This window comes from Streptomyces sp. NBC_01450, from assembly GCF_036227505.1.
In the GTDB taxonomy this organism is placed as follows: Bacteria; Actinomycetota; Actinomycetes; order Streptomycetales; family Streptomycetaceae; genus Streptomyces.
In genome coordinates, this window is sequence record NZ_CP109480.1 from 7420501 (window position 1) to 7535843 (window position 115343).

Here is a 115343-nt window from a genome sequence, read left to right on the forward strand (position 1 = left end):
GGCGGACGAGGACATCGCCCGTATCCAGGCCCAACTGGAACGCCTCCCGGAGGCGTGACGGCTCCGCCGTAGGCGAACGAAGGCCCCCGGGACCCCACTGGTCCCGGGGGCCTTCGACGTCCGTGGTCTGCGGGTGGGTAGGGGGCTGGTCGCGTAGTTCCCCGCCCACCCGGATTCGTTTGGCTGCGGGCCGGTGGGGGCTTGGCGCGCAGTTCCCCGCGCCCCTAAAAGCCGGGGCGCAGCGCTGTGCCCAGGGGCGCGGGGAACTGCGCGACCGGCCCCCACTCGCCCGCGGCCGAAGAACCCACCCCGGGGGCTGGGGGCGGAGCCCCGGGGACGGGACGGGTAGGGGCGGCGGGGGCGAGAGACCCGGGGACGGTTCGGCTCCGTAGACTGGAAGCGTGAGTGAGCTCCCCCCGCACGACAGCAACGAGCCGGACGAGCCGGAACCCCGCGACCCGCACGGTCTCTTCGACGAGATCGTCGCGGCCGAGACCGACCGCGACCCCGACCTCGCGGTGATCGAGGCCGGCAGCCGTACCCTCCGCGCCCAGGGCGCCGACGCGGGCCGGCAGGCCGACGTGCCCGCGCGCCCGGCCGACCCCGAGGTCGACAAGGCGCTGCGCGAGGTGGAGGCCGAGCTCGCCACCCGCTGGGGCGAGACCAAGCTGGAGCCTTCCGTCAGCCGGATCGCCGCGCTGATGGACGTCCTGGGCGAGCCCCAGCGCGCGTACCCCTCGATCCACATCACGGGCACGAACGGCAAGACCTCCACCGCCCGCATGATCGAGGCCCTCCTCGGCGCCTTCGAGCTGCGCACCGGCCGGTACACCAGCCCCCACGTCCAGTCGGTCACCGAGCGGATCAGCCTCGACGGCGCCCCGATCTCCGCCGAGCGGTTCATCGAGACGTACAACGACATCAAGCCGTATGTCGAGATGGTCGACGGTCAGCAGGAGTACCGGCTGTCGTTCTTCGAGGTGCTCACCGGCATGGCGTACGCCGCCTTCGCGGACGCCCCCGTCGACGTGGCCGTCGTCGAGGTCGGCATGGGCGGCAGCTGGGACGCCACCAACGTGATCGACGGGGACATCGCGGTCGTCACCCCCATCGACCTCGACCACACCGACCGGCTCGGCGAGACGCCCGGCGAGATCGCCACCGAGAAGGCCGGCATCATCAAGCAGGACGCGACCGTGATCCTGGCTCAGCAGCCGGTGGACGCGGCTCAGGTGCTGCTGAAGAAGGCCGTGGAAGTCGACGCGACCGTGGCCCGGGAGGGCCTGGAGTTCGGGGTCATCGCACGACAGGTCGCCGTCGGGGGGCAGCTCATCACCCTGCGCGGGCTCGGCGGGGAGTACGAGGAGATCTTCCTGCCGCTGCACGGCGCCTACCAGGCGCACAACGCCGCCGTGGCGCTCGCCGCGGTCGAGGCGTTCTTCGGCGTCGGCACGGCGCACGCCCAGCGGCTCGACATCGACACCGTGCGCAAGGCGTTCGCCTCCGTCACCTCGCCGGGCCGCCTCGAGGTCGTACGGCGCTCGCCGACCGTCGTGCTGGACGCCGCGCACAACCCGGCGGGCGCCCGTGCCACCGCCGAAGCCGTGGGCGAGGCCTTCGACTTCAGCCGGCTGATCGGAGTCGTCGGCGCGAGCGGCGACAAGAACGTACGGGGGTTGCTCGAGGCCTTCGAGCCGATCTTCGCCGAGGTCGTGATCACCCAGAACTCCAGCCATCGCGCGATGGGCGCCGACGAACTCGCCGGGATCGCCGTCGAGATCTTCGGCGACGACCGGGTGCAGGTGGAGCCGCGGCTCGACGACGCGATCGATGCGGCGATCACGCTGGCCGAGGAGGAGGGCGAGTACGCGGGTGGTGGCGTCCTCGTGACCGGCTCCGTCATCACTGTCGGCGAGGCCCGACTGCTCCTGAGGAGGGGCTGACCGCTGTGCGTACGCTCTGTGCTTCCACTCTGATCGGCGAGTTCTTCGTCATCGGCTTCGCCGGGCTCGTCGCGATGAAGGATCCCGATCTGTCCATGGCCACGGTGTGGACGGTCAGCGGGATCTTCATGGCGGTGAGTGTGCTGCTCTGCGGGATGATCACCCGGCCCGGGGGTGTCCAGCTCGGCTGGGCCCTGCAGATCGCGCTGATCGCCAGTGGGTTCGTGGTGGGATCGATGTTCTTCCTCGGGGCGATCTTCGCCGCGCTGTGGTGGGCCTCGGTGCACTACGGACGGAAGATCGACGAGGCCAAGGCGAGGTTCGCCGCGCAGGCGGAGGCCGGGGGGAACGCGGCGTAGGCGCTTCGCGCCCCGGGCCGGCCCGCGGCCAATTGACTCCGGGCGGACGGGAGATGCGGGGCGCGGCCCTGTCCCAGGGGCGCGGGGAACCGCGCGCCCAGCCCCCACCGACCCGCGACGAAAGTCCACCTGCCTGCCCCCACGCACCCCCGCCCACCTGACTCTGCGTGACACCCACCCGGACACGCCCTGTAGCCTCGGTCACCCGCACACTTGTGACCCGAAGGAGCCACCACCGTGAGCCAGCGCACCCTCGTCCTCCTCAAGCCCGACGCCGTCCGTCGCGGCCTGACCGGCGAGATCATCAGCCGTATCGAGCGCAAGGCCGGCTGGCAGATCACCGCGCTGGAGCTGCGCACGCTGGACCAGGACACGCTGGAGCAGCACTACGGCGAGCACAAGGGCAAGCCGTTCTACGAGCCGCTGGTGGAGTTCATGGCGTCCGGCCCGGTCGTGGCGCTGGTCGTCGAGGGCGAGCGGGTCATCGAGGGCGTGCGCGCGCTCGCCGGTCCCACCGACCCCATCGCCGCCGCCCCCGGCTCCATCCGCGGCGACTACGGCGTGATCGTCCGCGAGAACCTGATCCACGCCTCCGACTCCGAGGAGTCCGCCGAGCGCGAGCTGAAGATCTTCTTCCCCGGCCGCGTCTGACGCCTCCTCGTAGTCGGGTCCGAGTCGCTTGCAGGTCGCGTCCGAGTTGCTTCCAAGTTGCTTCCGAGTCGCTTCCAAGTCGCGCCCGAGCCGCGGGTACATCACGATTACAAGATGTTCTTGTAACGGCTTGTAAAGGCTTGAATAGGACTTGCGCCCCCGGCTCGATGCCTGATCAGGGACGGCCGTGGAAATTCCGGCCGTCCCGCGGCATATGCGTGCCGATCGGGGGAACGCGTGCCCCCGTTGGCCCGTCTCCAGAAGCGAGGCGGCGCCACGCATGCTGACAATGGCGAAGACCCTCGCGCAGTGTTCGTGCAGGCGCGTCTACGATGGAGACCTTCACGTCACTGCACCCACCTCGCCGTTCCTAAAAAGCCGTCAAAGCTACGCTTGGGAAGGCCAGACGAATCCTGATGGGGAACTCAATGTCGTTCATCGGCCGTGACATGGCTGTCGACCTCGGGACCGCCAACACGCTGGTGTACGTCAGGGGTCGCGGGATCGTACTCAACGAACCGTCCGTCGTCGCGATCAACACCAACACCGGTGGCATCCTCGCGGTCGGCGCGGAGGCGAAGAAGATGATCGGCCGGACCCCCGGCAACATCGTTGCCGTGCGCCCGCTGAAGGACGGTGTCATCGCCGACTTCGAGATCACCGAGCGCATGCTCCGCTACTTCATCCTGAAGATCCACAAGCGACGCTATCTCGCCCGCCCCCGTGTCGTCGTGTGTGTGCCCTCGGGCATCACGGGCGTCGAGCGCCGTGCCGTCATCGAGGCGTCGTCCCAGGCCGGCGCCCGCCAGGTGCACATCATCGAGGAGCCCATGGCCGCGGCCATCGGCTCCGGCCTGCCGGTCCACGAGGCCACCGGCAACATGGTGGTGGACATCGGCGGCGGCACCACGGAGGTCGCGGTCATCTCGCTCGGCGGCATCGTCACCGCCCAGTCCATCCGCGTCGCGGGCGACGAGTTGGACAACGCGATCATCCAGCACATCAAGAAGGAGTACAGCCTCCTCCTCGGTGAGCGCACCGCCGAACAGATCAAGATCACGATTGGTTCGGCGTACGACCTCGACAATGACGAGCACACCGAGATCCGCGGCCGGGACCTGGTCTCCGGGCTGCCCAAGACCGTTGTCATCTCCGCGGCCGAAGTCCGCAAGGCGATCGAGGAACCGGTCAACGCGATCGTCGACGCCGTGAAGACGACGCTCGACAAGTGCCCGCCGGAGCTGTCGGGTGACGTGATGGACCGCGGAATCGTGCTGACCGGTGGCGGGGCGCTGCTGCGCGGGCTCGACGAGCGACTGCGCCGCGAGACCGGTATGCCGATCCACATCGCCGAGGACCCGCTGGACAGCGTGGCGCTCGGCTCCGGCAAGTGCGTCGAGGAATTCGAGGCGCTCCAGCAGGTTCTGGACGCCCAGCCGCGCAGATGAGGTAACTCTTCGATTCCGCCGTACGGGATGATCGCTTCTCGTACGGCGGATCGTTGATATTGAGGCATAAGCTCCCCCATAACACCCTTGGGCGTCAGCACTCGCTCGGGGTGCGTTCCTGTTGACCTGTTCGGATCCGACTCCGATCCATTCCGGCTCCGACTCCGACTCCGACCCATTCCGACGAGGAAGGCACGGCCGCCGCACGTGAGGGACACACGAGAGAGCCGGCTGCTCCTGGTGCTGCTGATCGCCATCGCGTTCGCTCTGATCACGGTGGACATCCGTGGTGGACAGGACTCACCGGTCCAGGGTGCCCGCCAGGCCGCCGCGACGGTCTTCGGCCCGATCGAGAACGGGGTGTCCTCCGCGGTCGACCCCGTGGGCAACGCGATCGCCGCGGTCCGCGACTCGGACAGCCGACACGATCGCATCGCCCAACTCGAGCACGACAACACGGCGCTGAAGGCCAAGCTCGGCAGTGACGACCGCAATCGCAGCCGTCTGAGCCAGCTCGACAAGATGCTGAAGATGGCCGGCGCCGGGCAGTACGGCATCAAGGGCGCCGAGGTCATCGCCATAGGAGCCGCCCAGGGCTTCTCCTGGACCGTGACCATCGACGTCGGCAGCAACGACGGCGTCCAGCGCGACATGACGGTCCTGAACGGCGACGGGCTCGTCGGCCGCGTCACCACCGTCGGTCCGGACACCGCCACGGTGCTGCTCGCCAACGACCCCGATTTCACGGTCGGTACGCGGATGGAGTCCAGCGACGAGCTCGGCTTCGCCTCCGGTCAGGGCGACCGCCCGCTGCGGGTGGAGATGCTGAACGGCAAGGCGAAGATCAAGAAGGGCGACCGGCTGGTCACCTTCGGCTCGCAGGCCGACAAGCCCTTCGTGCCCGGCGTTCCGGTCGGTGTGGTCTCCCGTGTCGACCCGTCAGGCGGCGACCTGACCCGCACGATCTACGTCACGCCGTACGTCTCGTTCTCGAAGCTCGACATCGTCGGTGTCGTCGTCGAGGCCCCCCGCAAGGACCCACGTGACACGGTGCTGCCGGCCAAGCCCAAACCGACGCCCACGCCGACCGTGACCGTGACGGTCACCCCCTCGGCGTCCGAGCCCGTCACCGGCCAGACGCCGTAGGAGCTGAATCCCCATGCGTTTCAATCGGCTGCTGCTCTCCGCCACCCTGGTGGTGGTCGCCCTGGTGATCCAGGTGAGCGTCCTCGCCCGTCTCCACCTTCCGGGCGCCGTCCCCGATCTCGTCCTCCTCACGGTGCTGGCCCTCGCCATGGTCTACGGCCATGTCGGCGGCGCCCTCATCGGCTTCGCCGCCGGCCTGCTCGCCGACCTCGCCCCGCCCGCCGACCACGCCGCCGGGCGTTACGCCCTCGTGTTGTGCGTCATCGGCTATCTCGCGGGGCTGGCGAGACCGGAGAACGGTCAGATCAAGTCGGCGACCGGCCCGATGGCCGTGGTCGTCGCCGCCGCGGTCGGCTCCACCCTGCTGTACGCCGGTGTCGGCGCCCTCGTCGGTGACACCGCCGCCCGCCATGTCGGCCTCGGCAGCCTGCTGTTCACGGCCGCCCTGTACGACCTGCTCCTCGCGCCGTTCGTGGTTCCGGGGCTGATGGCCTTGGCACGGCGCTCGGAGGGCAGTTCGCTCGCCGACTCCAACAGCCCCAAGGCCTCGAACGTCTCCTCGGGCTGGCTGGCCTCGGGCACCGGCCTGCGCATCGGCAGCCAGCGCGGCCAACGGGTCAAGGCCGCGCGGGCGCGCGTCGCCCGCGCGGGGCGCATCAAGGGGGTCAAGCGCCTGTGAGGACACGTCAGTTGACCGACCCCGGGGTCAAGCCTCCCAGGTTCGCCGTGTACTCGTATGACGTGTATGACTCGTACGCATGTGGTGCCCCGTACGCAGACGGCTCGCGCGCCCATGTCCCGTGCCCACTCTGAGAGGGGGAGGCAGCACCAGTGACCAACATTCCCGAGACCGGCAGGACCCCACGGGTCCAGATCCGACTCGTCGTCATCCAGATCCTCGTCCTCTCCCTCCTCGGCACCCTCGGCGGCCGTCTCTGGTACCTCCAGATCCGCAACGGCCAGGAGTACGCCAAGGAAGCCTCCGGCAACCACGTCCAGCAGGTCGTCCAGCCCGCGGTGCGCGGCTCGATCCTCGACGCGCGCGGCGTGCCGATCGCCGACAACGAGACCCGGCTCGTGGTCTCCGCCTCGCGCACCGACCTGATGAAGATGCAGGACGATGGCAGGGCGGTGCTGACCAAGCTGGCCGACGTGCTCGACATGAAGCCCGAGGACGTCATCCAGAAGGTCCGGCTGTGCGACGCGAAGACGCCGCAGCCCTGCTGGAACGGCTCTCCCTACCAGCCCATCCCCATCACCGACGAGGCCACCGCCAAGCAGGCCCTGCAGATCCGTGAGCGCTCCGAGGACTTCCCGGGCATCAGTGCCGAGCCCGAGGCCGTACGCCGTTACGCCGCCCCCGGCAAGGCCAACACCGCTCAGGTCCTCGGCTATCTCTCGCCCGTCACGGACGCCGAGATCACCCAGGCCAAGGACAGCACCTCGCCGTATCTCCGCTCCGACCAGGTCGGCCGCTCCGGCCTCGAGCGCCAGTACGACAAGGAGCTGCGCGGCAAGGCCGGCGTCACCCGCTACGAGGTCGACAACCTCGGCCGGGTGATCGGCAAGGCCAAGAGCGACGCGGCGCAGTCCGGTTCCAACCTCGTCACCAGCATCGACTCCCGCGTCCAGCGGGTCGCCGAGTACGAGCTGGACACGGCGATGAAGGAAGCCCGCAAGCAGTACGACAAGATCACCAGTGAGAACTACAAGGCCGACTCGGGCGCCGTCGTCGTGATGGAGGCCAAGACCGGCCGGATCGTCGCCATGGCGTCCGCCCCGACGTACGACCCGAACGCCTGGGTCGGCGGCATCTCCGCCAAGGACTACAAGGCCCTCACCGGAAAGAACTCCGACTACCCGCTGCTCAACAGGGCCATACAGGGTCAGTCCGCGCCCGGTTCGACCTTCAAGGTGGTCTCCACGGCCGCCGCCGTCGAGGCCGGCTACGAGTGGGACGGCGGCTACCCCTGCACCAGCTCGTACTCGGTGGGCGGCCAGGTCTTCAAGAACTTCGAGGGCGAGAACTTCGGCCCCATCTCGCTCGGCCGGGCCCTCGAGGTCTCCTGCGACACCGTCTTCTACGGCCTCGCGGACAACGAGTGGAAGAAGGACGGCGGCATCAACCCCAAGAAGGGGGAGCCGAAGGACTACTTCTTCAAGGCCGCCCACCAGTTCGGCCTCGGCAAGGAGACCGGCGTCGACCTGCCCAACGAGGTCACCGGCCGCGTCCCGGACCGCCAGTGGAAGCAGAGCTACTGGAAGGCCAACAAGGACGTCTGGTGCAAGACCGGCAAGAAGGACGGCGACTACGTCCAGAAGATCGCGTACGAGAACTGCCTCGAGGGCAACAAGATGCGCGAGGGTGACGAGATCAACTACTCCATCGGTCAGGGCGACACCCTCGTCACGCCGATCCAGGAGGCCATGATCTACGGGGCGCTCGCCAACGGCGGCACCGTCCACACGCCGACCATCGGCAAGGCGATCGTCAGCGCCGACGGCAAGACCGTCCAGGAGATCAAGCCCAAGGTCAAGGGCAAGCTGCCGATCAGCAAGGACACGCTCAAGGGCATGAACTCGGCCCTCGAAGGCGTCGTCACCCGCGGTACCGCCGCCTGGAAGTTCGGCGGCTGGCCGCAGGACAAGATCACGCTGCACGCCAAGACCGGTACCGCCGAGGTCTACGGCAAGCAGACCACGTCCTGGTTCGCCACGTACACCAAGGACTACACGGTCGTCATGACCATCGCCCAGGCCGGTACGGGTTCCGGCGCCTCCGGTGAGGCCGTGCGCAACATCTACAACGCGCTGTACGGCGTCCAGGCCGACGGTTCCATCGACAACTCGAAGGCCCTCCTCCCCACCCCCCAGAAGGGCCTGCCGAAGATCCAGACGGACGGTTCGATCGACACCCCGGAGATCTCCAAGGACCCCGTCAAGGACCTGCAGGCCAGCGAGTCGCCCTCACCCGGGGCCACCGACCAGCAGCTGCCCGCGGGCACCACGCCGTCCCCGACGGCCAGTAACCGCAACACCCGAAGGCGTACGGACCGGCCGAAGAAGCGGCGGGGGACGAGGATCCTGACATGACCGGAGCGAACAACTTCTCCGTCTCCGGCTACGGCCCCGCCCGGGGCGGGATGTCGCGGCTCCTGGCCCGCGACTCACTGGCCCGCCGCCTCGACTGGCCGATACTGCTCTCGGCCCTGGCGCTCTCCCTGATCGGCTCGGCCCTCGTCTACTCGGCGACCCGCAACCGCACCGAGATCAACCAGGGCGACCCGTACTACTTCCTCATCCGCCACCTCATGAACACCGGCATCGGCTTCGGCCTGATGGTCGGCACGATCTGGCTCGGCCACCGCACCCTGCGCACGGCGGTCCCGATCCTGTACGGCCTCTCGGTCTTCATGATCCTGCTGGTGCTCACCCCGCTGGGCGCGACGATCAACGGCCAGCGCAACTGGCTCGTCGCGGGCGGTCTGTCGCTCCAGCCCGCCGAGTTCACCAAGATCACGATCATCCTGGGCATGGCGATGCTGCTGGCCACCCGGGTGGACGCGGGCGACAAGCAGTACCCCGACCACCGCACGGTGCTGCAGGCCCTGGGCCTCGCTGCCGTCCCGATGATGGTCGTACTGCTCATGCCCGACCTGGGCACGATCATGGTCGCGGTCATCATCGTGCTCGGTGTGCTGCTCGCCTCCGGCGCCTCCAACCGCTGGGTGTTCGGTCTGCTCGGCGCCGGTGCGCTGGGCGCGGTGGCCATCTGGCAGCTCAAGATCCTCGACGAGTACCAGATCAACCGCTTCGCCGCCTTCGCCAACCCCGACCTCGACCCCGCGGGCGTGGGCTACAACACCAACCAGGCCCGTATCGCCATCGGCTCCGGCGGCCTCTTCGGCACGGGCCTCGGCCACGGTTCCCAGACCACCGGCCAGTTCGTCCCCGAACAACAGACAGACTTCGTCTTCACGGTCGCGGGCGAGGAACTGGGCTTCGTGGGCGCGGGCCTGATCCTGCTCCTGCTGGGCGTAGTGCTGTGGCGGGCCTGCCGCATCGCCCGCGAGACCACCGAGCTGTACGGCACGATCGTCGCCGCCGGCATCATCGCCTGGTTCGCCTTCCAGGCCTTCGAGAACATCGGCATGACCCTCGGCATCATGCCGGTCGCGGGCCTACCCCTCCCCTTCGTCTCCTACGGCGGTTCGTCGATGTTCGCGGTGTGGGTGGCGGTGGGGTTGTTGCAGTCGATCAGAGTCCAGCGCCCCATGTCGGCGTAGGCCTCCGGCGGTTGGGCGGGAGGGGGGTGCGTTGGTGGGTGAGGGTTCCTTGTCCGCGGGTGGGCCGGGGCTGCGCCCCGGATCCCCGCCGGTCGGGAGGTTCTTCGGCTGCGGGTGGGTGGGGGCTGGTCGCGCAGTTCCCCGCGCCCCTGGGGGATCGGGGCTGCGCCCCGGATCCCCGCCGGCTGGGAGGTTCTTTGGCCGCGGGCCGGTGGGGGCTGGTCGCGCAGTTCCCCGCGCCCCTGGGGCGGGGGCTTCGCCCCGCATCTCCCCGCGCCTCCTCAGTAGCGCTGGCGTGCATCTTCAGCCTGTCCGGCGTTTGAGGACGAGGCCGTTCAGGGCGATGCGGGGGTCCAGGGGGCGCAGCGCCCCTGGTGGGGTTGAAGGGGCGGAGCCCCTGGGGATGGGACGGGTAGGGGCGGCGGGGGCGAGATCCGGTCGTTCCCGGGGGTCCCGGCAGAGGCTGCCCCTGCCATCCCGGCCCGACAGCCACTAGATTCAGTTCATGGCGGACACCAAGCGCGAAATCGAGCGAAAGTACGAGGGTCCTCCGGCCGGCGGCGACACGCCACTCCCGGACCTGACCGACGTCCAGGGAGTCTCGCGCGTCATCGACAAGGGCGTCGCCGAACTGGACGCCACCTACTACGACACGGCCGACCAGCGGCTCGCCACCGCCTCCCTCACCCTCCGCCGCCGCACCGGCGGCGACGACGCGGGCTGGCACCTCAAACTCCCCGTCTCCGAGGGCGTCCGCGACGAAATCCGCGCCCCCCTCTCCGACTCCGTCCCCGACGACCTGACCGCCCTCGTCCGCTCCCGCGTCCGGGAGGCCGAACTGGTCCCTGTCGTACATCTCCTGTCGGCCCGTGACGTCCGCCACCTGGTCGACGCCTCCGGCACCCTCCTCGCCGAGGTCAGCGTCGACCGGGTCCGCGCGGAGCGCCTCAGCGGCGGGGCGGGCAGCGCCGAATGGACCGAGATCGAGGTGGAACTCGCCGACGACGGCGACCCGGCCTTCCTCGACAAGGTCGAGAAGAAGCTCCGGAAGGCGGGCCTCAGGCGCTCCGCCTCGGCGTCCAAACTGGCCAAGGCGCTCGAGGACACGGCTCCCCGGAGGTCCACGAAGCCGGAGAAGCCGGAGAAGTCGGAGAAATCAGGGAGATCGGGGAAGGAGGCAAAGGGCGAGAAGGCGACGAAGGCAACAAAGGAGGCGACGGACGCGAAGTCCGGACCCCCCGAGTCGGCCCCGCGTACCGCCGGCGACCACGTCCTCGCCTACGTCCGCGCCCAGCGCGACGCGATCGTCGAGCTGGACCCCGCCGTCCGCCGCGACGTGCCCGACTCCGTGCACCGTATGCGCGTCGCCACCCGCCGCCTCCGCAGCACCTTCCGCTCGTACGGCAAGGTCCTCGACCGCACCGTCACCGGCCCGGTCGGCGACGAGCTGAAGTGGCTCGCCGCCGAGCTGGGCGTCGACCGCGACCAGGAGGTTCTCACCGAGCACCTGACGGCGGCGCTCGACGGCCTCCCGTCCGACCTGATCATGGGCCCCGTCCAGGCCCGCCTGGACACCTGGTCGGGGGCCCGCCGCTCCGGCTCCCGGCAACGCCTGATCGCCGTGCTGGACGGCAGGCGCTACCTGGACCTGCTGACGACACTGGACACCCTGGTGGCCGGGCCGCCCCTGCTGGAGGCGGCCTCGAAGGAGCCCGAGAAGGTGATCGCCAAGGCGGTACGGAAGGACTTCAAGAAGGTCGCCGACCTGGTCGGGCAGGCCCTGGAGCTGTCGCCCGGCTCCGAGCGCGACCTCGCGATGCACGACGCCCGCAAGAAGGCCAAGCGCACGCGCTACGCGGCCGAGACGGCCACTCCCGCGCTCGGTGAACCCGCCGCCGAGCTGGTCAAGTCGATGAAGTCCCTGCAGACCCTGCTGGGCGACCACCAGGACAGCGTGATGGTCCGCGAGACCCTGCGGGAGCTGGCGGCCGAGGCGCAGGGGGCGGACGAGAACGCGTTCACGTACGGGGTGCTGTACGGCCGTGAGGAGCAGCGGGCGGCGGCGGTGGAGGCGGCGCTGCCGGGGGAGTGGGAGGCGATCGAGGGCAAGGGTGCCGTCTGAGGCGTACGGGGGCCGGCTCCGGCCGCGTTAGTCTGGATGGTCACCCCTGTCAGTACCTCCCAGCTCACGAAGGTTCGCGAGATGCCTGCCGAAACCGCTGTATCGGTGTTTCCACAGCTCGAAGCTCTGCTCCCGCATGTGCAGAAGCCGATCCAGTACGTCGGCGGAGAGCTCAACTCCACGGTCAAGCCCTGGGACGCCTGTGACGTCCGCTGGGCGCTGATGTACCCGGACGCCTACGAGGTCGGGCTGCCCAACCAGGGCGTCATGATCCTCTACGAGGTGCTGAACGAGCGCGAGGGCGTCCTCGCCGAGCGCACGTACAGCGTCTGGCCGGACCTGGAGGAGCTGATGCGTGAGCACCGGGTCCCCCAGTTCACGGTGGACAGCCACCGCCCGGTGAAGGCCTTCGACGTCTTCGGCCTGTCCTTCTCCACGGAGCTGGGCTACACGAACATGCTGACGGCCCTGGACCTGGCCGGGATCCCGCTGGAGTCCAGGGACCGTACGCTCGACGACCCGATCGTCCTGGCCGGCGGCCACGCGGCGTTCAACCCCGAGCCGATCGCCGACTTCATCGACGCGGCGATCATCGGTGACGGCGAGCAGGCCGTGCTCGACATGACGGAGATCATCCGGGCCTGGAAGGCGGAGGGCCGCCCGGGCGGCCGCGAGGAGGTCCTCTTCCGCCTGGCGAAGACGGGCAACGTCTACATCCCGGCGTTCTACGACGTCGAGTACCTCTCCGACGGCCGTATCGCCCGTGTCGTGCCCAACAAGTCGGGCGTCCCGTGGCGCGTGTCCAAGCACACGGTCATGGACCTCGACGAGTGGCCGTACCCCAAGCAGCCGCTGGTCCCGCTGGCCGAGACGGTCCACGAGCGGATGTCGGTGGAGATCTTCCGCGGCTGTACGCGCGGCTGCCGCTTCTGCCAGGCGGGCATGATCACCCGCCCGGTGCGCGAGCGCTCGATCACGGGCATCGGCGAGATGGTGGAGAAGGGCCTGAAGGCGACGGGCTTCGAGGAGGTCGGCCTGCTGTCCCTCTCCTCCGCCGACCACTCGGAGATCGGCGACATCGCCAAGGGCCTGGCCGACCGTTACGAGGAAGACAAGATCGGCCTCTCCCTCCCCTCCACTCGCGTGGACGCCTTCAACGTCGACCTGGCGAACGAGCTGACGAGGAACGGCCGTCGCTCCGGTCTGACCTTCGCGCCGGAGGGCGGCTCCGAGCGCATGCGCAAGGTCATCAACAAGATGGTCTCGGAGGAGGACCTCATCCGGACCGTCTCCACGGCGTACGGCAACGGCTGGCGTCAGGTGAAGCTGTACTTCATGTGCGGTCTGCCGACGGAGACGGACGACGACGTCCTGCAGATCGCCGACATGGCGATGAGCGTGATCGCCGAGGGCCGCAAGGTCTCCGGCCAGAACGACATCCGCTGCACCGTGTCGATCGGCGGCTTCGTCCCCAAGCCCCACACCCCCTTCCAGTGGGCGCCCCAGCTCTCCGCCGAGGAGACGGACGCCCGCCTGGAGAAGCTCCGCGACAAGATCCGCGGCGACAAGAAGTACGGCCGTTCCATCGGCTTCCGGTACCACGACGGCAAGCCCGGCATCGTCGAGGGCCTGCTCTCCCGCGGTGACCGCCGCATCGGCGCCGTCATTCGCGCGGTCTACGAGGACGGCGGCCGCTTCGACGGCTGGCGCGAGCACTTCTCGTACGACCGCTGGATGGCCTGCGCCGAGAAGACCCTCCCCGCCTTCGGCGTGGACGTCGACTGGTACACCACCCGCGAGCGCACCTACGAGGAGGTCCTCCCCTGGGACCACCTCGACTCCGGCCTCGACAAGGACTGGCTCTGGGAGGACTGGCAGGACGCCCTCGACGAGACGGAGGTCGAGGACTGCCGCTGGACCCCGTGCTTCGACTGCGGCGTCTGCCCGCAGATGGACACGAGCATCCAGATCGGCCCGACGGGCAAGAAGCTGCTGCCGCTGACCGTCAAGAACGCCGCGCCGGCCCCCGCTGGGAGCGGTCACGCGCACTGAGGTGCGCGGGGCACTCGATCGGGTGATTGAGGCGCTGGCGGGGGCGAGCGAGGACGAGGTGGCGGCTGCGCTGTCCGCGGCCGGGGTTTCGGTCCCTCGCCCGTCGGCGCCGTCGCCACCCTCTCGGACGCCGCTGCCGGGCCCTGAGGCTTCGCTGCACATCGTTTCCGAGGTGGAGTGGGTCTGAGGTCCGTATCGCCTTGTGCGCGACTGTGTGGCCGCGAGCCCCCTTTCCTGACGGGGAAGGGGGCTCGCTGGCTTTCGTCGGCGCGGGAGTCCATGGGCTTGGCGCTGTGGGGTGCCTTACGCCCCACGCCATGCACTGAGTTACAACTTTCTCTACTGGTTGGAGCGGGCGGCCGGCGGCACCCGCGCTCATGTCTCCGCCACGTTCGGCACCGCGGGCCGCCCGCTCCCGCCCGGAGGCAGGCACACAGGGCATGAGGTCAGAACACGTGGTGGCTGGGGCGGTCGGCCAGGCGGTGTGACTCATGGACCTGCACGCCTTCCGCTACGCCTACGCGGGCTGAGTGTTGTCAGTGGTCGTGGCGATCGCAGTGGTCATGACGCCCGTCGTGGCCGTCGTGCCCGTCGCCGTCGTGCCCGTGGTGCTCGTGGTGCTCGATCGTGGTGGTGTCGGTGGCGGTGTGAGTGGTGGTGTCACCGCCTCCAGTGACGGTGGCGGTGTTGGTGACCCGTGCACGGGCGTTGCAGGAGACATCGACCTTCAGGGTGACGGGCGGGTAGCTGTGCCCGGCAGGCAAGACGTCGCTGCGGGTACAGGTGAGGGTGGCCAGAATGCAGTGCCATCCCCTGCCGGTGATCCTGTCGGCCCGAAGACCTGTGGGGAGGATGTCGTGGACGGTGACCGTGGTGCCATTGGTCGGGCCGGCTGCGGTGACGTTACCCACAGTGATGGTGTAAACGCCGTCCTCGCCCCGGGTGAAGGTGTCCGCGTGACTCTTGGCGATGGTGAGGGAGGGGTGGCCGACTGGGATGACCGTAAATGTGAGGCCGGTGCTGTCGGTGCCGCTGGGGTCAGTGGTGGCGGTGCCACTGGGTTCGGTGAGGCCGGTGGTGGTGAAGGTGTCGTTCACCGGCACCGTCCCGTAGTTGACCTGGGCGACGTAGTCGCGCTGAACCGTGGCGGTCCAGGCTGTGGCCAGGACGATCGCCGGAACGGCCAGCCCGACTGTCACGACCGCCCCCGTCTTGCGGGCCCGCACCCTCAGCCACAGTCGAAACATGCCGCCCAGACCTCCCGTGCCGCGGCTTGCTTCAGTCCGCCCTCTCCCACGCCTGAACACCGCCATCTCCGCTTCCAAACCGTCGACAACAAGCTGTGGATACTCATCGTGAAATGAAGATCACTTTACGCTACCGCGAGTGGGCTCGCGGATACGACACGACGGTGATCGCGGCGAGCACACGAGACTCGACAAACACAGCGGGTGGGCGAGTGGTTCACCGAGGTCAGAGCGCCGGCGAGGATGGCGCCGGCGCAAAAGGAGCGGTGACGCGCTCGATGACGACCGTCATGCGTCGCCCACGGAGCAGATCAGCCGGCTGCGGGGGCGGGGCTCGGTCGGAGTGGTCACCGGCGGCGCCGGAGGGACTTGGGGAGCAGAAGGTACAGAGCGGTGAGGACGAGGGCTGAAAGCCCGGCGACCACGGGGGTGGGGAAGTGCCCTTGCTGGGCGGCCGACGCGGCGACCGCTCCGGCGCTACCAAGAGTCGTCGGGAAGGTGATGGTGGCGCGCGTGGTGTGCTCGACCAGGCCGCTTTTGAGCGTGAGCTTCACGGTCCACGGGCCGTCCGGCAGCCGTGCGTCCAGCGGGACGACCGCCTCCGCAAGGTCGCCCGGAGCCAGTGTGGTGCCCGTCTTGGCCGAGAACGGTCCAGCGCGCAGTCCGCCCGGCCCGTCGAAGAGGGAGAGTGCCCCGCTGATGTCCAGGGCACGGCCCCCCGTGTTGTGGATCCGGGCGCGAACCTCCCCCCGCCCGTCGCGGGCTCGGGTTGGATAGAGCCGCTCGATCTTGAAGTCCGAGGGTGGCTCACCACCGGGACCGACGCCGATGTACATGCGGACGCCCACCCGGCCCAGCATCGCCACATTGTGCGAGCGGTCCGTGGGGGTGCCCGTCTGCGCCCAGATGACGCCGTATCGCTCCCCGGCGGCGGCGTCCCTGGGCACCCGGATGGTGGTGCGTACTCGCGCCGTTTCGGAGGCCGCCAGGTCAAGGTCCGCCGTATCGAGTGACGTCCAGCCGGTCAGCTCGTTGGAGGTGCGCTTCGGCGCGAAGGTGAACTCACCCTTCGCGATGGTGGCCGCCGCGGCGTAGACGTTGACGTGCATCGGTGTGGACGACTCGTTGGTGACCTCCACCCGCCGCTCGATGGTCGAGCCGGGCGCGACGTGGTCGACGATGTAGGCATGCGCCCTGGGATCGGCACGGCGGCTTTCCGGAGCGTCGAGCAGCTTGATACTGATGATCCTGCCGGCAGCCGGGTCCTGGGGGGAGGACACCCCGGGCGCCCCGTGCCCCGCCGCCGGCATCACCCCGGCCGCCTGTACGAAGGCCAGCACCAGCAGCAGAACCCAGTACCGGCGCGCACCCTTCATTCCGTCAGGCAACGGACTGGGTCAGCGTTCCGGTGTAGGCCCCGCCGACGGCGCCGACGGGCACGCTAACGGCGACTGTCGGGTTCCAGGTCGCGGTGTTGTCTCCGACACCGGAGCTCCCGGTGACTACTGTCTGCGCGGAGTTGCTCAGCGTCACGGGCGTTCCGGTGGCGGTAATGGTACCGGTCGTCGTGATCGACCCGGGATCGTAGGCAGCGCTGGTGGCGGGAATCGTCGACGCACCGTTCGTGAAGTCCGTCTCCGCCGCGGTTACCGTCCAGGAGGCCGAGAGGAGGGCGCGATCGTCGGTGACAGTCACGGGGCCGATCGGCGCGCTGATCTGGGTGCCGGGCGCTCCCGAGCCGAGGCTGGCGCTGACCGGTACCGACAGCGTCAATGCGCCGGACGTGACGGTGTACGTGACTGTGGTGCTGGGGTCGGCCGCCGCGACGGCGAGACCCGGCTGGACCAGGACGAGAGCAGCGGCTGCGGCCGCGACAGATAGGCTTCGTGCGCGCACGGTAACTCCCGAAGTAGCCGCCCGCCAGCGGACATCCTGGCTGACAGCGGACATGCTGGCTGACGTGACGCAGACAATCGGGCGCGGCCTGTTCACACAAGCCGACGCGCGCCGCACTCCACCACACGAATGACCATGTTTCAGCCGGAGCGAGGTGACCTGCGGCGCTAAACGCCGAGCTAAGCGACTGACGGGCTGTGACGTGCCGATGGCAGCGAGGCGGCCGCAGCCCCGCACGTGGGCACGCCTCTGCCTCGCAGCGCTCGTAGCCCCACGGCACAGGCATGGAGTCATAGGCAGGCCGCTGTCTGTGTCCGGCCCGCCCGAGAGATTTCCGCGGACGGGCCACCGGCCGACGATGGCGGTACAGCAGCGAAGTACAGCAACGCAGCAACCAGCAGCGATCCGCACCGGCCCTCATGGGCGTGGCGGCAGCCTGGATGACCTTCAACGACCGAGCTACGGATCGGAAGGCCTCTGACATCCACGGCTGACATCAACGACGTCGGACGGCCACGTACGCCAGCGTCTCTGTCCGGCCGTCGCACCAGTCGTTGGGGCTCTCGGCGTGGCGGTCGGCCGCACGACGACGGCGCATGTGCGGAACGCGGTGGGTCAGGCCGGGGTGTCGGCGTCCTGCATGGAGGCCGCGCACGCCTCGGGGCCCTGCTCCACCGCCGCCGGGTCCATCCACATGACCTGCCAGCCGTGGCCGTCGAGGTCGAAGAAGCTGCGTGAGTACATGAAGCCGTAGTCCTCGGCGTCATCTGCCTTGGAGCCGCCCGCCGCGAGCGCGGCGGCGCTGACCGTATCGACCTCATCGCGGGACGACACGCTGAAGCAGTACAACGCCAGCGTGTGCGTGGTGGGATCGGCCATCGGCAGTTTCGCGAACTCCGCGAACTTCTCGCGGCTGAGCAGCATGACGAAGGCGTGCTCGCCGACCAGCATGCAGGCGGCGGTCTCGTCGGTGAACTTCGGATTGAAGCTGAACCCGAGCTTGGCGAAGAACGCCTTGCTGCGCTCGAGGTCCGTTACGGGGATGTTCACGAACAGCATGCGGCCGGGGTGCGCGGGATGGGTCATGGTGGGTCTCCAGTCGGTGGCTCGATGGCGTACGTCCTGGTAGACCGGCGCAGCCGGCGGAACTCATCGGTGGTCACGCGCACTGAGGTGTGAGGGGCACTCGATCGGGTGATCGAGGCCCTGGCGGGGGCCCTCGAACACCCCTGCCGGGGCCCAGAGGCTCCTTGGACGTCCACTCGGTGGCGGAGTGGGTCTGAGGCCGGTACGGGCCTCCGTGCGGCTACCGGCGGCCTTCCCGTCGGCCCCGCGCTGTTGCGGAGGGCAGTGGCCCGGCGTTGGAATCAAGTGTGAGGCACTTTGGCGGCGCCGAGTCTTCCAGCCGCCCCGCTCCGGGGACGGGGTCCGGCCGGAAAGGGCTCAAGAACGACGCCCTGGGCATGTTCTCCTCGGTGGCCATGGGCCTGGCCTCCACCGGCCCGGCGTACAGCCTGGCCGCCACGCTGGGCATCATCGTCGCCGGGGTCGGACTGCAGGCCCCGATCGTCACCATGCTGGCGTTCATCCCGATGCTGATGGTCGCGTACGCCTTCCGGGAGCTCAACGCGAGCAACGCCGACTGCGGGACCACCTTCACCTGGGCCACCCGGACCTTCGGACCGCGCACCGGCTGGATGGGCGGCTGGGGCCTCATCGTCGCCAACATCATCGTCATGGCGAGCCTCGCCGAGATCGCCGCCACCTACGGCTTCCGGTTGGTGGGCCTGAACGGACTGGCGGAGAACCGGCTGTGGACCACCGTGGCGGGTATCGCCTGGATCGCCGTGCTGACCGTGGTCTGCTATGTCGGCATCGAGTTCTCCGCGGCCGTCCAGCGCTGGCTGCTGTTCCTGGAAGTGGTGATGCTGATCCTGTTCGCCGTCGCGGCGCTGGTCAGGGTCTACACCAGCCCTCCCCCGACGGCGATCCACGTCTCCGCCTCCTGGTTCAACCCCTTCGAGGTGCCCTCGGCAACAGCCCTGACCTCCGGCCTCCTCGCGGGGGTCTTCATCTACTGGGGCTGGGACACCGCGTTCTCGGTCAACGAGGAAACCGTCGACAGCAAGCGTGTCCCCGGGCGCGCCGCGGTCCTGTCCACCGTGCTGCTCCTGATCATGTACGGGCTGGTGTCCACTTCGACGCAGGCGTTCGCGGGAGTCGGCACCTCGGGTATCGGGCTCGGCAACACGCGGAACGCGGGCGACGTGTTCTCGGTAGTGGGCGGGGCCGTGTTCGGGAGCGACGAGGCGGGGCAGATCCTGTCGAGACTGCTGATCCTGATGGTGCTGACCTCCGCGTTGGCCTCCGCCGAGACCACCATCCTGCCCCTGGCCAGGGTCGTCTTCTCCATGGCGGTCCACAAGGCCGTCCCCTCCCGGTTCGCCCGGGTCCACCGCAGGTTCCTCACTCCGACGTGGGGAACCGTCGGCATGGGCGCGGCGTCGATCGTCTTGCTGGTCCTGCTGACGGCGTTCAGCCGGAACGTCCTGGCGGACTCGATCGACTCGGTCGGTCTCGCGATCGCGTTCCAGTACGGACTGACCGGCTTCGCCTGTGTCTGGTACCACCGCAAGGTCCTCACCCGCAGTGCCAAAGACCTGGTCTTCAAGGGCGTGCTGCCAGGGCTCGGCGGGCTGATCATGCTCGTGTTGTTCCTCTACGCCGCCTTCGTCGTCTACGCGAAACCCAGATATGGCACGACCAGCGTCGACCTGCCGCTGATCGGCAGGACGGGTGGGGTCACCGTCCTGGGTCTGGGCGCCCTGCTGCTCGGTCTCCTGCTGATGCCGGTGGTCACCCGTGGCCACGCCGTGGCCCTCAAACTCCAGCGGAGTCTGCTTCCGCGCCACCTGCCGCGGCACGCCGCCGTCGACTCGGCGAGCCGCTACCTGCCCGCCGACAGCGGGTCCGGGGTGGGCGGCGACTGGTACGACGTCATCCCCCTGTCGGGCACCCGGGTCGGCCTGGTCGTCGGGGACGTGCTCGGCCACGGCCTGCGTGCCGCGGCCACCATGGGGCGCCTGCGCACGGGTGTGCGTGTCCTGGCCCGGCTGGACCTGAGCCCGGACGAGCTCCTGTCCCGCCTGGACGACCTGGTCGAGCAGACCGCGTACGACGGCGGCGTCGGCCACGGCCCGGGCCACCTGAGGCGGCACGCCGACGCGGCCCTGGGCGTGACCTGCCTGTACGCGGTGTACGACCCCGTCTCGGGGAAGTGCAGTCTGGCGCGGGCCGGGGAGTCGGTGCTGCTGGTCGTCGAACCGCACACGGGTGTCGTCGACCACCCGGAGCTGCCCCCCGGACCGCCGCTGGGAATCGGCGGCGTGCCCTACCAGAGCACGGATCTGGAGCTCCCGCCGGGCAGTCTCGTCGCCCTCTTCACGGGCGGCCTGCTCCAGGCGGCCGACGGCCGTGACGCCGGGCTCGCGCAGCTGTCCCAGGTCCTCGCCGACGGCCGAGCGTCCCTGGAGGAGTTGTGCGACCGGGCGGTGACCAGCCTGCTGCCCGGGGCGGTGGACGAGGACGCGACGCTGCTCATCGCCCGCACACGGCTGCTTGACCGGAACCAGTTCACCCAGTGGGAGCTGCCCCCGGACCCGGCGGCGGTGGCCACCATCCGCACCGCCGTCAGCAAGCAGCTCCGCGACTGGGGGCTGGACGACCTGGCGTTCGCGAGCGAGCTCATCGTCAGCGAACTGGTCACCAACGCCATCCGCTACGTCGGCGGCCCGATCCAGGTACGCCTGATCCGCGACCGGACCCTGATCTGCGAGGTCTCCGACACCGGCCACACCACGCCCAATCTGCGGCACGCCGCGAGCGACGACGAGGGAGGCCGGGGTCTGTTCATCATCGCCCAGATGACCCACCACTGGGGCACGCGCTACACACCCACCGGCAAGACGATCTGGACCGAGCAGGACCTGCCACCGGCGGACGCGTGATCGGTGGTGTGGAGGCGCACCCGACTCTTCGCCCAGCGCCTCGACTTCGCCCGGCTCCTCGACGCCTGCGCTGTCCGGCCCGCGCCTGGGCCCGGGCCTCGGCCCAGGCCCAGCGCGGTGCAGGAGCCTCGTTCCACCTACTGAGGTCGGACCACTGAGGTCGGACTACTTGCTGACGGCGAAGCGCATCAGGGCGTGCTCGTCACCCTGCTTGATCTTCCCCGTCACATTGATGACCTCGAGCTTCCAGCTGCCGCCGACCCGAACGGCCTTGGCCACGGCACACCCGTTGTCCTGGGTGAGCATGCTCGGCCAGATGTCGGCGACCTGCTGAGTGCTGCCGCCGGTCGCGTCGTACACCTTGAAGCTGATGTTGCGTGCCTTCTGGAAGGAACTGCCCTTCTTGTAGGCGGCGGCGATGAACACGATCGACGTGATGTTGGGCGGTATCCGGGCGAACTCGACCGTCACGGTCTCGTCGTCGCCCTCCCCGCGTCCGGTCTGGTTGTCACCGCTGTGGACCAGGGAACCGTTGCCCATGGGGTCGAGGGAGTCGAGCCCTGCCAGACGCACCGGGTCCGCGCCCTGCATCGCGATGGCGATCAGGTCCAGGTCGGTGCCGGTCTTGCGGCGGAGTGCGCCCATCACTCCACCGCTGCTGCCCGCGGTGGGATCCCAGGACACTCCGATGGACAGATGGGTGACTCCGTCCAGATCCGCCGGGCCGTCTTCTTTAGTGAGCGTAATCATGCGTGGATCATCCTCTTGGAGACGGGACTGCGACACGCAAAGTGTGCCCGGAGTTCCTGGCGCTTCCCTGGCGGGGGTTGGGAGCTGCTCCTGGCCCGGCGGAACAGCACGACCGCCGGAAGTTCCACCGGGAGTGCAACCGGCCTCCGGGCGTGCATCCAGATGCCGCGCTGACGCGTCTACAACGGTATGGATCTGGAAAAGTCGCCTGCTGAGCGACCCGCAGTACCGGCCGAGGGGTGCCTCACGGTCGCGATCCGCCTGCCCGTGCGGATCGTCGTCCTTGTGCTCGTCGTGCCGGTACGCATGCTGTGGGACGCCCTGGTGGTCGGCGGAAGGTTTCTGCTGGACACCGTGCTGCGCCCGCTGGGGCGGGTGCTCCGGCGGGTGGCGTGGGCGGTGTTCGTCTGGCCGCGGCTGACGCTGTGGCGCCATGCCGTGGTGCCGGCCGGAAAGGCGCTGGCGTGGCTCGGGTACGTGCTGCTCGTCGTGCCCGCCGTGTGGATGTACGAGACGGTGCTCACGCCCGTCGGACACGCGATCGCCTGGGCGGCGCGGGGCGTCGGCGCCGGGCTCATGTGGGTCCTCCGCGGTGCCGGCGCCGGGTTCGCGTGGGTGTTTCGTGGCATCGGGGCCGTACTCGCCTGGGTGTACGCCCGGGTGCTGGCCCCCGTCGGACGGGCCGTCGCCTGGCTGCTCAGGGGCCTCGGGATCGGGTTCGGGGCGGTCGGGCTCGGGGTGTACCGGGCCGTGGCCTGGCTGGTCCGCCAGCTGATCGTCGTACCGGCGCTGTGGCTGTACGAGTGGATCCTCGCCCCTGTCGGACGGGCGATCGCGTGGGCGGCGCGCGGACTCGGGTGGCTCGTACGGATGATCTTCACCGGGATCGGCGCCGCGCTCTACTGGACCCTGCGCGTTCTGCTCGTGCTGCCCGCCCTCGCCCTGTGGCGCTGGGTGCTCGTACCGGTCGGACGCGTCCTCGCCGTCGTCGCGCGGGAGGTCGGGGACGCGCTCGGGCACGCCTGGCGGGTGGCCGGACACCTCTCGCTCGCCGTCGGCCGGTTCCTCGGACGACTCTTCCGGTGGATCTTCGTCGAACCCGTGCGGTGGGTGTACCGCAGTGTGCTGACGCCGGTCGGACACGTCGTCCGGGACACCGTCCTGCGGCCCGCCGCCGAGGCCGCGCGCAGTGTGGGCCGCGTGACCCGGCAGGCCCTGGCCACCGCCCGCGAGTCGGCCCGGCAGACCCGCGCCGATATCCGCCGCATGCTCTTCGGCACGCCCCGGGAGACCGGGCGGGTGCCCCTGGCGAAGGTTCCCCGGGAACCGGGAGCCGCCGAGACACGTACTCTAGGTAGCAGTACGACGGCTCTCACGAAGGACTGAACGACACTGGGCAAGCGACAGCCCGAAGGCCCGCCGCCCGCACCCGCGGTGCAGCGCATCCGACTGCGCTACACCAAGCGCGGCCGCCTCCGGTTCACCAGCCACCGTGACTTCCAGCGCGCTTTCGAGCGTGCGCTGCGCCGTGCCGAGGTGCCGATGGCGTACTCGGCGGGGTTCACGCCGCATCCGAAGGTGTCGTACGCCAATGCCGCACCCACCGGCACGGGCAGCGAGGCGGAGTACCTGGAGATCGCGCTCACCCAGACGCGTGACCCTCAGAAGCTGCGCGAGCTCCTCGACGAGTCGCTGCCCGACGGGCTCGACGTCATCGACGCGGTCGAGGCCCGCACCTCGGGTCTCGCCGACCGGCTCACCGCATCCGTGTGGGAGCTGCGCCTCGACGGCGTGGCCCCCGAGGACGCGGAGCGCGCGGTCGACGCCTTCAAGTCGGCCGACACGGTGGAAGTCCAGCGCAGGACCAAGAACGGGATGCGCACCTTCGACGCCCGCAGTGCTGTGGCGGACCTCGAGGCGCACAGTCCGCAGGCCGATAGGCCGACCGACCAGCCCTGTGCGATACTGCGGCTGGTTGTTCGGCACGTGACGCCTGCCGTACGACCCGACGACGTCCTGTCCGGTCTTCGCGCCGTGGCCGACCTGGCGCCGCCGGTCCCCGCAGCGGTGACCAGGCTGGCGCAGGGGCTGTTCGATGAAGAGACCGGCACGGTGACCGACCCGCTCGCGCCCGACCGCGAGGCAGTCATGGCCGCCCCAGCCGATCGCACAGGGGCCGCCGAAGCTGCCGCCGCGAAGGCGTCGGCGTAAGGAAGGTCCCGCGTAAGGACGGATGTCGTAGCGCCGCCCTCGGATCCGGGAGCCACCTGGGTCGGGCAGCGTACCGACCAGAAGACTTTCGCCAGGCCGTACGCACACATGGCGTACGGAACCGGCGAGACAGGACACAGAGAGCTCCCGTGCGGCGCCCGCGCCCCGGACGGCGGCACCGCGCATCGCGCGAGCCGCGGACGTCACCGGCACTGCCGGACCAGGCGCGGCGCCCGGGAGCCTGACGGGAGATCCACCCGCATGCTCGAGCCGACCGAACCCACTGAGGGTTCCGACAACAACAACACTCCGAGCGACACCCTGCCGCCGCGGCGCCGCCGCCGTGCGGCGTCGCGCCCGGCCGGCCCGCCCACGGGCGCGGCCGAGTCCCAGGCCGTGGCCGAGACCACGGCTCCGGCCATACCGCCGGTGGCATCGGCGGAGGCCATTGCCACTGCCGAGGCGCCCGAGGTCATCGAGGCCGAAGAGACCGAAGCGACCGCGGAGACCGAAGGGACGGTGGAGGAGGCGGTGGCGCAGGCCGCTGCCGCCGAGCCGGTCGAACCCGCCGAGGACGCCGCTCCGCGCCGTACGCGTCGCCGCGCCACCCGCCGGGTGTCCGCGCCCGCCGGTGCGCCGGTGACGGGCGAAGCGGCCCAGGCCACGGAGACCGTGGTGTCCGCGCCCGCCGAGTCCGCGACCGAGGCCCAGGTCGAAGAGGCCCCCGCGGCCGAAGCGGCCCCTGCCACCGAGACGGCCCCCGTCGTCGAGGAAGCGGCCCCCGCCGCCCGTCCGCGCCGTCGTGCGACCCGTCGCGCCTCCGCGCCGACCGGTGCGCCCAAGGCGGCCGAGGCCGCTCAGGCCGCCGAGCCCGCTCAGGCCCCCGCGGCCACCGAGACCCCTGAGGTCGTCACGGAGCCCGTCGAGGCGCAGGTCGAAGAGGCCCCCGCCGCCGAGGACGCCGCACCTCGTCGCACCACCCGTCGTCGCGCCACCCGGCGCGTCTCCGCGCCCGCCGGTGCGCCCGAGGGCGACGCCGCCGACGAGCGTGTGGAGGCGCCCGTGACCAGCGAGACCAGCCCCAGCGAGAGCAAGCCCGCCGAGCCCGCCGCCGAGGCCGAGACCGCCGAGGACGGCGCCCCGCGCCGTACCCGCCGCCGTGCCACGCGCAAGGCCGCCGTCGGTTTCTCCGCTCCCGCGCCGAAGGAGGCCGAGTCCGCACGGCGTCCCGCGCGTCCCGCCGTCGCCGTGTTCCAGGCGCCCGTGTTCACCGAGCCGATGTTCCAGACGCCGGAGCGGGCCGCCGCCGCTGCCGCCGCCGAGGCGGCGGAAGTGGCCGCCGAGACCACCGAGGCCCCCGAGGCCGAAGAGGTCGTCGAGGCACCCGTGGCCGTCGAGGAGGAGACCGGCGGACGCCGTCGCCGTCGTCGCCGGGCCGTCGAGGAGGCGCCCGTGGCCGCGGAGCCCGTCGACGAGGTGGAGGAACCCGAGGAGTCGGCCGAGTCCGCCGAGGACGTCGAGGACGGCATCGAGGGTGAGGAGTCCGAGGAGGAGTCCGCGGGCTCGCGCCGCCGTCGCCGTCGTGGTGGCCGTCGCCGTCGCCGTGGCGAGTCCGCCGAGGCGGACGGTGAGGCCGGTGACGACGAGTACGCCGCCGAGCAGGCCGCGCAGGACGCCGAGGACACCGCCGAGCAGGCCGAGGAGGACGCCGAGGAGGCGGACGAGCGCGACGAGCCGGGCGGTTCCGGCTCCAGCAGCAGCCGTCGCCGTCGTCGCCGTCGCCGTCGTGCCGGTGACTCCGGCCCCGAGGCCGAGCCCGGCGAGAACGACCCCGAGCGCACTGTCGTCAAGGTCCGCGAGCCGCGCGGCAAGAAGGACGAGCACCCGTCCGACGAGGTGCAGTCCATCAAGGGCTCGACCCGCCTCGAGGCCAAGAAGCAGCGCCGTCGTGAAGGGCGTGAGCAGGGCCGTCGTCGCGTTCCGATCATCACCGAGGCCGAGTTCCTGGCCCGTCGTGAGGCCGTCGAGCGCGTGATGGTCGTCCGCCAGAGCGGCGAGCGCACCCAGATCGGCGTCCTCGAGGACAACGTGCTCGTCGAGCACTACGTCAACAAGGAGCAGTCGACCTCGTACGTCGGCAACGTCTACCTGGGCAAGGTCCAGAACGTGCTGCCGTCGATGGAGGCCGCCTTCATCGACATCGGCAAGGGCCGCAACGCCGTGCTCTACGCCGGTGAGGTCAACTTCGAGGCGCTCGGCATGGCCAACGGGCCGCGCCGCATCGAGAGCGCGCTGAAGTCCGGCCAGTCGGTCCTCGTGCAGGTCACCAAGGACCCGATCGGCCACAAGGGCGCCCGCCTCACCAGCCAGGTCTCCCTGCCCGGCCGCTACCTGGTCTACGTGCCCGAGGGCTCGATGACCGGCATCAGCCGCAAGCTGCCCGACACCGAGCGCGCGCGCCTGAAGACCATCCTCAAGAAGATCGTCCCCGAGGACGCGGGCGTCATCGTGCGCACCGCCGCCGAGGGCGCGAGCGAGGACGAGCTGAGCCGCGACGTCGAGCGACTGCAGGCGCAGTGGGAGGACATCCAGAAGAAGGCGAAGAGCGGCAACGCTCCGACCCTGCTGTACGGCGAGCCGGACATGACCGTCCGGGTCGTCCGCGACATCTTCAACGAGGACTTCACCAAGGTCATCGTCAGCGGCGACGAGGCGTGGGAGACCATCCACGGGTACGTGTCCCACGTCGCGCCCGACCTGTCCGACCGCCTCTCGAAGTGGACCTCCGAGGTCGACGTCTTCGCGACGTACCGCATCGACGAGCAGCTGATGAAGGCCCTGGACCGCAAGGTCTGGCTGCCCAGCGGCGGTTCGCTGGTGATCGACAAGACCGAGGCCATGGTCGTGGTCGACGTCAACACCGGCAAGTTCACCGGTCAGGGCGGCAACCTCGAAGAGACCGTGACCAGGAACAACCTGGAGGCGGCCGAGGAGATCGTGCGCCAGCTGCGGCTGCGCGACCTGGGCGGCATCGTCGTCATCGACTTCATCGACATGGTCCTGGAGTCCAACCGGGACCTGGTGCTGCGGCGCCTCCTGGAGTGCCTGGGACGCGACCGTACGAAGCACCAGGTGGCCGAGGTGACCTCGCTGGGTCTCGTCCAGATGACGCGCAAGCGTGTCGGACAGGGTCTGCTGGAGTCCTTCTCGGAGACCTGCGTCCACTGCAACGGCCGTGGCGTGATCGTGCACATGGAGCAGCCGACCTCCGTCGGAGGCGGCGGCAAGCGCAAGAAGCGCGGCCGTGGTGGTGCCGAGCAGGTCCCCGAGCACGAGCACGAGCACGAGCTCGAGATCGCGGAGGAGCCGGAGACGGTCGAGAGCGAGGCCGAGGTGGCCGCCGAGGTCGCCGCGCCCGTCGCGCTGGTCGAGGCCGAGTTCCAGCCGGACGAGGAGCTGTACAGCAGCGCCGCCGAGGCGGAGGCCGCGGCTTCCCGTGGCGGCCGTTCGCGGCGCCGGGCGACCCGGCGCGTGTCGGCTCCCGCGGGCGCGCCGAGGGCCGAGGAGCGTGCTCCCCGCAGCCGCCGTGAGGAGCGGGCCGAGCGGACCGAGCGGGCTCTGACCTCCCGCGAGGCCGCCGAGTCCGAGCCGGTCGCGGTCGAGGACCCGGTCGTCGAGGCGCCGGTCGTCGAGGCTCCCGAGGTCACGTCGGCGCCCGAGGCCGTCCCGGCCCCCGTGGCCGCCGTGACCGAGGACGAGGCCGCTCCCAAGGGCCGTACGCGCCGTCGTGCGACGCGCAAGGTGTCGGCTCCGGCCGGTTCCCCGAAGGCGGCGGAAGAGACCGTGGTGACGGTGACGGTCACGGAGCCGGTCGCGGCGCCCGTGTCCGAGGCCGCCGCCGAGGTCGTCGAAGCAGAGCCCGAGCCGGTCGTCGAGGCGCCCGCCGAGAGCGCCGCGCCGGCCCGCCCGCGTCGCCGCGCCGTCCGCAAGACCACCGCGCCCACCGCGTCCGAGGAGGCGGCCGTCGTGGTCGTCCCGTCGGCCGCGGCTGAGCCGGTCGAGGCCCCTGAGGCGCCCGAGACGGCGCCCGAGGCCGAGGCGGAGGCCGACACCGAGGCCGCGGCTCCGGCCAAGAAGACGGCCGCCCGCAAGACGGCCAAGAAGGCGACGGCGAAGAAGGCCGCCACCAAGAAGACGGCGGCCAAGAAGACGGTCGCCAAGAAGGCCACGGCCAAGAAGGCGACCGCCGCGAAGAAGACGACCGCGAAGAAGACCGCGGCGGCCGAGCAGCAGGACCGTCCCACGGTGTCGGCGACCACCGAGGACTGACGCGCAACGGGCGGAGGGGACCGACGGAATTCGGTCCCCTCCGCCCCCGCGAGGCCCGGTTTGACCCCTCAAGCCGGGCCCCGTAACCTAGACCGTCGGCGTGTCCCCTGACGCGCCGCACCCCCGTAAACCTCTTCCTCCCGGAATTCCGCGTGTCATGCGTGTTCGCGTGCCGTGCGCTTCGGGAGAGGCCGCTCGCGCAGCGCGTGGCTGGACTGCGGGGTTCCGTTCCGAGCGAGAGAGAGATCCGCGTGTACGCCATCGTGCGCAGCGGTGGTCGGCAGCACAAGGTTGCTGTCGGCGACATCGTTGAGGTTGACAAGATTTCCACTGCCAAGGTTGGCGACACGGTCGAGCTCTCGACCCTGCTCGTTGTCGACGGCGACGCCGTGACCAGCGACCCGTGGGTCCTTGCCGGCATCAAGGTCCAGGCCGAGATCGTGGACCACCACAAGGGCGTCAAGATCGACATCCTTCGCTACAAGAACAAGACCGGTTACCGCCGTCGTCAGGGCCACCGCCAGCAGTACACGGCGATCAAGGTCACTGAGATCCCCGCGGCTGCGAAGTAAGGGACTGAGGAGAGATGGCACACAAGAAGGGCGCATCGTCCACTCGGAACGGTCGCGACTCCAATGCTCAGCGGCTCGGCGTGAAGCGCTTCGGCGGTCAGGTCGTCAACGCCGGTGAGATCCTGGTCCGCCAGCGCGGTACCCACTTCCACCCGGGCAACGGCGTCGGCCGTGGCAAGGACGACACGCTGTTCGCCCTTGACGCCGGTGCGGTGGAGTTCGGTACCCACCGTGGCCGCAAGGTCGTGAACATCGTTCCGGTCGCCTGACCGGTTCTTTCGCGAGGCGGACCTCACTTCCCGTACGGGAAGCGGGTCCGCCTTTCGCGTGTTCTATAGAGAAGCGGCTCTGTGGCATACAGGGCTGTGCAGGACTTTCGTACGTAACTGGAGGCACATCCCATGACCACCTTCGTGGACCGCGTCGAGCTGCACGTCGCCGCGGGTAGCGGAGGCCACGGCTGTGCCTCCGTACACCGGGAGAAGTTCAAGCCGCTCGGCGGCCCGGACGGTGGCAACGGCGGCCGGGGCGGTGACGTGATGCTGGTCGTCGACCAGTCCGTCACCACGCTGCTCGACTACCACCACAAGCCGCACCGCAGCGCCACCAACGGCAAGCCCGGCGAGGGCGGCAACCGCTCCGGCAAGGACGGGCAGGACCTGATCCTGCCGGTGCCGGACGGCACGGTCGTGCTCGACGGGGCGGGCAACGTCCTCGCGGACCTCGTCGGCCACGGCACGTCGTACGTCGCCGCGCAGGGCGGTCGCGGTGGCCTCGGCAACGCGGCGCTGGCCTCGGCCCGCCGCAAGGCGCCCGGCTTCGCGCTGCTCGGCGTCCCCGGCGACTTCCAGGACATCGTCCTGGAGCTGAAGACCGTCGCGGACGTGGCCCTCGTCGGCTACCCGAGCGCCGGCAAGTCGTCCCTCATCTCCGTCCTGTCGGCCGCCAAGCCGAAGATCGCGGACTACCCCTTCACGACCCTCGTCCCCAACCTGGGTGTGGTGACGGCGGGCGAGACGGTCTACACGATCGCGGACGTGCCCGGCCTCATCCCCGGCGCCAGCCAGGGCAAGGGTCTCGGTCTCGAGTTCCTCCGCCACGTCGAGCGCTGCAGCGTGCTGGTCCATGTGCTGGACACGGCGACCCTGGAGTCCGAGCGTGACCCGGTCACCGACCTCGACATCATCGAGGAAGAGCTGAAGCAGTACGGCGGCCTCGGCAACCGTCCGCGCATCGTCGTCCTCAACAAGATCGACGTGCCCGACGGCAAGGACCTCGCCGAGATGGTCCGCCCCGACCTGGAGGGCCGCGGCTACCGCGTCTTCGAGGTGTCGGCGGTCGCGCACATGGGCCTGAAGGAGCTGTCCTTCGCCCTCGCCGAGCTGGTCGGCACGGCGCGTGCCGCGAGGCCCAAGGAGGAGGCGACCCGGATCGTCATCCGCCCCAAGGCGGTCGACGACGCCGGCTTCACCGTGGTCCAGGAGGAGGACGGCCTCTACCGCGTGCGCGGCGAGAAGCCCGAACGCTGGGTCCGCCAGACCGACTTCAACAACGACGAGGCCGTCGGCTACCTCGCCGACCGACTCAACCGCCTCGGCGTCGAGGCGGAGCTGATGAAGGCGGGTGCCCGCTCGGGCGACGGCGTCGCCATCGGTCCCGAGGAGAACGCGGTCGTCTTCGACTGGGAGCCCACCGTCATGGCCGGTGCGGAGATGCTCGGCCGCCGTGGCGAGGACCACCGCCTCGATGTCCCGCGGCCCGCCGCGCAGCGCCGCCGCGACAAGCAGGCGGAGCGGGACGACGCGGACAAGGAGTACGACGACTTCGAGCCGTTCTAGGCCGACGCTCGGCCGCGAGTTGCTCGCACAGTTCCCCGCGCCCCTTCTTGGGGGCGCGGGGAACTGCGCGTTTTAGGGGCGCGGGGAACCGCGCGATCTTTTGAGGGGCCGGGGGGCGCCGCCCCCCGGCAGGGAGGGGCGCCCTTCGTTTGTTTGTCATGCCCTTGATGAACTCCGTTCAGCGAGCGGGCCACTGCGCCATGTGAGCCTCCCGATGTCCAAGGGGCCACCGACGCAGGGGAGTTCACCCATGACCGGAACCGTCTCGCGCGATCGACGCCGCTTTCTCACCGCCGGCGCGGCGGCCCTGGGCGCCGCCGCGACCAGCCAGTTGTGGCTGTCGGGCACCGCTCGCGCCGCCGAACCCCAGCTCCCCGACGGGGTGTTCACGCTCGGCGTCGCCTCCGGCGACCCGCTGCCGGACGCCGTCGTGCTGTGGACCAGGCTCGCCCCCGACCCGCTGAACGGCGGCGGCATGCCCGACCGCGCGGTACCGGTGCAGTGGGAGATCGCCGAGGACTCCCGCTTCAGGAAGCCGGTGCGCAGGGGCCTCGCGCAGGCGCTGCCCGAGTACGGGCACAGCGTCCACGTCGACGTCCGCGGACTGCGCCCGGGCCGCGCGTACTGGTACCGCTTCCGCGTCGACGGCCAGCTCTCGCCGACCGGCCGCACCCGCACCGCCCCGCACCCCCGCAGCTCGGGCGGCCCGCTGCGCGTCGCGCTCGCCTCCTGCCAGAACTGGCAGAACGGCTACTTCACCCCGTACGCCGACATGCTCGCCCAGGACCCCGACTTCGTGCTCTTCGTCGGTGACTACATCTACGAGTCCGCGCCGGCGGCGACGGCCGTCCGCCGGCACGAGGGCGGCGGGGAGCCGTACACCCTGGTCCAGTACCGCAACCGTTACGCGCAGTACCGCACCGACCCGCACCTCATGGCGATGCACGCCGCCGCGCCCTGGGTGGTCACCTTCGACGACCACGAGGTCGACAACGACTTCGCCGGGGAGATCCCGCAGGACCCGGCCAAGCAGTCGCACGACGCGTTCGTGGCCCGGCTGACCGCCGCCTACCAGGCGTACTACGAGCACATGCCGGTCCGGGCGACCGCGGTGCCGAACGGTCCGCACATCCGGATGTACCGGCGGCTCGACTTCGGCCGGCTGGCCCGGCTGAACGTCCTGGACACCCGGCAGTTCCGCAGCGACCAGGCGACCACCCAGGCGGGCGCCGAGGACCCCTCGACGACCATGCTCGGCGTCGAGCAGAAGGCCTGGCTGCTGCGCGGGCTGCGCCACTCACCGACCCGCTGGAACCTGATCGCCTCGCAGATCATGATGGCCGAGACCGATCTGCAGATCGGCCCCGGCAAGCTCTGGTTCTACGACGCCTGGGACGGCTACCAGGCCGAACGCAACGCGCTCATGGGGGAGTTGGCCGCCGTACGCAACCCCGTCGTGCTGACCGGCGACCGCCACCTCACCATGGTCAGCGACCTCAAGAAGGACTTCGCCGACCCGGAGTCCGACGTCGTCGGCGCCGAGTTCGTCGGGACCTCCATCTCCAGCGGCGGCGACCAGGACCAGGTGGCCTTCCACGATGAGTGGGACCCGCGGATGCCGGACAACCCGCACTGGAAGTTCATCGACGCCCACCGCGGCTACCACCTCTTCGACATCCGGCGCGACGGCATCGACGCCACCGTGCGCGCCCCGGAGACCGTGCTGCGGCCGGACGCCGCGTCCGGCACGCTCGCCCGGCTGCGGGTCGAGGCGGGGAAGCCGGGCGTACGCCTGCTCTGAGCAGAGCTGTTCTGGGACTCCTGGGACTCATGTGGGTCCCAGGACATTCTCAGGTAAGGCTCAGGTAAGAGATTTAACGTCCTTTGACCATGGAGAGCGACTGTACGCATCACGACTCGGCGGCCCCTGAGGCGGAGGCCGGCGGCACCGCGCCGAAGGGCGCCCCCGCGCCGCTGCCCCCCGGCACCCGGCTGCTGCACATCGGCCCGCACAAGACCGGGACCACGTCGATCCAGGGCGCCCTGTTCGCCGCGAAGGACGCGATGGCCGGCCACGGCGTCGACTTCCCGGCCCACAGCAGGCACCCGATGGAAGCCGCCCTCGCGGTCTGCGCCCGCCCGGGGATGATGGGGGACACCAAGCCCACCGAGGGCCACTGGAAGCGGCTCGTCGACGCGGTGCACGCCACCGGCAGGCGCACCTCGGTGGTCAGCAGCGAGTTCTTCGCCGACGCGCCCGACGACGAGTCCATCGCCCGGATCGTCGACGGCCTCGGCCGGGATCAGGTTCATGTCCTGGTCACCCTGCGGCCGCTGGCGAAGATCATGCCCTCGCAGTGGCAGCAGTACGTGCAGAACGGTCTGCGCATGGGCTACGAGGACTGGCTCGAGCACATGCTGCGCAAGGCTCCGTACGAGAAGCCCAATCCGAGTTTCTGGCGCCGCCACCGCCACGACCGGCTCGTCGAGCGCTGGGTGCGGGTCGCCGGCGCCGAGAACGTCACCGTCGTGGTGGTCGACGACCGCGACCGCGATGGTCTGATGCGCACCTTCGAATCCCTCCTCGGTCTGCCCGACGGTCTCCTTCAGCCGGTGCCGGACACGGCCAATCGCTCGCTCACGCTCGCCGAGACCGAAATGCTGCGGAAACTCAATATGGAGTTCCGCGGCAATGGGCTGCCCGACGAGGTCTATTCCAAGATGGTGCGCAACGGCGCCGTCATGCATATGAAGAACACCTGCCGCCCCGCTCCGGGCGACGCGCGGATCACCACGCCCCGCTGGGCGCTGGAGGCGGCCGCCGGTATCGGCGCGGAGATGGCCGAGCGGATAGCCGTCATGGGCGTACGCGTACTCGGTGACCCGGCGTCGCTGTCCGCTGTACCCAGCGTCGGGAGTGCCGGGGAGGCGGAGCCGCCGCGGATCGACCCGGAGGTGGCGGCCCACGCGCTGTACGGGGCGCTCGCCGTGGCGGCCGCGACGCCCACGCATCCCGTCTCTGTGCGCTCGGTCCACCAGACCTCGTCGAAGGAACTCGTCCGGGTCCTCGGTCACCGGGTCATCAAGCGTCTGAAGCGGGCGTGAAGAGCGTACGTAAAACGTGTGCAGTTACTCACAGCAAATCCGGACAATACGGTTCGGGGTCTCGGAAGTCACCTGCATGCAAGGTGAATAGCCGGTTGCGCGCACATATGCAGCAGAGGGCGCTCACCTTGCATGGCAGTAACAGAAAGTGGGAGCATCCCAAAGTTCCCTGTCGCCCCAAGGTAGGTCACCTGTGTCTGAGCACTTTGCCAAACCCCGTACCACCGCAGTGATCCTGGCCGGCGGCACCGGTCAGCGCGTGGGTCTGTCGATTCCGAAGCAGCTGCTGAAGATCGCAGGCAAGGCGGTCATCGAGCACACGCTGACCACCTTCGAACAGGCCGAATCGATCGACGACATCATCGTGCTGATGGCTCCCGGCTATGTGCCGGACGTCGAGAAGATCGTCGCGAAGGCGGGGCTGAAGAAGGTCACCAAGGTGATCGAGGGCGGCTCGACGCGGAACGAGACCACCGAGCGCGCGATCGCCGCCCTCGGCGAGGGTCTGGCCGAGGGCGAGGACGCCAACGTCCTCTTCCACGACGCCGTGCGCCCGCTGCTGTCCGAGCGCGTCATAGACGACTGCGTCACGGCCCTGGGGCGTTACCAGGCCGTCGACGTCGCCATCCCCTCCGCGGACACGATCATCGTGACCCGCACCCACGGCGAGGACGGCGAGTTCATCACCGAGATCCCGGACCGCTCCCGGCTGCGCCGCGGCCAGACGCCCCAGGCGTTCAAGCTGTCCACGATCCGCCGCGCCTACGAGGTCGCGGCCGGCGACCCCAACTTCCAGGCCACCGACGACTGCTCGGTCGTCCTCAAGTACCTGCCGGACGTGCCGATCCACGTCGTCGCGGGCGACGAGTACAACATGAAGGTCACCCAGCCCGTCGATGTCTTCATCGCCGACAAGCTCTTCCAGCTGGCCTCCACCGCCGCCCCCGAGCAGGCCGACGAGGCCGCCTACCGAGAGCTGCTCACCGGCAAGACGGTGGTGGTCTTCGGCGGTTCGTACGGCATCGGCAAGGACATAGCCGAACTCGCCGAGGGCTACGGCGCGAAGACCTACGCGCTCGGCCGCTCGACCACCGGCACCCACGTCGAGAACCCGGAGGAGGTCGACGACGCGCTGTCCTCGGCGTACGCCGAGACCGGGCGCATCGACTACGTCATCAACACCGCCGGGGTGCTGCGCATAGGCAAGCTCGCGGAGACGGACAACGCGACGATCGAGGAAGCGCTGAAGGTCAACTACCTGGCCCCGGTGCAGATCGCCCGCTCCGCCTACAAGTACCTCGCCGAGACCAACGGCCAGCTGCTGCTCTACACCTCCAGCAGCTACACCCGCGGCCGCGCCGAGTACAGCCTCTACTCCTCCACCAAGGCCGCCATGGTGAACCTCACCCAGGCGCTGTCCGACGAGTGGGCCGGCGACGGCATCCGCGTGAACTGCATCAATCCCGAGCGCACCGCGACGCCGATGCGCACCAAGGCCTTCGGCCAGGAGCCCGCGGGCTCGCTGCTCTCCTCCGAGGCGGTCGCGCGTACCTCGCTCGACGTCCTCCTCTCCGAGATGACCGGTCACGTCATCGACGTACGCCAGCAGGACCCGACCGCCGGCGCCGGGCGGGCCTCCGGATTCGAAGCGGCGCTGGCCAGCGTGCTGGATCGTCAGGACGGCGTGGCATAATTAACGCCAATTAGTTTTCTTGGAATTCAGGCCTCTGAGTCTGCGCGTTTGCCGCGTATTCACAGAGGCCTGAGTCCGTAAAATTCCCGCATTGTCCGCGATCGCCCGCAAGGCCCTTTTCGTCGATCAAGCAGTAACAAAACCGGCACATACCCCTCAAGAGCAGGTTTCTCCGTGATATCCACCGCTATACGCGTTGCCCGGGTGGGCAGTGCGGCCGAGTTGGCCGCGGCGGCCCTCATGATGCTGGGCTTCCCCTGCCTGATGCTGGCCGCGCTCCTCCCGAGCGTCGGTGCCTTCGCCGCCGCGGCCGCCGTGACGTACCTGGCGGACCACTATCTGCACCGGCGCGGCAGCTATCTGGTCAACCGCCTCAGCAAGGTGCGCGCCGGTCTGTCCATCAGGTTCCTGATCCGACAGCTGCTGCTGGTCCTGCTGCTGGCGCGTCTCGACCTGACCGACAGCATGGTCTTCTACGCGGCGATCGCGTGCTTCCTCGCGTTCTACGGCTTCCAGGCCCCGCACAGCGCGCTGATCACCCTGATCCGGTCGCGCCGCAAGATGCCCGTCGCCACCCGCAACGTCGACCTGGCCTCGCGCATCCGTATCCCGGACGCGCCGCCGCGCGGCCTGGTGAACCGGGCCGCCGAGAAGATGCTCCACCTCGACCTGGTGGCGGTCGTCGGCGTCCTCGTCACCGGCGCCACCGACTCCGACGTGTACGGCTTCGTGGGCATCGCGGCCACGCTGGTGCTGGCGTTCGTCTACGTCGTCGCCCTCGTCCCGTACATCCGCGGCAAGAAGACCCCGCCGAACGCGGACACGGTCCTGGCGGCGGTCGACGGCTGGCTGCGCGAGTACCGCCCGGAGACGGTGCTGTACTTCTCCGGCTCCAAGGACTCGGCGTACCAGGTCAACATGTGGCTGGAGACGATGGAGCAGCTGGACACCCGGCCGCTCATCATCCTGCGCGAGCGCGCCATCCTGGAGCGCATGGCACCCACCACCGTGCCGGTCATCTGCGTGCCCGGAGGGGTGCACCTGATGAACATGGACCTGTCCACGGTGCGCGTCGCGCTGTACGCGGCGAACGTCGGCAAGAACATCCACATGCTGCGCGTGCCGACCATGAAGCACGTCTTCATCGGTCACGGCGACAGCGACAAGCTGGCCAGCGTCAACCCGTTCAGCAAGGCGTACGACGAGGTGTGGACCGCCGGCCGCGCGGGCCGCGACCGCTACGCCATCGCCGACGTCGGTGTCCGCGACGACGACATAGCGGAGGTCGGCCGCCCGCAGCTCGCCCCGATCCAGACCTGGCAGGGCGTGCCCGAGGGACGTATCCCCACCGTCCTGTACGCCCCCACCTGGGAGGGCTGGGACGACAACCCGGGCAACACCTCGATCCTGCTGGCGGGCGCCAACATCGTGCGCGCGCTGCTGAAGGCCGAGCAGCCCGTCCGCGTCCTCTACAAGCCGCACCCGTTCACCGGCACCCGCAGCCCGCAGGCCAAGACCGCGCACGAGAAGATCGTCGCGCTGGTCGAGAAGGCGGCCGCCGAGCGCGCCGCCGACCCGCGCTTCACCGTCGACGCGGCGGCCCAGTCCGCGGCCAAGGCCGAGCTGGCCCGTCTCGGGGCCCGCATCGAGAAGCTGACCGGCGTCACCGAGAGCGGCGACGAGGCCGAGGCCACCCGTGACGGACTGGTCGACACGGCGGCGCACGCCGAGGTCGCCCGGCTGCGCGCCGAGTGGAACGACGCCTACTGGCGCTCCTTCGGCAGCTGGGAGCACCGGGTCATCACGGGCGCGGAGCCGCGCCTGTACGACTGCTTCAACGTCTCCGACGCGATGGTCTCCGACATCTCGTCCGTGGTCTCCGACTTCATCGCGAGCGGCAAGCCGTACGCGGTCACGGACTCCGCGGAGCTGGGCGACGAGGAGTTCAAGCGGCAGAACACCGCGGTGCGTGCCGCCGTGATCCTGTCGAACTCGGCGAGCGAGCTGGGCGAGCTGCTCGCCGAGGTCACCGACCCGTCCTCGGACGCGCTGGCCACCGACCGCCGGGAGCTGAAGGAGTACCTGCTCGGTCCCGACGAGCCGGCGTCGATCGACCAGTTCAACACCGCGGTGCGCGACCTCGCGAAGAAGTCCCTGGCGCGCAACCTCGGCCAGGAGAGCGGTGCGTCGGCCGCCGCCGTGGAGCTCGCGAACGGAGTTCCCGGTCAGCGGAAGGCCTCGGCGGACGAGACGGGCGGCGCGGCCGTCAAGGGCTGAACCACTTCGCCGTACCAGTGACAGGGCCCGGTCCCGAGGAACGTCCTCGGGACCGGGCCCTGTCCCGTTCCCGGTAAACCTGTGAACCGCGTCACATGTGAGGCCCGGTCAGGCAACCTCTTCGTGCTTTCAACCGTCTTTGAGGTAGCCCTTGAGCTGATACGGGGGAAATGTTCGGATGACAATGGAGAAACGTGACCGTGACGCAGCCTGATGTGAGCGTGATCATCGGGGCGTACGAGGCCATGCCCTACCTGGTCAAGTGCCTGGAGTCGGTCGAGGCCCAGACGCTCGACCCCGCTCGTATCGAGGTCATCGCCGTCGACGACGGGTCGAAGGACGGCACCGGCGAGTACCTCGAAGAATTCGCGGAGCGTGCGGCCATGGCCGTCACGGTGATCCGGCAGGCCAACTCGGGCGGCCCCAGCGGTCCGCGCAACGTCGGCCTCGACAAGGCCCGCGGCCGGTACGTCTTCTTCCTCGACGCCGACGACTACTTCGGCCCCGAGGCCCTGGAGCGCATGGTCGCCATGGCCGACGAGCACGGCACGGACGTCGTCCTCGGCAAGGTCATCGGCGTCAACCGCAACGCCCCCAAGTCGATGTGGGGCAAGAACCAGCCCCGCACGGACGTCTTCTCCTCACAGATCAAGTTCACGCTCAGCGCGCAGAAGCTCTTTCGGCGCGAGCTGCTCACCCGGCACGACATGCACTTCGACGAGTCGCTGAAGACCGGCGAGGACGCCCTCTTCACCATGGAGGCCTACCTCCGCGCCGACGGTGTCTCGGTGGTCGCCGACTACGACTGCTACTACCTGGTCGGCCGCGACGACGGGAAGCACGTCACCAAGAGCGGCAGCTACACCCTGCGCTTCGACTCCGCCCGCGCCCTGATGGGCCTGATCGCCGAGCACGTGCCCGCGGGCAAGCGCCGCGACGGCCTGATGGTCCGCCCCTTCCTCGTCACGCTGCTGCCGCAGTTCGGCCCCGTCTTCCTCCGAGACGACGAGGAGGTCAGACAGAACAAGCTCGCGCTGGCCAAGCCGCTGATCGACGCGCACTGGACCGAGGGGGTCGCGAACCGCCTCAAGGTCAACGAGCGGCTCCGGGTGAACCTCGCCGGTCAGGGCCGCGGCGACCTGCTGGTGGACGTCCTGGACTTCATCAAGAAGAAGAAGGCGCCCACCCTCCACGTGGACCCGCGCAGCCGCAAGGCCTACCTCGCCTACCCGCACTTCCGGGACAAGGCGGCGCCGCTCCCTGACGGCTGGTTCATCCCGACCTCCCGCGAGACGGTCACCATCGAGAGCTTCAAGTTCGCCCCCGCCGCCCACTTCCCGGGCATGCGCACCGCCCGGAAGATGGCGCGCAAGGTCCTCGGACCACGCCGCGCGGGCTGACGAAGACGCCCGTTCCGCGACCCGGAGGGTTACGGAACGGGCGTTCGATGAACCGCCTGGCTCAAGGCCGCCGATGAAGGCCGTCCAAGGCCGGCGATGAAGGCCGCTCAAGGCCGCTGAGGGCTACTGGCGCCCCGACTGCAGAGCCTTCCGCAGCGGGCGCCCCACCGCCCGCCGGGCCATGCGGTAGACGGAGCGCTGCGGCACCGCCGCGGCCGCCGGCTTCACAGCGGTCTTGCGGGCCTTGTCGAGTTCGCGCTTGAGCTTCGCGTTGTCCGTGGACAGTTCGCCGATACGGGTCTGGAGCCAGCCGAACCGGCTGGTCAGCGAGGCGACGTCGGCGTCGTTCCAGGGGCGGACGCCGGCCGGGAAGGCGAGCGAGCGCAGCCGCTTCTCGTGGGCCGCGCCCCCGTCGCCGTGCGTGAACGTGTTCTCCAGGCCGTTGCGCTCGAGGAAGCCCATGAAGCGGTCGAAGCGCTCCCGGTGGCCGCCCGTCAGCGCGCCGAAGTCCGCCTCCGCGTACAGCTCGGCCGGATCGAGGTCCTCCGGCAGCGCGTTGATCCTGCGGTGCGGGATGCCGAAGTAGCGGCACAGCTCCAGGGTGCGCGAGTCGCCGCACAGCACGGTGGCGGGCGTACCCGCCAGCAGCGCCGCGATATTGCCGTGGATGCGGGAGCCGAACGAGAAGTCGAAGTCCCGCAGGTCGTCGATCCAGGTCACGGGGTCGATGTACACACGGACCTTGTCCTCGCGGTACATCGGGTGATCCGGGTGCGTGGGCATCGCGGTGACGGAACCGTTCGGATCCGACAGGTCGCGCCAGTGCAGCTGGCGGGCGTCGCTGAGGTTCTGTCCGATGAACCGCAGATGGGGGTAGCGGGCGTGCGCCCGGCGGATGGTCCGGTCCAGGCCCTGGGACTTCACCGCGCTGTGCGAGCCGTTGATCGCGATCCGGGACTCGGGACCGAGCGCGGGCGCGTTCTTGCGTACGTCGAGATCCCTGCCGTACATGAACATGGACGGGCAGCCGATGACCTCGACGTCACGGAAGCCCATGTCCTTCAGGTACCGCTCGGTGAACTCGCCGCGCACCCCGATGGACGCGCTGCGCTCGAGCACCGCGCCGACGAACTCCCGGACGGCCCCTTCCATGGGCTTGAGCCTGGCCGGGTTGTAGTCCAGACCGGTCTGCGCGCCGATGCCCGGCACGACCACCGGGATCTTCAACTTGCTGATGAGCTGCGTCAGCCGCCTGAGCTGGGGCTCGAACGAGGGCCGGAACGCGTTGGCCAGCGGAACGACGAAGGCGTCGTACTCCTCGTTGATGCGGCCCGCGGCGGCGACGTTGGTACGGATGCCGTTCGACACGACCTCGGCGCGGGGCGTCTCGAGGATTTTGTGCGCGGCGTCGCTGAAGATCAGGTTTCCCGCGTTGGTGGCGATGACGTCCTGATGGAGAGCCTGCTCCACAGGGACGACGTCGTACGGGCTTTTCCCTGATCTCAGGAGTATGCGCTTCACCGGATGAACATTAGATGCCACGTTGGTCAATTTATCTTTGCGCCATATTTAAGTTCTATGAGGAACCCGCACAACCTTTTTTGCATACGCGGGACGTGAGCGAGTGGCTACGCACCGGTGATCAAGAGGGCCGGGTGCCGTCCGCGTACTGGACCGGCGGGCGCCATCCCCGCCCTTTCGCGTAGATTGCCGGGCGGGACCGACGCGAGGGGACACACCGCAGGTGGCAGGGCAGGTGACTGGGCACATGGCAGGCCAGGTGGCAGGGGCGAGGCAGGCCGTGGCCGAGGCCCACAGGATCGTCGTCAAGGTGGGTTCCTCGTCGCTGACCACGGCCACGGGCGGTCTCGACGCGGACCGCGTGGACGCGCTCGTCGACGTCCTCGCCAAGCACCGCAGCGGTGGCGAGAAGGAGATCGTCCTCGTCTCGTCCGGCGCCATCGCGGCCGGCCTCGCCCCGCTCGGGCTGCACCGCCGCCCCAAGGACCTGGCCCGGCAGCAGGCCGCCGCGAGCGTCGGCCAGGGCCTCCTGGTCGCCCGCTACACCGCCTCCTGCGCCCGCCACGGCGTCCGTGTCGGGCAGGTGCTCCTCACCTCCGACGACACCAGCCGCCGCGCCCACCACCGCAACGCCGCCCGCACCCTGGACAAGCTCCTCGCGATGGGCGCCCTGCCGGTCGTCAACGAGAACGACACCGTCGCCACGGACGAGATCCGCTTCGGCGACAACGACCGGCTCGCCGCGCTCGTCGCCCACCTGGTACGCGCCGACCTGCTGGTCCTGCTCTCCGACGTGGACGGCGTCTACGACGGCGACCCCAGCAAGCCGGGCACCTCGCGGATAGCGGAGGTCCGCGCGCCGCAGGACCTCGCGCACGTCGACATCGGCAGCGCGGGCAAGGCGGGGGTCGGCACCGGTGGCATGGTCACCAAGGTCGAGGCGGCCCGGATCGCGGCGGCCGCGGGCATCCCCGTCGTACTCACCTCCGCCGTGCATGCCGCCGAGGCCCTCGCGGGCGGGGACACCGGCACGTACTTCCACCCCACCGGCAAGCGCTCCGCCGACCGGCTGCTGTGGCTGCAGCACGCCTCGACCCCGCAGGGCGCGCTCGTCCTGGACGACGGGGCCGTGCGCGCCGTCGTCGACCGGCGCACCTCGCTGCTGCCGGCGGGCATCGCGGCCGTCGAGGGCGACTTCACCGCGGGTGACCCCGTCGAACTGCGCGACGGTACGGGGCGGGCGGTCGCACGGGGCCTGGTGAATTTCGACGCCAAGGAGATCCCCCAGCTCATCGGGCGCTCGACCCGCGAGCTGGCCCGTGAGCTGGGCCCGGCGTACGAACGCGAGGTCGTACACAGGGACGACCTCGTGCTCCTGCATCCGTAAGACGCCTGTTCCGCACCACCTACGAAACAGCTGTCCAGTACACCCGTAAAAGGCCGATTCCGAGGCCCCCGCCGGAGGACGTTGTGTAAAAGCGCCACACGACGGCTCCCCACCTGCTCAACTTTGTTGCGGGGATGCCCCGTTGCAGTATGACGGTTGCTGACCATTACGGGTCATCACGGACCATTGTGAAAAGGAGGCCGTCGTGAGACGAGTACGCCCTGGGGCGGCGGCGTCCCGCGGCGGTGCCGCCTCCCGAGTGGGTGGTCCGGCTTCCCGCGCGGCGGGCGAGGAGCGGGCCCTGACGAGCGTCGCGGCCGGTGACACCTACGAGGGCGAGAAGCCCGCCGACCAGCCCCGGCTGTGGCACGTCACGCTGAGCGTCTCGGGTGGCGAGGCCCCGCTGAAGGAGGTCAGGCGCGCCCTCGAACAGCTCGCTCACGACCACCCCTTCCTGCTCACCAGCCGGTACGCCAACGACCACGCGGAGATCCGCTACTGGGAAGAGGCCCGCGACCTGCACGACGCGGCGGCCGTCGCCCTGCGCCTGTGGGGTGAGCACCGTCAGACCGCCAAGCTTCCGCCCTGGGAGATCGTCGGCCTGGAGGTCATCGACCGCGAGACGTACCACCAGCGCATCGCGGAGGGGTATGGACCCCTCCCGGCCACTCCGGTCGGAGTCCATCCCTTTTGACCCTGTCTCGGGGTGTGGGACAACCGCTGAACGGGTCCGTCCGGCGCACTACGCTTCCGATATGACCACGCTCTCGCCGTACGACTCGATGTCCCCGGTCACCCAGGCCGCCTACCGCGCCAAGGCCGCCGCCGCCGACCTCGCGCCCCTGCCGCGGGCCGAGAAGGACGACGCGCTGCTCGCGATCGCGGACGCGCTGGAGGTCCGTACGAGCGAGATCATCGCGGCCAACGCCAAGGACATCGCGCGCGCCCGTGAGGCCGGCACCAGCGAGACCGTCATCGACCGGCTGACGCTCACGCCCGAGCGCGTGCGTGCCATCGCCTCGGACGTACGGGACGTCGTCTCGCTGCCCGACCCGGTCGGCGAGGTCGTGCGCGGCTCGACCCTCCCCAACGGCATCGACCTGCGCCAGGTCCGCGTCCCGCTCGGCGTCGTAGGGATCATCTACGAGGCCCGCCCGAACGTCACGGTCGACGCCGCCGCCCTCTGCCTGAAGTCCGGCAACGCCGTCCTGCTGCGCGGCTCCTCCTCGGCCTTCGAGTCGAACACCGCCCTGGTCCGGGTCCTGCGCGACGCGGTGGGCGGCGCCGGACTGCCCGCCGACGCCGTCCAGCTGGTGCCCGGCGACAGCCGTGAGTCGGTGCGCGAGCTGATGCGCGCCCGCGGTCTGGTCGACGTCCTCATCCCACGTGGCGGTGCCTCGCTGATCCGCACGGTCGTCCAGGAGTCCACCGTCCCCGTCATCGAGACCGGCACCGGCAACTGCCACGTGTACGTCGACGCGAACGCCGACCTCGACATGGCGATCGACATCCTGATCAACTCCAAGGCGCAGCGGCCCAGTGTCTGCAACTCCGCCGAGACGCTCCTCGTGCACCAGGACATCGCCCCCGTCTTCCTGCCGCGCGCCCTGGACGCCCTCGCGGACGCCGGGGTCACCGTGCACGCCGACGAGCGCGTCCTCGCCTACGCCAAGGACTCCAGGGCCACCGTCGTCGAGGCCACGCCCGAGGACTGGGAGACCGAGTACCTCTCGTACGACATCGCCGCCGCCGTCGTCGACTCGCTCGACCGGGCCGTCGAACACATCCGGCTGTGGACCTCCGGCCACACCGAGGCCATCGTCACCACCTCGCAGCAGGCCGCCCGCCGTTTCACCCAGTTGGTGGACTCCACCACGGTCGCCGTGAACGCCTCGACCCGCTTCACCGACGGCGGCCAGTTCGGCTTCGGCGCCGAGATCGGCATCTCCACGCAGAAGCTGCACGCGCGGGGGCCGATGGGGCTGCCGGAGCTGACGAGCACCAAGTACATCGTCACGGGCGACGGACACATCCGGCGCTGAGGCACCGGGAGAAGTGCCGGGCGCATCCGGCGCCGGGGTGTCAGGGAGGCGCCGGGGCCGGTCAGGGGGCGCGCGGCGGGCGGTGCGCGGCCCGCGTTCCGCGTGAGGCGCGTCTCGTCAGGCGGATGAATTTCCATACCGTCTGCCCAAAATGACCCCCCAGGTCTACTCTGGATCCGTGCCGGAGGACGTGGGGGGCACGCCGTTCCCTGACGGCTGGGAGCCCGACGACGACCGCGACCGCGGGGGTGCGGACGAAGAGTTCGCCTCCGTGGTCTTCGACGAGGACTTCGTACGTGCGGCGGTGATCCATGAGCCGACCGCCGTCGAACGCCTCCTAGCAGCCGCGCAGGCCCGCGCGGAGGCCTCAGAGGCCGAGGCGCGCCGGGCGCACTCCCGGGGTGCCCGCGGCGACGACGAGCGCTACGACGACGGGTTCGGGCCCGACGGCCCTGGTGACTACGGCCATGATCCGGACCTGGACGACCTCGACGACACCGAGGTCCTCGAAGGCCGCTACGGAGTGCCGGGCCCGTACGGCAGATACGGCAGGGCCTACGGGAAGCAGGCCCGCTGGCACCGCCCCGTCGCCTGGGTGCTCGCCCTCGTGATGGGCGTGGGCATGGTCGCCCTGGCCTTCACGGCGGTCTACCGGGGCGCCTCATCGGGCCGCCAGGACCAAGTCCCGCCACCCGCCTCGACCGGCCTCGAACAAGGCCAGGACAAGATCACCGGCACCGTCACCGGCCCCTCCGCCTCGGCCGACTACTCCCAGCCCGCCGTGTCGGCGGTTCCCCGAACGCCCTGACCCGGGGGGCGGCAGCCGCGCCGCCTCCGACGGTCTTTCGAACATCCTGGCGATCCCGACGGTCCCTGGCGATCCTGGTGAGAACCTGTCAGAAGTTGTCGTGTACCACGGCGTTTACCTGAGCTCCCGGAGACCTACTCTGAAGGTATGGGCGGGCCTGGAGACCCACCTGAGGGGACACCCGAGGGCGCTCCCGCTGGTGGAGAGGACGAATACCGATCCGTCGTCTTCGACGAGTCGTTCGTCCGTGCTGCCCGCCTCCAGGAGTTCTCGGCGCAGGAGCGGATGGCCGACCACGCCCCGGCCGTACGCCGCCGCCCCACCCTCCAGCGCGGTCTGCCCCGGCAGGCACTCATCCTGGTCCTGCTGATCGCCGTCGCCTTCGGCACCGCGATCTACATGGGCGTACGGCACCCGTACCAGACCCCGGTCGCCCAGCCCCCCGAACCTCTGCGGATGACCGTCATACCCCTCGCGCCCCAGGCCGCCGTGCCCGGGGCCACGAGCGCCGAGGAACTGTACGCGCACAGCCCGGCCGCCCAGTTCGGCGTCGGCGCCGACGGCATCGCGCTGCCCGCCTACCGGCGCACCGCGCACTTCTCCGACAGCCAGGTCGTGGCCGCCCTGACCACCGCCAAGGACTACCTGGTGAAGTCCTCGCTCGATCCGGAGGTGCTCAGGGGCGCCACCAACCGGCCCGTACGGATCCTGCTCGCCCCACAGCAGCTCGACCAGTTCGACCAGAGCTTCGACCACCCGGCCGCCGACGGACGGCACGCGCCCACGGGCTGGCTGGTCCGCTTCGACCCCACCCGCGCCCAGCTCGCCGACTCCAGGATCAGGGTGCAGGGCACCCTTCAGGCCGCCGAGTTCGACTCCAGCACCCTTGAGGTCGTCGCCGACCACACTTTCGTGTACGCCCTGAAGCCGACCGGTTCGGACGCCAAGGCGAAGGCCTCGCTGTTCACCGTCCGGCGCGAGCTGCAGTTCCGCTTCGACCGCGACGATCTGCGCATGCACCAGGCCGAGCTGGTCGTCTCCTACGTCCAGGCCGGACCGCTCGCCTGCTCCGAGGACTCGGTGAACCATCTGAACCCGCTGCTCGCGGGACAGACGGCGAAGGCGGGTGGCCCGGCCGGCACCGACCCGTACGCGACGGGCAGCGCGACGGCGCTGTGCGGTTCACTGGCGGCGAGCGCGCAGCCGAAGGTCTGAGTCGTCCGACCGTGACCGTCGCGTCCCCGGCTTCCGTGCGCTTCCGTGCGTGTCAGTCGTTGTCCTCGGGGGTGCTGTCGTGGGGCGGCTGGTCCTTCGGCGTGGTCTGGTCATTCGGGGTGGTCTGGTCCTTCGGGGCGCCGCTCGCGAAGCCCCCGAACCCGCGCCGCACCCGCCCGCCGAGGTCACCCGCGCCCCCGGCGATGTCGCTGACCAGCTTCATCAGCGGGTCCTTGGAGTTCTTGACGTCGGTGGCGTAGCTCGCCGCCGACTGCCGGAAGGAGTCCGAGACCGAGGTTTCCTTGTCCTCGGTGCGCCGCGGATAGTGACCGTCCATGATCCGTTGGTAGTCGCGGGACTCGGCCCACTTCTTCAGCTCGGCGGCGCGCACGGTGGTGAAGGGGTGCGTGCGGGGGAGGGTGTTGAGGATCTTGAGCACGGAGTCGCGCAGGTCGCCCCCGGCCTCGTACTCCTCGGCCTGCTCGAGGAACGCGTCCACGTTCATCTCGTGCAGGTGATTGCCTCCCGCGAGCTTCATCAGGCCGCGCATCGAGGCCTTCAGGTCCTGTCCGACGAGCAGGCCCGCCCGGTCGGCCGACAGCTCCGACTTGCGGAACCACTCGCGCAGCGCGGTCACGATCGCCATGATCGCGATGTTGCCCAGCGGGATCCAGGCCACCCGCAGCGCCAGATTGGTCAGGAAGAGCAGGATCGTGCGGTAGACGGCGTGGCCGGACAGCGCGTGGCCGACCTCGTGCCCGACGACGGCCCGCATCTCCTCCTCGTCCAGCAGCTCGACGAGCCCGGTCGTGACGACGATGATCGGCTCGTCCAGGCCGATGCACATCGCGTTCGGCTGCGGGTCCTGGGTGACGTACATCGGCGGGACCTTCTCCAGGTCCAGGATGTGGCAGGCGTCCCGCAGCATGACGTTGAGGTGCGCGAACTGGGCGTCCGAGACGCGCACCGAGTCGGACAGGAACAGCAGCCGAAGGCTGCGCTCGGGGAGCAGGCCGCTCAGGGCCTTGAAGACCGTGTCGAAGCCGCTGAGCCTGCGCAGGGCCACCAGGGCCGAGCGGTCCGCCGGGTGTTCGTAGGTGCGCGAGGAGATCCCCTCGAAACGCCTGCGCTGCCTGCTCGGCACGTTCTCGTGCCCGTTCTGCTGGTGGCCGTTGTCGGACATGTGTTCCCCCATGTGCGTCTGAGTGCCCTATGCGCCCCCAAGGCACGGCCCAGCCTAGGCGGATATACCGTGGACGGGCAGTACAGAGAAGGAGTCCAACGCCATGGAGCACATCCCCGCAGCCGCCTGGCTCACCGAGGCCGCGAGCGCGGCAGACAAGCAGGGCCCGGGCAATCTGCTCCGTGTCGTGCTGATTGTGATGATCATCGGGGTGGGCCTCACCGCCTGGTTCCTGCTGCGCGGGTACAAGCGGGACGATTGAGGCGGGTACATGCGGGACGATTGAGGCGTGCTCCGGCCGGGGAGGCAGGAGCAACCGGCGTCCCCGACGGCGGAGTCGGCGTGATCGCGACCGAGACCCCCGCATACGATGGGCCGACGTCTTTATCCCGCCCACACCGGATAGGTCCTGCCGAGATGAGCTTCCACAGCACCGCCGCACAGTTGGTCACCGTTGCCGCCGAGGGCGAGCAGGGTGGTAACCACGAGAGCCTCAATCCGTTCCTGACCGGCGGTGGCGCGCTGTTCGTGCTGCTCCTGCTGCTGTGGATCACCACGCGCTTCAACCGCGACCGCTGAGCCTTTTCAGCCGTTCGGAGCAGTTCGTAGCCGTCCCGGGGACCCCTGTCGGGCGGAGCCCGTCGACCGGGCCGGTAGGGTCTGCACGCATGGGAGAGCAGGACATGCCTACCGGTCCGGCGAGTGACACGGAGAGCGGCGCCGTCGGCGGCGCCGCGGGTGACGCGCTCGGCGGCCCGGTCACAGGCGGGGCGAGCCGGCTGACGACCGGTCCAGGGAACGGCCCCTCGAATCCGGGCAAGCGCCGCCTCGGCGTCATGGGCGGAACCTTCGACCCGATCCACCACGGGCACCTCGTGGCGGCCAGTGAGGTCGCCGCGCAGTTCCACCTCGACGAGGTGGTGTTCGTGCCGACCGGGCAGCCGTGGCAGAAGTCCGACCGCAAGGTCTCCCCGGCCGAGGACCGCTATCTGATGACGGTCATCGCCACCGCCGAGAACCCGCAGTTCTCGGTGAGCCGCATCGACATCGACCGCGGCGGCCCGACCTACACCACGGACACCCTGCGCGACCTGCGCGCCCTCAACCCCGACACCGACCTCTTCTTCATCACCGGTGCCGACGCGCTCGGTCAGATCCTCACCTGGCGGTACGCGGAGGAGCTGTTCTCCCTCGCGCACTTCATCGGTGTCACCCGGCCCGGTCACACCCTGACCGACCCGGGCCTGCCCGAGGGCGGCGTTTCGCTGGTCGAGGTTCCCGCGCTGGCCATCTCCTCCACAGACTGCCGTGCGAGAGTCGCCAAGGGCGACCCCGTCTGGTATCTGGTGCCGGACGGTGTGGTGCGCTACATCGACAAGCGTGAGCTGTACCGCGGCGAGTGAGGCGAGTAAGCCGAGAGGGGCACCGGTGAACGACCGATACGACGGATACGCGGGCGGCGACCAGTACGAGCTCGTCGGCTACGACGAGTTCGGGCAGCCTGTGTACCGGCAGGTGCCGCCCCAGCCGCCGCAGCAGGGCTATGACCCCTATGCGCAGCCGCAGCAGCCCCAGCAGCACCAGGGCTACGGCTACGACCCCTACGCGACCGGCACGGGGAGCTACGACACCGGTCAGCAGCAGCCCGTGTCCTCGTACGACACCGGTCAGCAGACCGCGGTCCCCGCCTACGACCCCTACGACCCGTACGGAGCCGGCGCGTCCGGTGCCGCCGGGACGACGTCGTACGACCCCTACGGGCAGACGGCGCAGTCGGCGCACACCGGGCAGGTGGGGCAGGCCGAGCAGACCGGGCAGACGGAGCAAGGCGGCCAGACGGGGCGGGGCAGGCAGCAGGGGCGGGGCGGACAGGCCGGCCAGTCCCGGACCGGGGCCGGCGCCGCGGGCACGAGCACCGGGCAGCAGCCGCGGGTCGCCGAGCAGACCGCCTACATCCCGCAGCAGGCGCGCCCCGCGGAGGAGAACGAGCCCCGGGCCGACCGGGACTACCGCACCGAGCAGTTCGCCTTCGTCGAGGAGCAGGAAGCCGAGTCCGAAGACGTCATCGACTGGCTGAACTTCACCGAGAACCGCACCGAGCGCCGTGAGGAGGCCAAGCGCCGCGCCCGCAGCAGGATCGTCGCCCTGGCCGTGGTGCTCGCCCTGGTCGTGGTCGGCGGCGTCGGCTACCTCTGGTACGCGGGGAAGCTGCCCGGTACCTCCTCCGGCGGCAAGTCCGCCGCGACAACGGCCACGGGCGCCCAGAACCGCGATGTGATCGTCGTCCACCTGCACAACACGAAGGGCGGCGGCACCTCCACGGCGCTGCTCGTCGACAACACCACCACCAAGCAGGGCACCACCGTCCTGCTGCCCAACTCCCTTGCCCTGACGGACGACAGCGGCTCGACGACCACGCTCGCCAAGTCCGTCGGCGACGACGGCTCCTCCGGGACCCGGGACGCGATCGACACGGTCCTCGGGACCGACATCCAGGGCACCTGGCGCCTCGACACCCCCTATCTCAACAACCTTGTCGACCTCGTCGGCAACATCGACCTCACCACCAACGCCGATGTGCCGGACCCCGATGCGAAGAAGAAGGGCGAGGCGCCCCTCGTGAAGAAGGGCGAGAACCAGACCCTCAGCGGCAAGATGGCCGTCGCCTACGCCACCTACCGAGCCTCCGGCGAAGCCCAGAACGCGCAGTTGGAGCGGTTCGGGCAGGTCATGCAGAGCGTGCTGCGCAAGTTGTCCTCGGACAAGCAGGCCGCGACCACCACCGTGCAGACCCTGGCGCAGATCCTCGACCCCTCCCTGACCGACCAGGACCTCGGCGCCTTCCTCGCCAAGCTCGCCGACCTCGCCAAGGGCGGCGACTACAAGACGGCACTGCTGCCCGTGCAGCAGGACGGCACCCTGAGCGAGAGCGCCACCAACAGCGTGGTCAAGAACGTGCTCGGAGGCACCGCCAAGAGCCCCGACGCCGACGCCGCCGTCCGCGTCGGCATCAAGAACGCCACCGGGAACAAGGACGCCACCGAGAAGGCCCGCGTCGTGCTGGTCAACGGCGGCTACACCTTCCTGGACTCCGGCACCGCCGCCACCGCCCAGAGCGTGTCCCAGATCACGTACACCGACGCCGCCAAGAAGAACGACGCCATCGAGGTCGCGAAGACCCTCGGCCTGCCCACCAGCACCGTGAAGAAGGGCAGCGGCTCGTCCAACGCCGACGTCTCGGTGGTCCTCGGCCAGGACTTCAAGGTGACCACCTCCACCGGGTGATCACGGTGGCCACTCCACCGGGCGATCGCGAGGAGTGGTCACACGTGAACACTCCGAAGCGGTAGGCGCCACGTTCCGGGGCTCCCGGGACGTGGCCCCGGAAACGCGTGGGGTGCCGTCGGCGGTCCGTGAGACCCTTGAGTCATTACTGACCGCCGACGGAAAGCCGCGTAGTGACCGCCACGGACCGCTCCATCGAGCTCATCACCACCGCCGCACAGGCGGCCGCAGACAAGCTCGCGCACGACATCATCGCCTACGACGTCAGCGACGTTCTCTCGATCACCGACGCCTTCCTGCTGGCGTCCGCACCCAACGACCGCCAGGTCAAGTCGATCGTCGACGAGATCGAGGAGCGGCTGAACAAGGAGCTCGGCGCCAAGCCGGTGCGCCGCGAGGGCGACCGCGAGGCCCGCTGGGTGCTGCTCGACTACGTCGACATCGTGGTGCACGTGCAGCACAGCGAGGAGCGCGTCTTCTACGCCCTGGAGCGGCTGTGGAAGGACTGCCCGGAGCTGGACCTGCCCGCCGACGCCAAGGCCACCCGCGGCAAGGCCGCCGAGCACGCCAAGCTGCAGGCCGAGGAGGACTCCGCCGAACTCGGGGAGCTGCGGTGACCGCGGCGGGTGCCGAGCCGGGGAGGGCACCGGCCACGGGCGGCGCCCAGGCGGGGCGGCAGCCGACCGTCGCCGGTGTCGAGGCCGGGGAGAAGCCCGGCCGGGGCCGCCGCGTCATCCTGTGGCGGCACGGCCAGACCTCCTGGAACGTGGACCGCCGCTTCCAGGGCACCACGGACGTCGAGCTCACCGAGACGGGCATCGGGCAGGCCCGCCGCGCCGCCCGGCTGCTCGCCTCGCTGAAGCCCGACGCGATCGTCGCCTCGGACCTTCAGCGCGCCGCGAACACGGCCGCCGAGCTGTCCGCTCTCACCGACATCGACGTCGTCCACGACGAGGGCCTGCGCGAGACCTACGCGGGCGTCTGGCAGGGGCTGACGCACGAGGAGATCATCGCCCGGTACGGCGACGAGTACGCCGCCTGGAAGCGCGGTGAGCCGGTGCGCCGCGGCGGTGGCGAACTGGAGACCGAGGTCGCCGACCGCGCGGCCCCCGTGGTGCTGAGCCACGCCGACAAGCTCCCCGAGGACGGCACCCTCGTGGTGGTCAGCCACGGCGGCACGATCCGCACCACCATCGGGCGCCTGCTCGGCCTGGAGCCCCGGCACTGGGAGAGTCTCGGTGGCCTCTCCAACTGCTGCTGGTCCGTCCTCGGAGAGGGCGCGAGGGGCTGGCGACTGCTCGAGCACAACGCCGGCACACTGCCGGAGCCGGTGCTCGGCGACGACGACTGAGCGGCCCTCTGTCCGGTCCCGGGGGCCGGGCGGGACCGGATTTCACTTTCTGGCAGGTCGCAGGCTAAAGTTCTTCTTGTTCGCCCCGCCGGGCGGGAAGAACGCAAGGGGCTATAGCTCAGTTGGTAGAGCGCCTGCATGGCATGCAGGAGGTCAGGAGTTCAATTCTCCTTAGCTCCACAGATCAACTCTCTTGAGTTGTCAAAGATCAGTACAGATCAGTGATGAGAATCCCGTTCCTTTCGAGGAGCGGGATTTCTTCATGTACCCCAAGATGCCGGTGACATGGACGACATCGGTCCCAGGGACTCCGTGGCCGCCGCGAGTGACGGTGGCCACAACCTCTCCCGCCGCTCCCGCAGAATCGCCAGCGCCTTGCGCGCCTTCTCGTCGTCCGGGGTGTAGGCGACGATCCGGCACTCCGGCATCCCGTCGATGGACAGCGACACCGAGGTCATCCGCAGCTCGCCCACCGCCTCATGGCGGAACGTCTTCACACGCGGTCCCGGCGGGAGGACGTCCCCGCCCGCCCACAGCTCGGCGAAGCGCGGGCTGGCGGCCGACAGCCTGCGTATGTAGTCCTCCCAGGCGGGCTCGCCGACATGTCTGCCGTACGCGGAGCGCAGCGTCGCCACCATCAACGGCAGTTCGCTGTCCCGGAACACCACGGGGCAGCCGGGCTCGGGCACGGTGAACAAGGTCCACAGCACGTTGGGAACGCCGATGTCGAGCGTCTGCGGCACGAAGAACAGGTCACGGTAAGGGGGGTTGGCGGCGAGGATGTCGTACCGCGAGTTGTAGACCGCCGCGGGGCGCGGATCGAGGGCGTCGATGATGCCCTGGATCTCGGCGCCCACGGTGTGCGCGGGGAGCTCCGGCTCTGCCGCGTAGGGCACTTCGGCCAAGTGATACAGATGCTCCCGCTCGGTCTGGTCCAGGCGCAGGGTGCGCGCCACCGCGTCCAGGACCTGAGGAGAGGCGTTGATGGGGCGGCCCTGCTCCAGCCATGTGTACCAGGTCACACCGACTCCGGAAAGCTGTGCGACCTCCTCGCGGCGCAGCCCTGGTGTACGGCGCCGGAAGCCCGGAGGCATTCCCACGTCGGCGGGTGTCACCCGCGCCCGCCGGCCGCGCAAGAAGGTGGCCAGCTCCGGCCTGCGACGCTGTGTCGTGTTCATCGGCTTCACTTCCCCCGTCTTTCATCGTCCGTGCCGAACCCGTCCGCTGCCAGGTGCTGTCAGTACCAGCATCGGCGGGCTCTCGTCACCCGTATCCGGCCGCCGCCAGGCTCGGAGCCATGACGACGACGACCCCCGGGGGCACAGGTCCCGCAGCGGATTCACGTCCTGCGACCAGTAAAGCCCCCGGCACTGACAATCGCCCCGGCCGACTGCTCGCGGTCGTGCTCACAGCCCAGTTCATGGCACTGCTCGACGTCTTCATCGTGAACGTCGCCGTGCCCACGATCGGTTCCGAACTCCACGCGTCCGGCGCGGGACTGCAGTTGGTGGTCGCCGGATACTCCATCGCGTACGCCGTACTGCTGATCACCGGCGCGCGCCTCGGCGACCTGCTCGGCCACCGCCGCGTCCACCTCGCCGGGCTCGGGCTGTTCACGGCCGCCTCGCTGGCCTGTGGACTGGCGCGGGGAACCGGGGAGTTGATCGCCTTCCGGCTGGTGCAGGGCGCGGGTGCGGCCGTGATGATCCCGCAGGTGCTCAGCCTGATCCAGCGCCACTTCACCGGCGAGGCCCGGGCCCGTGCCCTCGGCGCGTACTCCGCCGTCCTCGCGACCGGCGCCGCGGCCGGACAGGTGCTGGGCGGTGTACTGGTCAGCGCCGACCTGTTCGGCACCGGCTGGCGGCCGGTCTTCCTGGTCAACGTGCCCGTGGGCCTCGTGCTCGTGGCCGTCGGCCGCCGCGTCCTGCCCCGGGACGAGGCGGGAGCCGTCGAGCGCTCACGCGGCCTCGACCTGCCGGGCCTCGTCCTGCTCGCCGCCGCCGTGTCACTGTTCACCGTGCCGCTCGTGCTCGGCCAGCAGGAGGGCTGGCCGCTGTGGTCCTGGCTGTCGCTCGGCGCGGCCGCGGTCTCCTTCACCCTTTTCTGTCTGTACGAGTCCCGGCTCTCCCGGCGCGGAGGGGCGCCACTGATCGCGCCCCGGGTGCTGCGCCACCCCGGCATGAGCCTCGCGGTCTTCCGCCTGCTCGCGGTGATGGCGGTCAACGCGGGCTTCCTGTTCGTGCTCACTCTGCACGTTCAGGGCGGCCTCGGGTACAGCGCGCTGCGCGCCGGTCTCACCTTCGCGCCGACCGCGGTGGTCTTCGGCCTGGTCGGTCTGACCTGGCGCAACTGGCCGGCCGCCCTGCTGCGTGTCCTGATCCCGGTCGGCTTCGCGATCGCGGCTGCTTCCGTGGCCGGCGTCGGAGCCGTGCTGAAGGGCGGGGGCGACGGCGGTCCCTGGCTGTATGTGGCGTTCGCGGGGGTGGGGACCGGTCTCGCGCTGGGCTTCAGCCCCACGCTGACCAGGGCTCTGGCCACGGTGCGGCCCGAGGACGCGGCGGACGCCAGCGGACTGCTCGCGACGGTCACCCAGCTCGGTCAGCTGATCGGTGTCGCGGCCTTCGGCACACTCTTCTTGAACCGGCTTGAGTCACTTGGGGCTCCCAGGGCGTATACCTCTGCGGACGCGCTCCTCGTGTGCACGTATGCGCTGGCCGCGACGGCCACGTCGGGTGCCGTGTCCGGACTGGTACGAAGGCGTCGCTGACCGTATTGCTCCGGCCGTGGCAGAATCAAACGGCCGGAAGGGGGCGCGGCCCGACGGGAGGGAGAAGCGATGCCTGCGAGCATCCTCGAGGAGGTCGACGATCTCCTCGATGTGGCACAGACACGTAGAAGAGCCACTCTCCTCGACTGCCCTTCCTGCGGATCGGTCCACGTCGCCCAGGTCCTCGGCGACAACGGCGGGATCTCCTACGTGTGCACGGCCTGCGGCCACAGCTGGAGCTGATCGATGGGTGCACACAGGCGGAAGTGCGATTGGTGCGGCAGTGGTACGCCGATCGTCCGCGACATGGAGCCGGTCAACCACGACTACCAGTACTGGTGCGAGGAGTGCGCTCGGGCGCTGATCATAAAAGGCGACCCGATCGAGACGTACCGCGAGCTGGAGGGCGAGCCGATCTACGGCCGGCTCCTCGACGAGCACTGCACGCTCAAACGGTTCTATTCGTTCGCCACAGCCTGACCCCGATCAGGGTCAGGAAGACGAGACCGGCTCCTTCGTAGAGAGCCGACAACGTCAACTGGGCGCCCGTCTGGTGCAGTTCGAGCCGTCCCGGGCCGTGTGGCACCCACCACAGCGCGTACGAGCAGAAGACCAGCGCCGTACCGACGGCGGCCGCCCGGCCGCGCGTGCCGAGGATCAGCACCATCGGCACGCACCACACCCAGTGGTGCGACCAGGACACCGGGCTGATCAACAGCGCCGTGACCGCGCAGGCGGCCACCGCCCAGGCGCGCCGTCCGCGCAGCTCCGCCGCCACGGCGAACGCGAGGCCCAGGGAGCCGGCCACGGCCGCCGAGGCGATCCACCAGAGGCCCGGTCGCGCGGTGTGCAGCAGCCGGGCCAGCACCCCGCGCAGCGACTGGTTCGCGGTGTCCTCGACGAGCCCGACCCGGCCCGTCTCGAAGACCATGCGCCCCCAGAAGTGCCATGAGTCGTACGGCAGCACGGAGGCCGCCAGCAGTGTCGCCCCGGCGAACGCGACCGCCGCCCCGCGCGCGTGCCGCAGCCAGGGACCTCCGGGGCCCTGGCGCGCGCGGGCCACGACGCCGGTGACCAGCAGGAACACCGCGAAGAGTGCCGGAGTCAGCTTGATCGCCGCCGCGAGTCCGATGCCCACCCCGGCCCAGCGGTGCCAGGGCCGCCGTGTCAGGTCCCACAGCACCAGCACACCGAGCAGCAGATTGATCTGCCCGTACCGCACGGTCGTCCACACCGGCTCGCACCAGACGGCCACCGCGGACGCCCACCAGACGCCCTCTACGCGCGCGTGGTCGACGAGCCGCAGCGAGAAGGCCACGAACACCACAAGAAGGGCCAGGTTCCCTGCCGTCGCCACGGTCCGCATGGTCGACGTGTCCAGCAGCGTCAGCGGTGTGAACAGCAACGCGGCGAACGGCGGGTAGGTGGTCGGCAGATGGGCCTCGGTCGTACGCAGCGCGTAGAGGTCACCGCCCGCGCGGACGGTCTCGCCCTCCGCCCGGTACACCATCAGATCGATCATCGACACGTGCGCGGCCCGCTGCGCCCACCAGAAGACGGCGAAGGACAACAGGCACGCCCCCAGGGCGACGGGCGCACGGCGGCGGACACGGGGGAGCGCGATCACGGTCACGAAGGCCGACACTATCCCTCATGTCCGTATTGTCCGCACGGCGCCTAATCGATTTGGTGGTGCACGGGGAGGACCGTGTAATGTTGGCGTCGCCGCCGGGGAAACCGGGCGACACGGTGGATATGCGGTTTCGCCGCATGGCCGCGAGGGGCTATAGCTCAGTTGGTAGAGCGCCTGCATGGCATGCAGGAGGTCAGGAGTTCAATTCTCCTTAGCTCCACAAAGATTGAAGGCGGGTCACCCGATCAGGGCGACCCGCCTTCGTCGTTGTTCAGCGGCCGCTGCCGAGGGCCCGACGGCCACGGCGCTGCGAGAGGACCGGCAGGTTGTTGCGTGCCGGGGCGGAGGACCGGGTGTCCTCCTCGATGCGCAGCGCGAGCGCCGGGCAGCGCCGTACGGCCCGCAGCGCCTTCGCCTCCGCGTACCGGGGCACCTGGGCCTGCGCGACGGTGGGGAAGCCGTCGGCGCCCAGTTCGAAGACCTCGGGGAGGATGTCCGCGCACAGGCCGTGTCCGCGGCACAGGGTCCAGTCGACGTAGATCTTCTGGCGGCTGGGGCCCGCCTCCTCGACCGCCTGGCCGCCCGGGATGCCGGTGGGGAGCTGACCGCCCTCGAAGAGCGGCAGAACGCCCTCCACGGGCCTTCCGCAGCCATTGCCGAGGACATGGGCGGCCAGGTCGTCCGTGAACGCTTTGATGGTCGACTCGATGAACATCGCCGAGCCGTCCGGGTGCGAGCAGGCGCCGCGTCGCTTCACGGCCTTGGCGACCTGCTTCACGGCCTCCAGGGCGGCCGGTCCGCCGCCGTTGAGGATGTCCTCCAGGCCGCGCGCCGCGGCGGGCAGGCCGAGGTAGCAGGGACCGCACTGTCCCGCGCTCTCCTCGGCCAGCCACTGGGCCACCCGGAGCGACTCGCCCAGCGGGCACGTCTCCTGGGTGATCGGGAGGATCGCGCCGGCGCCGAGCGCGCCGCCCACCGCGTCCAGGGAGTTGCGCGAGACGATCGCCTCGTTGACCGTCGCGGCGTCCAGCCACTTGCCGTGGTAGCCGCCGGTCAGTACACCCTGGGGCATCGGCGGGGCGCCGGCCAGCTGGAGCACATAGCGCAGCGGCACGCCGGTGGGTACCTCGATCACCATGGGGCGGGCGACCGCGCCGGAGATGGTGAGCATGACGGTGCCGGGCTCGTCGTACAGACCGGTGTTGCGGTAGCGGTCGGGGCCGATACGGGCGGCGATGGCCAGCTGCGCGTACGTCTCGGCGTTCGACAGCAGGGTGGGCGCGCCGCCGACGCCGCTCTGCGACGCGCTGATCTTGCGGCCCGGCGGGACGGCCGGGCCGCCGTCGATGGAACGGATGAGCGAAGCGGCCGCTCCGGTCACCATGCGCACCGGATTGCGCTGCACGCGCGCGCGCAGCGGCGATCCGCGCCGGTCGCTGAGGCCGCGCTCGGCCAGCGCGGCCTCCATGGACCGCTGGGTCGACTCGCGGGTCACCCCGATGACCAGGGTGCGGGCGCCCATGGCCTCCGCGGCGAGCAGGGCGCCGTCCAGGATGAGGTGCGGGGCACGGTTGATGAGCACCGTGTCCTTGCGGCAGGCGGGTTCGTCCTCGCTTCCATTGACGACCACGACGGGTCGGATGCCCTTGCTGATGGCCGACTCGGCGACCGAGCGCAGTTTCTTGGCGAAGGGGAAGCCCGCGCCGCCGCGGCCCTTCAGGCCGATGGCCTCGGCGAGGCCCGCGAGCTGTTCACCGCCCATCGGCTCGAGCGGCCCGTGCACCTTGAGGTGCATGGGCAGATCGAGCCGTTCAACCAGGTCGAAGCCCGACGTGAGCTGCGGAAGTCCGACGACGCGGACCTCCGGGACGTCGGGCAGGGCCTCGTTCACTTAAAGCCTCCGGAAGGGGCGTTCCATGGTTCACCGGAGCCAGGAGCGTCGAAGGCGCCCGGCAGTACGTCAGGCGTGGGACCGCTGCCGTACGTGTCGTTGGTGTTGTACGTACCGAAGGCGGGGTTCGACTCACCGTTGTTGTACACATCACTCGTGCCGTACGCGGCAGTCGCCGAATTGTCGTAGACGGGGATGTTGTATCCCGTGTCGGCGAGCGGGTCGTACGCGGAGCGGGGCGCCTCGCCGACCGGCGGCGGCGAGGGGACGGGCCAGCTGCCCGACGTGCTGCCACCGCTGTCGGCGCGGGGGAACGTCTCCGTCGGCTGCATGTTCATGGGCATCTGGATGCGCTCGGTCGGGGAGGCGCCGGGGGGGGTCGCGCCGGGCGTGCCCGAGACGGCCCGGTAGGCGGCCGCGAAGCCGGACGTCGTGTCCGCGGCGGCGGGGTCGGCCGGGGTCTGGTAGAGCGACTGCTCGGGGGACTGTGTGCGCTGCGGGGGTACGAAGGGGTCGCCCGAGGACTGCTGTGCGGGGCGCGGGGCGAAGCCCTGAAGGGAGTTCTCCGCCAGGGCGGCACGGGAGGCCGTCAGGTCCTCACGGGCGGAGCGGCCACCGGCACCGCCGCCCTCGCCGAGGATCGCCAGGATCCGGTCGGCGACCTTGCGCTTGAAGGAGTGGGGGGCCGCACGCAGGGCGAGGGCCGCGCCGACCCCGACCAGGCACAGCTCGTACGACACCATGAAGAACGGCTTCGCCGCCCGTCCCGCGTAGAGACCATGGATCAGCGCCGCGCACAGGGCCGGGTAGGCCAGCATGTGCATCGCACGCCAGCGCGCCGCGACCGGTGCCGGGGCGGCGAACTGATTGCGCAGTGCGCCGGTGATGCCCACGAAGATCATGAGCAGCCCGGCCAGGGAGCCGAGGCCGATGAGTCCGGCGCTGCCCTTGACGCCCAGGCTGAAGGGGATCAGCGCGGCGATCAGGACGGTGTGGTCCAGCGCCAGTTTGATGGTGATGTGCACCAAGAGGAACGCGATCGAGCCGACGGCCGTCACGCGGTGGATGCCCTGTGCCACGATCCGCTGACGCGTGTTGAGGATGAGCCGGTCCTGGGCGATGAGGCCCCAGATGACCGAACACGTCAGGGAGACGAGCGACAGGACGCCCGCACCGAAGTTGAGGAAGTCCTGGAGTTGGTTGCCTCCGGCCAGCACGACCACGGGTATGAGTAGCAGGACGGCAGCCGTCGCCACCCCGTAGGCCGAGCGGCCCGGTCGGGGAAGCGTGCTGCCACTGCGACGAGGGTTCATAGGGGGTTACTCCCAACGGTTCGGGGAAGCGGTCCCGAAGCCGAACTCTAAGTCGAGCCATACCGATGGGTACGAGGTTTGAGTTATTGCGTTGTTACCAAAGAGCTTCCAGGTCTTTGTGTTGTCCCCTTAGCGGCCGTTACGCGAAGTAATATTTGAATATTGTTCAGTTTTTTTGGCGTGATTGTGACGAGGGGCACGGCGTGTCGAGCGCCGCCGGAAGCTCGTCGCGGCGCGCGCGGGGGCTGCGGTACCCTGACGCCATGCGTGCCGTACGCCTTCTGCTTAGCGAGCCGCGCTGATCAGTCCCGGCCACTGACGACTCGTGGTCGGAATCGGCGCGGCGTCCCCTCCTGTGCGAGGGGATTTTTCATTTCTAAGCCGCTGGCAGAGACGATCGATGGAGCTTTGAGGATCATGAGCGAGACGAACCCCGCTGCCGCCTCCGAGGTGGCAGCGCCGCACCGCTACACGGCCGCGATGGCCGCTGAGATCGAGGCACGCTGGCAGGACTTCTGGGACGCCGAGGGCACGTACGAGGCGCCGAACCCCAGCGGTGACCTGGCGGGCGACCCGGAGCTGGCCGCCAAGCCCAAGAAGTTCGTCATGGACATGTTCCCGTACCCCTCGGGCGCGGGTCTGCACGTCGGCCACCCCCTGGGCTACATCGCCACCGATGTGTTCGCCCGGTTCCAGCGCATGACGGGCCACAACGTCCTGCACACCCTGGGCTTCGACGCCTTCGGTCTGCCCGCCGAGCAGTACGCCGTGCAGACGGGCACCCACCCGCGCGTGTCCACCGAGGCCAACATCGAGAACATGAAGGCTCAGCTGCGCGCGCTGGGCCTGGGTCACGACAAGCGCCGGTCGTTCGCCACGATCGACCCGGAGTACTACAAGTGGACCCAGTGGATCTTCCTGCAGATCTTCAACTCCTGGTACGACGACGAGGCGGACAAGGCCCGCCCGATCTCCGCGCTGATCGCCCAGTTCGAGAGCGGCGAGCGCGCCGTGCCGAGCGTTGACGGCGCCACGCGCGCGTGGAACGAGCTGACCGCCACCGAACGCGCCGACGTCCTGAGCGAGTACCGGCTGGCGTACGCCTCCGACGCGCCCGTCAACTGGTGCCCCGGGCTGGGCACGGTGCTGGCCAACGAGGAGGTCACCGCCGACGGCCGCTCCGAGCGCGGGAACTTCCCCGTCTTCAAGGCCAAGCTGCGCCAGTGGAACATGCGCATCACCGCGTACGCCGACCGGCTGCTGGACGACCTGGAGGCGCTGGACTGGCCCGAGGCCATCAAGCTGCAGCAGCGCAACTGGATCGGCCGCTCCGAGGGCGCCCGTGTCGACTTCCCGATCGACGGCGAAGCCATCACGATCTTCACCACCCGCCAGGACACGCTGTTCGGCGCCACCTACATGGTGCTGGCGCCCGAGCATCCGCTGGTCGACAAGTTCGTCCCCGAAACTTGGCCCGAGGGCACCCACGAGGTGTGGACCGGCGGTCACGCGACGCCGGCCGAGGCCGTCGCCGCGTACCGCGCCCAGGCCGCCTCGAAGTCCGACGTCGAGCGCCAGGCCGAGGCCAAGGACAAGACCGGCGTCTTCACCGGCGCGTACGCGACCAACCCGGTCAGCGGCGAGCGGATCCCCGTCTTCATCGCCGACTACGTGCTGATGGGCTACGGCACCGGCGCGATCATGGCCGTCCCCGCGCACGACACCCGCGACTTCGCGTTCGCGCGCGCCTTCGAGCTGCCGATGCGCTGCGTCGTCGAGCCCTCCGACGACCGCGGTACGGACGCCTCGACCTGGGACGACGCCTTCGCCTCGTACGACGCGAAGATCGTGAACTCCGCCGGTGACGAGGTCTCCCTGGACGGCCTGGGCGTCGTCGACGCCAAGGCGCGCATCACCGAGTGGCTGGCGCGCAAGGGCATCGGCGAGGGCACCGTCAACTTCCGTCTGCGCGACTGGCTGTTCAGCCGCCAGCGCTACTGGGGCGAGCCCTTCCCGATCGTCTACGACGAGGACGGCGTCGCACACTCGCTGCCCGAGTCGATGCTGCCCCTGGAGCTGCCGGAGGTCGAGGACTACTCGCCGCGCACCTTCGACCCGGACGACGCGAACACGTCCCCGGAGACGCCCCTGTCCCGCAACGAGGACTGGGTGAACGTCACCCTGGACCTGGGTGACGGCCGCGGCCCGCGGAAGTACCGCCGCGAGACCAACACCATGCCCAACTGGGCCGGTTCCTGCTGGTACGAGCTGCGCTACCTGGACCCGCACAACGACCAGAAGCTGGTCGATCCGGCCATCGAGCAGTACTGGATGGGCCCGCGCGAGGGCCAGCCGCACGGTGGCGTCGACCTGTACGTCGGCGGCGCCGAGCACGCCGTGCTGCACCTGCTGTACGCGCGCTTCTGGTCGAAGGTGCTGTACGACCTGGGGTATGTCTCCTCGGCGGAGCCGTTCCACAAGCTGTTCAACCAGGGCATGATCCAGGCCTTCGTGTACCGCGACAGTCGTGGCATCGCGGTGGCCGCCGCCGAGGTGGAGGAGCGCGACGGCGCGTACTACTACCAGGGCGAGAAGGTCTCCCGGCTGCTGGGCAAGATGGGCAAGTCCCTGAAGAACGCGGTCACTCCGGACGAGATCTGCGCCGAGTACGGCGCGGACACCCTGCGTCTGTACGAGATGGCGATGGGCCCCCTGGACGTGTCGCGGCCGTGGGACACGCGCGCGGTGGTGGGCCAGTACCGCCTGCTGCAGCGGCTGTGGCGCAACGTCGTCGACGAGACCACGGGCGAGGTCACGGTCGTCGACACCCCGGCCGACGAGGACACCCTGAGGGCGCTGCACAAGGCGATCGACGGCGTGCGCCAGGACCTGGAGGGCCTGCGCTTCAACACCGCCATCGCCAAGGTCACCGAGCTGAACAACCACCTGACCAAGGCCGGCGGCCCCGTGTCGCGTACGGTCGCCGAGGCCCTGGTGCTGCTGGTCGCGCCGCTGGCCCCGCACATCGCCGAGGAGCTGTGGCGCAAGCTGGGCCACACCGACTCGGTCGTCCACCAGGACTTCCCGGTGGCCGACCCGGCGTACGTCGTGGACGAGGCCGTGACCTGCGTCGTGCAGATCAAGGGCAAGGTCAAGGCGCGCCTGGAGGTCTCCCCGTCGATCTCGGACGCGGAGCTGGAGAAGATCGCGCTGGCCGACGAGAAGGTCGTCGCCGCGCTGGACGGCGCGGGCATCCGCAAGGTGATCGTGCGGGCGCCGAAGCTGGTGAACATCGTCACGGCGTAGCCGCTTGTCCCGGTCCGGCACGGATGGGTGGCTTGGCTAGGGGTAGTCCCCTACGGGCAGGTTCGGGGTTCTTCCGGAACTCCGGACCTGCCCGTTGCGTTTACCGTTGAAGAGCGACGCGGCGGTTGCCGCGACCGTCCGGAGGAGGAGCGTGGTGGAAGCCGTGATCACAGTAATCGCCCTGCTCTTCCTGCTGTTCGTGGTGCTGGGCGCATACGCCACGGTGAAGGTGATCGGCGCCGCCAAGCGCGGTGTGGACCGCACGATCTCCCAGGCCCGCCGCACGGTCGAGGACACCACCCTGCGCGCCAGGACCCTCGCCCAGCCGGGCCCGGCGGGCGAGATCGCCCAGCTGAGGCTGACGCTGCGCACCTCGATGCGGGCCACGCAGGACGCGCTGCACTCGGGCGTGAGCGAGGACGAGTCCCTGAAGGAATCCCTGGGACTGTTCGAGCGGCTCAGTGTGCACGGGCGCGAGCTGGACGACGAGCTGAGGCGCCTGGAGAGCGAACCGGACAAGAGGACGCTCTCCACCCGGCTGCCCGAGCTGCGCGAGCGCACCGAGCGGATCACGCAGTCCGCCGACTCACTGCGCTGGGCCGCACGCGACCGGGCCCGCCGGTTCGCCGCCGACGACCTGGACTCGCTGAGTGACCAGATCGACGTCGAGGCGGGCGCCCTGCGGCACTGGACGACCGAGCCGAGGCCCACGGCCTCCTGGCCCGAGGCTCCGGCCCCGGACACGGCCACGTCCGGCGGCCAGACCTGGCCGGAGCCCCCGCGGTCCCGCCCGGCAAACGAGCCGCCGCGCTCCGCCATCGCCCCACCGGGACAGCGGCCCGCCTACCCTTGGCAGAAGAAACCCCGTCCCGAGAGCACGACTTGACCTGACCTAGACCGCAGGTGAAAGGGGGCGGGCTGCCGTCCGCGCCCCCCGGCAGGTAACCTCCAGCTCATGTCCCGCCATGTCGCGATCGTCACCGATTCAACGGCCTACTTGCCGCCCCGGACGATGGAGCGCCACGGCATCACCGCGGTGCCCCTGACTGTGGTTCTCGGCGACCAGGCGCTCGAAGAGGGCACCGAGATCTCGGCCCGCTCCCTGGCGCAGGCACTCCAGAAGCGGCGCCCCGTCACCACATCCCGGCCCAGCCCCGAGGTCTTCGCCTCGGTCTACCGCAGGGTCGCCGAGTCCGGCGCGACCGACATCGTCTCGCTCCATCTGTCCGCCGAGATCTCCGGCACGTACGACGCCGCCGTCCTCGCGTCCCGTGAGGCCCCGGTCCCCGTGCGGGTGGTGGACACCGGGATGGTCGCGATGGCCCTCGGGTTCTGCGCGCTGGCCGCGGCCGAGTCCGCGGAGGCGGGGGGCACCGTCGACGAGGCGGTCACGGCCGCGGAGAAGCGGGCCGCCGGCACCTCCACGTACTTCTACGTCGACACCCTCGACTATCTGCGCCGCGGTGGCCGGATCGGCGCCGCGCAGGCGCTGTTGGGCTCCGCGCTCGCGGTGAAGCCGCTGCTGCAGCTCGACGGAGGGCGGATCGAACTCCTGGAGAAGGTACGGACGGCGTCCAAGGCGATCGCCCGGCTCGAGGAGATCGTGGCCGAACGCGCGGGCAGCGCCCAGGTCGACATCGCCGTCCACCACCTCGCCGCCCCCGAGCGGGCGTCCGCCCTCGCGGACCGTTTGCGGGCGCGGGTGCCGGGCGTGGTCGATCTGCATGTGAGTGAGGTCGGCGCGGTGATCGGGGCGCACACGGGCCCCGGACTGCTGGGGGCGGTCGTCTCGCCTCGGTGAGGCGGAGGAATTCGGTGGTGGCGGAGCGCGGGCGGCCGCGTCTGCCGGGACCACTGCGTCTGCTGCGTCTGCTGTGCCTGGGGTGACTCGTGTGGGTGACGGAGATATCCACAACTGGATAGTTTTCCCCTAGATTTGAGCAAGATCATCGCGAGGGTGGGGAGTTGCCCGATCCTCGACGCATGGCACTTCGATCACGCTCACGCACCGCCACACCGACCAGCGGTCCGGGCCGCGGCCCCGTCTCCGACGGCCGCACCCGCCACCGCCGCCACCACTCGCCAAGCCGCGCAGGTACAGGCGCAGGCGCAGGCGCAGGCGCAGGTACAGGTACACGTACAGGCACCGGCGCTGGCGCCCGTGTCCGACACCGCGATGCCTCGGCCGAGGCGCTCCGGCTGCGCGCGCAGGCGCTCTTCTCAGAAAGGCCCGGCACACGAGGGGAGTTGGGGAACGGGCCGCCGGGCGTGGACCGGGATGTGGGAGGCCCAAGGGGGAGCACCGCGGCAGGGGCCGGGTTCGCCGAGGTTCGGGGAAGCGGCGGCTCTTCGCACACCAGCGTCCTGGACCGTGCCGAACCGAGTCCGAGCCCGAGCCTGAGCGCGAGTCCAAGTGCGAGTGCGAGTCACCGTGCGGAGCGCGGCGCTTCCGCGCCCGGGGTATCGGCGGCATGGCGGGAGCGGGCCGGGCTTGCCGTGCGGGAACGGATGCCGCTGTGGCTTCAGTCGAGGTGCGGTCTGGAGCGCAGGAGTGTGACCGCACTCGGTGTGCTGCTCGTTGTCGCCGTCGTTTTCGCCGTGCAGCAGTTCTGGGGCGGTAGGACGCAGTCGGTGCGGGCTCCCGAGGTGGTGCGGGCAGTGGCGCCGTACGGCGGACAGAGCGGCGCGGTGGAGCGGAAGTCCACGGAGCCGGGAGGATCGGCCGGGGCGCCACCGAGCCCGGCCGGCTCGACCGACTCGACCGGGACCGCGATCGTGGTGGACGTCAGCGGCAAGGTGCGCAGTCCTGGGCTGCAACGACTACCGGCCGGCTCTCGGGTCGAGGACGCGCTGCGGGCCGTGGGCGGGGTGCGGCCGGGGGTGAACACCGAGGGGCTCAACCGGGCCCGCCTCCTGGTGGACGGCGAACAGATCGTGGTGGGTGCCCCCGCCTCCGTGGCCGGACCGGTCACGGGTGGCGGCTCCAGCGCCACCGGGACCGGCGGATCCGCTTCAGGAGCGGCTCCTTCGGCTCCGGTCTCCCTCAACACGGCCACCGTGGACCAGCTCGACACCCTGCCGGGCGTCGGTCCCGTCCTGGCACGGCACATCATCGACTACCGAACCCAGCACGGCGGCTTCCGCTCGGTCGACGAGCTCCGTGAGGTCAACGGAATCGGCGATCGCCGGTTCTCCGATCTGCAGAAACTCGTACGGCCATGAGCGGGCCCACCAGGTCCTCGCCGACTTCCGTGACCCCTTCACCCTCATCGCTCTCTTCGACCTCACCGCCCCACGCGGCCGCGGTCTCCGGGCCGACGGATGCCACGCGGAGCACCCGGCACTCCCGGAGCCGCCGAGCCGTGTACGCCGCCTCGGGAAAGCGGCTCGGCAGCGCGCACCCCCGGGAGGAAGGGCCGACGGATCTGCGGCTCGTGCCACCCGCGCTCGCGGTCTGGGTGACGGCGGCGGTGACAGTGGGCGCCCCGCCCGGACCGGTCACAGCCGTGGTGGTGGGCTGCCTGGTCGTGGCCGGTGCGTTGTTGGTGGTGGGTCGGATCAGGGTGCGCGGGGCGACGGCGTACGGCGCACTACGGTCCGGCGCGTGGCCGCGGGTCTCCGTCGTCGCCTCGCTGCTCTGTGTCGCGGCGGCCGCCGCCTCCGCGGGGCTGCACGGGGCGGATGTGCGCCGCGGCCCGATCCCCGCCCTGGCGCGGCAGTACGCCCAGGTGACCGCCGAAGTGGAGGTCACCTCCGACCCACGGCTGACCCGGCCCCGGATCAAGGGGGATCACGCGGCGCCCACGGCCGTACTGCTCGACGCGGAGGTCCGGCGTGTGACCCGGGCGGGCGGAGACGGGGCCGTGGTGACGACGCGTACGCCGGTGCTGGTGATCGTCGACGCGCGTTCGCCGAGGGGCTCGCCCCGGCTGCCAGGCGGGCGCTCGCCCTGGCTGTCGCTGCTGCCGTCCACACGGTTGCGGGTGCCCGCGAGGCTGGCTCCCGCGCTGTCGGACGGGGACCGGATCGCGGCCGTGCTGAGAGTGCGGGGGAGCGCGCCGCCGGAGGTGGTGGGCCCCCCGTCCGGGCCGCAGCGGTTCGCCGGCCGGTTGCGCGAGGGTCTGCGGCAGGCGACCGACGGGCTGGAGGCCGACGCGCGGGCGCTGCTGCCGGGGCTGGTCGTGGGGGACACCTCACGGGTCACACCCGAGCTGGACGACGCGTTCAAGGCGACGGATCTCACGCATCTGCTGGCTGTCAGCGGAGGCAACTTCACGATCCTGCTCGCCCTGTTCGTCGGACCGCCGGGTCTCGCCCAGCGCGCCGAGCGGCGTGGCCTCGCACCGAGGCTCGGCATCCCGCTGCGGGCCACCGCCCTGCTCGGTGGCGCGGTCACGCTCGGCTTCGTGATCGTGTGCCGACCGGACCCGAGCGTGCTGCGGGCCGCGGCCTGCGGATCGATCGCGCTGCTCGCCCTCGCGACCGGCCGCCGCAGATCGCTGGTCCCCGCCCTGGCCACGGCCGTACTGCTGCTGGTGCTGTACGACCCCTGGCTGTCCCGGAGTTACGGCTTCCTGCTGTCCGTGCTGGCGACCGGCGCCCTGCTCACGCTCGCCCCGCGGTGGAGCGCGGCGCTCCAGAGACGTCGGATGCCGCCGCGCCTGGCCGAGGCTCTCGCCGCCGCAGGTGCCGCACAGGCCCTGTGCGCGCCGGTCGTCGCGGTTCTGTCGGCCCGGGTGAGTCTGGTGGCGGTGCCGTGCAATCTCCTCGCGGAGTTCGCCGTCGCGCCGGCCACGGTACTGGGGTTCGCGACGCTGGCGACGGCGACGCTGGCGCCGCCCGTGGCCAAGGGGCTGGCGTGGTGCGCGAGTTGGCCGGCTGGCTGGATCGCCGACATCGCCCGGACCGGCGCCGCGCTGCCCGGTGGGGGAGTGGACTGGCCTGCGAGCTGGCCGGGGGCGCTGCTGCTCGCCCTGGTCACGGCGGTCGTCGTGCTCGTCGGCCGACGGCTCCTGAGGCACCCTTGGTTGAGCGGGGCCTGTGTCGTGGTGTTCTTGCTGGCCGTGGTTCAGCCGGCCCCACTCACCAGGGTGATCACGGGATGGCCGCCGCCCGGCTGGCGGTTCGCGATGTGCGACGTGGGACAGGGTGATGCGACGGTGCTCGCGGCGGGTGAGGGGACCGCGGTGGTGGTGGACGCGGGACCCGATCCGGCGCTGGTCGACCGCTGTCTGACCACGCTCGGCATCACCCGGATCCCGCTCGTCGTACTGACGCACTTTCATGCCGACCATGTGGCGGGGCTGCCGGGGGTGCTGCGCGGGCGTGCGGTGGGGGCGATCGAGACGACGGGGTTCGCGGAGCCGCCGGACCAGGCCGAGTTCGTACGGAGGGAGGCGGCCGAACGGCATATCTCGGTGACGTCGGCCGTGGCGGGTGAACGGCAGCGCGTCGGAGGTCTCGACTGGCAGGTGCTGTGGCCGCCACCGAGCCCGGCACCCACTCCGGACGGGCCGAACGACGCCAGCGTCGCCCTCCTCGTACGGTCGGCGGGGCTGCGGCTGCTGTTGCTCGGCGACCTCGAACCACCGGCGCAGCAGGCGCTGCTGAGATCGCCCGCGGCCGGGGAGCTGGCGGCCGTGGACGTGCTCAAGGTCGCCCATCACGGCTCGGCCTATCAGGATCCGGAGCTCATACGGAGGGTGGCCCCGCGGCTCGCCCTGATCTCGTGCGGCCAGGACAACCCGTACGGGCATCCCGCGCCCGGCACGGTCGCGGCGCTGCGTGCCGGGGGTGCCGTGGTGCTGCGGACGGACAGGGACGGGGCGCTGGCCGTCGTCGGCGCGGGCGGCGGGCTGAGTGTGGCGAGAGACTGAGGTCATGAATTCCGCACAGGCCGATGCCTACCTCCGTCGGATCGGGGCCCATCACCCCGCGTGGCCCACCTCGGGTGTGCTGCGCGAGTTGCACCTGCGTCATCTGAAGGCGGTGCCGTTCGAGAACCTGTCGATCCATCTGGGTGAGGAGATCGTGCTGGAGGAGAAGCGCCTGCTGGACAAGGTGGTGGGCGCGCGCAGGGGTGGCTTCTGCTACGAACTGAACGGCGCGTTCGGGGCGTTGCTCGGGGCGCTGGGCTTCGACGTCACGTTGCTCGCGGGACGGACGTATGGGGAGGAGGGGCGGCTCGGGGTGCCGTACGACCATCTCGCGCTGCGGGTGCGGACGGTGGACGGGGGCGACTGGCTGGCGGACGTCGGGTTCGGGGCGCACAGCCACTATCCGCTGGCCTTCGGGGTGCGGGCCGAACAGGCGGATCCGGGCGGCACGTTCAGGGTGGTCGAGGCCGGGCCGGACGCGGCGGGGGTGCGGGGCGTCGGCGGGCGGCGGGAGGCCGAGGATCTGGACGTCATCAGGGACGGTGGTCCGCAGTACCGCCTGGAGGTGCGGCCGCGGGTGCTGGGGGACTTCGTCACCGGGGCCTGGTGGCACAGCACCTCGCCGAAGTCGCATTTCACGCGGTCGCTGGTCTGTTCGCGGGTGACGGACGACGGAGGGCGGATCACGCTCAGCGGTCGGAACCTGACGGCGACGGCGCCGGACGGGACGAAGGAGGTGTCCGAACTGGCCACGGACGAGGAGGTGCTGGCGCTCTACCGGGAGCGCTTCGGGGTTGAGTTGGGCCGGGTGCCGGAGGTGCGGAAGGACTGATTCCGGCTCTTTGGGAGAGCGGTCGGCCGGAGGGGTCAAATAGGGTTACTCGTGCGTAGTCCCAGCACATGTGCTGGATTCCCGTGATGTGGTCCCGAGTTGCCCCGAAAGCCGCACCAGTGGTCGAATGCATCTTCGACAACAGGTGCTTTCAAGTCGTGCGGGGTGTCGTGGATGATCGGCCGCTGGTGGGGAAACCGAACGGATCGGACGCAGCGGACGGGTCCTCTCGCCGCGGTGCAGACGCCGCCCAGTGCCGGGGTGCTGAGCTGCCGGGTGCTCGACCCGGTCAACGAGCCGGTGCCGCACGCGGAGTTCGCGGTCAGTGACGCCATGGGGCGCAAGGTGATGGGCGGGGGCACGGACCCGTTCGGGTCCTTCGTGGCGACGGTGCCGGCGGGTGAGTACCGGCTCGCGGTGTCGGCGGAGGGGTACACGCCCTACCGTGCGAACGCGGTGGTCGAGGAGAACGCGCTGGCCTCGCTCGGTGATGTGACGTTGCAGGTGGCCCAGCCACCGGTGTTGCCGCAGCCGGGCGACTGGGAGATCGAGCCGATGCACTCGTCGATCGGCTTCACCGCGCGGCACATCGGACTGGCCAGGATCCACGGGCGGTTCAACACGTTCGCGGGGGCGATACGGATCGACGAGGGCGTGGAGCGGTCGGCGATGCATGTGGTGATCGACGCCGCGTCCATCGACACCAACGTCAAGATGCGCGACGACCATCTGCGGTCCGCGGACTTCCTGGACGTGGCGCGCTTTCCGACGTTGGAGTTCTACAGCGAGCGGTTCGTGCACCGGGGCGGCAACCGCTGGGCGGTGACGGGGGCGCTGTCGCTGCATGGGGTGACGCGTACGGTGACGCTCGACACGCAGTACCTCGGGCTCGGCCACGGGATGGAGAGCGAGGTGCGGGCGGCCTGCCGGGCCACGACCGAGCTGCACCGGGACGACTTCACGGTGAGCTGGCAGACGATGCTCGCGCGCGGCATCGCGGTGGTCGGGCCGAGCATCAGGATCGAGCTGGACGTGCAGATCGTCCAGAAGAGCTGACCCCGGCGTCGGCGCTGTCCGGCGTGGCGGAAAATGTCCTCGTGAGCGATGTGAGACATGTGCTGGTACTGCCCGACCGTGATGCCGCGGAAGAGGCGGTGGAGGCGATCGGGGACCGGTTCGGGCTCGACGAGGAGCCGCAGCTCGTCAGGGACGCGCTGGCCGGTGAGGACGATGCCGAGGACGCGCAGTGGCTGGTGGTCCTGACGGATCCCGGGGAGCGGCTCGATCCGAAGGAGCTGGACGAGTTCGCGCGGGAGTGGGACGGCTGGCGCGAGGAGCCGTAGCGCTCCGCCGGGGGCGGGGAGTGCGGGTGGCTTGCCGAGGCGGGGAGCCGCGGGTGGTTCGGCGGCTCGGGGGTCCGGGGGGTGGGGTGGGGCTGGTCGCGCGGGTCCCCGTGCGGGACGCGTTGTCGGTCGGCGGCGGTGTCACGATCGCCAAAACCGCCTACGCGTATCAATGTCAGTGGCGCGTGGGATGCTTTCGGTGATGGCCAAGAAGACCGCTCAAGACGACCCTCTCGCCCCCGTCACGCTTGCCGTGGGCCAGGAGGACCTCCTGCTCGACCGTGCCGTGCAGGAGGTGGTGGCTGCCGCCAGGGCCGCCGACGCCGACACGGACGTACGAGACCTCGCTCCGGACCAGTTGCAGCCCGGCACGCTGGCCGAGCTCACGAGTCCCTCGCTCTTCTCCGAGCGCAAGGTCGTGGTCGTACGCAATGCGCAGGATCTGTCGGCCGACACCGTCAAGGACGTGAAGGCGTACCTGGACGCGCCGGCCGAGGAGATCACCCTGGTGCTGCTGCACGCCGGTGGGGCCAAGGGCAAGGGGCTGCTCGACGCGGCGCGCAAGGTGGGGGCGCGGGAGGTGGCGTGCCCCAAGATGACGAAGCCGGCGGACCGGCTGGCGTTCGTGCGCGGGGAGTTCCGGGCGCTCGGGAGATCGGCCACGCCCGAGGCGTGCCAGGCGCTGGTCGACTCGATCGGGAGTGATCTGCGGGAGCTGGCGTCCGCGGTGTCGCAGCTGACCGCGGATGTCGAGGGGACGATCGACGAGGCCATCGTCGGGCGGTACTACACCGGGCGGGCCGAGGCGTCGAGCTTCACCGTGGCCGACCGGGCCGTGGAGGGGCGGGCCGCGGAGGCGTTGGAGGCGTTGCGGTGGTCTCTGTCGACCGGCGTCGCGCCCGTCCTGATCACCAGTGCGTTGGCTCAGGGGGTGCGGGCGATCGGGAAGCTGTCCTCCGCGCGGGGCGGTCGGCCGGCCGATCTTGCCCGTGAGCTGGGGATGCCGCCGTGGAAGATCGATCGGGTGCGGCAGCAGATGCGGGGGTGGACGCCGGACGGGGTCGCGGTCGCCCTGCGGGCGGTCGCCGATGCCGATGCGGGGGTCAAGGGCGGGGGAGATGACCCTGAGTACGCGCTGGAGAAGGCGGTCGTGGCGATCGCTCGGGCGGCTCGGTCTCGTCGGGGCTAGCGCCCGGCTGGGCTGGGTCTGGGTGGGCTGAGTCTGGGTGGGCTGAGCCCGGGTTCTCTCGCCCCCGCCGCCCCTACCCGTCCCATCCCCGACCTGGGGGCTTCGCCCCCAGGCCCCCGGGGTGCGTTCTTCGGCCGCGGGCCGGTGGGGGCTGGTCGCGCAGTTCCCCGCGCCCCTCGGGCGGGGCTTCGCCCCGATTCCCGTTTGTCCGGTGGGGGCTTGCTCGCGCAGTTCCCCGCGCCCCTCGGGCGGGGCTTTGCCCACGCCAAAAGCCCCGTTCGTCCTCCTGGGGAAGGAGGGGAACGGGGCCTTTGGTTCACGATGGTGGATCCACGCCCGCGTGGCGAACGCAGGCCGCGCGTGGGTCCGGGGGTGCCGGGCAGGAGCGGAAGAGAGGGCCCGCTGGGTCCTTTCCGGCGGTCAAGTCAGGGGTTGAGCCCGATAGGGCCCAGCCGACTCAGCCCTTGAGGGAAGCGACCTTCGAAGCAAGCGCCGACTTCTTGTTGGCGGCCTGGTTCTTGTGGATGACGCCCTTCGAGACGGCCTTGTCGAGCTGGCGCGACGCAGCGCGCGTGTACTCGGTGGCCTTCTCGACGTCACCCGCGGCAGCGGCCTCGCGGGCCTTGCGGATCGCGGTCTTCAGGGAGGACTTGACCGACTTGTTGCGCAGCCGAGCCTTCTCGTTGGTCTTGATCCGCTTGATCTGGGACTTGATGTTCGCCACGAATGAGCCTTTACAGGTTCAGGCGCGCGAGACAGCACGTCTCGCTCGCCGTTTGATTTCCTTGGGGTGTGCCTCCTGCAGAGAGGGCACGAGACACAGCCACCCAGGCTACCAGTAGCCGCACGACCGGCCCAAACCGGTCGCAGCTCCCCACCCGTGGGACCATGGAGCCTACGTATCGATCCGACCCGAGGCGACAGGCGCCTCAAGAGACAGGACCCTGCGTGCCCGCGACCCCTAACAATGTGCCCGAGCCGAGCCGTACCGCCCCGGCTCTGATCCGCAATTTCTGCATCATCGCGCACATCGACCACGGCAAGTCCACGCTCGCCGACCGCATGCTCCAGCTGACCGGGGTGGTCGAGCAGCGGCAGATGCGTGCTCAGTACCTCGACCGCATGGACATCGAGCGCGAGCGCGGCATCACGATCAAGTCCCAGGCGGTCCGGCTGCCCTGGGCCCCGACGGAGGATCCGGGCAACACCCACATCCTCAACATGATCGACACCCCCGGGCACGTGGACTTCACGTACGAGGTGTCCCGGTCGCTGGCCGCCTGCGAGGGGACCGTTCTCCTCGTCGACGCCGCCCAGGGCATCGAGGCGCAGACCCTCGCCAACCTCTACCTGGCGATGGAGAACGACCTCAAGATCATCCCCGTACTCAACAAGATCGACCTGCCGGCCGCGCAGCCGGAGAAGTTCTCCGAGGAGCTCGCCAACCTCATCGGCTGTGACCCCGATGACGTGCTGAAGGTCTCCGCCAAGACGGGGCTGGGTGTCGAGGCCCTGCTCGACAAGGTGGTCGCCGAGATCCCCGCCCCGATCGGCGTCCAGGACGCCCCCGCTCGCGCGATGATCTTCGACTCCGTCTACGACTCCTACCGCGGTGTCGTGACGTATGTGCGTGTCATCGACGGGCAGCTCAACAAGCGTGAGCGGATCCGGATGATGTCCACCGGAGCGACCCATGAGCTGTTGGAGATCGGCGTCTCGTCCCCCGAGATGACGCCGGCCGACGGGCTGGGCGTCGGTGAGGTGGGCTACATCATCACCGGTGTGAAGGACGTCCGGCAGTCCAAGGTCGGTGACACCATCACCACCCTCAACAAGGGGGCGACCGAGGCGCTCGGCGGGTACAAGGACCCCAAGCCCATGGTCTTCTCCGGGCTCTATCCGCTGGACGGGTCCGACTACCCCGAGCTGCGTGACGCCCTCGACAAGCTGCAGCTCAACGATGCCGCGCTCGTCTACGAGCCGGAGACCTCCGCGGCGCTCGGCTTCGGTTTCCGCGTCGGTTTCCTCGGGCTGCTGCACCTCGACGTGATCCGGGAGCGGCTGGAGCGCGAGTTCGGGCTCGATCTCATCGCCACCGCGCCCAACGTGGTCTACCGCGTCCTCATGGAGGACGGGGCGGAGCACGTGGTCACCAACCCGAGCGAGTTCCCCGAGGGGAAGATCAGTGAGGTGTACGAGCCCGTCGTGCGCGCCACGATCCTCGCGCCCTCCGAGTTCATCGGCTCGATCATGGAGCTGTGCCAGACCCGGCGCGGCACCCTGCTCGGCATGGACTACCTGTCCGAGGACCGGGTCGAGATCCGGTACACGCTGCCGCTCGCCGAGATCGTCTTCGACTTCTTCGACCAGTTGAAGTCGAAGACGCGGGGTTACGCCTCGCTCGACTACGAGCCCACCGGTGAGCAGACCTCCAGCCTGGTCAAGGTCGACATCCTGCTGCACGGCGACAAGGTGGACGCCTTCTCGGCGATCACCCACAAGGACGCGGCGTACGCGTACGGTGTGCGGCTCGTCGCCAAGCTGCGCGAGCTGATCCCGCGGCAGGCCTTCGAGGTACCCATCCAGGCCGCCATCGGGTCGCGCGTCATCGCACGCGAGACCATCCGCGCCATCCGCAAGGACGTCCTCGCCAAGTGCTACGGCGGTGACATCTCCCGTAAGCGGAAGCTGCTGGAGAAGCAGAAGGAGGGCAAGAAGCGGATGAAGATGGTGGGCTCTGTGGAGGTTCCGCAAGAGGCCTTCATCGCCGTGCTGTCCAGCGACGACAGCGGTGGGTCGGCCAAGGGCAAGAAGTAACGGCGCTCGCCTCGGAAAGCCGGGCGCAACAGGGGCCCGTCGCGCGAATGTGCGGCGGGCCCTCAGTATGCGAGCGGTCGCTCTCTGTAGGAATTGAACCCTCCCCAGCCGAAGCAGGGGATTCCTGGCTCACGCTGCTCGGCCGCTCAGCGAACGGTCCAGTCTCACGCGATCAACACCAGCCGGGTTGGAACCAGCCCGGTTGACATCAAATGTCAAGGATTAGCGCGCGCTTGGCTCTCGCGACGCACTGGGCGCAGCGTACCCGGTCCGCAGGTGAAGAATCCGGGGGATTCGCAAGATCGCGGACCGTGGCCTCTTACGTAGGGGCCGGTCGCGCTTTACTCTGATCCCTGCTCGATGGTTACTCGCGAGTTAAACAACAGCCGAACCAGCCAGCCGCACAGCAGCAGTCAACAGTCGGTCGAGCCAGACGCACGCACTGTCGCGGGCCCCGGAGGATGTCGTGAGCGACACACAGACCCTGATCGAGAACCGTCCGCCGTCCGTGGCGGCCCTCTTCCTGGAGCGCGTGGCGGCCACGCCGGACGCCGAGGCCTACCGCTACCCGGTCCCGCCTGCCTCGGGCGAGGGCCCGGACGAGTGGAAGTCACTGAGCTGGGCGCAGGCCGCCGAGCGGGTCTACGCCATCTCGGCCGGACTGATCGAACTGGGTGTCCAGCCGGAGCAGCGCGTCGCGCTGGCCTCCTCCACCCGGGTCGAGTGGATCCTCGCCGACCTCGGCATCATGTGCGCGGGCGCGGCCACGACGACGATCTACCCGCAGACGAACGCCGGGGAGTCCGCGTTCATCCTCTCCGACTCCGACAGCAAGGTCCTGATCGCGGAGGACGCGGCCCAGCTCGCCAAGGCGCGGGAGAAGCGCGCCGAGCTGCCCGAACTCACCCACATCGTCGTCATCGACCCGGCCGGCGTCGAGACCGGTGACGGGGTGCTCACCCTCGCCGAACTGGAGACGCGCGGTGCCGCGTATCTGGAGAAGAACCCCGAGCTGATCAAGGAGCGCGTCGCCGCGATCACCGCCGACCAGCTCGCCACCCTCATCTACACCTCCGGCACCACCGGCCGCCCCAAGGGCGTCCGCCTCCCGCACGACAACTGGTCGTACATGGCGAAGGCCATCGCCGCGACCGGGCTGCTCGGCCCCGACGACGTGCAGTACCTGTGGCTGCCGCTCGCCCACGTCTTCGGCAAGGTGCTCACCTCCGGCCAGATCGACATCGGGCACGTCACCGCCGTCGACGGCCGTGTCGACAAGATCATCCTGAATCTGCCGGTCGTGCAGCCGACGTACATGGCGGCCGTCCCGCGCATCTTCGAGAAGGTCTACAACGGGGTCGCGGCCAAGGCGCGGGCCGGCGGCGGCGCCAAGTACAAGATCTTCCAGTGGGCCGCCGAGGTCTCCCGCGAGTACGCGAAGGCCAGCCAGGACAACTTCCGCCGTACCGGCACCGCCTCCGTCCCCTTCGGGCTGGGCGCCAAGCACAAGGTCGCGGACGCGCTCGTCTTCGCCAAGATCCGCGAGGCCTTCGGCGGCCGGCTGCGTGCCTGCGTCTCCGGCTCCGCCGCGCTCGCCCCCGAGATCGGCTACTTCTTCGCGGGCGCCGGCATCCACATCCTGGAGGGGTACGGCCTCACGGAGTCCTCCGCGGCCTCCTTCGTGAACCCCGGAGAGGCGTACCGCACCGGCACGGTCGGCAAGCCGCTGCCCGGCACGGAGGTGCGCATCGCGGACGACGGCGAGATCCTGCTGCGTGGCCCCGGCATCATGGAGGGCTACCACGGGCTGCCCGAGAAGACCGCCGAGGTCCTCGAAGCCGACGGCTGGTTCCACACCGGCGACATCGGCGAGCTGTCGCCCGACGGGTACCTGCGCATCACCGACCGCAAGAAGGACCTCATCAAGACCTCGGGCGGCAAGTACATCGCGCCCGCCGAGGTCGAGGGCCAGTTCAAGGCCGTCTGTCCCTACGTCTCCAACATCCTCGTGCACGGCGCCGACCGGAACTTCTGCACCGCCCTCATCGCCCTGGACGAACCGTCCATCCTGGAGTGGGCGAAGGAGAACGGGCTGGAGGGCAAGTCGTACGCCGAGGTCGTCGCGGCCCCCGCCACGGTCGCCCTCGTCGAGGGGTACGTCAAGGAACTCAACGAGGGGCTCCAGCGGTGGCAGACCATCAAGAAGTTCCGGTTGCTGCCGCGGGACCTCGATGTGGAGCACGGGGAGATCACGCCGAGTCTGAAGTTGAAGCGGCCGGTGGTGGAGCGGGAGTACAAGGCGTTGATTGAGGAGATGTACGCGGGTTCTCGGGAAGCGTGAGGCTGTTCGTTGTCGGCTGCGGGTGAGTGGGGGCGGGTCGCGCCCACGCGGCGGAGCCGCGTATGTCGCGGCCCCGCGCCCCTAAAGGGCGCGGTTGCCGCCCAGCCCTGCCACCAGGCTCTGCAGTTCTCGGACCTGCCTGCGTAGGTCGGAAAGGTCCGGGGGGTCCTCGGACGACAAGCGCTTCTCCAAGGCCGCAAGCCGCGTGCTGATCTGGGCCGCATGAGTGTGTTCCTGGGTCAGCAGGCGTTCCAGTTGCTGGTTCTTGCGGTGGAGGTCCAGGAAGACCGTGACCTTGGCGCGCAGGACCCAGGGGTCGAACGGCTTGGTCAGGTAGTCGGCGGCGCCGGTGGCGTAGCCGCGGAAGGCGTAGCCCGCGTCGGCGTCGATGCCGGTGAGGAAGATGATCGGGACGTCCTTGGTCTGGTCGAGCCGCTTGATGTTGGCGGCGGTCTCGAAGCCGTCCATGCCCGGCATGCGGATGTCCAGGAGGACGACGGCGAAGCGTTGCCTGAGCAGCGCCTTCATCGCCTCCTCGCCCGAACGCGCACGTACGAGCGGCTCGTTGAGGGACCCCAGGACGGCCTCCAGCGCGATCAGGTTGTCCTCCATGTCGTCGACCAGGAGGATGCTGGCGCGCTCGTAGGTCGTTTCCTCAGCGCTCATGGTGACTGTCCTCATTCGGTCGTCGGCGGGGCCGCGGCCTCCTCGGACGATGTGCTCGGCCCCGGCACAACGGATCCTTCGGAGTCGTCCTGCTCCGCGTCGCGCGCGCTCTCCGGGTCGAGGAGGGCGCAGACGACCGTGAGCAGCTGGTCGACGTCCACCGGCTTGGGTACGTAGTCGTTGGCACCGCGCGCGATGGACTTCTCGCGGTCTCCCGGCATCGCCTTCGCGGTGAGCGCGACGATCGGCAGGCCCGTCCAGCGGGGGGTGCGGCGGATGGCGGAGATCGTCTCGTAGCCGTCCATCTCCGGCATCATGATGTCCATCAGGACGAGTTCCACGTCGGGGTTGCGCTCCAGGGTCTCGATGCCCTCGCGGCCGTTCTCCGCGTACAGGACGGGCATGCCGACGCGGCCCAGGACATGGGTGAGCGCGAAGACGTTGCGGATGTCGTCGTCCACGATCAGCACTCGCCGCCCCGGCAGGACCTGACCCGCCCGGCCGGCCTTCCACGCCTCCAGCTTGGTGGGGGTGGGCCAGGAGTCGTCGGTGTCGTGCGAGGTGTACGGCTCGGTGGACAGCTGCTCGGGCACGAGCGGCCGGTGGTCCTCGGGTGCGGGGCCGGTCGCCGTGTGGCCGGGGCTGATGACGGGGACGTACAGCGTGAAGGTGGAGCCCTTGCCGGGGGCGCTCTCCGCGATGATGCGGCCGCCGAGCAGCCCGGCGATCTCCCGGCTGATGGAGAGGCCGAGGCCGGTGCCGCCGTACTTGCGGTTGGTGGTGCCGTCGGCCTGCTGGAACGCCTCGAAGATCACCGGGAGTTTCTCGGCGGCGATCCCGATGCCGGTGTCGGAGACGGCGAAGGAGATCACGTCGTCGCTGTTCTCCCGGGTGAAGGCGTGGTCGGGGTCCTTGAGGCGGTTGACGCGCAGTTCGACCCGGCCGGTCGCGGTGAACTTGATCGCGTTGGAGAGCAGATTGCGCAGGATCTGCTGGAGCCGCTGCTCGTCCGAGTACATCTCCCGCGGCACGTCCTCCCCGACCGTCACCTCGAAGGCGAGACCCCGGTCGAGGGTGAGCGGGCGGAACGTGGCGTGGACGTAGTCGAGGAGTTTGATCAGGGGGAGCTTCTTCGGGCGTACGTCCATGCGGCCCGCCTCGATCTTCGACAGGTCGAGGATGTCGTTGATGAGCTGGAGGAGGTCCGATCCCGAGCGGTGGATGGTCGCCGCGAACTGCACCTCCTGGTCGGAGAGATGGCCGTCCGGGTTGTCCGACAGCAGCCGGGCCAGGATCAGCAGCGAGTTCAGCGGGGTGCGCAGCTCGTGCGACATGTTCGCCAGGAACTCCGACTTGTACTGCGAGCTCGTGGCCAGGAGCGCCGCCTTCTCCTCCAGTTCGGCGTTCGAGCGTTGCAGTTCCGCCTGCTGCGACTGGAGTTCGTCCGAGCGGTCCTGGAGCTGGATGGCGAGGCGCTGGGACTCGCCGAGCAGGGACTCCGTACGGGAGTTGGCGATGATCGTGTTGATGGCCACGCCGATGGTGTTCACGAACTGGTCGAAGAAGGCCAGATGGACGTCGGAGAAGCGGGAGAAGGAGGCGAGCTCGATCACGCCGAGGAGTTTGTCCTCGAAGAGGATCGGGATGATGACGACGCTGGCGGGGGCCGCCTCCCCCAGACCGCTGTTGATCTTGATGTAGTCCGGTGGGGCCTCCTCCACGAGGATCCGCTTCTTCTCGCGGGCCGCCTGCCGGACCAGGCCGTGCACCGGCATGCCGCCCGTGTCGACCGTGGCGCCCTGCGCCGAGCCGTATCCGGCGATGAAGGCGAGTCCCTTGGCGGGGACGGCGGTGTGAAGGGAGGCCCCGTCCTCCTCAGGATCGGCCAGGAAGAAGGCGCCGTACTGCGCGTTCACCAGCGGGGTCAGCTCGCGCAGGATCAGGTCGGCGACCTCCATCAGGTCGCGGTGGCCCTGCATCAGTGCGGCGAGGCGGGCGAGGTTCGACTCCAGCCAGTCCTTCGCGCGGGTCGTCTCGCGGAGGTTGGCCACCATCAGGTTGATGTTGTCCTTCAGCTCGGCGACCTCGCCCTGCGTCTCCACGGTGATGGAGCGGGACATGTCGCCCTGGGCCACGGCGGAGGCCACCTCGGCGATCGCGCGGACCTGGGTGGTGAGGTTGGAGGCGAGCTCGTTGACGTTGGTCGTGAGGCGCTTCCAGGTGCCGTACACGCCCTCGACCCGTGCCTGACCGCCGAGCTGGCCCTCCGAACCCACCTCGCGGGCCACCCGGGTGACCTCGGAGGAGAAGGAGGAGAGCGTGTCGACCATCGTGTTGATGGTCGTCTTCAGTTCGAGGATCTCACCGCGGGCGTCCACGTCGATCTTCTTGGAGAGGTCTCCCTGCGCCACGGCGGTGGCGACCTGCGCGATGTTCCGCACCTGTGAAGTCAGGTTGTCGGCCATGTAGTTGACGTTGTCGGTCAGGTCCCGCCAGACGCCGGAGACACCGAGGACCTGGGCCCGGCCGCCGAGCCGCCCGTCGGTGCCGACCTCGCGGGCCACCCGGGTCACCTCGTCGGCGAAGGCGCGCAGTTGCTCCACCATCGTGTTGACGGTGTCCTTCAGCTCCAGGATCTCGCCACGGGCGTCGACGGTGATCTTCTTCGACAGGTCGCCGTTCGCGACGGCCGTCGTCACCTGGGCGATGTTGCGGACCTGGGAGGTCAGGTTCAGGGCCATGAAGTTGACGTTGTCCGTCAGATCCTTCCAGACGCCCGAGACGCCCCTGACCTGGGCCTGACCGCCGAGGTTTCCCTCCGTCCCGACCTCGCGGGCGACGCGGGTGACTTCGTCGGCGAAGGCGGAGAGCTGGTCGACCATGGTGTTGATGGTCGACTTGAGTTCGAGGATCTCGCCCTTCGCCTCGACCGTGATCTTCTTGCCGAGGTCGCCCTGCGCGACGGCCGTGGAGACGAGGGCGATGTTGCGGACCTGCGAGGTCAGGTTGTCCGCCATGAAGTTGACGTTGTCGGTGAGGTCCTTCCAGACGCCCGAGACGCCCCTGACCTGGGCGCGGCCGCCGAGGTTTCCCTCGGTGCCGACCTCGCGGGCGACGCGGGTGACTTCGTCGGCGAAGGCGGAGAGCTGGTCGACCATGGTGTTGATGGTCGACTTGAGTTCGAGGATCTCGCCCTTCGCGTCCACCGTGATCTTCTGGCTGAGGTCGCCGTTGGCCACGGCCGTGGTGACCTGGGCGATGTTGCGGACCTGGGACGTCAGGTTCGAGGCCATGAAGTTGACGTTGTCGGTGAGGTCCTTCCAGACCCCCGAGACGCCCCTGACCTGGGCGCGGCCACCCAGTTGCCCTTCGGTGCCGACCTCGCGGGCGACCCGCGTGACCTCGTCGGCGAAGGCGGAGAGCTGGTCGACCATCGTGTTCACGGTGAGCTTCAGTTCGAGCAGCTCACCGGTCGCCTCGACGGTCACCGTACGGGTCAGGTCGCCGCGCGCCACCGCCGTGGTCACCAGGGCGATGTCACGGACCTGGGCCGTCAGCCGGGACGCCATCGTGTTGACCGCCTCGGTCACGTCGCGCCAACTGCCCGACAGACCCTGCACTTTGGCGCGTCCGCCGAGACGGCCCTCGGTACCGACCTCGCGCGCGACCCGGGTCACCTCGCCCGTGAAGAGGGAGAGCTGATCGACCATCTTGTTGACGGCGCGCCCCAACCTCCTCAGATCGCCTCTGAGCTGGCGGTTGCCGTCGTGCAGGTCGACCCGCTGGGTGAGGTCGCCGCCGGCCACCGCGTCCAGGACGCGTGTCGCGTTCGCGGCGGGCGCCACCAGGGCGTCGAGCAGCTGGTTCACGTCGTTCACGCGGGTCGTCCAACCGCCCTGGCCCGGGCTCGCCGACAGCCGCTCGTCGAGCCGTCCGTGCCGGACCAGCTCCCGCCGGACCCGCTGCACTTCCGTGTTGAAGTGGGTGCTGCGGTCGATGATCTGGTTGAACGTCGCGCTCAGGTCGGCCACCAGGCCGTGCCCCGTCTCCGGCACCTTGGTGAAGTCGCCGTCCCGTGCGGCGGTCATCGCGGCGAGCAGCGGACGCAGATCGGACGCGGCGATCCGGCCGTCTTCGAATGCCCGAATCTGTCCGTCTTCGAGCACACGCGTAGCACTGTTCTCACTCATGGCGGCCCACTTCGGTAACTCGGTGCTTATGGGCGTGGCCAGTCTGTCACTCTGTCCGTGTCGCCTGAGGCGTATTCGTCCGAACTGCTCAGGGAGCCGCACAGTGGGGGCCATTCCGACGCAACGGGAGTCGCATCCGGACTCCATGGCGCTTGCCCCTGGTATGCCTGCGCACTACCGCGTGGGCCAGGAAGCCATAGCGCGCGCCGCGCTGCCGGGTACTCCGCTCGCGCCCGGCGCCGCCCGCCGCATGGTGCGCGAGGCGCTCGCCGACTGGGGGGAACTCGCCCTGCCCGGCGCCGAGATCGTCCGCGAGCGCCTGGCCGAGGACGCCGTCCTGGTCGTCAGCGAACTCGTCACCAACGCCGTCGTGCACGCGGGCACCGACGTCGAGCTGCTGTGCCGGCTGGAGATCACCGACGGCGGTGCGGTGGGCGCGGTGGTCGTCGAGGTCTCCGACCACCATCCCTCGCGGGCGGTACGCGAGGAGGCGGCCGAACGGGCTTACGGCACACCGGAGTACGGGCGGGGGCTGCGGTTGGTCGCCAGTCTGTCGGAGGCGTGGGGGATCACGTATCGGACCGGGGTCAAGACCGTGTGGGCGCGGCTGCCCGTGGACGGGGGGCTGGGCGTCGACGAGGGGCTGGGGGTCCAGGGCGGGTTGGGGCTTGAAGGTGGGGCGAGTGTTGAGGGTGGGTTAGGTGGGGGAGGTGGGTTAGGTGTTGAAGACGGGGTGGGTGTTGAAGGCGGGTTCGGCGTTGAGCGTGGGTTGAGTATGGGCGATGGGCTCGGCGCCGACAGGGGGACGGGCATCGGGCCGGGACCGGCCGGCGAGACGGTCGCTCCCGGACCGCGGCAAAGGCCGCGACAGGACGGCGACTGGCTCAACCGGGGCGCCCTCTCCTTCCTCGCCGAGGCCTCCGATCTCCTCGCCGGGCAGCTCGACGAGGACCTCGTGGCCGCGCTCGCCGGACAGCTCCTCGTACCGCGGCTCGCCGACTGGTGCGCCGTATGGCTGGAGGACGAGGCCACCGACCGGGCGGGTGGGCTCGGACTGGCCCTGGGGCCCCGCCTCGCCCGGGTCTGGCACGGCAGTGAGAACCGGATCGAGGAGTTGCGACGGGACCTGGAGAAGGATCCGCCGCGGTTGCCGGACTCGGTGCGGTCCCGGGCGGTGCCGGTGCCTTGGCCGGGGGAGGCGTTGGGCACGGGCGAGGCGTTGGGCACGGGACAGGTGTCGGGGGAGATGGACGGCGCGGGCGGGGCGGCGCTCGCGTACCGGCTGATCGCGGGCGGCCGGCCGCTCGGCACCCTCGTCATCGGTCGGGCCGGACTGGCCGCCTTCCCCGACGAGATCACCGGGCTCGTCGAGGACCTCAGCCGCCGGATCGCCCTCGCCATCGGCGCGGCCCGCCAGTACGCCCGCCAGGCCACCATCAGCCGGGTCCTCCAGCGCGGCCTGCTGCCCGGCGCGGTCGCCGAGATCCCCGGGGTGCGCAGCGCCCTCGTGTACGAGCCGCTCGACAAGGGCGGACCCAGCGGCGACTTCTACGACCTGTTCCCCGCGGGTGACGGGCGCTGGTGCTTCGTCCTCGGCGATGTCCAGGGCAAAGGGCCCGAGGCCGCCGTCGTGATCGGCCTCGCCCGGCCCTGGGTGCGGCTGCTGGCCCGTGAGGGCTACCACGTCGCGGACGTCCTCGACCGTCTCAACCAGCTCCTCCTCGACGACGCGACGGAGGCGGCGGACGCGGCGGCCCGCGCGCTGGTGGCCGCGGGCGGGCCCGGTCTCGGCCCCGACGAGGGCCCGCAGACCCGTTTCCTGTCCATGCTGTACGGCGAGCTGGTGCCCTTCGAGGGCGGCGTACGCTGCACCCTCGCCTCCGCCGGGCATCCGCTGCCGCTGATCCTCGGCCCCGACGGCGACGTACGGGAAGTGGCCGAGCCGCAGACCCTCCTCGGTGTCTTCGAGGACGCGACCTACGTCTCCGAGACCTTCGACCTGTACCCCGGCGACACCGTCCTGTGCGTCACCGACGGGGTGACGGAGCGCCGCAGCGGACCCCGCCAGTTCGATGACGACGAAGGGCTCGCGGAGGCCCTCGCGGGCTGTACGGGGCTGAGCGCCGAGCTCGTCGCGGAACGTATCCGGCGACTCGTGCACGAGTTCGGCAGCAAGCCGCCGGAGGACGACCTGGCGCTGCTGGTGTTGCAGGCGGAGTAGGGGGAGCGGGCGAAGTAGGGGGGAGTGGGCGGAGCAGGGGCGCAGGGGAGAAACGCCAGGTGAGCGGCTGGAGAGGGGTATGCGGCTGGGTACGGGACAATGGAAGGCATGCCTTCCGCACTTCCCGACGGTGAGCCCGTCCCCGCCGACGGGGCGCTGCCCGCGCACGCCCTGGCCGGAGCCGCCGAGCGCCCCCTCGGGTTCTACCTCCATGTGCCGTACTGCGCGACCCGCTGCGGCTACTGCGACTTCAACACCTACACGGCGACCGAGCTGCGTGGCACCGGAGGCGTGCTCGCCTCCCGCGACAACTACGCGGAGACGCTGATCGACGAGGTGCGGCTCGCCCGCAAGGTCCTCGGCGACGACCCGCGACCCGTCCGTACGGTGTTCGTCGGGGGCGGTACGCCCACGCTGCTGGCCGCCGACGATCTCGTACGGATGCTGGGGGCGATCAGGGACGAGTTCGGGCTCGCGGACGACGCGGAGATCACGACCGAGGCGAACCCGGAGTCGGTGGACCCGGAGTATCTGCGGACGCTGCGGACCGGAGGGTTCAACCGGATCTCCTTCGGCATGCAGAGCGCGCGGCAGCACGTCCTCAAGGTGCTCGACCGTACGCACACCCCCGGCCGGCCCGAGGCGTGTGTCGCGGAGGCGCGTGCGGCCGGGTTCGAGCATGTGAACCTCGACCTGATCTATGGCACGCCCGGTGAGTCCGACGACGACTGGCGGGCCTCGCTGGATGCCGCGCTCGGTGCCGGGCCCGACCATGTGTCCGCGTACGCGCTGATCGTCGAGGAGGGGACGCAGCTCGCCCGTCGTATCCGGCGGGGCGAGGTCGCGATGACGGACGACGATGTGCACGCGGACCGGTATCTGATCGCCGACGAGGTGCTCTCCGGCGCGGGATTCGACTGGTACGAGGTGTCCAACTGGGCGACCTCGGACGCCGGCCGGTGCCTGCACAACGAGCTGTACTGGCGGGGTGCCGACTGGTGGGGGGCCGGTCCCGGGGCCCACAGCCACGTGGGCGGGGTGCGGTGGTGGAACGTGAAGCATCCCGGGGCGTATGCGGGGGCGTTGGCCGCGGGGCGGTCTCCGGGGGCGGGGCGTGAGCTCCTCTCCGAGGAGGACCGGAGGGTGGAGCGGATCCTGCTGGAGCTGCGGCTCCGGGAGGGGTGTCCGTTGTCTCTGCTCCGGCCCGCGGGGCTTGCGGCGGCGGGGCGTGCGCTGTCTGAAGGGTTGCTCGAGTCCGGGCCGTACGGCGAGGGGCGGGCGGTTCTTACGTTGCGTGGGCGGTTGCTGGCGGATGCGGTGGTCAGGGACCTGGTGGACTGAGGGGGCTGCGACCCGCCCCCGGCTGTGTTCCTCGCCTGCGGGCGGGTGGGGGCTGGTCGCGCAGTTCCCCGCGCCCCTAAGAGCCTTCAGCCCGTCCGGCGTTCGAGGGCGAGGCCGTTCAGGCCGATGCGGGGGTTCGGGGGCGGAGCCCCCGAGTCGGGATGGGACGGGTAGGGGCGGCGGGGGCGAAGATCGGTTTTGTCAGTGCGGCGCTGTGACGAAGTCGATGAGTTCTTCCACTCGGCCCAGGAGCTCCGGCTGGAGGTCCTTGTAGGAGTGGACGCGGGACAGGATGTGCTGCCAGGCGGCGCCGGTGTTCTCGGGCCAGCCGAGGGCGCGGCAGACGCCCGTTTTCCAGTCCTGGCCGTGGGGGACCCGGGGCCAGGACTGGATGCCCACGGAGGACGGCTTCACGGCTTCCCAGATGTCGATGTAGGGGTGGCCGAGGACCAGGGCGTGATCGCTCGTGACCGACGCCGCGATGCGGGACTCCTTGCTGCCGGGGACCAGGTGGTCGACGAGGACGCCGAGGCGGGCGTCCGGCCCGGGTGAGAATTCCGTCACGATCGCGGGCAGGTCGTCGATGCCCTCCAGGTACTCGACCACGACGCCCTCGATGCGCAGATCGTCGCCCCAGACCCGTTCGACCAGCTCGGCGTCGTGGCGGCCCTCCACGTAGATCCGGCCGGCCCGGGCGACCCGGGCCCGCGCGCCGGGGACGGCCACCGAACCGGAGGCCGTGCGGGTGGGACGGAGGGGAGTGGCGTTCGGGGAGGGAGCGGGGCGGGTGAGCGTGACGACCCGGCCCTCCAGGAGGAAGCCACGGGGTTCCAGAGGGAACACGCGGTGCTTGCCGAAGCGGTCCTCCAGCGTCACCGTGCCCGCCTCGCAGCGGATCACCGCACCGCAGAAGCCGGTACCCGGCTCCTCGACCACCAGGCCCGGCTCCGCCGGAACCTCCGGCACGGGCTTGGGCTTCTTCCACGGCGGGGTCAGGTCCGGAGAGTACTGGCGCATTCGGATGACGATAGGAGAAGCCCGGCGGCGCTCACGGCGACACGCCGAAACGCGACACGCCGAAACGCTCGGCCAGGGCGTCCCGCTGGGACCGTACGAACCCGGCGTCCACGACCGCTCCGTGACCGGGCACGTACAGCGCGTCCTCGCCCCCGAGTTCGAGCAACCTGTCGAGGGCCCCGGGCCAGCGCGACGGTACGGCGTCGGGGCCCGCCTGGGGCTCGCCGGACTCCTCGACCAGGTCGCCGCAGAACACCACCGTCGGGTCGCCCGGCACCACGACCACGAGATCGTGGGCGGTGTGGCCCTCGCCCGTCCGCACCAGCAGGACCTCGACGCCGCCGGTCAGTTCGAGATGCCAGGTGCCCCACACGTAGTGCCGGGGACGGACCAGGGTGTCCGCCGCGTCCTCCGCCGCCCGCGTGTCCAGCCCGCCCCGTACCGCGTCCGCGTACAGCTCCTCGCGCCCGTGCTCGTACACCTCGGCCGAGCCGCCCGCGACGAGGACCTCCGCGCCCGCGAACGCCGCCGCGCCGAGGACATGGTCGAAGTGGGGGTGGGTGAGCGCGAGGAAGGTCACACGGCGGCCGGCGAGCGCCTGCGCCTCCCTGCGCAACCGCGCGCCCTCCGCGAGGCTCGACCCCGGGTCGATGATCAGCGCCCCGCCCTCGCTCACGACCAGCCCGACCGTGCAGTCCCAGACCGGAAGCCGCTGCCGCCCCACCCGGGGTGTCAGCTGCTCCCACCCCGCCTCTTCCCAAGTCACCTTCATACGCCGACGCTAGCGTTGAGGGCGCGGACGGTACGACATCGAGGGCGCGGACGCTACGACATCGAGGCCTTGGACGGTGTGACATCGCGGGACACGTCCGTGTACGTCGGTGCACCTTGCACAAGATCGCGGGGCCGCCCTTGCCGGGGCCGTACCCACCGGCCGTACACTGGGCCGGGGAATGCTGGCACTCGCACGCGATGAGTGCCAAGCGAGGCGCCGAGGGGTCGACAGCTGGAGGTGTGCGCGATGCTCAGTGAACGCAGGCTCGAAGTGCTGCGCGCCATCGTCCAGGACTATGTCGGCACCGACGAGCCGGTCGCGGTCGGTTCCAAGGCGCTGACCGAGCGGCACCGGCTGGGGGTCTCCCCGGCCACCGTCCGCAACGACATGGCGGCCCTGGAGGACGAGGGGTACATCGCCCAGCCGCACACCAGCGCCGGGCGGATCCCCACCGACAAGGGCTACCGGCTCTTCGTCGACAAGCTCGCCGGCGTCAAGCCGATGACCGCGCCCGAGCGGCGGGCCATTCAGAACTTCCTGGACGGCGCCGTCGACCTCGACGACGTCGTCGGGCGGACGGTGCGGCTGCTCGCGCAGCTGACGCGGCAGGTCGCCGTCGTGCAGTATCCGTCGCTGACGAGATCGACCGTGCGGCACGTGGAACTGCTGTCCCTCGCCCCCGCCCGTGTGATGCTCGTGCTGATCACGGACACCGGGCGGGTCGAGCAGCGCATGATCGACTGCCCGGCGCCGTTCGGAGAAACGTCTCTCGCGGATCTGCGGGCCCGGCTGAACAGCAGGGTCGCGGGCCGTCGCTTCGCGGACGTCCCGCAGCTCGTGCAGGACCTCCCGGACGCGTTCGAGGCGGAGGACCGAGGTACGGTCGCGACGGTGCTCTCCACCCTTCTGGAGACGCTCGTCGAGGAGACCGAGGAGCGGCTGATGATCGGCGGGACCGCCAATCTGACGCGTTTCGGACATGACTTCCCTCTCACCATCCGGCCGGTGCTCGAAGCGCTGGAGGAGCAGGTCGTGCTCCTCAAGTTGCTTGGTGAGGCCGGGGATTCGAGCATGACCGTGCGAATCGGTCACGAGAACGCGTATGAGGGACTCAACTCCACGTCCGTGGTCTCGGTCGGCTACGGTTCGGGCGGCGAGGCAGTAGCCAAACTCGGCGTGGTCGGCCCGACCCGCATGGATTACCCCGGCACGATGGGAGCGGTACGAGCGGTGGCACGGTACGTCGGACAGATCCTGGCGGAGTCTTAAGTGGCCACGGACTACTACGCCGTACTCGGCGTGCGCCGCGACGCGTCCCAGGACGAGATCAAGAAGGCCTTCCGGCGGCTCGCACGCGAGCTGCACCCGGACGTCAATCCCGATCCGAAGACGCAGGAGCGGTTCAAGGAGATCAACGCCGCGTACGAGGTGTTGTCGGACCCGCAGAAGAAGCAGGTCTACGACCTCGGTGGCGACCCGCTGTCCCAGTCGGGCGGCGGCGGTGCGGGCGGCTTCGGAGCCGGTGGGTTCGGGAACTTCTCGGACATCATGGACGCCTTCTTCGGTACGGCGTCACAGCGCGGTCCGCGGTCGCGTACGCGGCGTGGCCAGGACGCCATGATCCGGCTCGAGATCGAGCTGGACGAGGCGGCCTTCGGCACGACGAAGGACATCCAGGTCGACACGGCCGTCGTCTGCGCCACCTGCAACGGTGAGGGCGCGGCGCCGGGTACCTCGGCCCAGACCTGTGACATGTGTCGCGGGCGGGGTGAGGTGTCCCAGGTCACGCGGTCCTTCCTCGGGCAGGTCATGACCTCCCGGCCGTGTCCGCAGTGTCAGGGCTTCGGGACCGTCGTCCCGACTCCCTGCCCCGAGTGCGCCGGTGACGGGCGGGTCCGGTCGCGTCGCACGCTGACCGTCAAGATCCCCGCCGGTGTCGACAACGGCACGCGGATCCAGCTCGCGGGCGAGGGCGAGGTCGGCCCCGGTGGCGGTCCCGCCGGTGACCTGTACGTCGAGATCCACGAGCTGCCGCACTCGACCTTCCAGCGGCGCGGGGACGATCTGCACTGCACGGTGACCATTCCGATGACCGCGGCGTCGCTCGGCACCAAGGTGCCGCTGGAGACGCTCGACGGTCTTGAGGAGGTCGACATCCGTCCGGGTACGCAGTCCGGGCAGTCGATCCCGCTGCACGGGCGGGGTGTCACGCATCTGCGGGGCGGTGGCCGGGGTGACCTCATCGTGCACGTCGAGGTGACCACGCCCACGAAGCTCGATCCCGAGCAGGAGCGGTTGCTGCGGGAGCTGGCGATACTGCGGGGGGAGGAGCGGCCCACCGGGCAGTTCCAGCCCGGGCAGCAGGGCCTGTTCTCGCGCCTGAAGGACGCGTTCAACGGTCGCTGACGGGTGTTCCTGGGGGCTCCGCCCCCAGGCGCTCGGCGGTCGCTCGACAGTCCATCCCCATGGCCTATGCCAGACGGAAGGCCCGATTCGGACTTGTTCAAAGGACGTGACAACATGCCGTCATGTCCACCGCACTGACCGATCTCTTCCCTCACCCGATCGTGCAGGCCCCCATGGCGGGCGGCGTCTCCGTCCCGCAACTCGCGGCCGCCGTGTCCGAGGCAGGCGGGCTCGGGTTCCTGGCCGCCGGGTACAAGACCGCCGACGGTATGTACCAGGAGATCAAGCAGTTGCGCGGGCTCACGGGCCGCCCCTTCGGGGTCAATCTGTTCATGCCGCAGCCCGAGTACGCGGACCCCGCCGCGGTCGAGGTCTACGCCCACCAGCTCGCGGGTGAGTCCTCCTGGTACGAGACCGGCCTCGGTGACCCGGACAGCGGCCGTGACGACGGCTACGACGCCAAGCTCGCCGTCCTCCACGACAACCCGGTGCCGGTGGTCTCGTTCCACTTCGGCGTCCCGAGCCGCGACGTCCTGGACTCCCTGCGGCGCGCCGGCACCGTCACCGTGGTCACCGCGACCACGGCCGAGGAGGCCCTCGCCGTGCAGCGGGCCGGCGCCGACGCGGTCATCGTGCAGGGCGTGGAGGCGGGCGGCCACCAGGGCACCCACCGCGACAACCCGGAGACGGACGGTACGGGTATCGGGCTGCTGTCGCTGATCGCGCAGGTCCGCGAGACCGTGGACCTTCCGATCATCGCCGCCGGCGGCATCATGCGCGGCAGCCAGATCGCCGCGGTGCTCGCCGCGGGCGCGAGCGCGGCGCAGCTCGGCACCGCGTTCCTCCCCACCCCGGAGTCCGGGGCCAACGCCGTGCACAAGCAGGCGCTGACCAACCCCCTGTTCGTGCGGACGGAGCTGACGCGCGCGTTCTCCGGGCGTCCGGCACGCGGTCTGGTGAACCGCTTCATGCGTGAGCACGGCCCGTACGCGCCCGCCGCGTACCCCGAGGTCCACCACCTCACCTCTCCGCTGCGCAAGGCGGCCGCCAAGGCGGGCGACGCGCAGGGCATGGCGCTGTGGGCGGGGCAGGGGCACCGCATGGCGCGCGAGCTGCCCGCCGGGCAGCTGGTGGAGGTGCTGAGCGCGGAGCTCGAGGAGGCCAGGACAGCGTTGTCGGCCGCCGGGGAAGCGGAGGGTGAGATCCGATGACGGCACCGGTGTTCGTGGTCGAGCACTTCAAGGCGGGCAGCGGCGGACAGTACGTCCTCGACGGCCCCGAGGGGCGCCACGCCGTCTCCGTGAAGCGGCTGCGGGCCGGCGAGGACGTCATCCTCACCGACGGGGCCGGGCGTTGGGCGGACTGCGTGGTGCTGGGCACCGAGGGCAAGGACCGGCTGATCGTCCAGATGGACTCGTACAGCGAGGAGCCCGCGGAGGAGCCCCGTATCACCGTGGTCCAGGCCCTGCCCAAGGGCGACCGGGGCGAGGTGGCCGTGGAGACGATGACCGAGACCGGCGTCGACGCGATCGTCCCCTGGGCCGCCTCCCGCTGCATCACCCAGTGGAAGGGCGACCGGGGTCTGAAGGCGCTCGCCAAGTGGCGGGCCACGGCCCGGGAAGCCGGTAAGCAGTCGCGCAGGGTGCGCTTCCCGGAGATCGGGGACGCGGCGACGACCAAACAGGTTGCCGCGCTTCTGGCCAATGCCGACTTCGCTGCGGTGCTGCACGAGGACACGGAGGTCGGCACCGAGCCGTTCGTGACGGCCGAACTCCCCACCTCGGGCGAGATCGTGCTGGTGGTCGGCCCCGAGGGCGGGATCTCCCCCGAGGAGATCGAGCTGTTCACCGGGGCGGGCGCGAAGACGTACCACCTGGGACGTACGGTGCTGCGCACATCGACCGCCGGGACGGTGGCGGCCGCGGTGCTGATGGCACGCTCCGGCCGCTGGCACTAGGCGTATTGACCCGGAGGCTTGTTCACGCGGCTGACGAGTGGCTCCTGTCGCGGAATTGACGCAGTTTCACGCATACGCGTTCGACGGGAGCGCACGCGGGTGTGTAGTGGCCGTATGGGGTCTACCGCGACGCGCGGGACAGTGGCACTCTGCCGTCTATGGGGGCATTGATGCGTATTCGACGATTGGTGAGGCGACTGGTGACGGGCCGTCGGGGACCGATGGTCGCCGGGCTGGCCGTGGTGAGCGCCTTCGGGGTGGCCGCGTGCGAACCGGTCGGCGGGCTGAGCGCCTCAGCGGTGGCCTACACGACCGACCGGGCCGGGACCGCGGAGCTGCAGCGCCGGCACGTCGACGTGCAGTACCTGAGCTGCACCGGGTCGTACCGCGGCGGGAACAAGGCCTATACCCCGGGGCACACGCCGTCGGCCTCCAGCTCCACGCCCTCCGTGGTGGAGGTGGACTGCCGGGGCCAGACCAAGGACCGGCGGGAGATCACCATCACCGGGAAGGTCACCCGCGAGGTCGAGGGCAAGTGCGTCCGCGGGGACCTGACGGCCAAGGTCGGCGGCAAGAAGTGGTTCCACGTGAACGTGCTGGGCAACTGCAACGCCCCGAGCACGCCCTCGTACACGCCCCCGACCTACAACGCGCCCACCTACCGACGGCCGGGCCCCACCGCCACCGTCACCGTGACGAAGACCATGTGGTGCAAGGGCGATCCCACCTGCTGGCCCTCGCAGGGCAAGTGATCCGAACCCCTGTCGGGCGGAGCCGTCGCTGCATAGGGTGATCGGGTGACTCAGTCTGCATCGTCCGCATCATCGGTATTGCCTGCGTACCTCCGGTATCCGCATCTGCACGGCGATCTGGTCGCCTTCACCGCCGAGGACGACGTCTGGATCGCCCCCCTCGACGGCGGCGGCCGCGCCTGGCGGGTCAGCGCCGACAACGTCCCGGTGAACCACCCCCGGATCTCCCCGGACGGTGCCACCGTCGCCTGGACGTCGACGCGCGACGGGGCACCCGAGGTGCATGCCGCGCCCCTGGAGGGCGGACCGTCCACGCGGCTGACGTACTGGGGGAGTTCGAAGACCCAGGTGCGCGGCTGGACCCCGGACGGCCAGGTGCTCGCGCTCAGCACCCAGGGCCAGGCCAGCCTGCGCCGCAGCTGGGCCAGGGCGGTCCCGCTCGACGGGGGCCCCGCGACCACCCTCCCGTACGGGCCGGTCGGCGACGTCGTGCACGGCGACGGGGGTGTGCTGCTGCTGTCCGCTTCCATGGGGCGCGAGGCCGCCTGGTGGAAGCGGTACCGGGGCGGTACGGCGGGCAAGTTGTGGATCGACAGGGCCGGCGGCGACGGGGCGGGGGCCGGCGAGTTCGTACGGCTGCACGAGGAGCTGGACGGGAACCTCGAATACCCCCTGTGGGTGGGCGAGCGGGTCGCCTTCCTGTCCGACCACGAGGGGGTCGGGGCCCTCTACTCCTCCCTCGCCGACGGGTCCGATCTGCGCCGGCACACGCCGATCGACGGTTTCTACGCCCGGCACGCGGCGACCGACGGCGCCCGGATCGTGTACGCGTCCGCCGGTGAACTGTGGCTCCTCGACGACCTGGACGGCGCCGAGCCGCGCCGGCTCGACCTGCGGCTCGGCGGACAGCGCGTCGACCAGCAGCCGCACCCCGTGAGCGCCTCCCGCTGGTTCTCGGCCGCCGCCCCCGACCACACCGGACGCGGCAGCGCGGTCTCCGTGCGCGGCGCCGTCCACTGGGTCACCCACCGCTCAGGACCGGCCCGCGCGCTCGCCGCCCGGCCCGGTGTCCGCGCCCGGCTGCCCCGCGCCTTCCGGGTGGAGGGCGAGGAGTACGTGGTGTGGGTGACGGACGCGGCGGGCGACGACGCGCTGGAGTTCGCCCCGGCGACCGGTCTCGCGCCCGGAGCGACCCCGCGCCGGCTCGCGGTCGGGCAGCTCGGACGGGTCCTCGGGCTCGCCATGGCACCCGACGGCAGCCGCGCCGCCGTCGCCTCGCACGACGGACGGGTACTGCTCGTCGAGCGGGAGACCGGAGAGGTGCGGGAGGTCGACCGGAGCGCGGACGGCGAGGTCACCGGGCTCGTCTTCTCGCCGGACTCCGCCTGGCTCGCCTGGTCGCACCCCGGCCCGCGCCCGCTGCGCCAGCTCAAGCTGGCCAACACCGCCGACCTGTCGGTGACCGAGGCGACCCCGCTGCGCTTCCGCGACTACGCGCCCGCCTTCACCCTCGACGGCAAGCACCTCGCCTTCCTCTCGGCCCGCTCCTTCGACCCCGTCTACGACGAACACGTCTTCGACCTCGCGTTCGTCGGAGGCGCCCGGCCGCATCTGATCACCCTGGCCGCGACCACCCCGTCCCCCTTCGGGCCGCAGCGCCACGGCCGCCCCTTCGAGGCACCCGACAAGGACGAGACGCCCGACAGCGAGGGCGCCCCCACCACCCGGATCGACCTCGACGGACTCGCCGACCGGATCGTCCCGTTCCCCGTCGAGGCGGCCCGGTACTCGACCCTGAGCGCCGCCAAGGACGGGCTGCTGTGGCTGCGTCACCCGGTCGTCGGAGTCCTCGGCGCCTCCCGCGCCACCCCGGACGACCCGGACCCGAAGACCGAACTGGAGCGGTACGACCTCGCCCAGCAGCGCGTCGAGCACCTCGCCGCGGACGCCGACCACTTCGCCGTCAGCGGCGACGGCAAACGCGTCCTGCTGTGGACCGACGGCACGCTCAAGGTCGTCCCCAGCGACCGCCGCGCCTCGAACGACGACGACAGCGACACGAACATCACCGTCGACCTCTCCCGGGTCCGCCAGACCGTCGACCCGGCCGCCGAGTGGCGGCAGATGTACGACGAGACCGGCCGCCTCATGCGCGACAACTTCTGGCGGCCCGACCTGGGCGGGGTCGACTGGGACGGCGTACTGGACCGGTACCGGCCGGTGCTCGAACGGGTCGCCACCCACGACGACCTCGTCGACCTGCTGTGGGAGGTGCAGGGCGAGCTCGGCACCTCGCACGCGTACGTGACCCCGCGCGGCGGCTGGGGCGCCGGCGACCGGGCGCAGGGACTGCTCGGGGCGGACATCTCCCGCCACGAGGACGGCAGTTGGCGCATCGACCGGATCCTCCCCTCGGAGACCTCCGACCCGCACGCGCGGGCGCCGCTCGCCGCGCCCGGCGTCGCGGTGCGCGCGGGGGACGCGATCGTGGCGATCGCCGGGCAGCCGGTGGACCCGGTGGCCGGACCCGGACCGCTGCTCGTCGGCACCGCGGGCAAGCCGGTCGAGCTGACCGTCTCCCCGTCGGGCGGCGGCGATCCGCGGCACGCCGTCGTCGTGCCGCTCGCCGACGAGGAGCCGCTGCGCTATCACGCCTGGGTCGCGGACCGGCGCGCCTACGTCCATGAACGGTCGGGCGGCAGACTCGGCTATCTCCACGTGCCCGACATGCAGGCGCCCGGCTGGGCCCAGATCCACCGTGACCTGCGGATCGAGGTGGCCAGGGAGGGGCTGGTCGTGGACGTCCGGGAGAACCGCGGCGGCCACACCTCGCAACTGGTCGTCGAGAAGCTCGCGCGGCGGATCGTGGGCTGGGACCTGCCACGCGGGATGCGGCCGTACAGCTATCCGGAGGACGCGCCGCGCGGACCGGTCGTCGCCGTCGCCAACGAGTTCTCCGGCTCGGACGGCGACATCGTCAACGCGGCGATCAAGGCGCTGGGGATCGGGCCGGTCGTCGGGACGCGGACATGGGGCGGCGTCGTCGGCATCGACAGCCGCTACCGGCTCGTCGACGGCACCCTGGTCACCCAGCCCAAGTACGCGTTCTGGCTGGACGGTTACGAGTGGGGCGTGGAGAACCGCGGCGTCGACCCGGACGTCGAGGTCGTCCAGCGGCCGCAGGACCACGCGGCCGGGCGCGACGCGCAGCTCGACGAGGCGATCCGGATCGCGCTGGCCGCGCTCGCGGAGAACCCGGCGAAGACGGCCCCTGTCCTGCCGGAGCTTTGACCGGGCTTGTGCGGCGCCGTCGTGACGCGGCCGATCCGCGGGCGGCGCATGTCCCCCAACCACCCGCCCTGCCTGGGCCGATAGCATGCACGGCGTATTGATCAAACGGCGTGAGGAGGCACACGCATGTCGCAGGAGCCAGAGGGGCGCGCACCGGCTGAGGCGCCCCGGAGGCGACAAGAAAGTGGCGCGCCGCAGGACGACTGCTTGTTCTGCAAGATCGTCGCGGGGCACGTTCCCGCGAACGTCGTCCGGGAGACCGACACGACCGTCGCCTTCCGCGACATAAACCCCCAGGCGCCCACCCACATCCTGATCATCCCCAAGGTGCACCACCCGGACGCGGCGTCCCTCGCGGCCGCCGAGCCCGTCATCGCCGCGGACGTACTGCGCGAGGCCGGCGAGGTGGCGTCCGAGGAGAAGCTGGAGAGCTACCGCGTCGTGTTCAACACGGGCAGCGGCGCGGGCCAGACCGTCTTCCACGCGCACGCCCACCTCCTGGGCGGCCGTGGCATGCAGTGGCCGCCGGGGTAACCGGCCTTGTCCGTACGTGAACTGGTGGTCCTCGGCACCGCCAGCCAGGTCCCCACCCGGCACCGCAACCACAACGGCTATCTGCTGCGCTGGGACGGGGAGGGACTGCTCTTCGATCCCGGCGAGGGCACCCAGCGGCAGATGCTGCGCGCCGGGGTCGCCGCGCACGACCTGCACCGGATCTGCGTCACCCACTTCCACGGCGACCACTCCCTCGGTCTCGCCGGGGTGATCCAGCGCATCAACCTCGACCGTGTCCCGCACGAGGTGACCGCGCACTATCCGCGCTCCGGGCAGCGCTTCTTCGACCGGTTGCGGTACGCGACGGCCTACCGCGAGACCGTCGAGCTCACCGAGGCGCCGGTCGAGGCGGACGGGGTGCTCGCGACCACCCCCTCGTACACGCTTGAGGCCCGCAGGCTCTCCCACCCCGTGGAGTCCTTCGGCTACCGGCTGGTCGAGCCGGACGGCCGGCGGATGCTGCCCGAACGGCTCGCGGAGCGCGGGATCAAGGGGCCGGACGTCGGGCGGATCCAGCGCGACGGCGCACTCGGCGGGATCTCGCTCGACGAGGTGAGCGAGGTGCGGCGCGGACAGCGGTTCGCGTTCGTCATGGACACGCGGCTGTGCGAGGGCGTGGACGCCCTCGCCGAAGGCTGCGACCTCCTCGTCATCGAGTCGACGTTCCTGGACGGGGATCACCAACTCGCCGTCGACCACGGCCACCTGACGGCCGGTCAGGCCGGACGGGTGGCGCGGGACGCGGGCGTACGGCATCTGGTGCTCACGCACTTCAGTCAGCGATATTCCGAACCGGACGAGTTCGAGCGACAGGCCCGGGCCGCCGGGTTCGAGGGCGAGCTGACCGTGGCGCGCGACCTGGTGCGGGTGCCGGTGCCGAAGCGCCGATGAGCCGTCGGCGCACGAGATCGTCGGTATACGCCCGTACGATATTTCGATGCCCCTCCCCAAAGCAGAACTGCACCTCCACATCGAAGGCACCCTCGAACCCGAGCTGGCCTTCGAGCTCGCCGCGCGCAACGGCGTCACGCTCCCGTACGCGGACACCGAGGAACTGCGCAAGGCGTATCTCTTCGACGACCTCCAGTCGTTCCTGAACCTGTACTACGAGCTCATGGCCGTCCTGCGGACCGAGCAGGACTTCGCCGACCTCGCCGACGCCTACCTCGCACGGGCCGCCGCGCAGGGCGTGCGGCACGCGGAGATCTTCTTCGACCCGCAGGCCCACATCGCCCGGGGGGTCGGCATGGGCACGGTCGTCGAGGGACTGCACCGCGCGCTGTCCCGCAGCGAGGAGACACATGGCGTCTCCACCCAGCTGATCATGTGCTTCCTGCGCGACGAGTCCGCCGAGTCGGCGCTCGAGACCCTGGAGGCCGCGAGGCCCTACCTCGACCGGATCGTCGGTGTCGGCCTCGACTCCGCCGAGGTCGGGCACCCGCCGGTCAAGTTCCGCGAGGTGTACGAGGCCGCCGCCGCGCTCGGCCTGCGGCGCGTCGCCCACGCGGGCGAGGAGGGGCCGCCGGCGTACATCACCGAGGCACTGGACGTCCTCGGCGTCGAGCGCATCGACCACGGGCTGCGCTGCATGGAGGACCCCGAGCTGGTCGAGCGGCTCGTACGGGACCGGGTGCCGCTGACGCTCTGCCCGCTGTCGAACGTACGGCTGCGCGCCGTGGACGTCCTGGAGAACCACCCGCTGCCCGCGATGCTGGACGCCGGGCTGCTGTGCACGGTCAACTCCGACGATCCCGCGTACTTCGGCGGGTACGTCGCCGACAACTTCCACGCGGTGCACGAGGCGCTCGGGCTGGACCGGGAGCGGATGCGGGAGCTGGCGCGCAACTCGTTCGTGGCGTCCTTCCTCGACCACGACGAGGAGCGGCGGGCGCGCTACCTCGCCGAGGTCGACGCGTACGAGTTCGGATAGAACCCGACCGGCTCACCTGGCCGCGGACCCCGGTGTGGCCGCCGCTCCCGCGGCCGCCTGCCGGGGTCCCGCCATGTCGTACGCGGTCCGGGGCGCCGGGACGGCGTCCAGCGCGATCTCCACGACCGGGTGCTCCTGCGGGAGCGGGGTACCGCGCCGGGTGCGCAGGGCCACGGCCGTCATCGGGACGGTGACCAGGAGCAGGCCGAGGGCCAGGATCACGCCCATCCCCGGGTAGCCCGCCCGCGCGGAGAGCAGACTGCCCGCGAGCGGGCCGCACGCCGTGCCGAGCGAGGAGGCGGAGCCGACGAGGACCGCCCACCGGCCGCGCTGGTCCAGGGACGCGGCGAGGCCGATGACGTAGGAGAGCACGACCGGGTAGAGCGTGTTCCAGGCGATCTCGCCCGTCGCGAAGGACGCCAGGTCGGTGGCCGCCGAGCTCAGCGCGATGCACCCGGCGATCAGGGCCGTGCCCGCGCCGATGGGCAGTGCCCGGCCCAGACGCTGGCCGAGCGCGCCCGCGCCGATCACCCCGAGCAGCCCGGCGCCGAGCGCCACCGCGAAGACCGCGCCGACCGTCACCTCCGTCAACCCCGCCTGCCGCAGCCCGATCCGGCCGCTGACACCCCAGAGTGAATTCTGGGCGAGGGACCAGCAGAGCATCGCGGCGGCCAGGACGAGACCGGCGCGGCGGTGGGGGAGAGGTGTGGCGGTGGGGGTGCGGAGGGTGCGGGCGGCGGGGGTGTGGGGGGCTTCTGAGGCCGGGAGGTGGCGGGTCACGGGCAGGAGGAGCAGCGCCGTGACGGCGATCGCGGTGAGGGGGTGGCCGTGGCCCGGGCCCAGGTGGGGGATCGTCAGATACAGCGCGCCCGCGAGGGCGGAGACACCCAGCAGACCCAGGGTGGTGGTGCGGTGGGGATCGCGCTGGCCGGCGATCCCGGTCGCGGCGACGGTGGTGATCGTGCCGGAGCCGAGGCCGCCGACCATCGCGCCGAGAACGACCAGGGGGATGGTCGTCGTGAAGGCGGCGGTGCCGTAGCCGGCGGCGGCCAGGAGCAGGCCCGTGCGGGCGAGCCGACGGGGGCCGAAGCGGTCCACCCGGGAGGCGAGCAGGAAGCCCGCCGTCGCCGAACTCAGCAGCAGGGCGCTACCGATGGAACCGGCCTCGGTGGCGGAGAGGGGGAGGCCCGCGCTCAGCCGTCCGACGGTGGTCGGGAGCAGGTACGGGGCGAGGTACCCGGCCGTGAAAAGGGCGACGAGGGGCCAGGGCGTGGTGGTGCGGGCGGACACGGGCGTTCCCAGGGCATGCGAAAGAGCGGCTCGATAAGGGGGGTTGGGCGGCTGTCGACGGACAGGAACGCGCGGGCAATTTGTATCAAGTGGGTGGGGGCGCGACGTAGGCGGGGAGGTGTGATCTGAGCCACGTTCTGTTTGTGGTGGGAGAGGTGGGGTAGGCGGTCGAGTTCCGTCCGGCCCTCCGACGGTCCGCCCGGGGTCTTTTGCCGGTCCGTCCAGGCTGTTTTGCCGGTCCGCCCGGGCTGTTTTGTCAGTCCGTTCCGGCCGTGACCGGTGCTGTGCCGCGTGCCGTTTGGTGCACACTGGCCTGAATCCGCACCACGTCAGGGAGCGCACCGTGATCGAAACCAACGGAGAGCGACCGTACTGCCAGGCTCACGTCGACCCGCTCGCCGGGCTGCGCACCCCTCACGACCCGCCCTGGGACGTCTACCTCACCGGCACCGTCTTCCTCGACATCATCTTCACCGGGCTCGACAGCGCCCCGGTGCGCGGGACCGAGTCCTGGGCGCGCGGGATGGGGTCGAGTCCCGGCGGCGTCGCCAACATGGCGACCGCGCTCGCCCGTCTCGGCCTCAAGACCTCCCTGGCGGCGGCCTTCGGGGACGACCACTACGGGGAGTACTGCTGGGACGCCCTGGAGCAGGGCGAGGGCATCGACCTCGCCCCGTCGCGCACCGTGCCCGGCTGGCACTCGCCGGTCACCGTGTCGATGGCGTACGAGGGCGAGCGGACGATGGTCAGCCATGGGCACGAGCCGCCGCCGGAGGAGCCGGCCCCGGAACACGCCCCCCGCGCGCGTGCCGCCGTCGCCTCGCTGACGCCCGGCACGCGCGCGCAGTGGATCGCCGAGTCCGCGCGTGCGGGCACCCGGATCTTCGCGGACGTCGGCTGGGACGACACCGGGCGCTGGGACCTGGCCGGGCTCGCGGACCTGGAGCACTGCGAGGCGTTCCTGCCGAACGCGGACGAGGCGATGCGGTACACCGGGGCGGACTCCCCGCGGGCGGCCGCGCACGCGCTGACCGAGTACGTTCCGCTGGCCGTCGTCACCCTGGGCGCCGAGGGCGCGTACGCAGTGGACGGCCGTACGGGGGAGACCGCCGAGGTTCCCGCGATCGCCGTGGAGGCCCTCGATCCCACCGGCGCCGGTGACGTCTTCGTCGCCGGGTTCGTGATGGGCACCCTCGCCGACTGGCCGCTCGCCGACCGGCTGGCCTTCGCCGGGTTGACGGCCGCGCTCTCCGTCCAGGAGTTCGGCGGTTCCCTCTCGGCGCCCGGCTGGGCCGAGATCGCGGCGTGGTGGCGCCGGGTCCAGTCCGTCGACGACCAGGATCCGACGGCCTTGCGCCGGTACGCCTTCCTGGAGAGCCTGCTCCCGGAGGTGACCCGCCCGTGGCCGCTGCGGCGGGCGGTCCCGACCATCGGCTTCCGCCGCTCGGCCTGACGCCCCTGCCCGTCCGGTCCTCCCCGGGGCGGGGATCCGCCCCAGGACAGGGACCCGCGCCGAAAAGCCCTACGGCACTGTCACCCCACCGTCGTACTCTTGGAGACGCAAGGCTGCCCCCGTGGCAAGCGTGCCGATCAAGGAGGAAAAGCAGGCCTACAGAGCCGGCCCATGACTCAGACACCCACAGCTCACAGCCCCGCTCAGGGGCAGGCACGAGCGCATTTCACCGTCCCGGCCAAGCACCCCATGGTGACCGTGCTGGGTTCCGGGGACGCGCTGCTACGCGTGATCGAGAAGGCCTTCCCGGCGGCCGACATCCACGTCCGGGGCAATGAGATCAGTGCGGTCGGCGACGCCGGTGAAGTGGCTCTCGTCCAGCGCCTGTTCGACGAGATGATGCTGGTGCTCCGCACCGGGCAGCCGATGACGGAGGACGCAGTGGAACGCTCGATCGCCATGCTCAGGGCGAGCGAGAACGGGGAGGGCGACGGTCAGGAAACCCCTGCCGAAGTGCTCACGCAGAACATCCTGTCCTCGCGCGGCCGCACCATCCGACCCAAGACGCTCAACCAGAAGCGGTACGTCGACGCCATCGACAAGCACACCATCGTCTTCGGCATCGGCCCCGCCGGCACCGGCAAGACGTACCTCGCCATGGCGAAGGCCGTACAGGCGCTCCAGTCCAAGCAGGTCAACCGGATCATCCTCACCCGCCCCGCGGTGGAGGCGGGCGAGCGGCTCGGCTTCCTGCCCGGCACGCTCTACGAGAAGATCGACCCCTACCTGCGGCCCCTCTACGACGCGCTGCACGACATGCTCGACCCGGATTCCATCCCGCGGCTCATGGCGGCGGGGACCATCGAGGTCGCGCCGCTCGCCTACATGCGTGGTCGCACCCTCAACGACGCCTTCATCATCCTGGACGAGGCCCAGAACACCAGCGCCGAGCAGATGAAGATGTTCCTCACCCGCCTCGGCTTCGACTCGAAGATCGTGGTCACGGGCGACGTGACCCAGGTCGACCTGCCGACCGGTACGAAGTCGGGGCTGCGCCAGGTCCAGGACATCCTGGAGGGCCTCGACGACGTCCACTTCTCGCGGCTCACGTCCCACGATGTCGTACGGCACAAGCTGGTCGGCCGTATCGTCGACGCGTACGAGAAGTACGACAGCGAGAACGGCACCGAGAACGGCTCCCACAAGAGCCGCGGCAAAGCCGGCCACAAGGGGAAGTAGACAAGCGAGCACCATGTCGATCGACGTCAACAACGAGTCCGGAACCGAGGTCGACGAGCAGGCGATCCTCGACATCGCCCGCTACGCACTCGCGCGGATGCGCATCCACCCGCTCTCCGAACTCTCGGTGATCGTCGTGGACGCCGACGCCATGGAGCAACTGCACATCCAGTGGATGGACCTGCCGGGGCCCACCGACGTCATGTCGTTCCCGATGGACGAGCTGCGGCCGCCGTCCAAGGACGACGACGAGCCCCCGCAGGGACTCCTCGGCGACATCGTGCTCTGCCCGGAGGTCGCCGAACGGCAGGGCAAGGAAGCTCCCACACAGCACTCCATGGACGAGGAACTGCACCTCCTCACCGTCCATGGAGTGCTGCACCTGCTCGGCTACGACCACGAGGAGGCGGACGAGAAGGCCGAGATGTTCGGCCTCCAGGCCGCCATCGTGGACGGCTGGCGCGCGGAGAAGGGCATGACGGGTCCCTCTCCGGCCCCGACCGTGTCATGAGTCCTCAGCTCGTCATCGGCGCCATCGCCCTGGTCGTGGTCGCCTGGCTCGCCGCCTGCGCGGAGGCGGGCCTCGCGCGCGTCTCCAGCTTCCGCGCCGAGGAGGCCGTACGGTCCGGGCGGCGCGGCAGCGCCAAGCTCGCCCAGGTCGCCGCCGACCCGACCCGCTATCTGAACGTGGCGCTGCTGGTGCGCGTGGCCTGCGAGATGGCCGCCGCCGCGCTCGTCACCTACGCCTGCCTGAAGGAGTTCGAGCAGACCTGGGAGGCGCTCGTCGTCGCCATCGGGGTCATGGTCCTCGTCTCATACGTCGCCGTGGGCGTCTCGCCGCGCACCATCGGCCGCCAGCACCCCCTGAACACGGCGACGGCGGCCTCGTACGTCCTGCTGCCGCTGGCCAGGATCATGGGCCCGATCCCGCCCCTCCTCATCCTCATCGGCAACGCGCTGACCCCCGGCAAGGGCTTCAGGCGCGGTCCGTTCGCCTCCGAGGCCGAGCTGCGCGCGCTGGTCGACCTCGCCGAGAAGGAGTCCCTGATCGAGGACGAGGAGCGCCGCATGGTGCACTCCGTCTTCGAGCTGGGCGACACCCTCGTACGGGAGGTGATGGTGCCGAGGACCGACCTCGTCGTCATCGAGCGGTACAAGACCATCCGCCAGGCCCTCACCCTGGCACTGCGGTCCGGCTTCTCGCGCATCCCGGTCACCGGGGAGAACGAGGACGACATCGTCGGGATCGTGTACCTGAAGGACCTGGCCCGCAAGACGCACATCAGCCGCGACGCCGAGTCCGAGCTGGTCTCGACGGCCATGCGGCCCGCCACCTTCGTGCCCGACACCAAGAACGCGGGCGATCTCCTGCGCGAGATGCAGCAGGAGCGCAACCACGTCGCCGTCGTCATCGACGAGTACGGCGGCACGGCCGGCATCGTCACCATCGAGGACATCCTCGAGGAGATCGTCGGCGAGATCACCGACGAGTACGACCGTGAGCTGCCGCCCGTCCAGGACCTCGGCGAGGACCGCTACCGGGTGACCGCCCGTCTCGACATCGGCGACCTCGGGGAGTTGTACGGCTTCGAGGCGTACGACGACGAGGACGTGGAGACGGTCGGCGGGCTGCTGGCGAAGGCGCTCGGGCGGGTCCCGATCGCCGGGGCCTCCTCGGTGGTCGAGCTGCCCGACGGGCGCGAGCTGCGGCTGACCGCCGAGGCGGCGGCCGGACGCCGGAACAAGATCGTCACGGTGCTCGTCGAGCCGGTCGGCCCGGCGGACCCGGAGCCGTCCGAGGAGGAGAGGAAGCCGGAGTGAAACCGCAGCAACTGCGCGCGTTCTGCCTGTCCTTCAACGCGACCGTCGAGGACTTCCCCTTCGCCCCGGACATCTCCGTCTTCAAGGTGCTGGGCAAGCTCTTCGCGCTGACCCGACTGGACGCGCGCCCGCTCACGGTCAACCTCAAGTGCGACCCGGAGGACGCGGTCCGGTTGCGCGGCGAGCACCCGGGGCTGATCGTCCCGGGCTATCACATGAACAAGCGGCACTGGAACACGGTGACGGTGGACGGCGAGCTCCCGGACCGGCTGGTCCGGGAGCTCGCCGAGGACTCGTACGATCTCGTCGTCGCCGGTCTACCGAAGGCCGAGCGCCTGCGCCTCGACCGGGCGTGAGCGGTCGCGGCCCAGCCCGGTCGCGACCAGCACCGCCGCCGCCAGGACGATCACCGCGTCCAGGGCGAGAACCGTGTGGACACCGGCCAGCAGGTCGCTGGACGTCGTCGCCAGGACACCCAGCAGCGGGATGCCGATGGTGATGCCGACCTGCTGGGTGGAGGTCACCAGGCCGGTGGCCAGACCCTGCTCCTCGTCGGGGACGCCCGAGGTCACGGTCAGGCCGTACGAGATGATCGCGCCGAGGTGGCACATGCTGGCCAGCGAGATCGCGGCGGTGGCGAGCCAGACCGACCAGGTGTGGGCGTTCAGCAGCACCAGCGCCGCCACGAACAGGCCCTGGCCGGCCAGTGAGCCGACCAGCGTGCGGCGGGCGCCGAAGCGGCCGATGACCTTCGGGGCGTACACCCCGGCGACGGCCGACATCACGCCCTGGACCCCGAAGACCAGCCCGGTCTCGAAGGCGGACAGGCCGAGGGTCTCCTGCAGGTACAGCGTCAGCACGAAGACGACCGTCGACATCATCGAGAAGGTGACCAGACCGCCCAGGTTGCCCCACGCCACCGTGCGGCGGCGCAGCATGGGAAGGCTGACGAGCGGGGCGTGGGCGCGGGACTCGACGTACACGAAGGCGGCGAGCAGGAACACACCCGAGGCGAGCGTCGCGATGACGTCCGCGCCGCCGAAACCGCGCTCGGCGGCCGTCGACAGGGCGTAGATCAGGGCCAGCAGGGCGCCGGTCACGGTGATCGCGCCAGGGACGTCCAGGCGGGGGCGGTCGGGGGTGCGGGACTCCGGCAGCAGGCCAGGCGCCAGCGGCAGCACGATCAGCGCGAAGACCGACAGCAGGCCCATCGTCGAGCGCCAGCTCAGTACGTCGGTCAGGACGCCGCCGGCCACCATGCCGACCGTGAAGCCGAGGGACAGGAGCGTCCCGGAGATGCCGAGCGCACGGTCACGCGCCGGGCCCTCCGGGAACGTCGTCGTCAGCAGCGACATGCCCGTCGGCACGATCGCCGCCGCGCCGAGGCCCTGCAACGCCCGCCCCGTCAGGAACGACGCCGGGTCCCAGGCGAAGGTCGCCAGCAGCGAGGCCGTACCGAAGAGGGCGAGGCCGGTCAGGAAGAGCCTGCGACGGCCGTACAGGTCGCCGATGCGGCCGAAGAGGAGCAGGAAGCCGCCGGACGGCAGCGCGAAGGCGGTGACCGCCCACTGCAGTGCGGACTGGCTCATGCCCAGGTCCCGGCCCAGCACGGGCAGCGCCACGTTCAGCACGGAGAAGTCGAGCGCGACCATGAACTGCGCGGCGCACAGCACGAAGAGGACGAGTTTGTCGCGGGTCGACAGCCGGGTGCCGAGCGGGGAGTGGGGAGTTGGGGAAGCGGATGTGGTTTCGGTGGTGTCGATCGCCATGGCAAGAGCGTGCGGCCGTCGGAATATCCGTGGGGAGCGGCAACTTATGCTGGTGGTCGCACCACCAGTCACCAACAGGGGGCTTCACACGTGACGGAGGACGCGCTCAGGACCCAACGACGGCGTGAACTGCGGAACTTCCTGATGAGCCGTCGGGCGAGGGTGTCACCGGCGCAGGCCGGACTGCCGGACGGCGGGGCCCGCCGCCGCACGCCCGGGCTGCGCCGCGAGGAGGTCGCCGTGCTCGCGGGCGTCGGCGCGTCCTGGTACCAGTGGCTGGAGCAGGGGCGGGACATCTCCGTCTCGCCCCAGGTGCTCGACGCGGTCGCCCGCGTCCTGCGGCTCAGCAACGCCGAGCGACGCCACCTCTACCTGCTCGCCGGGCTGAACCCGCCCGCGCCGGAGGTCGCCCCAGAGGTCCGCGACATGTGCGACGGGCTGCGGCGGCTGATCGACACGTGGATGCCGTATCCGGCGCACATCATGGACCCCTACTACAACTGCGTCATGTACAACGAGGCCGCCGGGATGGTCCTCGGCATGCGGCCCGACAACACGCAGAACTGCGTCATCGACTTCTTCACCGACCCGCTGTACCGGGGGCAGTCACGGACCTGGGAGAAGAACGCGCGTACGGTCGTCGCCCAGTTCCGTGCCTCGTGCGCCGCGGCACCGGACGACGCGGGATACCAGGAGGTACTGGATCAACTCCGCGCCGCCTCAGCGGAGTTCGCCGCGCTGTGGGAGGAGCGGGACATCGAGGACGCGGGGCAGATCCGCAAGGAGCTCGACCATCCGCTCGTCGGGCTGCTCGCCGTCGAGTCCACCGCGATGAAGGTGCCGGCACGGCCCGACCTCACGATCGTGCTGCACACGCCGCTGCCGGAGGCGAACACGGCGGCGAAGCTGGAGTGGCTGGCCTCGCCGGAGGGCCGGCGGGGCTCGATGTACCCCGTGGCCGGGTAGGCGCCGGTGGGCGGGTGCGTGCGTGCGGCTCCCGATCCCTTCGTATGCTCTGAACATGACCGACAGCAGCGCGCTTGACCCCGAGGACCGCAAGATCGTCACCCTGGCCCGTTCCGCGCGGGCGCGCAACGGGGTGCCGGAGGGGGCGGCCGTACGTGATGAGACCGGCCGCACGTATGTCGCGGGGAGCGTGGATCTTCCGTCCCTGCGGTTGAGCGCGTTGCGCACCGCGGTGGCGATGGCGGTGGCGTCCGGGGCGAAGTCTCTTGAGGCGGCGGCGGTGGTGTCCGAGGCGGGGGAGGTCTCTTCGGAGGACCGGGCGGCGGTCCGGGACCTCGGTGGTGCGGCGACGCCGGTATTGCTGGCGGGCCCCGACGGCACGGTCCACCTGACGACGCCCGCAGGCTGAGCCCGCGTTTTTCGCCCCCGCCGCCCCTACCCGTCCCATCCTCACTTGGGGGCTCCGCCCCCAGACCCCCGATCGGCCTGAACGGCCTCGTCCTCAAACGCCGGACGGGCTGAAAATGCGTGGCGAAGCCCCGCTTCAGGGGCGCGGGGAACTGCGCGACCAGCCCCCACCACCCGCAGCCGAAGAACCCACCCGGGGGTCCGGGGGCGGAGCCCCCAGGTTGAGGATGGGACGGGTAGGGGCGGCGGGGGCGGAAACCTCTTAGAAACCGAGCTTGCGGAGTTGGCGAGGGTCTCGTTGCCAGTCCTTCGCGACCTTCACATGGAGGTCGAGGAAGACCGGCGTACCCAGCAGCGCCTCGATCTGCTTGCGGGACTTGATGCCGACCTCCTTCAGGCGCTTGCCCTTGGGGCCGATGATGATGCCCTTCTGGCTGGGGCGCTCGATGTAGACGAAGGCGTGGATGTCGAGGAGGGGCTTGTCGGCGGGGCGGTCCTCGCGGGGGAGCATCTCCTCCACCACCACGGCGATGGAGTGGGGGAGCTCGTCGCGCACGCCCTCCAGCGCCGCCTCACGGATGAGCTCCGCGATCATGACCTGCTCGGGCTCGTCGGTGAGGTCACCCTCCGGGTAGAGCGCCGGGCCCTCGGGAAGGAGCGGGACGATCAGGTCGGCCAGCAGGTCCACCTGCTTGTCGCCGACCGCCGACACCGGCACGATCTCCGCCCACTCGAACCCCAGCTCCTGACCGAGCTGATCGATCGCGATGAGCTGCTCGGCGAGCGTCTTGCTGTCCACGAGGTCGGTCTTCGTGACGATCGCGATCTTCGGCGTCTTCTTGATGGACGCCAGTTCCTTCGCGATGAAACGGTCACCCGGACCGAGCTTCTCGTTCGCGGGGAGGCAGAAGCCGATGACGTCGACCTCGGCCCACGTCGTGCGCACGATGTCGTTCAGACGCTGGCCCAGCAGCGTGCGCGGCTTGTGCAGACCAGGGGTGTCGACCAGGATCAGCTGGGCGTCGGGGCGGTGCACGATGCCCCGTACCGTGTGCCGCGTGGTCTGCGGCTGGTTCGCGGTGATCGCCACCTTCTGGCCGACCAGAGCATTCGTGAGGGTGGACTTGCCCGCGTTGGGGCGGCCCACGAAGCAGGCGAAGCCGGCGCGGTGGGGAGCCCCTGAGGATTCCGGCGGCTCGGATGACTGGGTACGAACGCTCATGGCGCCCATTGTCCCTGATCCACAACCCCGCGCCGTACCCCATCTGCCCTGGACCGCTCCCGCGCGACCCCCGTGAGGTTTCGGAAACCCCCACGCAATACGAAACACGCCGGAAACGCACACGTGCACAACCGGAAACGCGAGCCCGTGACGCTCTGACGACGCCCCCGTACCCGGGAGAACCGAGGAGTGCCGTCCGTGGAGACCGTGGATACCGTGAACCTGGCTGCCGCCCCCCATCTCGACACCGGCGACACCGCCTGGCTGCTCGCCGCCACCGCGCTCGTTCTCCTGATGACGCCGGGCCTGGCCCTTTTCTACGGCGGCATGGTCCGCACGAAGAGCGTCCTCAACATGCTGATGATGAGCTTTGTGTCGATCGCCCTGGTCACCGTCGTATGGCTGGCGGGCGGTTACTCGCTCGCCTTCGGGGACGACGCCTTCGGGGGGCTCATCGGCGGGCTGCGGCACGCCGGCATGAGCGGTATCGGGCCGGACAGCGTGCACGGGACCGTCCCCACCCTCCTCTTCGCCACCTTCCAGCTCACCTTCGCGATCATCACCGCCGCGCTGATCAGCGGGGCGATCGCCGACCGGGCGAAGTTCGCGGCGTGGCTGGTGTTCGTGCCGGTCTGGGCGCTGCTCGTATACGTTCCCGTCGCGCACTGGGTGTGGGGGCCGGGGGGCTGGGTCCTGGCGAAGCTGGGGGCGCTGGACTTCGCGGGCGGGCTGCCGGTCGAGATCACGTCCGGTGCCTCCGGTCTGGCCCTGTGTCTCGTCCTCGGTCCGCGGCTCGGCTTCAAGAAGGACGCCATGCGGCCGCACAACCTGCCGATGGTGATGCTGGGCGCGGGGTTGCTGTGGTTCGGCTGGTTCGGCTTCAACGCGGGATCCGCGCTCGGAGCCAACGGACTCGCCGCCGCCGCCTTCCTCAACACCCTCGCCGCCGGCTGCACCGGTCTGCTCGGCTGGCTCTTCGTCGAGCAGAAGCGCGACGGCCACCCCACCACCCTCGGCGCCGCATCGGGCGCGGTCGCGGGTCTGGTGGCCATCACCCCGTCCTGCGGATCCGTGTCGCTGCTGGGCGCGCTGGTCGTCGGTCTCGCCGCCGGTGTCGTCTGCTCGTACGCCGTGAGCTGGAAGTTCAAGCTGAACTACGACGACTCGCTGGACGTCGTCGGCGTTCACCTGGTCGGCGGCATCATCGGCACGGTCCTCATCGGGCTCTTCGCCGACGCGACGATGACGGGTGGCGCCGAGGGGCTGCTGTACGGCGGTGGGTTCGGGCAGCTCGGCAAGCAGCTGGTGGCGGTCGTGGCCGTGGGGGCGTACGCCTTCACCGTCACGTACGGCATCGGGAAGGTGCTCGACAAGGTCATGGGGCTGCGGGCGGACGAGGACCACGAGCACACCGGCCTGGACCTTACGGTGCACGCCGAGACCGCTTACGATCACGGGGTCCTGGGCCACGGCGCCCCGGTCTCCTCGTCCGTCCCCACCGCTCAGAAGGCCAAGGCCCAGGCATGAAGCTCATCACCGCCATCGTGAAGCCGTACCGTCTCGACCAGGTCAAGACCGCTCTCCAGGAGCTCGGCGTGCACGGGCTGACCGTCACCGAGGCCAGCGGGTACGGGCGCCAGCGCGGCCACACGGAGGTCTACCGCGGCGCCGAGTACCAGGTCGACCTCGTCCCCAAGGTCCGTATCGAGGTCGTCGTCGAGGACACGGACTCGGAGGCCGCGATCGACGCGATCGTCAACGCCGCGCAGACGGGGAAGATCGGCGACGGGAAGGTGTGGGCCGTGCCGGTCGAGACGGTCGTACGCGTACGGACGGGCGAGCGCGGCCCCGACGCACTCTGAGCCACCGCGGGCGGGTCCCGCCCCTGCGGGCGGTGAGCGGCCACGGGCCGGTCCCGCCCCTGCGCGCCCTGATCACCACCACGGCGGCGACGAGCCCCGCGCCCACCAGCACCGCCATCAGCCACGGCAGCGCGAGGAACGACGTGCTCGCGGACTCACGGGTGCCGGGCGCGGTGGCCGTCAACGTCACGTCGCCCCAGTCGAGTTGGGGCGCCCCGTGCCATGGCTCGGTCAGCCGGACCCGTTGCCCCGGCAGCAGCTCGGAGGGGATCTTCGTGAGCTCCCGGGACAGCAACGTACGCCCGAACAGGCCCTCGGCCCGCAGCCGCACCTTCGGGTTCAGGGTCACGTTCCCGGTGTTGTGGAGGGTGTACGAGATGGTGGCGCCGCTTGCGCCGAGGCCTGGGACCAGGGGCTGGTGGTGGCTGATGCGGACCTTCTCGACGGCGAGGGCGGGGACGGTGGGGCCGCCGACCCGGAGGTAGATCCGGGCGCCGACCGCGCGTTGCACCGCCACCGCGGACGTCGCCGCGTCCCCGCGGTCGAGGCGCTCGTCGAGTGCGACCAGCGCGCCCGGATGGTCGCCGGGTTCGGCCTTCTCGGGCACCCGGAGGGTGAACGGCACGGTCACCGAACCATGCGCGGGCACCGTCACCCGGGAGCGGGCGGGGTGCGCCCAGGCGCCGACCCCGCGCTGCTTCTCCTTCACCGTCCGCACCGCGAACCCGCCGTCACGCGCGGTGTTGTACGCGTCGGCGGCGTACAGCCGGAAGGTCAGCGGGGCGCCGGTCTTGTTGGCGACGGTGACCTTGTCCCGGAGGGTCTGTCCGGGGTCGGCGGAGAGGTAGAAGTACGGGCGGGCCGCGATCTTGGTGGAGACGGGGTAGACGGACCAGCTGCCGTTGTCGGCCGCGTACGAGGCGGGCGAGGCGAGCGCGAGGAGGAATGCGGAGAGGAATACGGACAGGATGAGGACGTACAGCTTGCGCATGGGTGCGGACCCCCGCTGACGTGGTGGACAGGCCCTGGGTGGACGGGCGGGTGCGCGCCCGGCCACCGGGGTGCGGAGGGGTGGATCAGGTGAGCGTCAGCGTGAGCACGCCGGAGTAGGAACCCGGCGGGGTGAACGTCGGTACGTCCAGCGAGAGCCCGGCGTCGACGGTGAACTCACCACCGGTGAGCGCCCCGTTGGGGGTGGACGCCAGCGTCGCTCCCGCACCGCCCACCGTGCCGGACGAACCGGCCTGGCAGGTGCTCGGGCTGCCCGCCTTGGTCGCGCAGGCGGGGGTCCAGCTCAGCTTCCCGGCATCGATTTTGGCGCCGGGACCGGTGAAGTCGGTGACCTTGCCGGTCAGGGACCAGCCCGCGGGTCCGCCGCGGAAGTCCTTGACGGTCACCGTCTGCAGGGCCCCGGTCGAGGCCCCGCCCTTGCCGAAGTCCACCGCCGAAAGCTGGACGGCGTCCCCGGCCTGGGACATCGACAGGGATCCCGCCTTCACCGTGGTGGTGAGTTTCTGGGAGCCCGCGGGGATCGGAGTGTCGTCGACGACCACGTACGCCGTCGGCCCCGCTCCCTTGGTGTCGCTCCAGCTCGCGCCCTCGTACGCCACCACACCGGTCGTCGTCTTGTCGTTGACGGCCAGTGTGCCGTTGATGGAGCCCTGCGCGTCCGCGGTCGTGGTGGCCGTGTCGGCGGTCTGGGTGGCCCCCGACCGTCCGGCGAGGGTCACGCTCGCGCCCGGGGTGAAGTTGCTGCCGGTGACGGTCACGCTGTCACCGGGCTTCCCGGAGGCCGAACCGAGCGAGATGGCACGGTTGTTGGTCTGGGTTCCGTCCGTCGCGGTGATCGTCCCGGAGACCGGGGCGGGCGGGTTGGTGACCGTGCAGGGGGTGTCCAGCTCCAGGATGTAGCTGGTGTGGATGTTGTAGTCGCCGGGCGCGAGGGTGATGGCGCCCGGGCTGGTGACGGTGAAGGTGCCCGTCATGCTGAACCCCGGGAAGGGCGCGTTGCCCGCCACCGGGTCGTTCTTCCTGGGACCCGCGACCGTGACGTCCCCCGTCTGCGCGCCGCCGAGGGCGACCTTGCCGGTGGGCGTCATGATGTCGGCGGGCAGCGCGAGGGCGGTCGGGTTGTTCGCTGCGGGCGTGACCACCTTGTACGTCACGGTGACGGTGTCACCGACCTTGGGACTGGGGTTGTCCACCGTGATGATCGCGGTGGTGGTGCCGTCGATCGGCGGGATGCCCGCGATCGCCGGCGGGATGCAGTGCGTGGCGAAGTCCACGTTCTGGGAGTCCGCGGCCGCGGCGCTTGCCGGGGCCGCCAGCGCGCCTCCCGCGGTGACCGCCAGCGCGGTCACCCCGAGCAGTGCCGCCCAGCGGCGTCTTCGGGCGTGCGAACCCCTGGTTCCCCTGTGCGTTGCCATGTGCCCCCTCCTGAGGGATGCGGGCGCAGCGGCTCGTCTGCGCCGACAGGGGGCCATTGATGTGCGGGTTGTGTGAGAAGTCAATGGAGGGCCCGGACGGTAACTGATGGGCCATCAGGTCATGTCAATATCACCAACTGATCTCCCCTGTAGGTCAGTTGGTTGTGTCCGGGCAGTACGAGGACCGGTGCCGCCGCGCGCTGGCGACACCGGTCTTCACGTATGTGCCGTGCCGGGGCTCAGCTGAAGACGAACGGGCCCGGTGACTGCGCCGCGCTCGCGGTGCACGTGATGGTGATGCCGAAGACGACCATCTTCAGCGACCCCCCGTACGCGTCGAGGCTGTCGCCTGAGGCGACGGTGCCGCTGAGCGGGCCGACGGTGACCCCGCCGCCCAGCGGGATGGCGGGATTCTTCGTGCCGGTGAACGCGACGGTGCCGCCGCCGGTCTTGGCCATCGTCAAGGTGGAGGCGATGGAGTCCTTCGCCAGCGCGATCGGGGCGGTGATGGAGGTGGAGCTGAGGGTGATGGTCGCGGCCGTGCCGGTCTGGGTGGCGGTGAGGGTGGCCGCGCCACCGCCGCCGATCGTGCAGGTCGCGTTGATGGTGGCGGTGAGCGGGGTGACGGCCGCGGCGGTCGGCGCGAGGGCCAGTCCGGTCGCGGCCAGGGTGCCGGCGGCTAACGCCGCGGCGATTCCGAGTTGCTTGCGTTTCATCGGGTTCCCTTCCCTTGTACGGGAATTGCCATGTGGGGATGGAGGGACGGAACCGTCTGCTCAGAGGCCGGGGCCGGGCCGGGCACACGGACGCGTCACCGGTGAACGCCGGTGCGGGTGCGGAGAGATGTGTACACGGACCGTCCGCGAGCGGGGTGCGGGACGCCAGCGGAGGCGTATCTGACGGTCCGTCGGAACTTGCGGTTCCATTGATGCGCGAGCGGCTTGGGATTGCAAGGCACGCCGGGCGGTTTCTTCAAGGGTTGTCGAAAGTGGCCGAAGTTCGTCCCCTTTCCCGGCCGGCCCGCTACTCCGCCAGTTCCGCGATCAGCGCCGTCGCCACCGGCCGGAACCCCAGGCGGCCGTACATCCGCGCCACGTCCTCGTCCCCGGCCGACAGGAACACCGTGTCGACGCCCCGCTCCCGTGCGTCGGCCACGAGGGCGGCCGTGACGCCGTACGCCAGCCCGCGGCGGCGCGCGGTGGGCAGGGTGCCGACGCCCGCGATCTCGCTCACGGGACCGACGGGCAGGTGCATCCCGGAGCAGACCACGACCCCGTTCTCGACCGCCGCGGCCAGTACGGTGCGGCCCGCGCGGACGCGGTCCGCGGCGGCGGGCAGCTCACCGGCGCGGGCGGTGATCTCGGCGGCCAGTTCGGCGGGCCCGGCCTCGCCCACCGCCGTGCCCGGCGCCGCGAACGCCACGTGCGGCACCGCCAGCGCGCCCGCCAGGGAGGCGTCTTCGGGGTTCAGGACGCGGACGAGGGGATGCGGCTCGGGCAGCGGCGTGTCCGCGTCGCGGATCATCAGGGGATGCGCGTGGACCCGTAGCCCCGTCGCCTCGACCGCCTCCCGCAGGCCCGGCGTCACCTCCGCCACCCACTCGAAGGCCTCCGGCACACACAGCTCCCGCTGCCGCGCCCGCACCCGCTCGACGTCCTCGGCGGTGGCCGCCGGGCCCGTCCAGCCCAGGGTGGGGCGCGCGTAGTACGGCCAGCCCGTGGCCTCCCGGACGAAGAGGGTGAGCGGGCCGAAGTCCTCGGCCCGCGCGGCGGTGCGCGGTACCGAGTCGTAGTAGCGCTCAAGGCGGTCGAGGGGCGCGTGCACAGTCGTCATGGCGCCATCCAAGAGGAACACCGATGCCGGTCGCACCCGAATTCAGTCGACCCCCCTGATCCGCCCCACCAGCAGCGCCCCCGCCAGCCCGATCACCGCCGCCACCAGGTACAGCACCCGGTAGCCGCCGAGATACGTCACGATCGGCGCCGCCAGGGCGGGGGCGGCGACCTGGGGGAGGGCGTTGGCGACGTTGATGACGCCGAGGTCCTTGCCGCGGTCCAGGGCCTTGGGCAGGACGTCCGTCATCAGGGCGAAGTCGACGGAGGTGAAGACACCGAAGCCGATGCCGAGGACCGCCGCCGCGACGAGCGCGCCCGGCCAGGTCTGCCACCCGGAGAGGACCGCCGTCGCCACCGCCATGAGCACGCCCGACCAGATCACGAACGGCTTGCGGCGGCCCACCCGGTCCGACCACACCCCGCCGACCACGACCGTGGCGAGGAGGGTGACGCCGTTGACCGCCGTCAGGATCAGTACGCCGTTCTCGGGGTCGTCGTAGTGGAGCCGGTCACGGAGGT

Annotated in this window: 92 protein-coding genes and 2 tRNA genes (2 of these 94 only partly in view); 70 read left to right on the top strand and 24 right to left on the bottom strand. The window is 70.5% G+C overall.

Annotated features, from left to right (window positions below; all coding sequences use genetic code 11):
* The 11 genes from OG568_RS33025 to OG568_RS33075 form a co-directional block, all read left to right on the top strand.
* Nucleotides 1-58 carry the 3' portion of a valine--tRNA ligase gene (locus OG568_RS33025; protein WP_329534184.1) on the top strand. Its footprint begins 2567 nt before the window's first position, so the window shows 58 of its 2625 coding nt (coding positions 2568-2625); its start codon lies off the left edge, out of view; it ends in the stop codon at nt 56-58.
* A 343-nt stretch (nt 59-401) separates the two neighbouring features.
* Nucleotides 402-1943 (top strand): bifunctional tetrahydrofolate synthase/dihydrofolate synthase, encoded by a 1542-nt coding sequence (folC, locus tag OG568_RS33030; protein WP_329534185.1) that lies wholly within the window; start codon nt 402-404, stop codon nt 1941-1943.
* A gap of 5 nt (nt 1944-1948) precedes the next feature.
* A complete protein-coding gene (locus tag OG568_RS33035; RefSeq protein WP_266413959.1) occupies nt 1949-2302 on the top strand; it encodes a DUF4233 domain-containing protein in 354 nt (117 codons plus the stop codon).
* A gap of 237 nt (nt 2303-2539) precedes the next feature.
* Nucleotides 2540-2953: a nucleoside-diphosphate kinase gene (gene ndk, locus OG568_RS33040; RefSeq protein WP_054231901.1), complete on the top strand. Its 414-nt coding sequence runs from the start codon at nt 2540-2542 to the stop codon at nt 2951-2953.
* Nucleotides 2954-3381: 428 nt separating this feature from the next.
* Nucleotides 3382-4401 (top strand): rod shape-determining protein, encoded by a 1020-nt coding sequence (locus OG568_RS33045; RefSeq protein ID WP_037747701.1) that lies wholly within the window; start codon nt 3382-3384, stop codon nt 4399-4401.
* A gap of 207 nt (nt 4402-4608) precedes the next feature.
* The gene (gene mreC / locus OG568_RS33050) at nt 4609-5547 is read left to right on the top strand and encodes a rod shape-determining protein MreC (protein WP_266582460.1); all 939 of its coding nucleotides are present in this window, start codon (nt 4609-4611) and stop codon (nt 5545-5547) included.
* Nucleotides 5548-5560: 13 nt separating this feature from the next.
* Nucleotides 5561-6226 (top strand): rod shape-determining protein MreD, encoded by a 666-nt coding sequence (mreD, locus tag OG568_RS33055; protein WP_329534186.1) that lies wholly within the window; start codon nt 5561-5563, stop codon nt 6224-6226.
* Between the two features lie 152 nt (nt 6227-6378).
* Complete coding sequence (gene mrdA / locus OG568_RS33060; protein ID WP_329534187.1) at nt 6379-8640, top strand: penicillin-binding protein 2; 2262 nt, start codon at nt 6379-6381, stop codon at nt 8638-8640.
* Nucleotides 8637-9833 (top strand): rod shape-determining protein RodA, encoded by a 1197-nt coding sequence (gene rodA, locus OG568_RS33065; protein ID WP_329534188.1) that lies wholly within the window; start codon nt 8637-8639, stop codon nt 9831-9833. The genes mrdA and rodA overlap by 4 nt, the downstream gene beginning before the upstream one ends.
* A gap of 505 nt (nt 9834-10338) precedes the next feature.
* On the top strand, nt 10339-11955 hold the full coding sequence (locus OG568_RS33070; protein ID WP_329534189.1) for a CYTH and CHAD domain-containing protein: 1617 nt from the start codon (nt 10339-10341) through the stop codon (nt 11953-11955).
* Between the two features lie 81 nt (nt 11956-12036).
* Nucleotides 12037-14007 (top strand): TIGR03960 family B12-binding radical SAM protein, encoded by a 1971-nt coding sequence (locus OG568_RS33075; RefSeq protein ID WP_266413965.1) that lies wholly within the window; start codon nt 12037-12039, stop codon nt 14005-14007.
* A gap of 536 nt (nt 14008-14543) precedes the next feature.
* On the opposite strand, the gene OG568_RS33080 is transcribed toward OG568_RS33075, so the two are convergent.
* The 4 genes from OG568_RS33080 to OG568_RS33095 form a co-directional block, all read right to left on the bottom strand.
* The gene (locus OG568_RS33080) at nt 14544-15254 is read right to left on the bottom strand and encodes a hypothetical protein (protein ID WP_329534190.1); all 711 of its coding nucleotides are present in this window, start codon (nt 15252-15254) and stop codon (nt 14544-14546) included.
* A 347-nt stretch (nt 15255-15601) separates the two neighbouring features.
* Nucleotides 15602-16630, bottom strand: coding sequence for a peptidase (locus tag OG568_RS33085; RefSeq protein WP_329534191.1), 1029 nt, complete (start codon nt 16628-16630; stop codon nt 15602-15604).
* Nucleotides 16631-16634: 4 nt separating this feature from the next.
* A complete protein-coding gene (locus OG568_RS33090; RefSeq protein ID WP_329534192.1) occupies nt 16635-17204 on the bottom strand; it encodes a hypothetical protein in 570 nt (189 codons plus the stop codon).
* A gap of 561 nt (nt 17205-17765) precedes the next feature.
* The gene (locus tag OG568_RS33095) at nt 17766-18236 is read right to left on the bottom strand and encodes a VOC family protein (protein WP_329534193.1); all 471 of its coding nucleotides are present in this window, start codon (nt 18234-18236) and stop codon (nt 17766-17768) included.
* 287 nt (nt 18237-18523) lie between these two features.
* On the opposite strand from OG568_RS33095, the gene OG568_RS33100 reads away from it, so the two are divergent.
* The gene (locus OG568_RS33100; RefSeq protein WP_443077803.1) at nt 18524-21157 is read left to right on the top strand and encodes an amino acid permease; all 2634 of its coding nucleotides are present in this window, start codon (nt 18524-18526) and stop codon (nt 21155-21157) included.
* A 165-nt stretch (nt 21158-21322) separates the two neighbouring features.
* On the opposite strand, the gene OG568_RS33105 is transcribed toward OG568_RS33100, so the two are convergent.
* On the bottom strand, nt 21323-21907 hold the full coding sequence (locus tag OG568_RS33105; RefSeq protein ID WP_329534194.1) for a TerD family protein: 585 nt from the start codon (nt 21905-21907) through the stop codon (nt 21323-21325).
* A 189-nt stretch (nt 21908-22096) separates the two neighbouring features.
* Here OG568_RS33105 and OG568_RS33110 point away from each other — a divergent pair, with 189 nt between their 5' ends.
* The 11 genes from OG568_RS33110 (at nt 22097) to OG568_RS33160 (ending at nt 39332) form a co-directional block, all read left to right on the top strand.
* A complete protein-coding gene (locus OG568_RS33110; RefSeq protein WP_329534195.1) occupies nt 22097-23293 on the top strand; it encodes a hypothetical protein in 1197 nt (398 codons plus the stop codon).
* 48 nt (nt 23294-23341) lie between these two features.
* Nucleotides 23342-24118, top strand: coding sequence for a TIGR03936 family radical SAM-associated protein (locus tag OG568_RS33115; RefSeq protein WP_266413969.1), 777 nt, complete (start codon nt 23342-23344; stop codon nt 24116-24118).
* Nucleotides 24119-24379: 261 nt separating this feature from the next.
* The gene (locus tag OG568_RS33120; protein WP_329534196.1) at nt 24380-28447 is read left to right on the top strand and encodes an Rne/Rng family ribonuclease; all 4068 of its coding nucleotides are present in this window, start codon (nt 24380-24382) and stop codon (nt 28445-28447) included.
* Nucleotides 28448-28698: 251 nt separating this feature from the next.
* Nucleotides 28699-29019, top strand: a complete 321-nt coding sequence (rplU, locus tag OG568_RS33125) for a 50S ribosomal protein L21 (RefSeq protein ID WP_006374708.1) — start codon at nt 28699-28701, stop codon at nt 29017-29019.
* A 14-nt stretch (nt 29020-29033) separates the two neighbouring features.
* Nucleotides 29034-29288, top strand: coding sequence for a 50S ribosomal protein L27 (rpmA, locus tag OG568_RS33130; RefSeq protein ID WP_028802588.1), 255 nt, complete (start codon nt 29034-29036; stop codon nt 29286-29288).
* Nucleotides 29289-29420: 132 nt separating this feature from the next.
* Nucleotides 29421-30857 carry a GTPase ObgE gene (gene obgE / locus OG568_RS33135; protein ID WP_266413978.1) on the top strand — a complete coding sequence of 479 codons (1437 nt, stop codon included), beginning with the start codon at nt 29421-29423 and terminating at the stop codon, nt 30855-30857.
* A gap of 250 nt (nt 30858-31107) precedes the next feature.
* Nucleotides 31108-32658, top strand: coding sequence for an alkaline phosphatase D family protein (locus OG568_RS33140; RefSeq protein ID WP_329534197.1), 1551 nt, complete (start codon nt 31108-31110; stop codon nt 32656-32658).
* A gap of 89 nt (nt 32659-32747) precedes the next feature.
* The gene (locus OG568_RS33145) at nt 32748-33962 is read left to right on the top strand and encodes a hypothetical protein (RefSeq protein WP_329534198.1); all 1215 of its coding nucleotides are present in this window, start codon (nt 32748-32750) and stop codon (nt 33960-33962) included.
* 193 nt (nt 33963-34155) lie between these two features.
* Nucleotides 34156-35655 (top strand): bifunctional cytidylyltransferase/SDR family oxidoreductase, encoded by a 1500-nt coding sequence (locus tag OG568_RS33150; RefSeq protein ID WP_329534199.1) that lies wholly within the window; start codon nt 34156-34158, stop codon nt 35653-35655.
* Nucleotides 35656-35829: 174 nt separating this feature from the next.
* Nucleotides 35830-37932: a hypothetical protein gene (locus tag OG568_RS33155; RefSeq protein WP_329534200.1), complete on the top strand. Its 2103-nt coding sequence runs from the start codon at nt 35830-35832 to the stop codon at nt 37930-37932.
* A 194-nt stretch (nt 37933-38126) separates the two neighbouring features.
* Nucleotides 38127-39332: a glycosyltransferase family 2 protein gene (locus OG568_RS33160; protein WP_266582447.1), complete on the top strand. Its 1206-nt coding sequence runs from the start codon at nt 38127-38129 to the stop codon at nt 39330-39332.
* Between the two features lie 123 nt (nt 39333-39455).
* On the opposite strand, the gene OG568_RS33165 is transcribed toward OG568_RS33160, so the two are convergent.
* On the bottom strand, nt 39456-40853 hold the full coding sequence (locus OG568_RS33165) for a polysaccharide pyruvyl transferase family protein (protein WP_329534201.1): 1398 nt from the start codon (nt 40851-40853) through the stop codon (nt 39456-39458).
* Nucleotides 40854-41133: 280 nt separating this feature from the next.
* Between OG568_RS33165 and proB the strand changes: the two genes are divergently transcribed.
* From proB to OG568_RS33190, 5 genes are all read left to right on the top strand, one after another.
* Entirely contained in the window at nt 41134-42240 is a 1107-nt protein-coding gene (proB, locus tag OG568_RS33170) for a glutamate 5-kinase (protein ID WP_329536527.1), read from the top strand.
* Nucleotides 42241-42445: 205 nt separating this feature from the next.
* Nucleotides 42446-42934, top strand: a complete 489-nt coding sequence (locus tag OG568_RS33175) for a hypothetical protein (protein ID WP_266413987.1) — start codon at nt 42446-42448, stop codon at nt 42932-42934.
* 61 nt (nt 42935-42995) lie between these two features.
* A complete protein-coding gene (locus OG568_RS33180; RefSeq protein WP_329534202.1) occupies nt 42996-44282 on the top strand; it encodes a glutamate-5-semialdehyde dehydrogenase in 1287 nt (428 codons plus the stop codon).
* Nucleotides 44283-44460: 178 nt separating this feature from the next.
* Nucleotides 44461-45090, top strand: a complete 630-nt coding sequence (locus tag OG568_RS33185) for an SCO2584 family spore wall biosynthesis protein (RefSeq protein WP_443075293.1) — start codon at nt 44461-44463, stop codon at nt 45088-45090.
* Nucleotides 45091-45237: 147 nt separating this feature from the next.
* Nucleotides 45238-46305, top strand: coding sequence for an SCO2583 family membrane protein (locus OG568_RS33190; RefSeq protein WP_329534203.1), 1068 nt, complete (start codon nt 45238-45240; stop codon nt 46303-46305).
* A 52-nt stretch (nt 46306-46357) separates the two neighbouring features.
* On the opposite strand, the gene OG568_RS33195 is transcribed toward OG568_RS33190, so the two are convergent.
* Nucleotides 46358-47488 (bottom strand): M48 family metallopeptidase, encoded by a 1131-nt coding sequence (locus tag OG568_RS33195; protein WP_329534204.1) that lies wholly within the window; start codon nt 47486-47488, stop codon nt 46358-46360.
* A gap of 103 nt (nt 47489-47591) precedes the next feature.
* Here OG568_RS33195 and OG568_RS33200 point away from each other — a divergent pair, with 103 nt between their 5' ends.
* The 7 genes from OG568_RS33200 (at nt 47592) to OG568_RS33230 (ending at nt 52304) form a co-directional block, all read left to right on the top strand.
* Complete coding sequence (locus OG568_RS33200; RefSeq protein ID WP_168508649.1) at nt 47592-47750, top strand: hypothetical protein; 159 nt, start codon at nt 47592-47594, stop codon at nt 47748-47750.
* A 155-nt stretch (nt 47751-47905) separates the two neighbouring features.
* Nucleotides 47906-48067: a hypothetical protein gene (locus tag OG568_RS33205; RefSeq protein ID WP_095854717.1), complete on the top strand. Its 162-nt coding sequence runs from the start codon at nt 47906-47908 to the stop codon at nt 48065-48067.
* Between the two features lie 200 nt (nt 48068-48267).
* Nucleotides 48268-48891 carry a nicotinate-nucleotide adenylyltransferase gene (gene nadD / locus OG568_RS33210; protein ID WP_054231970.1) on the top strand — a complete coding sequence of 208 codons (624 nt, stop codon included), beginning with the start codon at nt 48268-48270 and terminating at the stop codon, nt 48889-48891.
* 25 nt (nt 48892-48916) lie between these two features.
* Nucleotides 48917-50773 carry an LCP family protein gene (locus OG568_RS33215; RefSeq protein WP_329534206.1) on the top strand — a complete coding sequence of 619 codons (1857 nt, stop codon included), beginning with the start codon at nt 48917-48919 and terminating at the stop codon, nt 50771-50773.
* 173 nt (nt 50774-50946) lie between these two features.
* A complete protein-coding gene (gene rsfS, locus OG568_RS33220; protein WP_168491454.1) occupies nt 50947-51390 on the top strand; it encodes a ribosome silencing factor in 444 nt (147 codons plus the stop codon).
* A 116-nt stretch (nt 51391-51506) separates the two neighbouring features.
* Complete coding sequence (locus tag OG568_RS33225) at nt 51507-52124, top strand: histidine phosphatase family protein (protein ID WP_329536528.1); 618 nt, start codon at nt 51507-51509, stop codon at nt 52122-52124.
* 107 nt (nt 52125-52231) lie between these two features.
* Nucleotides 52232-52304, top strand: a tRNA-Ala gene (locus OG568_RS33230).
* An 80-nt stretch (nt 52305-52384) separates the two neighbouring features.
* On the opposite strand, the gene OG568_RS33235 is transcribed toward OG568_RS33230, so the two are convergent.
* Entirely contained in the window at nt 52385-53302 is a 918-nt protein-coding gene (locus OG568_RS33235) for a helix-turn-helix transcriptional regulator (RefSeq protein WP_329534207.1), read from the bottom strand.
* 224 nt (nt 53303-53526) lie between these two features.
* Between OG568_RS33235 and OG568_RS33240 the strand changes: the two genes are divergently transcribed.
* The 3 genes from OG568_RS33240 (at nt 53527) to OG568_RS33250 (ending at nt 55371) form a co-directional block, all read left to right on the top strand.
* On the top strand, nt 53527-54891 hold the full coding sequence (locus tag OG568_RS33240) for an MFS transporter (RefSeq protein ID WP_329534208.1): 1365 nt from the start codon (nt 53527-53529) through the stop codon (nt 54889-54891).
* 69 nt (nt 54892-54960) lie between these two features.
* Entirely contained in the window at nt 54961-55134 is a 174-nt protein-coding gene (locus tag OG568_RS33245; RefSeq protein ID WP_101405208.1) for a hypothetical protein, read from the top strand.
* Nucleotides 55135-55137: 3 nt separating this feature from the next.
* Nucleotides 55138-55371, top strand: coding sequence for a hypothetical protein (locus OG568_RS33250; protein WP_010986886.1), 234 nt, complete (start codon nt 55138-55140; stop codon nt 55369-55371).
* On the opposite strand, the gene OG568_RS33255 is transcribed toward OG568_RS33250, so the two are convergent.
* Nucleotides 55340-56524: a glycosyltransferase 87 family protein gene (locus OG568_RS33255; protein ID WP_329368457.1), complete on the bottom strand. Its 1185-nt coding sequence runs from the start codon at nt 56522-56524 to the stop codon at nt 55340-55342. The two genes, OG568_RS33250 and OG568_RS33255, sit on opposite strands and share 32 nt — an antisense overlap.
* Nucleotides 56525-56671: 147 nt before the next feature.
* Here OG568_RS33255 and OG568_RS33260 point away from each other — a divergent pair.
* Nucleotides 56672-56744, top strand: a tRNA-Ala gene (locus OG568_RS33260).
* A 51-nt stretch (nt 56745-56795) separates the two neighbouring features.
* Here the strand turns inward: OG568_RS33260 and OG568_RS33265 are convergent.
* Both OG568_RS33265 and OG568_RS33270 read right to left on the bottom strand, forming a co-directional pair.
* Nucleotides 56796-58415, bottom strand: coding sequence for an NADH-quinone oxidoreductase subunit NuoF family protein (locus OG568_RS33265; protein ID WP_168491452.1), 1620 nt, complete (start codon nt 58413-58415; stop codon nt 56796-56798).
* Nucleotides 58412-59728: a cytochrome b/b6 domain-containing protein gene (locus OG568_RS33270; RefSeq protein WP_329534209.1), complete on the bottom strand. Its 1317-nt coding sequence runs from the start codon at nt 59726-59728 to the stop codon at nt 58412-58414. The genes OG568_RS33265 and OG568_RS33270 overlap by 4 nt, the downstream gene beginning before the upstream one ends.
* A 417-nt stretch (nt 59729-60145) precedes the next feature.
* On the opposite strand from OG568_RS33270, the gene leuS reads away from it, so the two are divergent.
* The 9 genes from leuS (at nt 60146) to holA (ending at nt 72274) form a co-directional block, all read left to right on the top strand.
* Nucleotides 60146-63034, top strand: coding sequence for a leucine--tRNA ligase (leuS, locus tag OG568_RS33275; RefSeq protein WP_329534210.1), 2889 nt, complete (start codon nt 60146-60148; stop codon nt 63032-63034).
* Nucleotides 63035-63197: 163 nt separating this feature from the next.
* On the top strand, nt 63198-63920 hold the full coding sequence (locus OG568_RS33280; RefSeq protein WP_329534211.1) for a hypothetical protein: 723 nt from the start codon (nt 63198-63200) through the stop codon (nt 63918-63920).
* A gap of 69 nt (nt 63921-63989) precedes the next feature.
* A complete protein-coding gene (locus OG568_RS33285) occupies nt 63990-64835 on the top strand; it encodes a DegV family protein (protein WP_266414009.1) in 846 nt (281 codons plus the stop codon).
* A 596-nt stretch (nt 64836-65431) separates the two neighbouring features.
* Nucleotides 65432-66256, top strand: a complete 825-nt coding sequence (locus OG568_RS33290) for a ComEA family DNA-binding protein (protein WP_329536529.1) — start codon at nt 65432-65434, stop codon at nt 66254-66256.
* A 140-nt stretch (nt 66257-66396) separates the two neighbouring features.
* Nucleotides 66397-68910: a ComEC/Rec2 family competence protein gene (locus OG568_RS33295; RefSeq protein WP_329534212.1), complete on the top strand. Its 2514-nt coding sequence runs from the start codon at nt 66397-66399 to the stop codon at nt 68908-68910.
* 4 nt (nt 68911-68914) lie between these two features.
* Nucleotides 68915-69742 (top strand): arylamine N-acetyltransferase family protein, encoded by an 828-nt coding sequence (locus OG568_RS33300; protein WP_329534213.1) that lies wholly within the window; start codon nt 68915-68917, stop codon nt 69740-69742.
* 174 nt (nt 69743-69916) lie between these two features.
* Complete coding sequence (locus tag OG568_RS33305; protein ID WP_266414025.1) at nt 69917-70798, top strand: YceI family protein; 882 nt, start codon at nt 69917-69919, stop codon at nt 70796-70798.
* Between the two features lie 41 nt (nt 70799-70839).
* Complete coding sequence (locus tag OG568_RS33310; protein ID WP_266414026.1) at nt 70840-71085, top strand: hypothetical protein; 246 nt, start codon at nt 70840-70842, stop codon at nt 71083-71085.
* 202 nt (nt 71086-71287) lie between these two features.
* A complete protein-coding gene (holA, locus tag OG568_RS33315) occupies nt 71288-72274 on the top strand; it encodes a DNA polymerase III subunit delta (protein ID WP_201264271.1) in 987 nt (328 codons plus the stop codon).
* 457 nt (nt 72275-72731) lie between these two features.
* On the opposite strand, the gene rpsT is transcribed toward holA, so the two are convergent.
* On the bottom strand, nt 72732-72998 hold the full coding sequence (rpsT, locus tag OG568_RS33320) for a 30S ribosomal protein S20 (RefSeq protein WP_075032712.1): 267 nt from the start codon (nt 72996-72998) through the stop codon (nt 72732-72734).
* A gap of 224 nt (nt 72999-73222) precedes the next feature.
* Between rpsT and lepA the strand changes: the two genes are divergently transcribed.
* Nucleotides 73223-75091, top strand: a complete 1869-nt coding sequence (gene lepA, locus OG568_RS33325) for a translation elongation factor 4 (RefSeq protein WP_266414027.1) — start codon at nt 73223-73225, stop codon at nt 75089-75091.
* Nucleotides 75092-75557: 466 nt separating this feature from the next.
* A complete protein-coding gene (locus tag OG568_RS33330; RefSeq protein WP_329534214.1) occupies nt 75558-77432 on the top strand; it encodes an AMP-dependent synthetase/ligase in 1875 nt (624 codons plus the stop codon).
* A gap of 81 nt (nt 77433-77513) precedes the next feature.
* On the opposite strand, the gene OG568_RS33335 is transcribed toward OG568_RS33330, so the two are convergent.
* A complete protein-coding gene (locus tag OG568_RS33335) occupies nt 77514-78098 on the bottom strand; it encodes a response regulator (protein WP_329534215.1) in 585 nt (194 codons plus the stop codon).
* A gap of 11 nt (nt 78099-78109) precedes the next feature.
* Complete coding sequence (locus tag OG568_RS33340; protein ID WP_443077899.1) at nt 78110-82186, bottom strand: HAMP domain-containing protein; 4077 nt, start codon at nt 82184-82186, stop codon at nt 78110-78112.
* Nucleotides 82187-82433: 247 nt separating this feature from the next.
* Between OG568_RS33340 and OG568_RS33345 the strand changes: the two genes are divergently transcribed.
* Nucleotides 82434-84509 (top strand): SpoIIE family protein phosphatase, encoded by a 2076-nt coding sequence (locus OG568_RS33345; protein WP_329534217.1) that lies wholly within the window; start codon nt 82434-82436, stop codon nt 84507-84509.
* 108 nt (nt 84510-84617) lie between these two features.
* Nucleotides 84618-85850 carry a radical SAM family heme chaperone HemW gene (gene hemW, locus OG568_RS33350; protein WP_266414033.1) on the top strand — a complete coding sequence of 411 codons (1233 nt, stop codon included), beginning with the start codon at nt 84618-84620 and terminating at the stop codon, nt 85848-85850.
* A 201-nt stretch (nt 85851-86051) separates the two neighbouring features.
* On the opposite strand, the gene OG568_RS33355 is transcribed toward hemW, so the two are convergent.
* Together OG568_RS33355 and OG568_RS33360 are read right to left on the bottom strand one after the other, a co-directional pair.
* On the bottom strand, nt 86052-86867 hold the full coding sequence (locus OG568_RS33355) for a DUF3097 domain-containing protein (RefSeq protein WP_329534218.1): 816 nt from the start codon (nt 86865-86867) through the stop codon (nt 86052-86054).
* A gap of 31 nt (nt 86868-86898) precedes the next feature.
* On the bottom strand, nt 86899-87639 hold the full coding sequence (locus tag OG568_RS33360; RefSeq protein WP_329534219.1) for an MBL fold metallo-hydrolase: 741 nt from the start codon (nt 87637-87639) through the stop codon (nt 86899-86901).
* Between the two features lie 249 nt (nt 87640-87888).
* On the opposite strand from OG568_RS33360, the gene hrcA reads away from it, so the two are divergent.
* From hrcA to OG568_RS33405, 9 genes are all read left to right on the top strand, one after another.
* Nucleotides 87889-88911, top strand: coding sequence for a heat-inducible transcriptional repressor HrcA (hrcA, locus tag OG568_RS33365; RefSeq protein WP_075032705.1), 1023 nt, complete (start codon nt 87889-87891; stop codon nt 88909-88911).
* The gene (gene dnaJ, locus OG568_RS33370) at nt 88912-90048 is read left to right on the top strand and encodes a molecular chaperone DnaJ (RefSeq protein ID WP_067369954.1); all 1137 of its coding nucleotides are present in this window, start codon (nt 88912-88914) and stop codon (nt 90046-90048) included.
* A 122-nt stretch (nt 90049-90170) separates the two neighbouring features.
* A complete protein-coding gene (locus tag OG568_RS33375) occupies nt 90171-91259 on the top strand; it encodes a nitronate monooxygenase (RefSeq protein WP_329534220.1) in 1089 nt (362 codons plus the stop codon).
* Complete coding sequence (locus tag OG568_RS33380) at nt 91256-92005, top strand: 16S rRNA (uracil(1498)-N(3))-methyltransferase (RefSeq protein ID WP_329534221.1); 750 nt, start codon at nt 91256-91258, stop codon at nt 92003-92005. The genes OG568_RS33375 and OG568_RS33380 overlap by 4 nt, the downstream gene beginning before the upstream one ends.
* Before the next feature lie 170 nt (nt 92006-92175).
* A complete protein-coding gene (locus OG568_RS33385; RefSeq protein WP_329534222.1) occupies nt 92176-92757 on the top strand; it encodes a hypothetical protein in 582 nt (193 codons plus the stop codon).
* A 45-nt stretch (nt 92758-92802) separates the two neighbouring features.
* Nucleotides 92803-96048 (top strand): S41 family peptidase, encoded by a 3246-nt coding sequence (locus OG568_RS33390; protein ID WP_329534223.1) that lies wholly within the window; start codon nt 92803-92805, stop codon nt 96046-96048.
* 126 nt (nt 96049-96174) lie between these two features.
* Entirely contained in the window at nt 96175-96582 is a 408-nt protein-coding gene (locus OG568_RS33395; RefSeq protein WP_329534224.1) for a histidine triad nucleotide-binding protein, read from the top strand.
* 6 nt (nt 96583-96588) lie between these two features.
* Complete coding sequence (locus OG568_RS33400) at nt 96589-97494, top strand: ribonuclease Z (protein WP_329534225.1); 906 nt, start codon at nt 96589-96591, stop codon at nt 97492-97494.
* 46 nt (nt 97495-97540) lie between these two features.
* Complete coding sequence (locus OG568_RS33405; protein WP_329534226.1) at nt 97541-98533, top strand: adenosine deaminase; 993 nt, start codon at nt 97541-97543, stop codon at nt 98531-98533.
* A 12-nt stretch (nt 98534-98545) separates the two neighbouring features.
* Here the strand turns inward: OG568_RS33405 and OG568_RS33410 are convergent, their stop codons facing one another.
* A complete protein-coding gene (locus tag OG568_RS33410; RefSeq protein ID WP_329534227.1) occupies nt 98546-99823 on the bottom strand; it encodes an MFS transporter in 1278 nt (425 codons plus the stop codon).
* Between the two features lie 343 nt (nt 99824-100166).
* On the opposite strand from OG568_RS33410, the gene OG568_RS33415 reads away from it, so the two are divergent.
* The 5 genes from OG568_RS33415 to OG568_RS33435 all read left to right on the top strand — a co-directional run bounded on the left by OG568_RS33415 (nt 100167) and on the right by OG568_RS33435 (nt 104692).
* The gene (locus tag OG568_RS33415) at nt 100167-101276 is read left to right on the top strand and encodes a carbohydrate kinase family protein (RefSeq protein WP_266414046.1); all 1110 of its coding nucleotides are present in this window, start codon (nt 100167-100169) and stop codon (nt 101274-101276) included.
* Nucleotides 101277-101447: 171 nt separating this feature from the next.
* Nucleotides 101448-102515, top strand: a complete 1068-nt coding sequence (locus tag OG568_RS33420; RefSeq protein ID WP_266414048.1) for a PhoH family protein — start codon at nt 101448-101450, stop codon at nt 102513-102515.
* A 13-nt stretch (nt 102516-102528) separates the two neighbouring features.
* Nucleotides 102529-103026, top strand: coding sequence for an rRNA maturation RNase YbeY (ybeY, locus tag OG568_RS33425; RefSeq protein ID WP_054235448.1), 498 nt, complete (start codon nt 102529-102531; stop codon nt 103024-103026).
* On the top strand, nt 103023-104336 hold the full coding sequence (locus OG568_RS33430) for a hemolysin family protein (RefSeq protein WP_329534228.1): 1314 nt from the start codon (nt 103023-103025) through the stop codon (nt 104334-104336). Before ybeY ends, OG568_RS33430 begins: the two co-directional genes overlap by 4 nt.
* Nucleotides 104333-104692, top strand: a complete 360-nt coding sequence (locus tag OG568_RS33435; RefSeq protein WP_329534229.1) for an MmcQ/YjbR family DNA-binding protein — start codon at nt 104333-104335, stop codon at nt 104690-104692. Before OG568_RS33430 ends, OG568_RS33435 begins: the two co-directional genes overlap by 4 nt.
* Here OG568_RS33435 and OG568_RS33440 read toward each other — a convergent pair.
* A complete protein-coding gene (locus OG568_RS33440) occupies nt 104654-106105 on the bottom strand; it encodes an MFS transporter (protein ID WP_329534230.1) in 1452 nt (483 codons plus the stop codon). The two genes, OG568_RS33435 and OG568_RS33440, sit on opposite strands and share 39 nt — an antisense overlap.
* A gap of 144 nt (nt 106106-106249) precedes the next feature.
* On the opposite strand from OG568_RS33440, the gene OG568_RS33445 reads away from it, so the two are divergent.
* Together OG568_RS33445 and OG568_RS33450 are read left to right on the top strand one after the other, a co-directional pair.
* Entirely contained in the window at nt 106250-107071 is an 822-nt protein-coding gene (locus OG568_RS33445; RefSeq protein WP_443077900.1) for a helix-turn-helix transcriptional regulator, read from the top strand.
* Nucleotides 107072-107126: 55 nt separating this feature from the next.
* Entirely contained in the window at nt 107127-107480 is a 354-nt protein-coding gene (locus OG568_RS33450) for a cytidine deaminase (RefSeq protein WP_329534233.1), read from the top strand.
* A 261-nt stretch (nt 107481-107741) separates the two neighbouring features.
* Here the strand turns inward: OG568_RS33450 and era are convergent, their stop codons facing one another.
* Nucleotides 107742-108710 carry a GTPase Era gene (gene era / locus OG568_RS33455; protein WP_266582413.1) on the bottom strand — a complete coding sequence of 323 codons (969 nt, stop codon included), beginning with the start codon at nt 108708-108710 and terminating at the stop codon, nt 107742-107744.
* 207 nt (nt 108711-108917) lie between these two features.
* Between era and OG568_RS33460 the strand changes: the two genes are divergently transcribed.
* Nucleotides 108918-110228: an ammonium transporter gene (locus OG568_RS33460; RefSeq protein ID WP_443077901.1), complete on the top strand. Its 1311-nt coding sequence runs from the start codon at nt 108918-108920 to the stop codon at nt 110226-110228.
* Entirely contained in the window at nt 110225-110563 is a 339-nt protein-coding gene (locus tag OG568_RS33465) for a P-II family nitrogen regulator (RefSeq protein ID WP_266624644.1), read from the top strand. The genes OG568_RS33460 and OG568_RS33465 overlap by 4 nt, the downstream gene beginning before the upstream one ends.
* Here the strand turns inward: OG568_RS33465 and OG568_RS33470 are convergent.
* The 5 genes from OG568_RS33470 to OG568_RS33490 form a co-directional block, all read right to left on the bottom strand.
* Nucleotides 110457-111554 (bottom strand): WxL protein peptidoglycan domain-containing protein, encoded by a 1098-nt coding sequence (locus OG568_RS33470; protein ID WP_329534235.1) that lies wholly within the window; start codon nt 111552-111554, stop codon nt 110457-110459. The genes OG568_RS33465 and OG568_RS33470 overlap by 107 nt on opposite strands.
* An 85-nt stretch (nt 111555-111639) precedes the next feature.
* Nucleotides 111640-112989: a beta-xylosidase gene (locus OG568_RS33475; RefSeq protein ID WP_329534236.1), complete on the bottom strand. Its 1350-nt coding sequence runs from the start codon at nt 112987-112989 to the stop codon at nt 111640-111642.
* Between the two features lie 239 nt (nt 112990-113228).
* Complete coding sequence (locus OG568_RS33480) at nt 113229-113705, bottom strand: hypothetical protein (RefSeq protein WP_329534237.1); 477 nt, start codon at nt 113703-113705, stop codon at nt 113229-113231.
* A gap of 307 nt (nt 113706-114012) precedes the next feature.
* Nucleotides 114013-114822 (bottom strand): GNAT family N-acetyltransferase, encoded by an 810-nt coding sequence (locus OG568_RS33485; RefSeq protein WP_329534238.1) that lies wholly within the window; start codon nt 114820-114822, stop codon nt 114013-114015.
* A 42-nt stretch (nt 114823-114864) separates the two neighbouring features.
* On the bottom strand, nt 114865-115343 hold the end of the coding sequence (locus OG568_RS33490; RefSeq protein ID WP_329534239.1) for an MFS transporter. The gene runs 784 nt beyond the window's last position; 479 of the gene's 1263 nt are visible here — the last part of the coding sequence; its start codon lies off the right edge, out of view — the gene reads right to left on this strand; it ends in the stop codon at nt 114865-114867.

Coding starts and splice junctions, on each gene's coding strand:
- OG568_RS33465 (WP_266624644.1), top strand. CDS start 110,225: ATGAAGCTCATCACCGCCATCGTGAAGCCGTACCGTCTCGACCAGGTC.
- OG568_RS33480 (WP_329534237.1), bottom strand. CDS start 113,705: ATGAAACGCAAGCAACTCGGAATCGCCGCGGCGTTAGCCGCCGGCACC.
- OG568_RS33285 (WP_266414009.1), top strand. CDS start 63,990: ATGTCCCGCCATGTCGCGATCGTCACCGATTCAACGGCCTACTTGCCG.
- OG568_RS33140 (WP_329534197.1), top strand. CDS start 31,108: ATGACCGGAACCGTCTCGCGCGATCGACGCCGCTTTCTCACCGCCGGC.
- OG568_RS33085 (WP_329534191.1), bottom strand. CDS start 16,630: ATGAAGGGTGCGCGCCGGTACTGGGTTCTGCTGCTGGTGCTGGCCTTC.
- OG568_RS33340 (WP_443077899.1), bottom strand. CDS start 82,186: ATGACCGCCGCACGGGACGGCGACTTCACCAAGGTGCCGGAGACGGGG.
- OG568_RS33195 (WP_329534204.1), bottom strand. CDS start 47,488: ATGTCCGACAACGGCCACCAGCAGAACGGGCACGAGAACGTGCCGAGC.
- OG568_RS33190 (WP_329534203.1), top strand. CDS start 45,238: ATGGGCGGGCCTGGAGACCCACCTGAGGGGACACCCGAGGGCGCTCCC.
- OG568_RS33395 (WP_329534224.1), top strand. CDS start 96,175: ATGTCGCAGGAGCCAGAGGGGCGCGCACCGGCTGAGGCGCCCCGGAGG.
- OG568_RS33200 (WP_168508649.1), top strand. CDS start 47,592: ATGGAGCACATCCCCGCAGCCGCCTGGCTCACCGAGGCCGCGAGCGCG.
- OG568_RS33270 (WP_329534209.1), bottom strand. CDS start 59,728: ATGAACCCTCGTCGCAGTGGCAGCACGCTTCCCCGACCGGGCCGCTCG.
- hrcA (WP_075032705.1), top strand. CDS start 87,889: ATGCTCAGTGAACGCAGGCTCGAAGTGCTGCGCGCCATCGTCCAGGAC.
- ybeY (WP_054235448.1), top strand. CDS start 102,529: ATGTCGATCGACGTCAACAACGAGTCCGGAACCGAGGTCGACGAGCAG.
- leuS (WP_329534210.1), top strand. CDS start 60,146: ATGAGCGAGACGAACCCCGCTGCCGCCTCCGAGGTGGCAGCGCCGCAC.
- OG568_RS33335 (WP_329534215.1), bottom strand. CDS start 78,098: ATGAGCGCTGAGGAAACGACCTACGAGCGCGCCAGCATCCTCCTGGTC.
- OG568_RS33095 (WP_329534193.1), bottom strand. CDS start 18,236: ATGACCCATCCCGCGCACCCCGGCCGCATGCTGTTCGTGAACATCCCC.
- OG568_RS33080 (WP_329534190.1), bottom strand. CDS start 15,254: ATGTTTCGACTGTGGCTGAGGGTGCGGGCCCGCAAGACGGGGGCGGTC.
- OG568_RS33475 (WP_329534236.1), bottom strand. CDS start 112,989: ATGGCAACGCACAGGGGAACCAGGGGTTCGCACGCCCGAAGACGCCGC.
- OG568_RS33250 (WP_010986886.1), top strand. CDS start 55,138: ATGGGTGCACACAGGCGGAAGTGCGATTGGTGCGGCAGTGGTACGCCG.
- OG568_RS33205 (WP_095854717.1), top strand. CDS start 47,906: ATGAGCTTCCACAGCACCGCCGCACAGTTGGTCACCGTTGCCGCCGAG.
- OG568_RS33090 (WP_329534192.1), bottom strand. CDS start 17,204: ATGTCCGCTGTCAGCCAGGATGTCCGCTGGCGGGCGGCTACTTCGGGA.
- mreD (WP_329534186.1), top strand. CDS start 5,561: ATGCGTTTCAATCGGCTGCTGCTCTCCGCCACCCTGGTGGTGGTCGCC.
- OG568_RS33355 (WP_329534218.1), bottom strand. CDS start 86,867: ATGCGCCAGTACTCTCCGGACCTGACCCCGCCGTGGAAGAAGCCCAAG.
- OG568_RS33235 (WP_329534207.1), bottom strand. CDS start 53,302: ATGAACACGACACAGCGTCGCAGGCCGGAGCTGGCCACCTTCTTGCGC.
- OG568_RS33245 (WP_101405208.1), top strand. CDS start 54,961: ATGCCTGCGAGCATCCTCGAGGAGGTCGACGATCTCCTCGATGTGGCA.
- OG568_RS33440 (WP_329534230.1), bottom strand. CDS start 106,105: ATGGCGATCGACACCACCGAAACCACATCCGCTTCCCCAACTCCCCAC.
- hemW (WP_266414033.1), top strand. CDS start 84,618: ATGCCTTCCGCACTTCCCGACGGTGAGCCCGTCCCCGCCGACGGGGCG.
- OG568_RS33045 (WP_037747701.1), top strand. CDS start 3,382: ATGTCGTTCATCGGCCGTGACATGGCTGTCGACCTCGGGACCGCCAAC.
- OG568_RS33430 (WP_329534228.1), top strand. CDS start 103,023: ATGAGTCCTCAGCTCGTCATCGGCGCCATCGCCCTGGTCGTGGTCGCC.
- rodA (WP_329534188.1), top strand. CDS start 8,637: ATGACCGGAGCGAACAACTTCTCCGTCTCCGGCTACGGCCCCGCCCGG.
- OG568_RS33120 (WP_329534196.1), top strand. CDS start 24,380: ATGCTCGAGCCGACCGAACCCACTGAGGGTTCCGACAACAACAACACT.
- OG568_RS33305 (WP_266414025.1), top strand. CDS start 69,917: ATGATCGGCCGCTGGTGGGGAAACCGAACGGATCGGACGCAGCGGACG.
- OG568_RS33180 (WP_329534202.1), top strand. CDS start 42,996: ATGACCACGCTCTCGCCGTACGACTCGATGTCCCCGGTCACCCAGGCC.
- OG568_RS33405 (WP_329534226.1), top strand. CDS start 97,541: ATGCCCCTCCCCAAAGCAGAACTGCACCTCCACATCGAAGGCACCCTC.
- OG568_RS33470 (WP_329534235.1), bottom strand. CDS start 111,554: ATGCGCAAGCTGTACGTCCTCATCCTGTCCGTATTCCTCTCCGCATTC.
- OG568_RS33375 (WP_329534220.1), top strand. CDS start 90,171: ATGTCCACCGCACTGACCGATCTCTTCCCTCACCCGATCGTGCAGGCC.
- OG568_RS33450 (WP_329534233.1), top strand. CDS start 107,127: ATGACCGACAGCAGCGCGCTTGACCCCGAGGACCGCAAGATCGTCACC.
- OG568_RS33075 (WP_266413965.1), top strand. CDS start 12,037: ATGCCTGCCGAAACCGCTGTATCGGTGTTTCCACAGCTCGAAGCTCTG.
- OG568_RS33360 (WP_329534219.1), bottom strand. CDS start 87,639: ATGAAGGTGACTTGGGAAGAGGCGGGGTGGGAGCAGCTGACACCCCGG.
- holA (WP_201264271.1), top strand. CDS start 71,288: ATGGCCAAGAAGACCGCTCAAGACGACCCTCTCGCCCCCGTCACGCTT.
- OG568_RS33380 (WP_329534221.1), top strand. CDS start 91,256: ATGACGGCACCGGTGTTCGTGGTCGAGCACTTCAAGGCGGGCAGCGGC.
- OG568_RS33110 (WP_329534195.1), top strand. CDS start 22,097: ATGGATCTGGAAAAGTCGCCTGCTGAGCGACCCGCAGTACCGGCCGAG.
- OG568_RS33445 (WP_443077900.1), top strand. CDS start 106,250: ATGAGCCGTCGGGCGAGGGTGTCACCGGCGCAGGCCGGACTGCCGGAC.
- OG568_RS33485 (WP_329534238.1), bottom strand. CDS start 114,822: ATGACGACTGTGCACGCGCCCCTCGACCGCCTTGAGCGCTACTACGAC.
- rpmA (WP_028802588.1), top strand. CDS start 29,034: ATGGCACACAAGAAGGGCGCATCGTCCACTCGGAACGGTCGCGACTCC.
- OG568_RS33105 (WP_329534194.1), bottom strand. CDS start 21,907: ATGATTACGCTCACTAAAGAAGACGGCCCGGCGGATCTGGACGGAGTC.
- OG568_RS33420 (WP_266414048.1), top strand. CDS start 101,448: ATGACTCAGACACCCACAGCTCACAGCCCCGCTCAGGGGCAGGCACGA.
- OG568_RS33345 (WP_329534217.1), top strand. CDS start 82,434: ATGGCGCTTGCCCCTGGTATGCCTGCGCACTACCGCGTGGGCCAGGAA.
- OG568_RS33070 (WP_329534189.1), top strand. CDS start 10,339: ATGGCGGACACCAAGCGCGAAATCGAGCGAAAGTACGAGGGTCCTCCG.
- OG568_RS33145 (WP_329534198.1), top strand. CDS start 32,748: ATGGAGAGCGACTGTACGCATCACGACTCGGCGGCCCCTGAGGCGGAG.
- OG568_RS33385 (WP_329534222.1), top strand. CDS start 92,176: ATGCGTATTCGACGATTGGTGAGGCGACTGGTGACGGGCCGTCGGGGA.
- era (WP_266582413.1), bottom strand. CDS start 108,710: ATGGGCGCCATGAGCGTTCGTACCCAGTCATCCGAGCCGCCGGAATCC.
- obgE (WP_266413978.1), top strand. CDS start 29,421: ATGACCACCTTCGTGGACCGCGTCGAGCTGCACGTCGCCGCGGGTAGC.
- OG568_RS33300 (WP_329534213.1), top strand. CDS start 68,915: ATGAATTCCGCACAGGCCGATGCCTACCTCCGTCGGATCGGGGCCCAT.